This is a genomic window from Aeromonas sp. QDB34 (assembly GCF_027705405.1).
In the GTDB taxonomy this organism is placed as follows: domain Bacteria; phylum Pseudomonadota; class Gammaproteobacteria; order Enterobacterales; family Aeromonadaceae; genus Aeromonas; species Aeromonas hydrophila.
Window position 1 is genome coordinate 112,832 of record NZ_JAPDBT010000008.1, and the last position, 94,181, is coordinate 207,012.

The 94,181-nt window shown below is 60.6% G+C and carries 86 protein-coding genes and 4 tRNA genes (1 of these 90 cut by a window edge); 63 read left to right on the forward strand and 27 right to left on the reverse strand.

The features are described 5' to 3' along the window. Both OKC29_RS12900 and galE read right to left on the reverse strand, forming a co-directional pair. Positions 1-197: the 5' portion of a UDP-glucose--hexose-1-phosphate uridylyltransferase gene (locus OKC29_RS12900; protein WP_073352615.1), read on the reverse strand. The gene continues 853 nt to the left of window position 1, outside the view; only the first 197 of its 1,050 coding nucleotides appear in the window; it begins with the start codon at positions 195-197; its stop codon lies off the left edge, out of view. A 107-nt stretch (positions 198-304) separates the two neighbouring features. Beyond that, the gene (galE, locus tag OKC29_RS12905) at positions 305-1,318 is read right to left on the reverse strand and encodes a UDP-glucose 4-epimerase GalE (RefSeq protein ID WP_073352132.1); all 1,014 of its coding nucleotides are present in this window, start codon (positions 1,316-1,318) and stop codon (positions 305-307) included. A 204-nt stretch (positions 1,319-1,522) separates the two neighbouring features. On the opposite strand from galE, the gene OKC29_RS12910 reads away from it, so the two are divergent. The 6 genes from OKC29_RS12910 to OKC29_RS12935 all read left to right on the forward strand — a co-directional run bounded on the left by OKC29_RS12910 (position 1,523) and on the right by OKC29_RS12935 (position 11,431). Then, positions 1,523-2,527 (forward strand): substrate-binding domain-containing protein, encoded by a 1,005-nt coding sequence (locus tag OKC29_RS12910; protein WP_073352130.1) that lies wholly within the window; start codon positions 1,523-1,525, stop codon positions 2,525-2,527. Positions 2,528-2,745: 218 nt separating this feature from the next. Next, the gene (locus tag OKC29_RS12915) at positions 2,746-5,823 is read left to right on the forward strand and encodes a beta-galactosidase (RefSeq protein ID WP_073352128.1); all 3,078 of its coding nucleotides are present in this window, start codon (positions 2,746-2,748) and stop codon (positions 5,821-5,823) included. A gap of 234 nt (positions 5,824-6,057) precedes the next feature. Further along, positions 6,058-7,044 (forward strand): galactose/glucose ABC transporter substrate-binding protein MglB, encoded by a 987-nt coding sequence (mglB, locus tag OKC29_RS12920; RefSeq protein WP_073352126.1) that lies wholly within the window; start codon positions 6,058-6,060, stop codon positions 7,042-7,044. 54 nt (positions 7,045-7,098) lie between these two features. Continuing rightward, the gene (gene mglA / locus OKC29_RS12925; protein ID WP_011707761.1) at positions 7,099-8,619 is read left to right on the forward strand and encodes a galactose/methyl galactoside ABC transporter ATP-binding protein MglA; all 1,521 of its coding nucleotides are present in this window, start codon (positions 7,099-7,101) and stop codon (positions 8,617-8,619) included. A 16-nt stretch (positions 8,620-8,635) separates the two neighbouring features. Continuing rightward, on the forward strand, positions 8,636-9,646 hold the full coding sequence (gene mglC, locus OKC29_RS12930) for a galactose/methyl galactoside ABC transporter permease MglC (protein WP_011707760.1): 1,011 nt from the start codon (positions 8,636-8,638) through the stop codon (positions 9,644-9,646). A gap of 51 nt (positions 9,647-9,697) precedes the next feature. Continuing rightward, complete coding sequence (locus OKC29_RS12935) at positions 9,698-11,431, forward strand: methyl-accepting chemotaxis protein (protein ID WP_073352125.1); 1,734 nt, start codon at positions 9,698-9,700, stop codon at positions 11,429-11,431. Positions 11,432-12,032: 601 nt separating this feature from the next. Here OKC29_RS12935 and OKC29_RS12940 read toward each other — a convergent pair. The 3 genes from OKC29_RS12940 to OKC29_RS12950 form a co-directional block, all read right to left on the reverse strand. Next, positions 12,033-12,401 carry a CopG family transcriptional regulator gene (locus OKC29_RS12940; protein ID WP_011707758.1) on the reverse strand — a complete coding sequence of 123 codons (369 nt, stop codon included), beginning with the start codon at positions 12,399-12,401 and terminating at the stop codon, positions 12,033-12,035. Position 12,402: 1 nt separating this feature from the next. After that, complete coding sequence (locus OKC29_RS12945; protein WP_073352123.1) at positions 12,403-13,050, reverse strand: AAA family ATPase; 648 nt, start codon at positions 13,048-13,050, stop codon at positions 12,403-12,405. A gap of 100 nt (positions 13,051-13,150) precedes the next feature. Then, entirely contained in the window at positions 13,151-13,327 is a 177-nt protein-coding gene (locus tag OKC29_RS12950) for a hypothetical protein (protein WP_164470747.1), read from the reverse strand. Between the two features lie 745 nt (positions 13,328-14,072). On the opposite strand from OKC29_RS12950, the gene arcA reads away from it, so the two are divergent. The 4 genes from arcA to OKC29_RS12970 all read left to right on the forward strand — a co-directional run bounded on the left by arcA (position 14,073) and on the right by OKC29_RS12970 (position 18,892). Next, positions 14,073-15,293 carry an arginine deiminase gene (gene arcA / locus OKC29_RS12955; RefSeq protein ID WP_073352121.1) on the forward strand — a complete coding sequence of 407 codons (1,221 nt, stop codon included), beginning with the start codon at positions 14,073-14,075 and terminating at the stop codon, positions 15,291-15,293. A gap of 63 nt (positions 15,294-15,356) precedes the next feature. Continuing rightward, positions 15,357-16,283, forward strand: a complete 927-nt coding sequence (gene arcC, locus OKC29_RS12960) for a carbamate kinase (RefSeq protein ID WP_073352119.1) — start codon at positions 15,357-15,359, stop codon at positions 16,281-16,283. Between the two features lie 77 nt (positions 16,284-16,360). Continuing rightward, entirely contained in the window at positions 16,361-17,365 is a 1,005-nt protein-coding gene (gene argF / locus OKC29_RS12965; protein WP_017409770.1) for an ornithine carbamoyltransferase, read from the forward strand. 123 nt (positions 17,366-17,488) lie between these two features. Continuing rightward, positions 17,489-18,892 carry a YfcC family protein gene (locus OKC29_RS12970; RefSeq protein ID WP_011707752.1) on the forward strand — a complete coding sequence of 468 codons (1,404 nt, stop codon included), beginning with the start codon at positions 17,489-17,491 and terminating at the stop codon, positions 18,890-18,892. Positions 18,893-19,065: 173 nt separating this feature from the next. On the opposite strand, the gene OKC29_RS12975 is transcribed toward OKC29_RS12970, so the two are convergent. The 5 genes from OKC29_RS12975 to OKC29_RS12995 all read right to left on the reverse strand — a co-directional run bounded on the left by OKC29_RS12975 (position 19,066) and on the right by OKC29_RS12995 (position 21,993). Then, complete coding sequence (locus OKC29_RS12975) at positions 19,066-19,557, reverse strand: arginine repressor (RefSeq protein WP_016352302.1); 492 nt, start codon at positions 19,555-19,557, stop codon at positions 19,066-19,068. A gap of 217 nt (positions 19,558-19,774) precedes the next feature. Beyond that, entirely contained in the window at positions 19,775-20,239 is a 465-nt protein-coding gene (pyrI, locus tag OKC29_RS12980; RefSeq protein WP_011707750.1) for an aspartate carbamoyltransferase regulatory subunit, read from the reverse strand. Between the two features lie 16 nt (positions 20,240-20,255). Then, a complete protein-coding gene (gene pyrB / locus OKC29_RS12985) occupies positions 20,256-21,176 on the reverse strand; it encodes an aspartate carbamoyltransferase (RefSeq protein WP_016352301.1) in 921 nt (306 codons plus the stop codon). Continuing rightward, positions 21,157-21,351 carry a hypothetical protein gene (locus OKC29_RS12990; RefSeq protein WP_123785055.1) on the reverse strand — a complete coding sequence of 65 codons (195 nt, stop codon included), beginning with the start codon at positions 21,349-21,351 and terminating at the stop codon, positions 21,157-21,159. The genes pyrB and OKC29_RS12990 overlap by 20 nt, the downstream gene beginning before the upstream one ends. A 99-nt stretch (positions 21,352-21,450) precedes the next feature. Beyond that, a complete protein-coding gene (locus OKC29_RS12995) occupies positions 21,451-21,993 on the reverse strand; it encodes a hypothetical protein (protein ID WP_073352114.1) in 543 nt (180 codons plus the stop codon). Positions 21,994-22,201: 208 nt separating this feature from the next. Here OKC29_RS12995 and OKC29_RS13000 point away from each other — a divergent pair. The 3 genes from OKC29_RS13000 to OKC29_RS13010 all read left to right on the forward strand — a co-directional run bounded on the left by OKC29_RS13000 (position 22,202) and on the right by OKC29_RS13010 (position 26,083). Next, positions 22,202-22,278 (forward strand) — tRNA-Trp (locus OKC29_RS13000). Between the two features lie 291 nt (positions 22,279-22,569). Continuing rightward, the gene (locus OKC29_RS13005) at positions 22,570-23,940 is read left to right on the forward strand and encodes a phosphatidylserine decarboxylase family protein (RefSeq protein WP_073352113.1); all 1,371 of its coding nucleotides are present in this window, start codon (positions 22,570-22,572) and stop codon (positions 23,938-23,940) included. 250 nt (positions 23,941-24,190) lie between these two features. Further along, complete coding sequence (locus OKC29_RS13010) at positions 24,191-26,083, forward strand: methyl-accepting chemotaxis protein (RefSeq protein WP_073352111.1); 1,893 nt, start codon at positions 24,191-24,193, stop codon at positions 26,081-26,083. A 65-nt stretch (positions 26,084-26,148) separates the two neighbouring features. Here OKC29_RS13010 and OKC29_RS13015 read toward each other — a convergent pair whose 3' ends face one another. Beyond that, entirely contained in the window at positions 26,149-26,661 is a 513-nt protein-coding gene (locus OKC29_RS13015; RefSeq protein WP_073352109.1) for a lipocalin family protein, read from the reverse strand. A 17-nt stretch (positions 26,662-26,678) separates the two neighbouring features. Further along, on the reverse strand, positions 26,679-27,581 hold the full coding sequence (locus OKC29_RS13020) for an AraC family transcriptional regulator (protein WP_010635812.1): 903 nt from the start codon (positions 27,579-27,581) through the stop codon (positions 26,679-26,681). Between the two features lie 146 nt (positions 27,582-27,727). On the opposite strand from OKC29_RS13020, the gene yqhD reads away from it, so the two are divergent. From yqhD to OKC29_RS13055, 7 genes are all read left to right on the forward strand, one after another. Beyond that, the gene (gene yqhD / locus OKC29_RS13025; protein WP_162275789.1) at positions 27,728-28,891 is read left to right on the forward strand and encodes an alcohol dehydrogenase; all 1,164 of its coding nucleotides are present in this window, start codon (positions 27,728-27,730) and stop codon (positions 28,889-28,891) included. 507 nt (positions 28,892-29,398) lie between these two features. After that, positions 29,399-30,925, forward strand: a complete 1,527-nt coding sequence (gene pntA, locus OKC29_RS13030; protein WP_045788830.1) for a Re/Si-specific NAD(P)(+) transhydrogenase subunit alpha — start codon at positions 29,399-29,401, stop codon at positions 30,923-30,925. 11 nt (positions 30,926-30,936) lie between these two features. Next, positions 30,937-32,421: a Re/Si-specific NAD(P)(+) transhydrogenase subunit beta gene (gene pntB / locus OKC29_RS13035; RefSeq protein WP_011707742.1), complete on the forward strand. Its 1,485-nt coding sequence runs from the start codon at positions 30,937-30,939 to the stop codon at positions 32,419-32,421. A 96-nt stretch (positions 32,422-32,517) separates the two neighbouring features. Beyond that, entirely contained in the window at positions 32,518-33,270 is a 753-nt protein-coding gene (locus OKC29_RS13040) for a substrate-binding periplasmic protein (protein ID WP_024945181.1), read from the forward strand. Between the two features lie 311 nt (positions 33,271-33,581). Then, the gene (locus tag OKC29_RS13045; RefSeq protein ID WP_043160154.1) at positions 33,582-34,889 is read left to right on the forward strand and encodes an L-cysteine desulfidase family protein; all 1,308 of its coding nucleotides are present in this window, start codon (positions 33,582-33,584) and stop codon (positions 34,887-34,889) included. A 165-nt stretch (positions 34,890-35,054) separates the two neighbouring features. Further along, positions 35,055-36,455, forward strand: a complete 1,401-nt coding sequence (locus tag OKC29_RS13050; RefSeq protein WP_029302294.1) for an L-cystine transporter — start codon at positions 35,055-35,057, stop codon at positions 36,453-36,455. Positions 36,456-36,551: 96 nt separating this feature from the next. Beyond that, positions 36,552-37,880 carry a CoA-disulfide reductase gene (locus tag OKC29_RS13055; protein ID WP_073352102.1) on the forward strand — a complete coding sequence of 443 codons (1,329 nt, stop codon included), beginning with the start codon at positions 36,552-36,554 and terminating at the stop codon, positions 37,878-37,880. 149 nt (positions 37,881-38,029) lie between these two features. Here OKC29_RS13055 and OKC29_RS13060 read toward each other — a convergent pair whose 3' ends face one another. Beyond that, entirely contained in the window at positions 38,030-38,785 is a 756-nt protein-coding gene (locus OKC29_RS13060; protein WP_017409782.1) for an outer membrane protein assembly factor BamD, read from the reverse strand. 117 nt (positions 38,786-38,902) lie between these two features. Here OKC29_RS13060 and rluD point away from each other — a divergent pair, with 117 nt between their 5' ends. The 4 genes from rluD (at position 38,903) to OKC29_RS13080 (ending at position 44,436) form a co-directional block, all read left to right on the forward strand. Then, complete coding sequence (gene rluD / locus OKC29_RS13065; protein WP_011707736.1) at positions 38,903-39,883, forward strand: 23S rRNA pseudouridine(1911/1915/1917) synthase RluD; 981 nt, start codon at positions 38,903-38,905, stop codon at positions 39,881-39,883. Positions 39,884-40,068: 185 nt separating this feature from the next. Next, positions 40,069-40,806 carry a peptidoglycan editing factor PgeF gene (pgeF, locus tag OKC29_RS13070; RefSeq protein WP_073352101.1) on the forward strand — a complete coding sequence of 246 codons (738 nt, stop codon included), beginning with the start codon at positions 40,069-40,071 and terminating at the stop codon, positions 40,804-40,806. Positions 40,807-40,977: 171 nt separating this feature from the next. Then, positions 40,978-43,551, forward strand: coding sequence for an ATP-dependent chaperone ClpB (gene clpB / locus OKC29_RS13075; protein WP_073352100.1), 2,574 nt, complete (start codon positions 40,978-40,980; stop codon positions 43,549-43,551). 60 nt (positions 43,552-43,611) lie between these two features. Beyond that, the gene (locus OKC29_RS13080; RefSeq protein WP_073352098.1) at positions 43,612-44,436 is read left to right on the forward strand and encodes an MBL fold metallo-hydrolase; all 825 of its coding nucleotides are present in this window, start codon (positions 43,612-43,614) and stop codon (positions 44,434-44,436) included. A 210-nt stretch (positions 44,437-44,646) separates the two neighbouring features. On the opposite strand, the gene asnA is transcribed toward OKC29_RS13080, so the two are convergent. Further along, the gene (gene asnA / locus OKC29_RS13085; protein ID WP_016352287.1) at positions 44,647-45,639 is read right to left on the reverse strand and encodes an aspartate--ammonia ligase; all 993 of its coding nucleotides are present in this window, start codon (positions 45,637-45,639) and stop codon (positions 44,647-44,649) included. 153 nt (positions 45,640-45,792) lie between these two features. Between asnA and asnC the strand changes: the two genes are divergently transcribed. Further along, positions 45,793-46,254 (forward strand): transcriptional regulator AsnC, encoded by a 462-nt coding sequence (gene asnC / locus OKC29_RS13090; RefSeq protein WP_011707730.1) that lies wholly within the window; start codon positions 45,793-45,795, stop codon positions 46,252-46,254. Between the two features lie 179 nt (positions 46,255-46,433). On the opposite strand, the gene OKC29_RS13095 is transcribed toward asnC, so the two are convergent. Continuing rightward, on the reverse strand, positions 46,434-47,198 hold the full coding sequence (locus OKC29_RS13095; protein ID WP_073352094.1) for a substrate-binding periplasmic protein: 765 nt from the start codon (positions 47,196-47,198) through the stop codon (positions 46,434-46,436). An 85-nt stretch (positions 47,199-47,283) separates the two neighbouring features. Between OKC29_RS13095 and OKC29_RS13100 the strand changes: the two genes are divergently transcribed. After that, a complete protein-coding gene (locus tag OKC29_RS13100) occupies positions 47,284-47,820 on the forward strand; it encodes a DUF2301 domain-containing membrane protein (protein WP_073352092.1) in 537 nt (178 codons plus the stop codon). On the opposite strand, the gene OKC29_RS13105 is transcribed toward OKC29_RS13100, so the two are convergent. Continuing rightward, positions 47,817-48,221 carry a CBS domain-containing protein gene (locus OKC29_RS13105; protein ID WP_073352090.1) on the reverse strand — a complete coding sequence of 135 codons (405 nt, stop codon included), beginning with the start codon at positions 48,219-48,221 and terminating at the stop codon, positions 47,817-47,819. The genes OKC29_RS13100 and OKC29_RS13105 overlap by 4 nt on opposite strands. A gap of 120 nt (positions 48,222-48,341) precedes the next feature. Here OKC29_RS13105 and OKC29_RS13110 point away from each other — a divergent pair, with 120 nt between their 5' ends. Next, positions 48,342-49,046, forward strand: coding sequence for an SDR family oxidoreductase (locus tag OKC29_RS13110; protein WP_073352088.1), 705 nt, complete (start codon positions 48,342-48,344; stop codon positions 49,044-49,046). Between the two features lie 2 nt (positions 49,047-49,048). Here OKC29_RS13110 and OKC29_RS13115 read toward each other — a convergent pair whose 3' ends face one another. After that, complete coding sequence (locus tag OKC29_RS13115; protein WP_073352087.1) at positions 49,049-49,564, reverse strand: 2-amino-4-hydroxy-6-hydroxymethyldihydropteridine diphosphokinase; 516 nt, start codon at positions 49,562-49,564, stop codon at positions 49,049-49,051. 129 nt (positions 49,565-49,693) lie between these two features. Here OKC29_RS13115 and cydH point away from each other — a divergent pair, with 129 nt between their 5' ends. The 4 genes from cydH (at position 49,694) to OKC29_RS13135 (ending at position 53,086) form a co-directional block, all read left to right on the forward strand. Beyond that, positions 49,694-49,786 (forward strand): cytochrome bd-I oxidase subunit CydH, encoded by a 93-nt coding sequence (gene cydH, locus OKC29_RS13120; protein WP_017409791.1) that lies wholly within the window; start codon positions 49,694-49,696, stop codon positions 49,784-49,786. A gap of 98 nt (positions 49,787-49,884) precedes the next feature. Continuing rightward, positions 49,885-51,285 (forward strand): sensor histidine kinase, encoded by a 1,401-nt coding sequence (locus tag OKC29_RS13125; RefSeq protein WP_011707724.1) that lies wholly within the window; start codon positions 49,885-49,887, stop codon positions 51,283-51,285. 8 nt (positions 51,286-51,293) lie between these two features. Further along, positions 51,294-51,809, forward strand: coding sequence for a hypothetical protein (locus OKC29_RS13130; RefSeq protein ID WP_011707723.1), 516 nt, complete (start codon positions 51,294-51,296; stop codon positions 51,807-51,809). Further along, complete coding sequence (locus OKC29_RS13135; RefSeq protein ID WP_011707722.1) at positions 51,806-53,086, forward strand: sigma 54-interacting transcriptional regulator; 1,281 nt, start codon at positions 51,806-51,808, stop codon at positions 53,084-53,086. Before OKC29_RS13130 ends, OKC29_RS13135 begins: the two co-directional genes overlap by 4 nt. Positions 53,087-53,158: 72 nt before the next feature. On the opposite strand, the gene OKC29_RS13140 is transcribed toward OKC29_RS13135, so the two are convergent. Further along, a complete protein-coding gene (locus OKC29_RS13140; protein WP_073352086.1) occupies positions 53,159-53,641 on the reverse strand; it encodes a DUF1097 domain-containing protein in 483 nt (160 codons plus the stop codon). A 370-nt stretch (positions 53,642-54,011) separates the two neighbouring features. Between OKC29_RS13140 and msrP the strand changes: the two genes are divergently transcribed. Together msrP and msrQ are read left to right on the forward strand one after the other, a co-directional pair. Then, on the forward strand, positions 54,012-55,013 hold the full coding sequence (gene msrP / locus OKC29_RS13145) for a protein-methionine-sulfoxide reductase catalytic subunit MsrP (protein ID WP_073352084.1): 1,002 nt from the start codon (positions 54,012-54,014) through the stop codon (positions 55,011-55,013). A gap of 19 nt (positions 55,014-55,032) precedes the next feature. Further along, on the forward strand, positions 55,033-55,665 hold the full coding sequence (gene msrQ / locus OKC29_RS13150) for a protein-methionine-sulfoxide reductase heme-binding subunit MsrQ (protein ID WP_011707719.1): 633 nt from the start codon (positions 55,033-55,035) through the stop codon (positions 55,663-55,665). Positions 55,666-55,709: 44 nt separating this feature from the next. On the opposite strand, the gene OKC29_RS13155 is transcribed toward msrQ, so the two are convergent. After that, positions 55,710-55,955: a PepSY domain-containing protein gene (locus OKC29_RS13155; protein ID WP_010635834.1), complete on the reverse strand. Its 246-nt coding sequence runs from the start codon at positions 55,953-55,955 to the stop codon at positions 55,710-55,712. Between the two features lie 63 nt (positions 55,956-56,018). Between OKC29_RS13155 and OKC29_RS13160 the strand changes: the two genes are divergently transcribed. The 4 genes from OKC29_RS13160 (at position 56,019) to OKC29_RS13175 (ending at position 58,984) form a co-directional block, all read left to right on the forward strand. Beyond that, positions 56,019-56,351 (forward strand): PepSY domain-containing protein, encoded by a 333-nt coding sequence (locus tag OKC29_RS13160; RefSeq protein WP_011707718.1) that lies wholly within the window; start codon positions 56,019-56,021, stop codon positions 56,349-56,351. Positions 56,352-56,437: 86 nt separating this feature from the next. Further along, the gene (locus tag OKC29_RS13165; protein WP_011707717.1) at positions 56,438-57,094 is read left to right on the forward strand and encodes a response regulator transcription factor; all 657 of its coding nucleotides are present in this window, start codon (positions 56,438-56,440) and stop codon (positions 57,092-57,094) included. A 37-nt stretch (positions 57,095-57,131) separates the two neighbouring features. Then, entirely contained in the window at positions 57,132-58,481 is a 1,350-nt protein-coding gene (locus OKC29_RS13170) for a sensor histidine kinase (protein WP_039212974.1), read from the forward strand. A gap of 41 nt (positions 58,482-58,522) precedes the next feature. Beyond that, entirely contained in the window at positions 58,523-58,984 is a 462-nt protein-coding gene (locus OKC29_RS13175) for a hypothetical protein (RefSeq protein WP_010635837.1), read from the forward strand. 146 nt (positions 58,985-59,130) lie between these two features. Here the strand turns inward: OKC29_RS13175 and torA are convergent, their stop codons facing one another. After that, the gene (torA, locus tag OKC29_RS13180) at positions 59,131-61,611 is read right to left on the reverse strand and encodes a trimethylamine-N-oxide reductase TorA (protein ID WP_073352082.1); all 2,481 of its coding nucleotides are present in this window, start codon (positions 61,609-61,611) and stop codon (positions 59,131-59,133) included. Between the two features lie 22 nt (positions 61,612-61,633). Beyond that, positions 61,634-62,764: a NapC/NirT family cytochrome c gene (locus OKC29_RS13185; RefSeq protein ID WP_073352080.1), complete on the reverse strand. Its 1,131-nt coding sequence runs from the start codon at positions 62,762-62,764 to the stop codon at positions 61,634-61,636. Between the two features lie 364 nt (positions 62,765-63,128). Here OKC29_RS13185 and OKC29_RS13190 point away from each other — a divergent pair, with 364 nt between their 5' ends. Then, positions 63,129-65,093 carry a DNA topoisomerase III gene (locus tag OKC29_RS13190; RefSeq protein WP_073352078.1) on the forward strand — a complete coding sequence of 655 codons (1,965 nt, stop codon included), beginning with the start codon at positions 63,129-63,131 and terminating at the stop codon, positions 65,091-65,093. A gap of 42 nt (positions 65,094-65,135) precedes the next feature. Here OKC29_RS13190 and OKC29_RS13195 read toward each other — a convergent pair whose 3' ends face one another. Continuing rightward, positions 65,136-65,570, reverse strand: coding sequence for a DUF417 family protein (locus tag OKC29_RS13195; protein ID WP_005306350.1), 435 nt, complete (start codon positions 65,568-65,570; stop codon positions 65,136-65,138). 13 nt (positions 65,571-65,583) lie between these two features. Continuing rightward, complete coding sequence (locus tag OKC29_RS13200; protein WP_073352076.1) at positions 65,584-66,117, reverse strand: carboxymuconolactone decarboxylase family protein; 534 nt, start codon at positions 66,115-66,117, stop codon at positions 65,584-65,586. Positions 66,118-66,217: 100 nt separating this feature from the next. On the opposite strand from OKC29_RS13200, the gene OKC29_RS13205 reads away from it, so the two are divergent. Next, positions 66,218-67,045, forward strand: a complete 828-nt coding sequence (locus tag OKC29_RS13205; protein ID WP_073352074.1) for an AraC family transcriptional regulator — start codon at positions 66,218-66,220, stop codon at positions 67,043-67,045. 27 nt (positions 67,046-67,072) lie between these two features. On the opposite strand, the gene OKC29_RS13210 is transcribed toward OKC29_RS13205, so the two are convergent. Together OKC29_RS13210 and OKC29_RS13215 are read right to left on the reverse strand one after the other, a co-directional pair. After that, positions 67,073-68,428 carry a TrkH family potassium uptake protein gene (locus OKC29_RS13210; protein WP_011707710.1) on the reverse strand — a complete coding sequence of 452 codons (1,356 nt, stop codon included), beginning with the start codon at positions 68,426-68,428 and terminating at the stop codon, positions 67,073-67,075. Beyond that, complete coding sequence (locus tag OKC29_RS13215) at positions 68,425-69,078, reverse strand: potassium channel family protein (protein ID WP_011707709.1); 654 nt, start codon at positions 69,076-69,078, stop codon at positions 68,425-68,427. Before OKC29_RS13215 ends, OKC29_RS13210 begins: the two co-directional genes overlap by 4 nt. Before the next feature lie 127 nt (positions 69,079-69,205). Here OKC29_RS13215 and murB point away from each other — a divergent pair, with 127 nt between their 5' ends. Together murB and birA are read left to right on the forward strand one after the other, a co-directional pair. Continuing rightward, positions 69,206-70,243 carry a UDP-N-acetylmuramate dehydrogenase gene (gene murB / locus OKC29_RS13220; RefSeq protein WP_073352072.1) on the forward strand — a complete coding sequence of 346 codons (1,038 nt, stop codon included), beginning with the start codon at positions 69,206-69,208 and terminating at the stop codon, positions 70,241-70,243. Further along, on the forward strand, positions 70,240-71,205 hold the full coding sequence (birA, locus tag OKC29_RS13225) for a bifunctional biotin--[acetyl-CoA-carboxylase] ligase/biotin operon repressor BirA (RefSeq protein ID WP_073352070.1): 966 nt from the start codon (positions 70,240-70,242) through the stop codon (positions 71,203-71,205). The genes murB and birA overlap by 4 nt, the downstream gene beginning before the upstream one ends. 76 nt (positions 71,206-71,281) lie before the next feature. Here the strand turns inward: birA and coaA are convergent, their stop codons facing one another. After that, positions 71,282-72,220 (reverse strand): type I pantothenate kinase, encoded by a 939-nt coding sequence (coaA, locus tag OKC29_RS13230; protein WP_011707706.1) that lies wholly within the window; start codon positions 72,218-72,220, stop codon positions 71,282-71,284. A gap of 262 nt (positions 72,221-72,482) precedes the next feature. Between coaA and OKC29_RS13235 the strand changes: the two genes are divergently transcribed. The 22 genes from OKC29_RS13235 (at position 72,483) to gmhB (ending at position 93,899) form a co-directional block, all read left to right on the forward strand. Further along, positions 72,483-72,567, forward strand: a tRNA-Tyr gene (locus OKC29_RS13235). A gap of 38 nt (positions 72,568-72,605) precedes the next feature. Next, positions 72,606-72,680 (forward strand) — tRNA-Gly (locus OKC29_RS13240). 171 nt (positions 72,681-72,851) lie between these two features. After that, positions 72,852-74,036, forward strand: coding sequence for an elongation factor Tu (gene tuf, locus OKC29_RS13245; RefSeq protein WP_011707694.1), 1,185 nt, complete (start codon positions 72,852-72,854; stop codon positions 74,034-74,036). A 53-nt stretch (positions 74,037-74,089) separates the two neighbouring features. Then, positions 74,090-74,166, forward strand: a tRNA-Trp gene (locus OKC29_RS13250). Positions 74,167-74,226: 60 nt separating this feature from the next. Next, complete coding sequence (gene secE / locus OKC29_RS13255; protein WP_011707705.1) at positions 74,227-74,598, forward strand: preprotein translocase subunit SecE; 372 nt, start codon at positions 74,227-74,229, stop codon at positions 74,596-74,598. A gap of 9 nt (positions 74,599-74,607) precedes the next feature. After that, complete coding sequence (nusG, locus tag OKC29_RS13260) at positions 74,608-75,159, forward strand: transcription termination/antitermination protein NusG (protein WP_005306318.1); 552 nt, start codon at positions 74,608-74,610, stop codon at positions 75,157-75,159. Positions 75,160-75,292: 133 nt separating this feature from the next. Further along, positions 75,293-75,721, forward strand: coding sequence for a 50S ribosomal protein L11 (rplK, locus tag OKC29_RS13265; protein ID WP_016352267.1), 429 nt, complete (start codon positions 75,293-75,295; stop codon positions 75,719-75,721). A gap of 4 nt (positions 75,722-75,725) precedes the next feature. Next, positions 75,726-76,427, forward strand: a complete 702-nt coding sequence (gene rplA, locus OKC29_RS13270) for a 50S ribosomal protein L1 (protein WP_016352266.1) — start codon at positions 75,726-75,728, stop codon at positions 76,425-76,427. A gap of 256 nt (positions 76,428-76,683) precedes the next feature. Next, positions 76,684-77,184, forward strand: coding sequence for a 50S ribosomal protein L10 (rplJ, locus tag OKC29_RS13275; protein ID WP_011707703.1), 501 nt, complete (start codon positions 76,684-76,686; stop codon positions 77,182-77,184). A gap of 51 nt (positions 77,185-77,235) precedes the next feature. Next, positions 77,236-77,601, forward strand: coding sequence for a 50S ribosomal protein L7/L12 (gene rplL, locus OKC29_RS13280; RefSeq protein ID WP_011707702.1), 366 nt, complete (start codon positions 77,236-77,238; stop codon positions 77,599-77,601). Between the two features lie 224 nt (positions 77,602-77,825). After that, on the forward strand, positions 77,826-81,854 hold the full coding sequence (gene rpoB, locus OKC29_RS13285) for a DNA-directed RNA polymerase subunit beta (RefSeq protein WP_010635847.1): 4,029 nt from the start codon (positions 77,826-77,828) through the stop codon (positions 81,852-81,854). A gap of 91 nt (positions 81,855-81,945) precedes the next feature. Beyond that, entirely contained in the window at positions 81,946-86,250 is a 4,305-nt protein-coding gene (gene rpoC, locus OKC29_RS13290; RefSeq protein ID WP_011707700.1) for a DNA-directed RNA polymerase subunit beta', read from the forward strand. A gap of 198 nt (positions 86,251-86,448) precedes the next feature. Next, complete coding sequence (locus OKC29_RS13295; protein ID WP_005306294.1) at positions 86,449-87,165, forward strand: helix-turn-helix transcriptional regulator; 717 nt, start codon at positions 86,449-86,451, stop codon at positions 87,163-87,165. A gap of 25 nt (positions 87,166-87,190) precedes the next feature. Then, entirely contained in the window at positions 87,191-87,571 is a 381-nt protein-coding gene (locus OKC29_RS13300) for a RidA family protein (protein ID WP_011707699.1), read from the forward strand. Between the two features lie 86 nt (positions 87,572-87,657). Then, positions 87,658-88,050, forward strand: coding sequence for a sulfurtransferase complex subunit TusD (gene tusD, locus OKC29_RS13305; protein ID WP_016352263.1), 393 nt, complete (start codon positions 87,658-87,660; stop codon positions 88,048-88,050). 9 nt (positions 88,051-88,059) lie between these two features. After that, on the forward strand, positions 88,060-88,416 hold the full coding sequence (tusC, locus tag OKC29_RS13310; RefSeq protein WP_016352262.1) for a sulfurtransferase complex subunit TusC: 357 nt from the start codon (positions 88,060-88,062) through the stop codon (positions 88,414-88,416). A 7-nt stretch (positions 88,417-88,423) separates the two neighbouring features. Next, positions 88,424-88,702: a sulfurtransferase complex subunit TusB gene (gene tusB, locus OKC29_RS13315; RefSeq protein ID WP_024945207.1), complete on the forward strand. Its 279-nt coding sequence runs from the start codon at positions 88,424-88,426 to the stop codon at positions 88,700-88,702. 183 nt (positions 88,703-88,885) lie between these two features. Continuing rightward, the gene (gene rpsL / locus OKC29_RS13320) at positions 88,886-89,260 is read left to right on the forward strand and encodes a 30S ribosomal protein S12 (RefSeq protein ID WP_005306278.1); all 375 of its coding nucleotides are present in this window, start codon (positions 88,886-88,888) and stop codon (positions 89,258-89,260) included. A 93-nt stretch (positions 89,261-89,353) separates the two neighbouring features. Beyond that, on the forward strand, positions 89,354-89,824 hold the full coding sequence (gene rpsG / locus OKC29_RS13325) for a 30S ribosomal protein S7 (protein WP_005306266.1): 471 nt from the start codon (positions 89,354-89,356) through the stop codon (positions 89,822-89,824). 75 nt (positions 89,825-89,899) lie between these two features. Further along, the gene (gene fusA, locus OKC29_RS13330) at positions 89,900-92,005 is read left to right on the forward strand and encodes an elongation factor G (protein WP_011707695.1); all 2,106 of its coding nucleotides are present in this window, start codon (positions 89,900-89,902) and stop codon (positions 92,003-92,005) included. 54 nt (positions 92,006-92,059) lie between these two features. After that, entirely contained in the window at positions 92,060-93,244 is a 1,185-nt protein-coding gene (gene tuf, locus OKC29_RS13335; protein WP_011707694.1) for an elongation factor Tu, read from the forward strand. A 112-nt stretch (positions 93,245-93,356) separates the two neighbouring features. Next, on the forward strand, positions 93,357-93,899 hold the full coding sequence (gene gmhB, locus OKC29_RS13340) for a D-glycero-beta-D-manno-heptose 1,7-bisphosphate 7-phosphatase (protein ID WP_162275788.1): 543 nt from the start codon (positions 93,357-93,359) through the stop codon (positions 93,897-93,899). 98 nt (positions 93,900-93,997) lie between these two features. Here the strand turns inward: gmhB and OKC29_RS13345 are convergent. Then, the coding region (locus OKC29_RS13345; RefSeq protein ID WP_270669278.1) for a hypothetical protein at positions 93,998-94,181 on the reverse strand (184 nt) is incomplete at its 5' end.

A 94,181-nucleotide genomic window follows, 5' to 3' on the forward strand; every position in this document is an offset into this window, starting at 1 on the left:
TCGGGGTTCTGGTCGCCGGTGACGCGCTTGTTGCCGGCACAGAGGAAGCAGTCGGGGTCATGGGCCTGGCTCGGCGCCTGGCTCACCTTCTCGACCTGGCCCTGCCAGGGGCGCTTGGCTCTGTGAGGGGAGACCAGCACGTATTGACCGGTCAGCGGGTTGAAACGACGGTGGGGGTGATCAACCGGGTTGAACATCATCACTCCTCAAGCTCAATAAAAGGAATTGCGGGCAGTGATGAGGGCGGGCGCGCCGCTCATCTGTGGCCCCTCTCCCGCGACGGGAGAAGGGAGCAAAACGGACATCACGCCTCGTACCCCTGGGGGTTGGCGGATTGCCAGCGCCAGCTGTCGGCACACATGGCGGCCAGATCCCGCCGGGCACGCCAGCCCAGCTCGCGCTCGGCCTTGGCGGGATCGGCCCAGCATTCGGCGATGTCGCCGGGGCGTCTTGGTTCGATGCGATAGGGCAAGGGGCGGCCGCTGGCCGTCTCGAACGCCGTGACCATCTGCAGCACGCTCTGGCCCTGGCCCGTGCCCAGGTTGTAGACGTGTACGCCACCCTTGCTGGCGCAGTGCTGCAGCGCCTTGACGTGCCCTTCGGCGAGATCCATGACGTGGATGTAGTCGCGCACACCGGTGCCGTCGACGGTGGGGTAATCGTTACCAAAGATGGAAAGGCAGTCGCGCCGGCCGATGGCGACCTGGGTCAAAAACGGCATGAGGTTGTTGGGGATCCCCTGGGGATCTTCCCCCATGGTGCCCGACTCGTGGGCGCCAACCGGGTTGAAGTAGCGCAGCAGGGTCATGCTCCAGTGCGGCTCGGCCCGTTGCAGATCCTCGAGGATCTCTTCGATGATCAGCTTGGATCGGCCGTAGGGGTTGGTGGCGCTGCGCGGGAAATCCTCCCGGATGGGGGTGCTGGCCGGGTCACCGTAGACGGTGGCCGACGAGCTGAACACCAGATTATGGACGCCGGCCCGCTGCATCGCCTGCAGCAATACCAGGGTGCCGCTCAGGTTGTTCTCGTAGTATGCGAGGGGGAGGCGGGTGGACTCCCCGACCGCCTTGAGGGCGGCAAAGTGGATCACGGCGTCGATCCGTTGCTCGCTGAAGATGCAATCCAGCAGAGCCGGGTCACGGATGTCCCCCTGATAGAAGCGGGGCTCGCGCCCGCTGATGGCGGCGATGCGAGCCAGTACGCCCGCCTTGCTGTTGCAGAGGTTGTCCACCACCACGGGCTCCATGCCAGCCGCTTGCAGTGCCAGGCAGGTGTGGCTGCCGATGTAGCCGCAGCCGCCGGTGACCAGTACTTTCATCCTCATCTCCACGCTGAAAAAAGCCTGTGAAGGAGTCTAGCCGAGGGGCCGGCGGGCAAACTGTGAACTGGCTAACAAATATGTGTAAACGATTACACTCGTTTTGGTGGTCGTTATTTCATCAATATGGTTTTCCCCCCTGTTATCAGTGACATTGCTCGGTATAATGGCGCCATCCCGAGCCGTGAAATAAGTGAAAACAGCATGAGTACCATCAAGGATGTCGCCCGTTTGGCCAACGTATCGGTGGCAACGGTTTCACGGGTGATGAACAACTCACCCAAGGCCAGTGCCGCCTCCCGCGAGGTGGTACAGAAGGCCATGGCCGAACTGGGCTACACCCCCAATGCCAACGCGCGAGCACTGGTCAGCCAGACCTGTGACACCATGGGGGTGCTGGTGGGTGACGTGGCGGATCCCTTCTTCGGTGCCCTGGTCAAGGGGGTGGCCGCGGTGGCGGTGGAACAGGGCCTGCACCTGTTGATGGGTAATGGTTTTCACAAGGCACGGCAGGAGCGCGAATCCATCGAACTGCTGATCGGCAAGCGCTGCGAGGCGCTGGTGGTGCACAGCAAGGCGCTGAGCGACGAGGAGTTGATCGACTACGCGCTGCGGGTGCCCGGCATGGTGCTGATCAACCGCGACATCCCGGTACTCAAGGGGCGCTGCATCGCCCTCAACAACCGCCAGGGGGCCGCCACGGCGACCCGCCATCTGCTGGAGCTGGGCCACCGCCACATCGCCTTCCTCAGTTCGGATCACGCCATCGAGGATGCCATCCTGCGGCTGCAGGGCTATCAGGATGCGCTGGCCGAGGCGGGGCTGCGCGCCGATCCCGAGCTGGTGGAGAGCGGCATGCCCAACGAGGAGGGCGGCGAGCGCGCCATGCTCAACCTGCTGGCCAAGGGGCTGCCCATCACGGCCGTGGTGGCCTACAACGATGCCATGGCGGCGGGGGCCATCTCGGTGCTGGCGGACAACGGCCTCAAGGTGCCGGAGGAGGTGTCGGTGGTGGGCTTCGATGACATCATCTATGCCAGATACCTGCGCCCCAAGCTCTCCACCATGCGCTATCCGGTTGAACTGATGGCAGCCCAGGCGGCCAAGCTGGCCCTGCAGCTGGCGGCGGGCGAAAGCGAGGCGGTGCAGAGCCGCATTTACACCCCGACCCTAATCAACCGCCATTCGGTGGCTCCCGTTCGAAGCTGATCCCTTTCATTTACCTCCGTTTATCGCTCCGGATCGCCGTTTTTGCGGCGCCTGATCCGGAGCCTTCGCCTTTTACCTACATTTAGCGCATTTTTACCCTGTTTTACTTAACAAATTCAGTGTAATCGTTTACATCTGTGTGAGCGAGATCGCCGATCACCGGGCAAAACTCCCCTACACTGCATACGTTTTCGGCGTTCATGCAGGGAGAGAGAAGAATGCTCAGGGAGATAGTGGCCCGTCAGGACTGGCAGACCCAGGCGATTACCGCAGTGAATCGGTTGTCTGCCCATACCCCCTTGTTCAGCTGGCGCAGCGAAGCCGCGGCGCGGGATGATCTCGCCTCGCCATCGCGCACCCTGCTGGATGGGGAGTGGCGTTTCTCCTTCTTCGCGGCGCCCGAGCTGGTGCCGGAGCACTGGCTGGTCGAGGATCTGCTGGATGCCTGTGCCATCAAGGTGCCGGGCAACTGGCAGCTGGATGCGGCCTACCCAGGGTTGCGGCCTGCGACGGATGTGCCCATCTACACCAACATCAAATATCCCTTCCCGTGCGATCCACCGCGGGTGCCGGCCGAGAATCCCACCGGCTGCTACTCCCGCGAGTTCAGCGTGCCGGCTGACTGGCTCGCCAGCGGTCAGACCCGGATCATCTTCGATGGGGTGGACAGCGCTTTTCACCTCTTCTGCAACGGCCGCTGGGTCGGTTACTCCCAGGACAGCCGGCTGCCTGCCGAATTTGACCTGACCTCTTTCCTCTGCAGCGGTGACAACCGGCTGGCAGTGCTGGTGCTGCGCTGGTCCGACGGCTCCTATCTGGAAGATCAGGACATGTGGCGCATGAGCGGCATCTTCCGCTCCGTCAGCCTGCTGCACAAACCGGCTCGTCATCTGATGGACATTCGGGTCACCCCAGAGCTGGACGCCTGCTATCGCGATGGCCGCCTCAAGATCGCGCTGCAGGCGGCCAACGGAGCCGGTCTGTCGGTGGCGGCCTGCCTCTATGACGGCGTTGAGCGGGTGGCGACTCTGCGCCAGCCGATCGGCACGCAAGCCATTGACGAGAAAGGGGCGTATGACGATCGCGCCGAGTGCTGGCTCGAGGTGGCGGCCCCGCGCAAGTGGAGTGCCGAGACCCCCCACCTCTATCGCCTTACCCTGACCCTGCTGGACGAGCAGGGGGAGCCCATCGAGAGCGAAGCCTATGACGTGGGCTTTCGGGCGGTGGAGATCCGTGGCGGCCTGCTGCGGGTCAACGGCCAGCCGCTGTTCATTCGCGGCGCCAACCGTCACGAACACGATGCGGCCAGCGGCCATGTGGTGACCCCCGCCGCCATCGAGCAGGATCTGCTGTTGATGAAGCGGCACAACTTCAACGCGGTGCGCTGCTCTCATTACCCCAATCACCCCGAGCTTTATCGGCTGTGCGACCGGCTCGGCCTCTACGTGGTGGACGAGGCGAACCTGGAGACCCATGGCATGACCCCCATGGGGCGGCTGGCGCGGGATCCCGCCTGGAGCAACGCCTTCCTGGAGCGGGTGACCCGCATGGTGGCCCGCGACTTCAACCACCCCAGCATCATCATCTGGTCCCTTGGCAACGAGTCGGGCTACGGCCCGGCCCACGATGCCATGTATGGCTGGGTCAAGCGGGCGGATCCGAGCCGTCCGGTGCAATACGAAGGGGGTGGGGCCGATACGCCGGCCACCGACATCATCTGCCCCATGTATGCCCGCACCCATCAGGATCAGCCTTTCCCAGCGGTGCCCAAGTGGGTGCTGGCCAAGTGGATCGGCCTGCCGGGAGAGACCCGCCCGCTGATCCTGTGTGAATACGCCCACGCCATGGGCAACAGCCTGGGGGGCTATGCCCACTACTGGCAGGCATTTCGCGATCATCCGCGGCTGCAGGGTGGTTTCGTCTGGGATTGGGTCGATCAGGGACTGGACAAGCTGACCGATGACGGCCGCCATTTCTGGGCCTATGGCGGTGATTTCGGCGATACCCCGAATGATCGCCAGTTCTGCTGCAACGGTCTGCTGTTCCCTGACCGCACCCCCCATCCCGCCCTGTTTGAGGCAAAACGTGCCCAGCAGCCGTTCGGGTTGAGGATGCTCGAGCGTCAGCCGCTGACGGTCGAGATCCGCAGTGAATACCTGTTTCGCGAGACGGACAACGAGCGGCTGCAGTGGCGGCTGTGCGAAGACGGCGTGGTGGTGAGCCAGGGTGAATGCCCACTTACCCTGGCACCGCAGGGAAGCGTGACGCTGACTCTGCTGGAGCGGTTGCCGGCCTTTGTGCCGGGGGCGCTCGCCTGGCTGGATCTCGCCATCGTGCAGCCAGCCGCCACACCCTGGTCTGTGGCCGGTCACGAGGTGGCGCGCCAACAATGCATGCTGCCTGCGCCGCTGGCGCTGCCTGTCGCCCGCACGCCGGCCACCTTCATCGAGCTGGCGGATGGCTGGCAGATCCGGGCGGCCGCCAGCGAGTGGCGGCTGGACAAGGCCAGCGGCCGCGTCCAAAGCTGGTGCAAGCTGGGCCGCGAGCAACTGAAAGAGGCCATCGCCGATCACTTCTACCGGGCACCGCTCGACAACGACATTGGTACCAGCGAGGCGGATCACGCCGATCCCAACGCTTGGATCGCTCGCTGGCAGGAGGCCGGGCTCAATGAGTTGCAGCACCGTTGCTTAGACCTGGTAGTGAGCCCTGACCAAGGGGTTGTGACTGTGTGTCACGGCTACTTCGTCGGAGATGCGCTCAAGCTGCTGACCCGCTGGCGCCACCAGTTCGATCAGGATGGAGCCATGCGCCTCGCCATCGAGGTGGAGGTGGCAGCCGAGATGCCCTCTCTGCCGCGCATCGGCGCCCGGCTCTGGCTGAACGACGAGGTGCTGGCAACAGGGGAGGAGGTGAGCTGGCTGGGGCGCGGTCCGCACGAGAACTATCCGGATCGCCTGCTGGCTGCCGACCTCGGTCGCTGGCAGTCGTCGCTCGATGCGCTGCACACCGCGTATGTGTTCCCGACCGACAACGGGCTGCGCTGCGACACCCGCCAGCTGCAGCTGGGTAGTGTCGAGGTCGAAGGGCTGTTCCATTTCAGTCTGAGCCGCTTCAGTCAGCAGCAGCTGACACAGGCCCGCCATCAGACCGATCTGGTGGCAGAGGGAGGGCTGCACCTCTGTCTCGATGGCTTTCATATGGGGATTGGGGGTGATGACTCCTGGAGCCAGAGCGTGCGGCCGGAATATTGGTTGCAGCCGGGCGGCTACTATTGGAACTGTGTTCTACGCTGAATCTGAGCGATTGCTTAACAAGAAAGAGCCTCGTTCAGGGCCCTAGTCTCAAGGTTTTAATGTAACCACATGATTTTTAATTGATTTATTGCTATGTAACAGAGTGTAAACGTTTTCATTTTGTTGTCATGATCACAGATTGTCATACAACAAACTGATTACATTAGGCTGGCGCCAGTTCACTTGGTGTACAGCATTCCCTACAAAAACAGATAGAGAGATCGGAGCATAACAATGAAAAAGATCACGACCATTGCCGCCGTACTGATGAGCCTGATGGCTGGAGCCACCGCTCATGCCGACACTCGCATCGGGGTGACCGTCTACAAATACGACGACAACTTCATGGCGGTAGTGCGCAAGGCAATCGAGAAGGAAGCGGCGGCCAACCCGGGGGTGGAGCTGCTGATGAATGACTCCCAGAATGACCAGTCCAAGCAGAACGATCAGGTCGACGTACTGCTGGCCAAAGGCGTGAAGGCGCTGGCCATCAACCTGGTTGACCCGGCGGCGGCCCCGGTCGTGATCGAGAAGGCCCGTGGCGAGGATGTGCCCGTGGTGTTCTACAACAAGGAGCCGAGCGCTGCCGATCTCGCCAGCTATGACAAGGCTTACTACGTGGGTACCGACTCCAAGGAGTCAGGCATCATCCAGGGTCAGCTGATCGCCAAGCACTGGAAAGCCAACCCGGCCTGGGATCTGAACAAGGATGGCGTCATCCAGTTCGTGCTGCTGAAAGGGGAGCCGGGCCACCCCGATGCCGAAGCCCGTACCACCTACGTCATCAAGACCCTGAACGACGGCGGTATCAAGACCGAGCAGCTGCACATGGATACCGGTATGTGGGATACCGCCATGGCCAAGGACAAGATGGACGCCTGGATCTCCGGCCCCAACGCCAACAAGATCGAAGTGGTCATCGCCAACAACGATGGCATGGCGATGGGTGCCGTCGAGTCGCTGAAGGCCCAGGGCAAGACCGCCATCCCGGTATTCGGGGTTGATGCTCTGCCGGAAGCGCTGGCACTGGTCAAGAGCGGTGCCATGGCCGGTACCGTGCTGAACGATGCTGCCAATCAGGCCAAGGCGACCTACGAGCTGACCAAGAACCTGGCGGAAGGCAAAGCGGCCGGTGAAGGCACCAAGTGGAACATCGTCAACAAGGTTGTGCGCGTTCCCTACGTTGGTGTCGATGCTGACAACCTGTCCAAATTTGAATAATTCCCTCCTCCCGGGCAAGGGGTCTCCCCTTGCCCTCAGTTTAAACCAGATGTGATGGCTGATATGACAACACAGCAACAATCAGAATGGCTGTTGGAGATGATTGACGTCAGTAAAAGCTTTCCCGGCGTCAAGGCACTCGATAATGTCAATTTACGGGTCCGTCCTCATTCTGTGCATGCGTTGATGGGCGAGAACGGGGCAGGAAAATCCACGTTGCTCAAGTGCCTGTTCGGCATTTACGAGAAGGATCAGGGCAAGATCTTCTTCAAGGGGCAGGAGATCAACTTCACCTCCTCCAAAGAGGCGCTGGAGAATGGCGTCTCCATGGTGCATCAGGAGTTGAACCTGGTGCTGCAACGTTCGGTGATGGACAACATGTGGCTCGGTCGCTATCCCACCAAGGGGCTGTTCGTCGACCACGGCAAGATGTATCAGGACACCAAGCATATCTTCGACGAGCTGGACATCGACATCGACCCGCGGGTCAAGGTAGGTACCCTCTCCGTCTCCCAGATGCAGATGATCGAGATCGCCAAGGCGTTCTCCTATGACGCCAAGATCGTCATCATGGACGAGCCCACTTCCTCGCTGACCGAGAAAGAGGTGAGCCACCTCTTCAAGATCATCAACAAGCTCAAGGAGAAGGGCTGCGGCATCGTCTACATCTCCCACAAGATGGAAGAGATCTTCCAGCTGTGTGACGAGATCACCATATTGCGGGATGGCCAGTGGGTGGCGACCCAGCCGCTCAAGGGTATGACCATGGATCAGATCATCGGCATGATGGTCGGCCGTGAGTTGACCCAGCGCTTCCCGGAGAAGACCAACCAGCCGAAAGAGGTGATCCTCGAAGTCGAGCACCTGACGGCGAAGAACCAGCCCTCCATTCAGGACATCACCTTCAACCTGCACAAGGGGGAGATCCTCGGCATCGCCGGACTGGTGGGGGCCAAGCGCACCGACATCGTCGAGACCCTGTTCGGCATCCGTGATCGCAGTGAAGGGATCATCAAGCTGCACGGTCAGCCGGTGGCGAACCACAATGCCCACGAGGCGATCCGCAACGGCTTTGCACTGGTGACCGAGGAGCGGCGCTCCACCGGCATCTATTCGCGTCTCGACATCGCCTTCAACTCCCTGATCGCCAACATGGACAACTACAAGGGTTCCATGGGGCTGCTCAGCGACAACAAGATGAAGAGCGATACCCAGTGGGTCATCGACTCCATGCGGGTCAAGACACCGACCCAGCAGACCCAGATCGGCTCCCTCTCGGGGGGCAACCAGCAGAAGGTGATCATCGGCCGCTGGCTGCTGACCCAGCCGGAGATCCTAATGCTGGACGAACCGACTCGCGGCATCGATGTGGGGGCCAAGTTCGAGATCTATCAGCTCATCCTGGAGCTGGCGAAGAAGGACAAGGGCATCATCATCATCTCGTCGGAAATGCCCGAACTGCTCGGCATCACGGATCGCATCATGGTCATGAGCAATGGCCGGGTCGCCGGGATCGTCAATACCAAAGAAACTGACCAGAGCGAGATACTGCGCCTGGCATCTCTGTACCTCTAGAGACAGGAAGACATTTATGGAGTCGGCTAAAAATTTCAATCTGATGCGGGCGCTCAAGGAGAACGGCATCTACGTGGTGCTGCTGGTGCTGCTCATGATCATCGTGATCAAGGAACCCTCCTTCCTGAGTCTCACCAACTTCAGCAACATCCTGACCCAGTCTTCGGTACGGGTCATCATAGCGCTGGGGGTGGCAGGCATCATCATCACCCAGGGTACGGATCTGTCGGCCGGTCGTCAGGTCGGCCTGGCAGCGCTCATCGCGGCGACCATGCTGCAGGCGCTGACCAACGTCAACAAGGTGTTTCCCAGCCTGGGTGAAGTGCCCATTCCGGCGGTGATCCTGCTGGTGTGCGTGGTGGGGGCCCTGATTGGTCTGGTCAACGGTCTCATCGTGGCTTATCTGAACGTCACCCCGTTCATTACCACCCTGGGCACCATGATCATCGTCTACGGCATCAACTCTCTCTACTTTGACTCGGTGGGCGCCTCGCCGGTAGCCGGTTTTGACCCCCGCTTCTCCAGCTTCGCGCAGGGGTTCATCAAGCTGGGCGGCTTCAAGCTATCCTATCTGACCTTCTATGCCGCCATCGCCAGCGTGTTCGTCTGGGTGCTGTGGAACAAGACCCGCTTTGGCAAGAACATCTTCGCCATCGGCGGCAACCCGGAAGCCGCCAAGGTCTCCGGTGTGAACGTGGCGGTCAACCTGGTGATGATCTATGCGCTGGCTGGGGTGTTCTACGCCTTCGGCGGCATGCTGGAAGCGGGCCGGATCGGCAGTGCCACCAACAACCTTGGCTTCATGTATGAACTCGATGCCATCGCCGCCTGCGTGGTGGGCGGGGTGTCGTTTGCCGGCGGGGTGGGCACGGTCGCCGGGGTGATCACCGGGGTACTCATCTTTACATTGATCAACTATGGTTTGACCTATATCGGGGTCAGCCCTTACTGGCAGTTCATCATCAAGGGCGGCATCATCATTCTGGCGGTGGCACTGGACTCCATGAAGTACGCCAAGAAGAAATAACGATTGGCAGAGAGGGTTGGCAGTGCCAGCCCTCTCTTCTGGAGGGATCCCATGCCATTCAAGGTCAAGATTTACGTTCTGTTGCTGCTGGCCATTCTGGTCACCATCGGCACTGCCTGGTTCAGCGTCAATCACTTCATCAGCGCCTACATCCGCACCCAGGCTACCCAGAACATCAACGAGCAGATCTCTCTGGTCAAAGAGAAGCTGGCCAGCGACATCAATCAGAAAATCCTGCTGGCGGCCAACCTCAACTTCGGGGTGACCAACGTCAAGAAGACGCTGGAAGAGACCGGCTTTCACAATATCGTCAAGGTGATCGGCGACATGGCGTTCGACGTGAGCGGGGTCATCAACGATACGGCCAAGGTCGATGCGCTGCGCAAGCTGATCCCCGCCGCCAACAACCAGATCACCGTCAGCCCGCTGCAGCAGGTGGATGGCAAGCCCGTCATCTCGATTCTGGTGCCGCGAGGGGCCGACTCTGCCTACCTTTATTACCTCGACATGAGCGAGTTCAAGAACCTGCTTGAGAAGGTGAGCGGCGAGGGGCGTTACTTCTCGCTGGCCGATGGCCAGGGCAATGTGCTCTACAGCAGCAAGCCGCAGGGAGAGAACGAGGCTCGTCCCAATCCGCTGGATATCCGTGGCAGCAGCTGGACGCTGACCGGCTACATCGATCTAGACTACATCCGCACCATGACCCAGGCGCTCAACGGCCAGATCATCATGGCGTTGCTCGGGGTGGCGGTGGTGGTGATGGTACTCGCCGTACTGGCGCTCAATCTCGCCTATCGTCCCATCCTTTCGCTGCGGGATCTGGTGCTGGAGCTCTCCCGTGGCAGCGGCGATCTGACTCGCCGGCTGGCGGTAACCAGTACCGATGATCTGGGCCAGATTTCGGCCGGCATCAACCGCTTTATCGAGCGGCTGCAGGAGATGATGAACGAGGTACGGCAGGCCAGCGGCCAGCTCAACAGCGGTATCGAAGGGCTGGCCAGCCAGACCGGCGCCGCCCAGTCCCTGCTGGCGGATCATGTGCGGGAAACCGAACAGGTGGTGATCGCCATCAACGAGATGAGCCGTACCGCCGTCTCGGTGTCGGAGAGTGCGGCCAGCACGGCCCAGTTGACCGGCCAGAGCCAGCAGCTGGCGAGCCAGTCCCGTCAGGTGGTGGATCAGGCCATGGCCAGCGTGATGGCGCTGGTGGACGAAGTGGAGGCCACTGCCCGCTCCATCGAAGCCATGCAGCAAGATGTGCAGCAGATTGGTTCAGTACTGGGAGTGATCGGCAGCATAGCCGAGCAGACCAACCTGTTGGCGCTCAACGCCGCCATCGAGGCGGCCCGCGCTGGCGAGCAGGGGCGCGGTTTTGCGGTGGTGGCCGACGAGGTGCGCTCCCTTGCCGCTCGCACCCAGCAGAGCACGGCGGAGATCCAGACCATGCTGGCCAGTCTGCAGCGGGGTACCCAGACGGTGGTGGATGCCATGAGCAACACCAAGCAGAGTTGCCAGGGGGCCGCCGAGAACACCACCCGGGTCAATGAATCGCTGGATCTGATGGCGGGAGAAGTGGTGGAGATCAACGATCTTATCAGCCACATCGCCACGGCGGCGGAACAACAGAGCGCGGTAGCCGAAGAGATCAATCGCAACATGAGTGCGATTGCCGAGGTGATCCGCCAGCTGACTCACAACGGGGAGGAGACGGTAGCCAGCTCCGCCGCGATGCAGCAGACCTATGACAGGCTGCGGGAGATTGTGGGCCACTTCCGGCTCGAGTAGATGCCGGAGGCTGGCCACCTAAGAAAAATGGCCAAAAAAGATGGGGGCGACTTGCGTCGCCCCCGATAGTCTTATCGCTCATGTCCTTGAACGAAGTTGCTCCCTGCAATCCCTGACTATACCTCTTCCTTTAGGTTTCCCCTTCCCAATCCTTTGGGGTGTCCTTTAGCCATCATGGCCTGACGAGTCATCCGTTCCCGTCGCACTTTCTCCGTCCTGGGAGGTGTCCTTTACCACATCCTGTGGTGAGTCCATTTGCCCAACCCTGGCAGCCAGTCTTCCTGACCGACTTCATTGCGTCCGTGCAGGAGTAACTATAAGGATTTCACGGGGCACGACAACGGCAGATTGAAAAACGTTTTTATGCATCTCGTTACGAAGGAAACTTGTTTCGATATATTTCATTTTAAATCAGTGGTTTGGTTTATTTGTGTTCAGGTTTTTTGATCCTATCTTCCGACTATCGCGAGAGCTTTTTCGGCGCTTTGCTCACGAGGTGAATGGCGAATGTCTCACACACCGTTTAACCGGGGTTCAGAAAGGGATAGGGGGAGCAGAGCGCGGGGAACTGGGGGCAATAACAAGTGTCGTGGCTGTCGTGTCAGTTGTGTTCCTGTAGCCGTTCATAGATGGTTTGGCGCTCTTCCGGGCTCAAGGAGGAGAAGTAATGGGTGAACAGACGCAGCAACAGGGATTTGTTCATGCCATCCTGCTGGGTCAGGCTGCCAAGCTCATCAATGGCCGTGGTACTCAGGGAAAAGGTCGCTTTTTTGTAGCTGGGTTTCAGGTGTTCACCATTCTCGATGAAGGCGAGTGCTGTGAGGGCTTCCTCCCGATGCAGATTCAGCTCCAGGCTGACAACCTTGGGTTTGCCCTTGGCGTAGAAGTCAGCATCTTCGATGAACTCGTCAATGGTGAATTTCTTCTGATGATGCAGATTGTGTTTCTTCTTCAGGTCGGCAAGGCCCATCTCACACCCCCAGCTCCAGAAACTCCTTGGCGATGGCCCGGATCTCTTCGGCCGACTTGCCATCCGGTTCTATTTCCATCACCGACAACCCCTTCTCCTCGCTGTCATCGTAGACATTGCGGCCATAGGTAATGGAGTTGAGTACGTCGACACCGAAGGAAGCGCACACCTCCTTGGCCTCCAGGATCCGTTTCACCTGATTGGGCAGGGCAGGGCACTGGGTCAGCACCACAGCTGCCCGCAGGCTGGGGTTGACCATCTTGCAGGTGGTGATGAGGTCTTCCATGTGCGGCAAGGTCTTGAGGTCGCGGCGTTTGGGGCGCAGCGGGATCAGGGCGTGGGTGGCAACCGCCATGGTGGAACGCAATGCCCGGTTGTCCTGGCCGCCGCAGTCGACGATGAGATAGTCATAGCGGTTCTTCAGGCTGAGCAGGTCGTTGCGGATGTTGCCGTAGAGCTGAACACAATTTATCTGGGGCAGGTCCGGATTGTCATTGCGCTCCTGGATCCAGTCCGAGGTGGTGCGCTGTGGATCGCAATCGACCAGCAACACCTCGCCATGAAATTGGGTCCTGAGGTAAACCGCCAGATTCTGGGCCAGGCAACTCTTGCCGCTCCCCCCTTTTTCGCCACCGACCAGCAGGATCATGACCGTCTCCTATCCCTATGAAAAACAGCTGCATTGAGTATAGGAGGGGGTTGGGCCATGACAAGCCAAGAGGAGGTGGCCTCCTCTTGGGCTCTCACTCTCAGTAGTGCTGGCTGCTGCCATACCACTGACAGACATAGGCCGGCACCAGCATCTGGGGAGCTTTGTCGACCTGGCATACCACCAGCGGCATGGCCGGTGCCCCTTCTGCGCTGACCAGCGCAGGGGTCATGGGCAGCAGCAGGCTTGCAAATAACAGCAGTGATTTGATCTTCATGGTTAGCTCCTTGGTGATAAAACGTGTGTGATCCTGATCACTTTCTGAGTTAAGCCGAGGTGGTTGGTGACGCAAGGTGCTGAAATAAATTCAACTAATGAAAAAAGTTTGAAAAGAGCCGATGGCAGGCGTCCTGAAAAATGAGCGGCCAAGATGCGGACTGGGTGCATATCCATATAAATGATGAGCCGGCAGGTGCGTCGCAGCGGGCCTGTGCGAGCGGGTTGGACGAGATACCATGATCTGGAACAACAAACAGATTATTCAGTGAGCAGGCAGGTAATGATTATTTATTTCCCCGTATCGCCACTTTGAAATCTCATAAAATTCAATTTTTTGCATATTAAATTCAATGAATGTTGATTTCGTTTTTATCTTAATGAAATTAAAGGGTTTTTGTTTTTATGTATATCCCTTAGTGGATATGTGAAATGAATGAAATCAGAAGAAATATGAAAAATATACGATGATAAATGAGTATTTAAACGAAGGAGATGAATGGGAGATTGTCAGTTCTGTTATCCCTATCAAAGAATAAACCGTGATTTTATTCAGTTATAAGTGAATGTGATCAATGTCTAAGTTTGGCGTGATTGGCAGGTCTAACCTCGGTCTCGAAAGGCAAGGGCAGGATAGAACACAAGCCGATTACCCTACATAAAGAATATCCCGCCTTAGCCACGAGCATGAATAGAAGGAATCTATTCAATCACTCGCAGGGACCACTGCTAGACGGAATATAATCATGAGCAAATTTTATGTAGGTTCTGAAGTTGGCCAATTGCGCCGTGTCATGTTGCACCGCCCCAACCTCAGTCTGAAGCGTCTGACTCCTTCCAACTGCCAGGATCTGCTGTTCGATGACGTCCTGTCGGTTGAACGTGCCGGTCAGGAGCACGACAAATTCGCTCAGGTACTGCGCGATCAGAATGTCGAAGTTTTCCTGCTGACCAATCTGCTGGCCGAAACCCTGGACGTGCCGGAAGCCAAAACCTGGCTGCTGCAACATCAGGTCTCCGACTATCGCCTCGGCATCTCCTTTGCCAACGACGTGCGCTGCTTCCTGGCAGACATGCCGCACCGTGAACTGGCCCGCATTCTCTCCGGCGGCCTGACCTACTCCGAGATGCCCTACAGCGGCGTCAACATGGTCGTCGGCATGCACGCCCCGACCGACTTCATCATCGAGCCGCTGCCCAACCACCTCTTTACCCGTGACACCTCCTGCTGGGTCTATGGTGGCGTTTCCATCAACCCCATGGCCAAGGCCGCCCGTCGTCGCGAGACCAACCACGTGAAGGCCATCTACCGTTGGCACCCGCAGTTCGCCGGTCAGGACTTCATCAAATACTTCGGTGATGAAGATCGCGACTACGACAACTCCACCATCGAGGGCGGCGACGTGCTGGTCATCGGCCGCGGTTCCGTGCTCATCGGCATGTCCGAGCGCACCACACCGCAAGGGGTCGAACACCTGGCTCGCGGCCTGTTCAAACACGGCCAGGCCAAACAGGTCATCGCCATGCAACTGCCGAAACACCGCAGCTGCATGCACCTCGATACCGTCATGACCCACATGGACATAGACACCTTCTCCGTTTATCCGGAAGTCATCCGCAAGGATGTGAACTGCTGGAGCCTGACTCCGGGCGGCGCCACCGGCATGAACATCAAGGAAGAGGGTTACTTCGTGACCGCCATCGAGAAGGCGCTGGGTGTCGATCAGCTCAAGCTCATCACCACAGGTGGTGACACCTTCGAGGCCGAGCGCGAGCAGTGGAACGATGCCAACAACGTGCTGACCGTGCGCCCCGGCGTGGTGGTGGGTTACGAGCGCAATACCTACACCAACGAGAAGTACGACAAGGCAGGCATCACAGTGCTGCCCATCCCGGGTGAAGAACTGGGACGTGGTCGCGGCGGCGCCCGCTGCATGAGCTGCCCGATGGAACGCGACGGCATCTAACAAGACGGCGTGGCGCCGGCAAGAGGCCGGCGCCACAGATACCAAGACTCGAGAGTAACACTCATGAAAAAACCAACTGTCGTCGTCGCCTTGGGTGGCAATGCTCTGCTCCGTCGTGGCGAGCCGCTCGAAGCTGACATCCAGCGCAAGAACATCGCCACCGCCGCCAAGACCATTGCCCTGATCGCTCAGGAGTACAACGTGGTGCTGGTGCATGGCAACGGCCCGCAAGTCGGTCTGCTGGCCCTGCAAAACAGTGCTTACACCAAGGTATCCCCCTATCCGCTGGATGTGCTGGGTGCCGAGTCTCAGGGCATGATCGGTTACATGCTGATCCAGGAGCTCAAAAACCTGATGCCGAGCCGCAACGTCACCGCGTTGCTGACCCAGGTGCAGGTTGATCCTAAGGATCCGGCGTTTGCCAATCCGACCAAATTTATCGGCCCCGTCTACGAAGAGGCTGAAGCCCGCACCCTGGCGACCGAGAAGCACTGGGTGGTCAAGGCTGACGGCAAGTTCTTCCGCCGTGTGGTGCCGTCCCCGCTGCCCCAGCGCATCGTCGAAGGCGACGCCATCGAAACCCTGATCGCCCAGGGTCACCTCATCATCTGTACCGGTGGTGGTGGCATCCCGGTGACCTGGGATGGCCAGAGCCTGACCGGCATCGAAGCCGTCATCGACAAGGACATGTCTGCCGCCTACCTGGCCAAGCAGATCAAGGCCGACGCCCTGCTGATCCTGACCGACGCCGATGCCGTCTATCTGGATTGGGGTAAACCGACCCAGCGTCCGCTGCGGATCACCAGCCCGGACGAGCTGGCCGGGGTCAAGTTCGATGCCGGCTCCATGGGGCCGAAAGTCGAAGCCTCCTGTGAATTTGTCAAAGCGACCGGCGGCATGGTCGGCATCGGTTCGCTGGAAGATGGCCTCGCCATCCTCAAGGGCGAAGCCGGTACCAATATCGTCGCCACCCGTACCGTGAATGCGTAGTTACAAATCTGTACTGAAGAATGCGTAGTCAACACTACTGCCTAAATTGGTCTGAACAAATATAGAGAGAACTCATCATGGCTTTTAATCTGCGTAACCGTAACTTCCTGAAACTGCTGGACTTCACCCCGCGCGAAATCCAATACATGATCGACTTGGCCATCGACCTGAAGAAAGCCAAATACGGTGGCTATGAGCGTAAACACCTGACCGGCAAAAACATTGCCCTGATCTTCGAGAAGACCTCCACCCGTACCCGCTGTGCGTTTGAAGTGGCGGCCTTCGACCAGGGCGCGCAAGTCTCCTACCTCGGCCCAAGCGGTTCCCAGATTGGTCACAAGGAGTCCATGAAGGACACCGCCCGGGTACTGGGTCGCATGTATGACGGCATCGAATACCGTGGCTACGGTCAGGAGATCGTGGAAGAGCTGGGTGCCTACGCCGGTGTACCGGTCTGGAACGGCCTGACCAACGAATTCCACCCAACCCAGATCCTGGCCGACTTCATGACCATGCTGGAGCACGGCAAGGGCAAACGTCTGGATCAAATCAAGTTCGCCTACCTGGGTGATGCCCGCAACAACATGGGCAACTCCCTGATGGTCGGTGCCGCCAAGATGGGCATGGACATCCGCCTGGTTGCGCCGAAAGCCTTCTGGCCGGAAGAAGAGCTGGTTGCCAAGTGCCGCCTGATCGCCGAAGAGACCGGCGCACGCATCACCCTGACTGAAGATGTCAAAGAGGGTGTGCTGGGCACCGACTTCCTCTACACCGACGTCTGGGTTTCCATGGGTGAAGCGAAAGAAGCATGGGATCAGCGCGTCAAACTGATGACCCCGTATCAGGTCAACATGGATGTCATCAACGCCACCAAGAACCCGGATGTGAAGTTCATGCACTGCCTGCCGGCGTTCCACAACGATGAGACCACCATGGGCAAGGAAGTGGCTGACAAATATGGCATGAAAGGCCTGGAAGTAACCGAGGACGTGTTCGAATCCGAGCACAGCATCGTGTTCGACGAGGCCGAAAACCGGATGCACACCATCAAGGCAGTGATGGTTGCTACGCTGGGCGACTAAGGTCGCAGTAGTGGTGCCGGGGGGTGACCCCCGGCTTTTCGACCATGTGACAGCGGCATAATACCTCTAACCCTACGACCCGCAGCCTGCATGGATACCACACCCACAGAAGGAAGCTGGACCATGACCAAATTCAAGTTCCCGTCAGCCTACACGATACTGTTCGTGCTGATCGCCCTGGTGGCCGCCCTGAGCTGGATAGTGCCGGCCGGCAAATATGAAATGACCATGAACGAAGCCCTCGGCAAGGAAGTGCCGGTGGCGGGTACCTACAAACTGGTGGAGGGCAATCCCCAGGGGATCGTCGACGTGCTGCTGGCACCTATCGACGGTCTTTATAACCATGACACCTATCAGGCAGGCGCCATCGACGTCTCCCTGTTCATCCTGATCATCGGTGGTTTTCTTGGCATTGTGACCAAGACAGGTGCCATCGATGCCGGTATCGAGCGTGTAACCGACCGTCTGCGCGGCCGTGAAGAGTGGATGATCCCGATCCTGATGGCGCTGTTCGCCGCGGGCGGCACCATCTACGGCATGGCCGAAGAGTCGCTGCCGTTCTACACCCTGCTGGTGCCGGTGATGATGGCCGCCCGTTTCGACCCGGTCGTGGCTGCCGCCACCGTGTTGCTGGGGGCCGGTATCGGTACCCTGGGTTCCACCATCAACCCGTTCGCCACCGTGATTGCCGCCAACGCGGCCGGTATCTCCTTTACCGACGGCATCTGGTTGCGCGTCGCCATGCTGGTCGCCGGTTGGCTGCTCTGTGTCGCCTATGTGATGCGTTACGCCAAGATGGTGCGCAACGACCCGAGCAAATCCCTGGTGGCTGACAAGTGGGAAGAGAACCGTGCCCACTTCCTCGGCAACAAGAGCGACCAGATGCTGGAGTTCACCCTGACTCGTAAAATCGTGTTGGGTATCTTCGTCGCCGCCTTCGCCGTGATGATCTACGGGGTGGCCGTGCTGGGCTGGTGGATGGCGCAGATCTCCGGGGTGTTCCTGGCTGCCGCCATCATCGTCGGTGTCATCTCCCGCATGAGTGAAGAGGAGCTGACTTCCAACTTTATCGATGGTGCCCGCGACCTGCTCGGCGTCGCCCTCATCATCGGTATCGCCCGCGGTATCGTGGTGGTGATGGACAACGGCATGATCACTCACACCATACTGCATAGCGCAGAAGGGATCGTGACCGGTCTCTCCACCGTGGTGTTCATCAACGTGATGTTCGTGCTGGAAGTGGTGCTCTCCTTCCTGGTGCCGTCCTCCTCCGGTCTGGCCGTGCTGACCATGCCGATCATGGCGCCGCTGGCCGACTTCGCCAACGTGGGCCGCGAGCTGGTGGTCACCGCCTATCAGTCCGCCTCCGGCCTGGTGAATCTGGTGACCCCGACTTCCGCCGTGGTCATGGGGGGGCTGGCGATTGCCAAGGTGCCCTATGTACGCTGGCTGAAATGGGTGGCCCCGCTGCTCGGCCTGCTGACCGTGTTGATCGTGGTCTGCCTGAGCCTGGGCGCAGTGCTCTGATCCATCACGAAGAGAAAGCTGAAAACGGGAGCCACTGGCTCCCGTTTTTTATGGCTGATTCATGACGACTCAAGTCGTGGGGAGGGGGGGATGCGGATGAACCGTTTTGGCGAAGATCAGCGGCAACAAAAAGGCGACCTTCTGGTCGCCTCGATCTCTTCGGGGGAGAGGGCTTAGCGGGCTTGGGCCAGGGTGCGCACCACGGCAGCGTGGGCCTGACGGGTGCGGCTGATGTGGCGCGGGGCGACCAGCACCACGTCGTTGCCGGCGACGGCGCCCATGATCTCGGGATTGGCGTTGCGATCCAGCAGGCGGGCCACCACGGTGGCGGCACCCGGGGTGGTGTGGATCAGCACCATCTGCTGGTTGTGCACCACTTCGCGCACCATGTCGTGGATGGAGCGGGTGCTGCCGGCGGGCTCCAGCTGCTCGTCCACCAGGGTGTAGACCTTCTTGCCGTTGGCGTTCTGGGCCTTGGCCACGCCGAGCCGGCGCAGCAGACGGGAGATGGTGGACTGGCTGATGTCGGCGAAACCGCGTTCTGACAGCTCGCGCCGGATCTCCTCCTGGGTGCTGTAGCAGTGCTGGCCGATGATCTGGCGACAGGCATCCAGCTGGGCCAGATCGGGCTCTTGTTCCACGGGACGACTGAGGGTTTTGACCACGGCGAATTCCTTTGATGATGATCGACGGTAAACGCTCGATATCTGCCGCATTCGCTGAATATCAGCAAAAAATACTGGCAATCAATGCACTGGCAGGAAATGAGCGGGAATAGCTCTGTTTGGATGGCAAATTATAACCAACTGGTTATTTGGTGATGTGACAGGGGTCAAAAATGGGCCCCTTGGGGCCCACCTGGATATCTTTTGAGTCTGGCTATCAGTAGCGTTCGCTGACGATGTCCTGGGTGAAGGACTTCTCGCAGTATTTGCACTTCATCCGCACCACGCCTTTCACCTCGCGCACCCGGAAGTAGCTGTCCACCGGCTCGTTGTGGGAGATGCAGTTGGAGTTGGGGCAGTGGAACACCCCGGCGATGAACTCCGGCAGCTCCAGCTGGTGTTTCTTCACCACGGCGAAGTCTTCGATGATGTTGACGGTCGCCTTGGGGGCGAACAGCGCCAGCTGGTTGGCCTGCTGTTCGGTCAGGCGGGTGTTCTCGATCTTGATGAGATCCTTCTTGCCCAGCGCGCCGGATTTCAGGTTGAAACCGACGGTGATGCGCTCCTGGGTCTCGATCAGCTGGAACAGCTTGAGGATCTTGATGCCCTGGCCGGCGGGGACGTGGTCGATGACGGAGCCGTGACGGATGGCTTCGACTTGCAGTTGGTTCTTCTCGGACATGATATACCCCTTTCCCTTAGACGGTTTCGTTCAGTACCAGAGCCAGCAGCGCCTGGCGTGCGTAAACCCCGTTCTCCGCCTGCTGGAAGTAGTAGGCGTGGGGAGTCTTGTCGACCGCGACGTCGATCTCGTCGACGCGGGGCAGGGGGTGCAGGATCTTCATGGTGGGCTTGGCGCCTTCCAGGGTGGCCACTTCCAGCACGAACTTGGCGGCCATGTGCTTGTATTCGGTCTCGTCGAAGCGCTCTTTCTGGACCCGGGTCATGTAGAGGATATCGAGCTCCGGCATCACCTCTTCCATGGTCTCGTGCACGCTGAACTGGATGCCTTTCTCTTCCAGCTCCTCGCAGATGTAGTCCGGCATCGCCAGCGCTTCCGGCGAGATGAAGAAGAAGCGGCAGTTGAACAGGCTGAGGGCCTGGGCCAGCGAGTGCACGGTGCGGCCGTACTTGAGGTCACCGACGAAGGCGACGTTGAGGCCGTCCAGCTTGCCCTGCGTCTCGTGGATGGAGAAGAGGTCGAGCAGGGTCTGGGTCGGATGCTGGTTGGAACCGTCACCGCCGTTGATGACCGGTACCCGGGAGAATTCGGAAGCGAGGCGGGCGGCGCCCTCTTTCGGGTGACGCATCACTACCGCATCGGTGTAGGAGCCGATGATCTTGATGGAGTCGGCCAGGGTCTCGCCCTTCTTGGCGCTGGTGTTGCCACCGTCGGCGAAGCCGATGATGTTGCCGCCCAGGCGCTGGACCGCGGTCTCGAACGACAGGCGGGTACGGGTGGAGGCTTCGAAGAAGCAGCTGGCAACCAGCTTGTCTTTCAGCAAGCGGGTGTCGGGCTCGGCCTTCAACCGCTGTGCGGTTGCGACCACCAGTTCCATGTCGGGCCGGGTCAGGTCCGAAATGGAGATGACATGTTTCTTATAGAGTGGATTGGTCATCGTCTGCATTCCCTTTGACATCAATGAAGGTTTTTCGGGCACAAAAAAAAGCCCCTGAAACAGGGGCTTTTTTTAAAAACAATTGGGGATCTGTGGGTCGGGAACCGGAAACAACGGGGCCGCTCTGGTGCGCTCCACCCGTCTGCAAGGCTGTTTTTTTCAGCAAAAACTGCATCGTCCTGTCCTGACCTTTTTTCAAACCGGACAGATTATAGAGTCGCATTTTGAATTGTCAAAAATTTATTTCAAAGGCAAGATTTGCGCGGAAAAACGTTTAACTGTCGTGAACTGGCCGGCAAACCCACACCTGGTGTTCGGCCTGCAAGGGCTGCGCATCTTCGGCCATGCTGCGCAGATAGGCGAGTCTGTGGTGCCCCTCCAGCAGACAATAGGGTTGTGGCAGCGGGTGACCGTCCGGGTAGCTGCTGCCTGCTGCCGATGCCAGCACTATGATGGGTTCGGACCAGGTACCCTGGCTCAGCATGTACTCCCCGAGCCAGGATCGACGGACGTAACGGTTGTGTCTCAGCATCTCGCCCCAGCGTTCGACCACCTCCATATGGCGGGAGCCGGTCTGCTCGATGATCCTGGCGGTGGGCCAGCTTTCACACTCGAACTGGTGGTGGGCGAGATCGATAAAGCTCCAGTTGGATTCAAAACCGCGCCAATGGCGGTAAATCCACTGGGAGAGCACATTGTCGGGAATGAAGGGCACCAGCGGGGCGACCCGTGCCAGATAGTCCGGCAGGGCCTCGGTTTTGCTCTCATCCCGGAAGTTGAGCGGTGCAAGTTGTTGAAGTAACCGATAATTGAGCATGAGCAGCCTCCTCATTGCCTGGCCACCTCTTCACCCTACCCCCATTGCCGCTGCTTTCCTACCCAAACAAGGCTGTAAATACAGCGAGTTACCCCCTTTGGCTGCAAAAAGTGACCAGATCTGCTCGTCCTTTGTGCAATCGCACCGAAAGTGAGAAAAAAGCCTTTACCTTTGATCCCGGCTTTGTATAATTCGCCTCGTTTGTTGCAGGGGCGTAGTTCCAATTGGTAGAACAGCGGTCTCCAAAACCGATGGTTGCGGGTTCGAGTCCTGCCGCCCCTGCCATTTTTCAGAGAAGCCAGCTCATTGAGCTGGCTTTTCGCTTTTCCGGGCCTCCCGTTTTTCCCGCCGTCCCTTGTCCCGCCTGCTGTAGCAGGGCGCTTCCTCCCGTTGTACCCGTTCATCCCGACCGCTAGTCGCTGTTGCGCCGGTTTGCCCTGTCGTTTCTGGCAATCGTCCCGCCGCGCTCCCTGTGCTACATAACAGGGTCGGTGCCCTGGCATGCCGTTGGCAGGCCGGCACTCAATGCTCAAGCCGTGGATTGTGGGCGTGAACATCAGCTGAGGAGAGCGAACCATGAACAAGGCAGTGGAAACCCGATTGAACAAGTCCCGTCCCGGTGGCTGGATCCCCCGTGATGGCGCCCATATCGAGCGCTGGATCCGGCGGATCAAGCACTACGTGACCCAGCAGCCGCGGGCGCTGGTGCCACCCATCGCCGAGCTGCGGGATCTGGTCCATGCCGACCCTGCGCTGCATACCCAGGCCGAAGCCATGTTCAAGGAAGCCTGGCGCCACAAGCACCTGACCCCGCTCGGTCAGCCGGAGGTACGCTCGTTCGAGGAGTTCCTGGGGCTGCTCAACGGCATCATGACCACGGCGCCCGAGGCGTATCAGGACATCCCCAGCCACGAGCCATCCGGTCTCATCGGCTTTCCCATCAATGCCCTGCTCGACTGGCCCATGGCCACCCAGTCCGGCTATCACTTCTTTGCCAACGCCCTGATCAACCAGCAGTTCAAGAAGATCCTCGACTACTGGGCCCAGTTCCTGCAAAGCCCGGCGTCCCGCTATGTGTTGAATGAACCGGTCAGCCGGCTGGATCAGGAGACCCTGGTGGTGCCCTGGCTCGGCAAGGTGGCCAAGGCCGAGATGGTCAAGGTGGCGAACGAGGCGGTCGGGGAGGGGCCCAACCCCACGCCGGGCAGCTTCGAGCAGATCTTCGAGTGCGAGCCGGCGGCCGAGTACCACGGGTTCAGCTGCTGGGACGACTTCTTCACCCGCCGTTTTCGGGCCGGGGTGCGGCCGGTATCTGCGCCGACGGATGACAGTGTCATCGTCAACGCCTGCGAGTCGGCGCCGCTGCAGGTGCGCAAGGAGGTGAGCCGCAGCGATCAGTTCTGGCTCAAGGGGCAGCCCTATTCGCTGGACAACATGCTCGATTTTGACGATCTGGCGCCCCGTTTCGAGGGTGGCACCGTCTACCAGGCCTTCCTCAGTGCGCTCAGCTACCACCGCTGGCACAGCCCGGTGAGCGGCACCATCCGCAAGGTGCGCATCGTCAACGGCACCTACTATCTGGAAAACCAGTTCGAAGGCTTTGCCGACCCGCAGGGGGCGGATCCCAGCGCCCCCAACAATTCCCAGCCGTTCCTCACCTCGGTGGCGACCCGGGCACTCATCTTCATCGAGGCCGACAACCCCAAAATCGGCCTGATGTGCGTGGTGCCGGTGGGGATGGCCGAGGTGTCGAGCTGCGAGATCACGGTGCAGGCGGGGGATCGGGTGCAGAAGGGGGATCCGCTCGGCATGTTCCACTTCGGCGGCTCCACCCACTGCCTGTTGTTCCGCCCCGGCGTCAGGCTGGAGTTCGACTTCCATGGCCAGACCCCAGGGCTGGATGCGACCAATATGCGGCTCAATACCGCCATCGCCCGGGTCAAGTAGCCCTGCCGGGCAGAGTATGGGAGGCCGCCTGCTGGCGGCCTTGTTGTTGTCATGGGGAGCTGCTTTTTGGCCCCTTCATGCGGGTTGTCAGTAGCATGGAATAGCGATCTTGTTCATGCAGATAGCGGGTTCTGTTGTTGATAGATGTAAAAATACTGGGATTCACTAAAGTCTGTTCAGCATGTGGCCGATAGCCTTGATTAAATAAGGGTCTCTCCCTGGCCCGTCACAACAACAAGGATCCGTAGTCATGACACTTTCGTTGCGCGGCAAGCTGCTGGCCACCAGTCTGGGGGTGGTGCTGCTGATGGCCTCACTGCTCGGCATCGTTGCCTTTCACACCCTCAAATCCCGCACCATGAGCGCCATCCAGAGCGAGGCGGTCAACTATGGTCACGCCTACTCGATTGCCATCGGCGACTGGATGGCGGATCGCAAGAACTCGGTGCACGCGCTGGTGAACCTGATCGCCGACAACCCGCAGGCCGAGCTGGTGCCGCACCTGAAGCAGGCCTACACCTCGGGCGGGTTCGGGCTCACCTACTTTGGCTCGACCCAGGGGGTGATGACCCGCCAGGACCCCTCCCTCAACACCGGCAACTATGACCCGCGCGAGCGCCCCTGGTATCAGGACGCGGTGAAGGCGGGGCAGCTCATCGTCACCGCTCCCTATGTCAGCGTCACCATGCAGAAGCTGGTGGTCACCCTCTCCGAGCCGGTGTTGCATCAGGGCGAGCTGGTCGGCGCCGTGGGGGCCAACCTGGCGCTCGACAAGCTGATCGACGAGGTGCTGGCGATGCAGGTACAGGGTGAGGGGTACGCCATGCTGCTCGACAGCAGCGGCCTCATCGTCGGCCACCCCAACAAGGAGCTGGCGCTCAAGCAGATAGCGGAGCTCTCCCCCGACCTGTCGGCGGCCACCTTCCAGCAGTGGGGCCGCGAGAACAACGAGCTGCACGCCGCCACCCTCGACGGGCGCGACGTACTGCTGGCGGTGCAGCCGGTGGCGGGCACCGACTGGTTGCTGGCCATGGTGATGTATCGCGACGTGCTGGAGGCGCCGCTTGCCACCTTGCTGTGGCAGCTGGTGGGGCTGACCCTGGTGCTGATGCTTGTGTTCAGCGCCCTGCTCACCGCCATGTTCAAGTATCTGTTTGCCGATCTGGGCCGGGTGGCTGGTGCGCTGCACGACATCGCTCACGGCGAGGGGGACCTCACGGTGCACATCAACACTCGCAGCAAGGATGAGGTGGGTCAGCTGGCGGAGAGCTTCAACCAGTTCGTGGCGCGGCTGCACGGCATCGTCAGCCGGCTGCGGGACGTCACCGTCGAGCTGGCGGCCCAGTCCCGCGCCCAGGCAGCCGGGGCTCAGTCCCGCAGCCAGCGGGTGCGCCAGCAGCAGGACGAGATCGTGATGGTGGCGACCGCGGTAACCGAGATGGCCTCCGCCACCCAGGAGATCGCCGGCAACGCCGAGTTTGCCGCCACCACCTCGGGCGATGCAGTCAAGCTGGCGGTCGCCGGTCAGTCGCAGGTCGGCCAGAGCCAGCGCAGCATCACGGGGCTGGCGGACGAAGTGGCCGACGCCAGCCAGATCATCGTGGAGCTGGATGCCCACGCCCAGAAGATCAGCGGCATTCTGGCCACCATCAGCGGTATCGCCGAGCAGACCAACCTGCTGGCGCTCAACGCCGCCATCGAGGCAGCCCGGGCCGGCGAGCAGGGCCGCGGCTTTGCGGTGGTGGCGGACGAGGTGCGGGTGCTGTCGCGCCGTACCCACGACTCCACCGACGAGATCCAGCAGATGATCGAGACCCTGCAGCAGACCACCCGCCGGGCGGTGAGCGGCATGGAGACCAGCCGCCAGCTGGCGGGCACCAGCGTGGAGGACGCGGAGTCCGCCAACCTGAGCCTGGGGCAGATCAACGAGGCGATCGGTGCCATCAGCGACATGGCGACCCAGATTGCGGCGGCGGCCGAAGAGCAGACCTCGGTCACCAGCGAGATCAGCCGCAACACCGAGAATATCCGCCACGTCTCCCAGGAGCTGGCCGAGCAGGCCAATCAGGAGGCGGCGCAGGCGGCCGAGCTGAAGGGGCTGACCGAGCGGCTGGAGCAGGAGATCGGCCGCTTCCGGCTCTGATCATCAGGCGAACGTCCATGAAAAAGGGCAGCCCGCGGGCTGCCCTTTCTTGTTTCACGACAGGCTCAATGGGTCTGCTTGACCCAGATCAGCTGATCGGTGGCAAAACCTAGCGACTTCGCCTTGGCGACCAGGGCATCCACGTTGGCCTTGGGCGGATTGGGTGAGCGGGCGAGGATCCAGAGATAGTCGTGGTTGTAGCTGGTCACCAGCGAGAGCTGGTAATCGGGATCCAGTTCGATGACGTTGTAGCCACCGTAGAAGGGGCCGAAGAAGCTCACCTTGAGCCGTGCCTCATCCGGTTTGTCGACGAAGTAGGCCTTGCCCTCGGCTTCGCGCCAGTTGCCGTCGCTCTGCTTGCCGCGGTTGAGCACCTTGACCCCGCCATCGTCGCGCAGGCTGTAGGTGGCGCTCACCTGCTCCAGTCCGCGCTCGAAACCGTGGTCGAGGCGGGCGATTTCGTACCAGGTGCCAAGATAACGATCGAGCTGGAAGCCGGTAACGGGGCGGATGCCGTCAGCGAGGCCGGTACAGGCCGTCAGCAGGCAGGCAGTGAGCAGGCAAAGCAGTGCACGCATGAACAATTCCTCTCTGGTTATCCCTCTATGATGCGCAGCTGGCCTTCCCTAAAGCGGGAGGCCTGATCCGTCGGCGTGCTGCCGAAGAAGCGCTTGTACTCCCGGCTGAACTGGGAGTTGCTCTCGTAGCCGACCCTGGTCGCCGCGGTGCCCGCCTTGATGCCGTCGTGCAGCATCATCATCCGCGCCTTGTGGAGGCGAAACGACTTGATGTACTGCAGCGGCGAGGTGGCGGTGACCGCCTTGAAGTGGTGGTGGAAGGCGGAGACGCTCATGTTTACCTCCCGCGCCAGCTCTTCCATGGTCAGGTTGTCGGCGTAACGCGACTCTATCATACGCAGCACCCGGGCAATCTGGCCCACATGGTTGTGGCGATTGGCGAGTGCTTGCAATGCCGGGCCGCCCCCTTCGTGCAGGGCGTAGAACAGCATCTCCCGCACCGTCTGCGGCCCCAGTACCCGGGCGTGATGGGGCTTGTCCATCAGATCGATCAGCCGCTCGGCGGCGCAGAACATGGCCTCAGACAGGGGCACCGAGTGCACGCCGCTCTTTTGCGGGGCGGGGGCGGGCAGGGCATCCCCCAGCTCCAGCAGCAACTCCTGCAGGGTCACCAGGTTGATCTCGAGGGAGAAGCCGATGAGGGGTTGCTCGGGGGAGGCGAAGCACTCGCACTCGCAGGGCAGCGGCAGGGTCATCAGTAGGTAGTGGTTGGGGTCGTAGCGAAACACCTGGTCCGCCAGATAGCCCACCTTGTGCCCCTGCAGGATCACGATCATTCGCGGCTGATAGAGCACCGGGGTGCGGCCGTGGTATTCGGTGGTGTAGATGAGGCTCACCTGATCCACCGGCGAGGGGGTGATGCCGGGGGCGGTGACGTGGCGGGCCAGCTTGGCGGCGAGATCGGTGTAGCGGGTCTGCATGGGATACTCTTGGGTTCTGTTTTGGCTGCTTTGTAGGAATAGGCAAAAATAAAGCAGGATGTTGCCTTGATGGTATTGGTTGTCTGGAGAAAAATGCAATCACATTTTTGCGGCCTGGCCGCCAGATACTCACAAAGGCAATGTCGATGAACAACTTTACCCTGCATACCCCGACCAAGATCCTGTTCGGCAAGGGCCAGGTCGCCCAGCTGCGTGAACAGCTGCCGCGCGATGCCCGCATCCTCATCACCTACGGTGGCGGCAGCGTGGTGCGCAGCGGCCTGCTGGCCCAGATCCGCAGCGAGCTGGCCGGCATGACTCTGTTTGAATTCGGTGGCATCGAGCCCAACCCCACCTATGAAACCCTGATGGGAGCGGTCGAGCTGGCCCGCGCCGAGCGGGTCGACTTCCTGCTGGCCGTCGGCGGCGGCTCCGTGCTCGACGGCACCAAGTTCATCGCCGCGGCCGCCCACTATGATCCAGCCCGGGATCCCTGGCACATCCCCGAGACCGTGGGCAACGAAGTGCGCTCCGCCATCCCGCTCGGCGCCGTGCTGACCCTGCCGGCCACCGGCTCCGAGATGAACATGGGCGCCGTGGTGACCCGTCGCAGCAGCGGCGACAAGGTGCACTTCTTCTCACCGTTCGTGATGCCGCGCTTCGCCGTGCTCGATCCGGTGCTGACCTACACCCTGCCGGCCCGTCAGGTGGCCAATGGGGTGGTGGATGCCTTCATCCACATCCTGGAGCAGTACCTCACCTATCCGGTCAACGCCAAGGTGCAGGATCGTTTCGCCGAAGGTCTGCTGCTGACCCTGCTGGAAGAGGGCCCCAAGGCACTGGTGGAACCGGAAAACTACGAAGTGCGCGCCAACATCATGTGGAGCGCCACCCTGGCGCTGAACGGCCTGATCGGGGCCGGCGTACCGCAGGACTGGGCGACCCACATGCTGGGCCACGAGATCACCGCCCTGCACGGCCTCGACCACGCCCAGACCCTGGCGGTGGTGCTGCCGGCCCTGCTGCAGGCCAAGCGTCAGCAGAAACACGCCAAGCTGCTGCAATACGCCGAGCGAGTGTGGGATCTGCGCAGCGGCAGTGACGCGGAGCGCGTCGATGGCGCCATCGCCGCCACCCGCGACTTCTTCGAGCGGATGGGGATCAAGACCCGGCTGCGGGATTACGGTGTGGCGGACGCAGGAATTGATACCTTGCTCGGCAAGCTGGCGGAACACGGCATGACCGCCATCGGCGAGCACGGCGATATCGACCTGGTGCAGAGCCAGCATATTTATGAGGCGGCCTGGTAAGCGGGGCGCACTGGTCCGTCACCATCGAAACGATTAAATAGCAGGGGCCGGATCCGCTCATTTGGCGGGTAGCTGGCCCCTTGTCTGTTACAAAACAGTTACTTTTTTCGTTTTCGGCCCGATATCTGTGATCCGTGCGGATTTCGTAAGAACAAAAAGCGCTAAGATAGAGGGCCGGTAAAACATTTTTTTTGACTGGTTGGATCACTTTTTCCAGCGCTTTTTACTGGTATAAGTCGCTAATTTGGTTTGTTTTTTTAAATCATGGTCCGGGACGGGCTGAATTCTGTACGCGCCCCGCCGGGACTGCGGTTGTAATAAAACTCCAAAATTTGATACTAATCACCTTCGCGCCTGAAAAGCGGGGGCCTGGCCATGACAGGAGGTTGAGGTAAAGCCTACTGATTTTCATAACAAAGGGCCCGTGACCTGCACTTTGGTCATGTCTTGTTTCGCCAGAAATGCGACACTGGGCAGCGATTGTTTATTAACCATCAGGGAATAGTCATGCAGATTGGAATACCGAGAGAGAGTCTCGCCGGTGAGACCCGGGTCGCAGCGACCCCGGCCACCGTTGAGCAGCTGAAAAAGCTCGGCTTCGAGGTCGCCATCGAGGCCGGTGCCGGCCTGCTGGCCAGCTTCGATGATGCCGCCTTCGAGGCTGCCGGTGCCAACGTGGTGCCGAGCGTCTGGCAAGCCGACCTCATCTTCAAGGTCAATGCGCCGACCGATGCCGAGATCGCACAAATTAAAGATGGTGCCACCCTGGTGAGCTTCATCTGGCCTGCCCAGAACCCTGAGCTGGTCAAGAAGCTGTCCGCGCGCAACATCAATGTGATGGCGATGGACATGGTGCCGCGGATCTCCCGTGCCCAGTCCCTCGATGCCCTCTCCTCCATGGCCAACATCGGTGGCTATCGCGCCGTGGTGGAAGCTGCGCACCAGTTTGGTCGCTTCTTCACCGGCCAAATCACCGCAGCCGGCAAGGTGCCACCCGCCAAGGTACTGGTGATCGGTGCCGGCGTCGCCGGTCTGGCCGCCATCGGTACTGCCGGTTCCCTCGGTGCCATCGTGCGTGCGTTCGATACCCGTCTGGAAGTGGCCGAGCAGATCGAGTCCATGGGTGGCGAGTTCCTCAAGCTGGACTTCGGTGGCGAGGATGGCTCCTCCTCCGACGGTTACGCCAAGGTGATGAGCGAAGAGTTCATCGCGGCCGAGATGGCGCTGTTTGCCCAGCAAGCCAAGGAAGTGGACATCATCATCACTACCGCCCTGATCCCGGGCAAGCCGGCACCCAAGCTGATCACCAAAGAGATGGTGGACAGCATGAAGCCGGGTTCGGTGATCGTGGACATGGCCGCTCAGGCTGGCGGCAACTGTGAATACACTGTGCCGGGTGAACTGCATGTCACCGGCAACGGCGTTAAGGTGATCGGTTACACCGATCTGCCGGGCCGCCTGCCTGCCCAATCCTCCCAGCTCTACGGTACCAACCTGGTCAACCTGATGAAGCTGATGTGCAAGGAGAAGGACGGCAACGTCGCCATCAACTTCGAAGACGTGGTGCAGCGCAACATGACGGTGATCCAGGCCGGTGAAGTGACCTTCCCGCCGCCCGCCATCTCGGTCTCTGCCGCCCCGCAAAAACCGGCTGCCGCCAAACCGGCCGCCAAGAAGGAAGCGGCCAAGCCCTCCAACAAGAAGTTCGTGTTCGGTGCCCTTGGCATCGCCGCCTTCGGTTGGGTTGCTGCCGTGGCGCCTGCGGCGTTCCTCTCCCACTTCACCGTATTCATCCTGGCCTGCGTGGTCGGTTACTACGTGGTGTGGAACGTCTCTCACGCCCTGCACACGCCGCTGATGTCGGTCACCAATGCCATCTCCGGCATTATCGTGGTCGGTGCCCTGCTGCAGATTGGGCAAGGGTCGACCCTGGTCACCGCATTGGCCTTCGTCGCCGTGCTGATTGCCAGTATCAACATCTTCGGTGGCTTCACCGTCACTCAGCGCATGCTGAAGATGTTCCGTAAGGATTAAGGGGGTTTAACGTGTCTCAAGGACTGGTAACAGCATCCTATATCGTTGCCGCCGTGCTCTTCATCCTCAGTCTCGCGGGACTGTCGAAGCAAGAGACGGCCAAGCATGGCAACCTGTTCGGTATCGCGGGGATGGCCATCGCCCTGCTCGCGACCGTGTTCAACCCGGAAACCAGTGGCGTGCACTGGATCATTCTGGCCATGGTGATCGGCGGTGCCATCGGCGTGCGTCTGGCGCTCAAGGTCGAGATGACCGAGATGCCCGAGCTGGTGGCCGTGCTGCACAGCTTCGTGGGTATGGCGGCCGTGCTGGTGGGCTTCAACAGCTTCATCGATCTGCACCCCTCAGCGCCTGCTGAAGTGGTCGTGTCCGTCGGTTCCAACCTGGATGCCACCCTGGCAGCCGCGCGCGCGGCGTTCGAGCAGGCGGCCAGCGTCGCCCAGGTCGAGCACCTCTCCGGCGCCATGCTGAACATCCACCTGGTCGAGATCTTCCTCGGCGTCTTCATCGGTGCGGTGACCTTCACCGGTTCCGTGGTGGCGTTCGGCAAGCTGCGTGGTCTCATCTCCTCCAAGCCGCTGATGCTGCCGCACCGCCACAAGCTGAACCTGCTGGCCGTGGTCGCCTCGCTGGCGCTGATGGTCTACTTCGTCAACGCCGGTGGCTCCACCTTCGCCCTGCTGGTGATGACCCTGATCGCCTTCGCCTTCGGCTGGCACCTGGTGGCTTCCATCGGTGGCGCCGACATGCCGGTGGTGGTCTCCATGCTGAACTCCTACTCCGGTTGGGCGGCAGCGGCGGCGGGCTTCATGCTCTCCAATGACCTGCTGATCGTGGTGGGTGCGCTGGTGGGTTCCTCCGGTGCGATCCTCTCTTACATCATGTGCAAGGCGATGAACCGCTCCTTCATCTCGGTGATCGCCGGTGGCTTCGGCTCCGACGGCGTGGCCTCCACGGCCGACCAGGAGATGGGCGAATACCGCGAAACCAGCGCTGAAGACGTGGCTGACCTGCTGAAGAACTCCAGCTCCGTCATCATCACCCCGGGCTACGGCATGGCGGTGGCACAGGCCCAGTACCCGGTGGCTGAAATCACCCAGAAGCTGCGTGATCGCGGCGTCAAGGTGCGCTTCGGTATCCACCCGGTGGCCGGTCGTCTGCCAGGCCACATGAACGTGCTGCTGGCGGAAGCGAAAGTCCCGTATGACATCGTGCTGGAAATGGACGAGATCAACGAAGACTTCAGCGATACCGACACCGTGCTGGTGATCGGTGCCAACGACACCGTCAACCCGGCCGCCATGGAAGATCCGGGCAGCCCCATCGCCGGCATGCCGGTGCTGGAAGTGTGGAAGGCGCAGAACGTCATCGGCTTCAAGCGCTCCATGAACACTGGCTATGCCGGCGTGCAGAACCCGTTGTTCTTCAAGGAGAACACCCAGATGCTGTTCGGCGATGCCAAGGCCAGCGTCGAGGCTATCCTGAAAGCGCTGTAAGCGCCGGAGAGGAAAGCAAAAAAGGAGGCTCCGGCCTCCTTTTTTATTACTCACTTTTTGGTATATCCTCAGCCAATACACAGAGGAGATCACTGCATGGTGTGGCGTAAAGGATGGATCCTGCTTTGCCTCTGGTGGGGGTGGGCGGCACAGGCGAGCGAGCCACCGACTCTGACCCTGCTGACCGAGCTGTGGCCGCCCTATGTGATGCGGCTCGATGACGGCAGCCTGGGCGGTGCCGATCTGGAGCTGGCCCGCACCGTGCTCAAGCGGATGGGTTACCGGACCACGGTCAAGGTACTGCCCTGGAAGCGGGTGCTGCAGGAGGCCAGGTTCCAGCGTGGCGATGCCATCGTCGATGCCTTCTTCGAAGAGCGCCGGCTGGAGTGGTTGCACTATCCGGATGAACCCCTCTCCCAGAGTGGGGAGGTGCTCTTCTTCCCGTTCGCCCGGCCCGTCGACTTCCAGGGGCTGGCCAGCCTCAAGGGGTTGCGTATCGGTACCCAGGCCGACTACGCCTACGGCGAGGAGTTCCTCACCTCGGCCCTGTTTACCCGGGTGGCCATGACCGGGGAGAGCAACATGATCAAGCAGTTGCACCTGATGATGGCGGGGCGGCTCGATGGGGTCGTGATGAACCAGATGGTGGGCCGTTACCTGCTCAAGGGGCAGGGGTTGCAGGATCAGGTCGGCCACAGCGAAAAACTGGTGAGCGAGAGCAACCGCAATTTCCTCGCCTTTACCCACAGGCCCGGCAACGAACGGCTGGCCTATCAGTTCTCCCTCGCCCTCAAGGCCTTCAAACAGACCCCCGAATATCAATCCCTGCTGACCCGTTACGGGCTCTGACGCCTTCCGCTGCCGGCTGAACCAGGTCGGCAGCGACCTGCCGTGCGCTTGTTCACATTTTGTGGCACTTCACCGACAGTTGGGCATAATGCCTGCGCAAAAAGCGAAGCGGTTCAAATTTATTTGAGTCCCATTGCTTTAGAGTTACCAAAAGTTGATCGGATTGCCCAACGACTCAGGCGGCCCCGATCATCGGTTCGGCCCTCGACCGGCTGCAGCCGACCCGGCATCTCCCGCCATACTGGTTAGATGTCGCTCCGCCATTGTGGAGCGGACAGCACAATGACAAGCCCGCATCGGGCACCGTGAACATGAGACACATCGCAATGAAAGCACAATGGACCGACTTTATTACCCTGCTCAAGCGTGAAGTGGTGCCGGCCCTTGGCTGCACCGAACCCATGTCGGTGGCGCTGGCGGCGGCCAACTGCCGCAAGCTGCTGGGGCAGGTGCCGACCCGCGTCAGCGTCTGGGTCAGCGGCAATCTGTTCAAGAACGGCATGGGGGTCGGCGTGCCGGGTACCGGCATGATAGGTCTGCCGGTGGCGGCCGCCGTCGGCATCACCGGCGGCAACCCGGATGCCGGGCTGGAGGTGCTCAAGACTCTCACGCCGGAGCAGGTCGACGCCGCCAAGGCGCTGCTGCCCGCCATCAAGGTGGACGTGAAGGACGTGCCGGACGTGCTCTACGCCGAGGTGCTGGCACAGGTGGAGGGACACAGCGCCCGGGTGGTGATCTGTACCGATCATACCCGCATCATCCTGATGGAGCGTGACGGCGAGGTGCTGATGGCGCAGGACAGCGCCCCCGGCGTGCAGATCCAGGCCGCCCCTTCCAGCAAGCCAGCCATGACCCTGCGCGAGATTGTCGAGTTCGCCCTGCAGGTGCCCCTGGCCGAGATCGACTTCATCCGCGAGGCGGCCACCATGAACCAGGCGCTGGCAGATGAAGGGTTGCAGGGGTATGGCCTGCGCATCGGCAAGATCCTCACCGAGCAGGTGGAGCGCAAGCTGCTCTCCGATGACCTGATGACCCTGGCCATGCGCTTGTCGTCTGCCGCCTCCGATGCGCGGATGGATGGCGCCATGCTGCCCGCCATGTCCAATTCGGGCTCCGGCAACCAGGGCATTGCCGCCACCATGCCGGTGGTGGCGGCTGCCCGCTTCCTCCAGGCGAGCGACGAGCAGCTGACCCGGGCGCTGGTGATGAGCCATCTGGTGGCCATCTACATCAAGACTTACCAGAACAAGCTGTCGGCCCTCTGTGCCGCCAGCACCGCCGCCATGGGGGCGGGGGCCGCCATCACCTGGCTGCTGGGCGGCCAGTTCGAGCAAATTAGTCACTGCATCAACAACATGATCGGCGACGTTTCCGGTATCATCTGCGACGGCGCGGGCAGCGCCTGTTCCATGAAGGTCTCTACTTCCACCTCGGCGGCGGTCAAATCGTCGCTGATGGCCATCAACAACCTGCACGTGCCCCAGAGCGAAGGCATCGTCTCCGACGACGTGGATCAGACCATCGCCAACCTGGGTCGCCTCTCCAAACAGGGGATGCTGGATACCGATATCGAGATCATCAACATCATGCGGGCCAAGCAACAAGGCAAGGCCGAGTGATGCAAGAGGGTGGCGCAGGCCACCCTCCGTTTTTCTGCCTGTTGACGCCACCCCGGCCACACCGGGGGGCGGGCCGCCACGATGCGGCACGTTTCAGGGGAGAGTGCGCACTGGGCACTCGCCCGTACACCTCGGGCCCGGCCCGATCATTTGGGGAATATCGTCATGACTCTTAGCGTTATAGGTAATCTGGCCATCCTGGTCATGTTGCTGCTGTTTCTCTATCGGTTGCAGCAAACCCACGTCAGCTTCACCCGCCGGGTCTTCTCGGGGCTGGGGCTGGGCATCCTGTTTGGCGCCGCCCTGCAGCTGCTCTACGGCGCCGGTTCCGACGTGCTGGTACAGACCGGCGACTACCTGGACATCGTCGGCAGCGGCTACGTGAAGCTGCTGCAGATGATCATCACGCCGCTCATCATGGTCTCCATCATCGGGGCCATCCTCAAGCTCAACGGCGGCACCGCACTCGGCAAGATCAGCGCCATGACCATAGGCGTGCTGATCTTCACCACCATGATTGCCGCCGGGGCGGGCATCCTGATGTCCAACCTGTTCGGCCTGACTGCCGAGGGGCTCACCGCTGGCGCTGCCGAGACCGCCCGTGGCGCGGCCCTGCAGACCACCCTCGGCAGTGTCGAGAGCATGTCCTTTGCCAAGATGGTGCTGGAGTTCATCCCGGCCAACCCCTTCCTCGACATGACGGGCGCGCGCAAGACCTCCACCATCGCCGTGGTGATCTTCTCCATCTTCATTGGCCTCTCCGCCACCGGCATCGCCCGCAAGAAACCGGAGATCTTCGCGAGCTTCGGTCACTTCATGCAGGTCGCCCACGTCATCGTGATGCGGATGGTGACCCTGGTGCTGCGCCTCACCCCCTACGGTGTACTGGCGCTGATGACCAAGGTGGTGTCCGGCTCCAACTACGCCGACATCCTCAATCTGCTCAACTTCGTACTGGCCTCCTACGGCGCCATCGCCATCATGTTTGCGGTGCACCTGCTGCTGGTGGCGCTGGTGGGCATCAACCCGGCCCGCTTCCTCAAGAAGATCATGCCGGTGCTGGCCTTTGCCTTCACCTCCCGGACCAGTGCGGGTTCGATCCCGATGAACGTGCAGACCCAGACCAAGGCGCTCGGCATTCCTGAGGGGATCGCCAACTTCGCCGCCTCGTTCGGTTCGACCATCGGCCAGAACGGCTGCGCCGGCATCTATCCGGCCATGCTGGCGGTCATGATTGCGCCTACCGTGGGGGTCAACCCCATGGATCCGGGCTTCATCATGACCCTGATCGCCATCATCACCGTCAGCTCCTTCGGGGTAGCCGGCATTGGCGGCGGTGCCACCTTCGCCGCCTTGATCGTGCTCTCCGCGCTGGACTTCCCGGTGGCGCTGGCCGGTCTGCTGATCTCCATCGAGCCGCTGATCGACATGGGTCGTACTGCGCTGAACGTCTCCGGCTCCATCACCGCCGGTACCGTCACCAGCCGTCTGCTGGGGGAGACCGACATGGCGGTGTTCAACAGCGAGCATGAGGTGTGTCTGGACGGCGAAGAGTCCACCATCTGATCCGCCTGTCCGGGGGGGGCGACCCCTGCCCCGGCGAGCAACCAATGAAGAGAGCGGGGAGGGCATGCCCTCCCCGTTGCATGGAAAGGAGCGAGTATGAGAATCGTGATCATCGGTGGCGAAGCCGCCGGCATGAGTGCGGCGGCCAAGGCGCGCCGGCTGGCCAAAGAGGCCGACATCGTGGTGTATGAGGCGTCCGAGGTGATCTCCTTCGGTGCCTGTGGTCTGCCCTATTTCGTTGGCGACGAGTTTCAGGAGCCCGGCTACATGGCCGAGTTCACCCCGGAGCAGTTCGCCGCCAAGGGGATCGAGGTCAAGACCGGCCACCGGGTGCTGGGCCTGGATGCTGCCGCGCAGACGCTGACCGTCGAGCACAAGGGCGACATCTTCACCGATCGTTACGATCGGCTGATGATAGCCACCGGCGCCCGCGAAGTGATGCCCCCCATCCCCGGCCTGAAGCAGGAGGGGGTATTCGGTCTGCGTCGGATGGCTGACGGGCTGGCGCTGAAGGCCGCCGTGCAGGACAAGAACAATCGCCGCGCCCTGGTGATCGGTTCCGGCTTTATCGGGCTGGAGGTGGTGGAGGCACTGGTGCATCAGGGTAAAGAAGTGCGCCTGATCGAGCTGGCGGAGCGGGTCATTCCAGAGGCGTTTGACGAGGAGATCACCCAGCATATCGAGACCGAGCTGCGTGAGCAGGGAGTCTCCCTTCATCTTGGCGAGCGAGTTGAAGCGCTGCTTGGAGAGGGCCGGGTGACCGGCGTGCGTACCAGCCATGGCGAGTACGAGGCCGATATCGTGGTGGTCTGCACCGGGGTCAAACCCAATACCGAGTTCCTGGCCGACACCGGCATCGAGCGGCTCGGCAACGGCGCCATCAAGGTGGACCGGCAGGGGCGCAGCTCGCTGACCAACGTCTGGTCGGCCGGCGACTGTGCCAGCGTCTGGCACAGCGTCAAGCAGCAGCAGGTCTATGTGCCGCTCGCCACCATCGCCAACAAGCTGGGCCGCATGGTGGGCGAGAACCTGGCGGGGGCCGAGCAGGAGTTCCCGGGCACTCTGGGGTCTGCCGCGCTCAAGGTGTTGGGGCTGGAGGCAGGCCGCACCGGTCTATCCGAGCAGGAAGCCAAGGCGATGGGCATCGACTATCGCACCGTGGTGATCAAGGACAAGTGCCACACCAACTACTGCCCTGGCCAGTCCGACATTCATGTCAAGCTGGTCTATGAGGCAGGCAGCAAGCGGCTGCTGGGGGGGCAGATCCTCGGTCGCAAGGGGGCGGTACACCGCATCGACGCGCTGGCGGTCGCCATCACCATGGGGGTGACCACCGAGCAGCTAGGCATGCTGGACTTTGCCTACGCGCCGCCTTTCTCCCGCACCTGGGATGCCCTCAACGTGGCGGGCAACGTCGCCAAGTAACGCACGGCATGACGGCGTGGCTGATGTGCGCCGTCTCTCCCCATGCCGCCGGCACGGGGGGGAAGGGGCTGATGGTCATGTCATCCATGAAAAGCGCCCATAAAAAAACCGGAGCCAGTGGCTCCGGTTTTTCATTGCGTTGCTGCGAGTCAGCCGCGGCCGAGACGATTGTCCGGGTAGTTCTTGGCCAGCACTTCGCGGGCATGCTGGGCCAGGGTCGGCATCTTCAGGCTGTCGTAGGAGTTGATCATGATCTCCAGCGCCTTCTCGGTTTCGGCCGTGTCGGGATAGGTCTCGACGATCAGCTTGGCGCGGTTGGCGGCGGCGATCAGCGCATCGCGCTTCACGTAGTACTCGGCCACGCTCAGGTCGTAACGGGCAAGCCGGTTCTTCAGACCGATCATGCGGGCACGGGCATCGGCGGCATAGACGCTGTTGGGATAGTTCTGCAACAGGGTCTTGAAGTCCTGGAAGGCCTGACGGGCATAGGAGGGGTCTTTGTCGTCCCGATTGATGCCCAGGAAGTCCTGGAAGAAGTTGTAATCGCCAGCCATGTTGGTCAGACCGCGCATGTAGAATACGTAGTCGATATTTTTATGCGCCGGATTGAGGCGGATAAAACGGTCGATATTGGCGATCGCCTGGGCAGTATCGTCCTGCTTGTAGTAGGCGTAAATGAGGTCGAGCTGAACCTGGTTGGAGTAGGCGCCGAAAGGATAGCGCGAGTCCAAAGCTTCCAGTAACTCGATAGCATTCAGGTAGTTACCGGCATCCAGCTTGAGGCGTGCTTTCTGGTACAGGGTCTCCGGCGGTTCGTCCGGTACCTTGGGTTTGGTGCTGGAACAGCCTGTGATCAAGGTAGCGACCAAGGCGAGCGACATCAGCAGGTGAGACTTCTTTCCCATCAACAACATCCGGTCCATTTCCACGAAATTGGCAAAGTATCCGTTATGCTTGGCTAAAAGAAAAGCTAGAATACCCGGATTATTTCGAATTGATACCCCCCGCTCAAGAGACCATACATGAGCCAGCATATTGAACTGACAGGCGAATTCCAGGATCACCAATTCGGGCAGCGACTCGACCAGGCCCTGGCCGAATTGTTTCCAGACTACTCCCGCACCCGCATCAAGGAGTGGATTTTACAGGACAGAGTGACCCTGGATGGTCAGGTTGCCAATACCCCGCGCGAGAAAGTGCTGGCCGGGCAGAAGGTACATGTGGATGTCGAGCTGGCGGATGATACCCGTTGGGATGCCCAGAACATCGAGCTCAACATCGTCTATGAAGATGAACACATTCTGGTGATCGACAAGCCGGCTGGTCTGGTGGTTCACCCGGGCGCCGGCACGCCGGATGGCACCATTCTCAACGCCCTGCTGCACCGCTACCCCGCCATCGCTGAGGTGCCCCGCGCCGGTATCGTGCACCGTCTGGATAAAGACACCACCGGTCTGATGGTGGTCGCCAAGACCATTCCGGCCCAGACCCACCTGGTGGAGGCGCTGCAGGCGCGCCAGATCACCCGTGAGTACGAAGCCATCGCCATCGGTCACATGACCGCCGGCGGCACCGTCGATGCCCCCATCGGCCGTCACCCGACCCAGCGTACCCACATGGCCGTGGTGCCCAATGGGCGCGAGTCCGTCACCCACTACCGGGTGCACGAGAAATTCCGTGGCCACACCCGTCTGCGGCTGCGACTGGAAACCGGTCGTACCCACCAGATCCGCGTCCACATGGCCCACATCAAGCACCCGCTGGTGGGGGATCCCGCTTACGGTGGCCGTCTGCGTCTGCTGCGCAACGCCACCCCCGAGCTGACCGAGGCCCTGCGTGGCTTCCATCGTCAGGCACTGCATGCCACCATGCTGAAGCTGGCGCACCCTATTACGGGTGAAGTGATGGAATGGCACTCCCCCACGCCGCAGGACATGCTGGACCTGATGGAAGTGCTGAGGGCGGATACCCTGGCCAATCCGGACGATTTAGTCTGGAATTGATGAGCTGATGGAAGTGCTGCGCACCAAGATCGCCCTGGCCAATCCAGACGATCTGGTCTGGAACTGATGAAGAGGGCGGCTCTGCGACGATTCCTGCCGTAACCCGCCCTGCATGACCTGATATGGGGCCCCTTGACTGGTTGCAGCCAAGGGGCCCCGTTTTATATGAAGGAAAGGAGCCACAGATGAAATGGATCGAACCCGACTGGCCGGCACCGGCCAAGGTCCGCGCCCTGTCGACCACCCGTGACGGCGGTATCAGCGAGGGGGTCTTTGCCTGCCTCAACCTGGGGGCCCACGTGGGGGACGAGCCGGCACGGGTCGAGGCCAACCGGACCCGGCTGCAGCAGGCGGCGGGGATCCCCGGCACGCTCAACTGGCTCAATCAGGTGCACGGCACCGCGGTGCATTCCGTCAGCCGCGACTATGACTGTGCGCCAGATGCGGATGCCGCCTGTGCTCGTGAGGCGGATCAGGCCTGCATCGTGATGACCGCCGACTGCCTGCCGGTGCTGTTCTGCGATCGGGCCGGTACCGTGGTGGCCGCCGCCCACGCCGGCTGGCGCGGGCTGCAGGGTGGCGTGCTGGAGGCGAGCATCGCCGCCATGGGCTGCGAGCCGGGTGAGATCCTGGCCTGGCTGGGTCCGGCCATCGGCCCCACTGCGTTTGAAGTGGGTGGCGAGGTGCGCGAGGCCTTTATGGCCGAGCAGGCCGAGGCGGTGGCTGCGTTCGTCCCTTCGCCCAATGAAGGGAAATGGCTGGCGGATATCTACCAGCTGGCCCGGCTGCGCCTCGCTCGCGCCGGTGTCACCGCCGTCTATGGCGGCGAATACTGCACCTTCAGCGACAGCGAACAGTTCTACTCTTATCGTCGCAATGGCCAGACCGGTCGCATGGCCTCGATTATCTGGCTGGTGCCCTGACGACGCTCCCCGCCCTGCATCTTGCCGGGCGGGGATCCTGCCTGCTTCCCGCTTTGCAGAAAAAATAACCAGCCTCGCCCCTTGAAATAGTCCGTACGGGCCTCATCTTTCATCTCAGAAAGTTATGTTGTTTGCCGCGCAAGCGGCGTCTGTCTTGAAAGGGGGAGTGCAATGCGCCTCGATCGCCTGACCAGCAAATTCCAGATTGCTATTTCCGATGCCCAGTCTCTTGCGCTGGGTCGTGACCACCAATTCATCGAACCCGTTCACCTGATGACCGCCCTGGTCAATCAGGATGGCGGCTCCATCCGTCCGCTGCTCACCCTGACCGGGATGGATATCAATGCCCTGCGCTCGCGCCTCGGCGAGGAGCTGGATCGCCTGCCGCGCGTCAGCGGCGTGGAAGGGGACGTGCAGCTCTCCAACGGCCTCGGCCGGCTGCTCAACGTCTGCGACAAGCTGGCTCAGCAGCGCAAGGATCAGTTCATCTCATCCGAGCTGTTCGTGCTGGCTGCCCTCGATGAGAAGGGCACGCTGGGCGAGCTGCTGCGCGCTCAGGGGCTGACCAAGGAGAAGCTCGAAGCGGCCATTGACAAGGTGCGTGGCGGCAAGAAGGTGGAAGATGCCAACGCCGAGGAGAATCGCCAGGCGCTGGAGAAATACACCATCGATCTGACCGAGAGGGCCGAGATCGGCAAACTCGACCCGGTGATCGGCCGTGATGACGAGATCCGCCGCACCATCCAGGTGCTGCAACGCCGTACCAAGAACAACCCGGTGCTGATCGGTGCCCCCGGCGTCGGCAAGACCGCCATCGTCGAAGGGCTGGCCCAGCGCATCATCAATGGCGAGGTACCGGAGGGGCTCAAGAACAAGCGGGTGCTGTCGCTCGACATGGGGGCGCTGGTGGCCGGTGCCAAGTATCGTGGCGAGTTCGAGGAGCGGCTCAAGGCCGTGCTGAACGATCTGGCCAAGGAGGAGGGCAACGTCATCCTCTTCATCGATGAGCTGCACACCATGGTCGGCGCTGGCAAGGGTGAAGGCGCCATGGATGCGGGCAACATGCTCAAACCGGCGCTGGCCCGTGGCGACCTGCACTGTGTCGGTGCCACCACCCTGGATGAGTACCGCCAGTACATCGAGAAGGATGCCGCGCTGGAGCGCCGCTTCCAGAAGGTGCTGGTGGAGGAGCCGAGCGTGGAGGACACTATCGCCATCCTGCGCGGCCTGAAGGAGCGTTATGAACTGCACCACCACGTGCAGATCACTGATCCCGCCATCGTGGCGGCGGCCCAGCTGTCGCACCGCTATATCGCGGATCGCCAGCTGCCGGACAAGGCTATCGACCTCATCGACGAGGCGGCGGCCAGCATCCGGCTGCAGATCGACTCCAAGCCCGAGTCCCTCGACCGGCTCGAGCGGCGCATCATCCAGCTCAAGCTGGAGCAGCAGGCGCTGATGAAGGAGGACGATGACGCCAGCCGCAAGCGTCTCGAGCTGATCAATCAGGAAATCAGCGAAAAAGATCGCGAATACAACGAGCTGGACGAGGTGTGGAAGGCCGAGAAGGCCGCCCTCGCCGGCACCCAGCACATCAAGGCGGCCCTCGAACAGGCCCGTCAGGATCTCGACGTGGCGCGCCGCGCAGGCGATCTGGGCCGCATGTCCGAGCTGCAGTACGGCCGCATTCCGGAGCTGGAGAAACAGCTGGATCTCGCCACCCAGGCCGAGATGCAGGAGACCAGCCTGCTGCGCAACCGGGTCACCGACGTGGAGATAGCCGACGTCTTGGCCCGCTGGACCGGCATTCCGGTCGCCCGCATGCTGGAAGGGGAGCGTGACAAGCTGCTGCGGATGGAAGATCAGCTGCACAGCCGGGTGATCGGCCAGGAGGAGGCGGTCGAGGCGGTTTCCAACGCCATTCGCCGCTCCCGCGCCGGGCTGTCCGATCCGAACCGCCCCATCGGCTCCTTCCTGTTCCTGGGGCCCACCGGGGTGGGCAAGACCGAGCTGTGCAAGGCGCTGGCCGAGTTCCTGTTCGATACCCAGGATGCCATGGTGCGGATCGACATGTCGGAGTTCATGGAGAAACACAGCGTGGCCCGTCTGGTGGGGGCGCCTCCGGGATACGTGGGTTACGAGGAGGGCGGTTATCTGACCGAGGCGGTACGCCGTCGCCCCTACTCGGTGATCCTGCTGGATGAAGTGGAGAAGGCACACCCGGATGTGTTCAACATCCTGCTGCAGGTGCTGGACGATGGCCGCCTGACCGATGGTCAGGGTCGTACCGTCGATTTTCGCAACTCGGTGGTGATCATGACCTCCAACCTCGGGTCGGATCTCATTCAGGAGCACCACTCCGAGAAGGATTACGACGAGATGAAGGGCATGCTGATGGAGGTGCTGACCCGCAGCTTCCGGCCGGAGTTCATCAACCGGATCGACGAGACCGTGGTGTTCCACCCGCTCGGCGAGGAGCACATCAAGTCCATCGCCCGCATCCAGCTCAAGAGCCTGATGGGTCGACTGGAGGCCCAGGGTTACGAGGTGGAGGTGAGCGAGGCGCTGCTCGAGAAGCTGGTGCACGCCGGGTTCGATCCCGTCTACGGGGCGCGTCCCCTCAAGCGGGCGATCCAGCACAAGGTAGAGAACCCGCTGGCGCAGGCGTTGCTCTCCGGCCGTATCGTGCCGGGCAAAAAGCTGGTGCTGGGGGCCGACAGCAATGGCCTCACCATGACCCAGTAATGGGATTGTCGATGAAAAACGCAGGCCTCGTGCCTGCGTTTTGTTTTCAGGGGAAGCGAGATGCTGAAGTTTTCCGTGCTGGTGGACGACGACGTTCATCTGCCTGGCTGTCTGCCCGAGCGAGGGTTGGCGCTGCTGCTGGAGTGTGACGGCCTCAGGGTGCTGTTCGACAGCGGCCGTGGCCGGGCGCTGTGCCACAACGCCGCCGTGATGGGGATCGATCTCGCCTCGCTCACCCATGTGGTGCTCTCCCACGGTCATTATGACCATGTGGGCGGGGTCGGCTCGCTGCCCGTCTATCCAAGACCCATTCCGCTCATCGCCTGTCCGGATGTGTTCTGCGAGCGGGGCTACTTCCTGTCGCTGCCCTTCTGGCGGCGCAACCTCTATCGCCTGTCGGGGGCGCTGGCTCGGGAGTCGCTGCCGGCCAAGGGCTTGCTCCCCCACTGCTCGGCCGAGCCGGTGTGGCTCTCGGATCGTCTGGTGTTCCTCGGCAGCATTGTGCGGCGCGACCGGGCTGCGCCTTCGCTGCTCGGCTACATAGTGCGGGGTGGGCGGGTGGAGAAAGACCTCATCAGCGACGATTCGGCGCTGGCCTACAAGAGCGAGCAGGGGCTCATCGTCTTTATCGGCTGTGGCCACGCCGGGGTCGAGAACATCATTGAGCGGGCCAAGGAGGTGTGTGGCGACGAGCGGATCCACGCCGTCATCGGCGGCCTGCACCTGAAGTTTTCCGGCCCACAGCGGGCGGTGGCGCTCGGTGCCTATCTGCAGGAAGAGGCGGTGGATCGGTTGTTTGCCTGCCACTGCACCGGCAGCAGAAAGGCAGGGTTGCCGCGCCAGTGCCAGATCGGGGCGGGTTTTGAGCACAGTTTTTCGGCGTAAAAAAAAACGGCAATCCGAAGATTGCCGGGAGGAATGTAGTGAAGCGACCTGACGTGGGTTGAGCGGGTCGCAGGGGCAAGCCCCCGATTGCGAAGCGCGGCCACTGCTGGCCTCGCTTCTTACAGCCTGCCGGGGATGCGCTCGCTCAACCCCGACGGCCACTTGCCTGTTGCCATGCCCGCGCGATGACGCCGGCATGGCTTTCATTCGTTACAGCATGCCTTGCACGGCGGCTTTCATCTCGGCCGGCCAGACGCCGACCTGTACCTGACCGATATGCTCCTTTTGCAGCAACAGCATGGCCAGACGGGATTGGCCGATGCCGCCACCGATGGTTTGCGGCATCCGAGCGGCCAGCAGATCCTGGTGCCAGTCGTACTGCAGGCGATCCTCGTCACCGGTGATGGCCAGCTGGCGGCGCAGCGCCTCGGCGTCGACCCGGATCCCCATGGAGGAGATCTCGAAGCTGTCTTGCAGCACCGGGTTCCACACCAGGATGTCACCGTTCAGACCGGCCAGACCCAGCTCGCTGTGGCTGCTCCAGTCGTCGTAGTCCGGGGCACGCACGTCGTGGCGCTCACCGTGGGAGAGGGCACCGCCGATGCCGATCAGGAATACGGCACCCAGCTCCTTGGCGATGGCCCGCTCGCGCCCCTTGGCATCGAGGTCCGGGTAGCGGGTCAGCAGCTCTTCGCTGTGCAGGAACTGGATCTCGGCCGGCAGGAAGGGGGTCAGCTCGTGCTCGGCGCAGACCGCGCGCTCGGTGGCCTTGATGGCAGCCCAGATGCCGCGCACGGTTTCCTGCAGGTAGGCCAGGTCACGGCGCTCGCTCGGCATCACCTTCTCCCAGTCCCACTGATCCACGTAGACGGAGTGGATGGGGGTGAGGCGATCCTCGTCCGGACGCAGCGCCTTCATGTGGGTGTAGATGCCTTCGCCCGGGCCGAAACCGAAGCGACCCAGGGTCTGGCGCTTCCACTTGGCCAGTGAATGGACTACTTCGTAGCTGTGCTCAGGCAGGGTCTTCACCTTGACCTGCACCGCATTCTCGTGGCCAGAGAGGTTGTCCTGAGTGCCATCACCTACCCGGCTCAGGATGGGGGCTTGCACCTCCATCAGACCCAGTTGCTGGGCGAGTTGGCGGGAGAACATCTCTTTGACGAAGCTGATCTGTTGCTGGCTGCGAATGTAGTGCTGTTTCATGCTGAATACCTGTCTTGAACCCGTTGGATGTGAGGATTCTTCAACAGATTGCCAACTAAATTCAATATTCGATAATAGAAATAGGCTTTGTGTATTTTTTTCTTCAAAATGCACCGGTAATTAATGACGAATCATCAAAGGGAGTGCAAAAAAGTGCCGGAAAATTATCGGATCGATAATCTCGATCAGGCCATCCTCACCGCCCTGATGGAGAATGCGCGCATTCCCTATGCCGAGCTTGCCAAACAACTGCTGGTCAGCCCGGGCACCATCCATGTGCGGGTGGAGAAGATGAAGCAGGCGGGCATCATCGAGGGAACGCGGGTGCAGGTGAACCCCAAGAAGCTGGGCTACGACGTCTGCTGCTTCATCGGCATCAACCTGAAGAGCGCCAAGGATTACCCCTCGGCGCTGGCCAAGCTGCAGGCGCTGGACGAGGTGGTGGAGGCTTACTACACCACCGGCCACTACAGCATCTTCATGAAGGTGATGACCCGCTCCATCGACGAGTTGCAGACCGTGCTGATCCACAAGATCCAGACCATCGACGAGATCCAGTCCACCGAGACGTTAATCTCGCTGCAAAACCCGATCTTGCGGGATGTGAAGCCTTAAGGACTGAGGGACGCGGGAGATCCATTTCACATGCGAAACCCTGATTTCATTGCAGAGCCCGATCTTGCGGGATGTGAAGCCTTAAGGACTGAGGGATGCGGGAGCTCCATTTCACATGCGAAACCCGGATTTCACTGCAGAGCCCGATCTTGCGAGGCGTGCAGCCCTGACGGTCGGGCTCAGGGCTCGATATAGGGGATGCCGTACTGGTCGTAGATGGCCTTGAGCCGGCCGTCGCGCTTCATGCGCAGCAGTTCGGCGTCGTAGGCCGCCATCAGGGCCGGGGTAGTGGTATCGGCCCTGGCCTTGGTCCAGACGGTGTAGTAAGGGCTGGCCTTGAGTGGTTTGGGCAGGTAATCGAGTTTGCCCTCCAGCCCCTCCTCCTTGATCTGGGCGAAGGCGGTGACCAGCGGCATGGGCACCACGTCGATACGCCCGGCGATCAGCTTGCGCAGTTGCAGCTGGTTGATGGGGATCTCCTGGAAGTGATAGGCCGGGTCGGCGAGGGCGGCGGTCAGCTCCGGGGTATAGGAGAAATCCTTGGTGATGCCGATGCGCCAGGGTTTGAGGTCCGCCAGCGTGTCGTAGCGGATCTTCAGCAGGTCGGCCTTGCGCACGAAGAAGTGCCAGCTGTGGCGCAGGTGGGCCTGCTGGGGGTAGAGCAGATAGCGCTCCCGCTCCGGCTTGTAGGAGTGGGTCATCACCAGGTCGTACACCCCGGTCTCGGCGTTGCGGGTCAGCCGGGCGCCGGAGTCGGTCAGTTCGATGCGGATGGGAATGCGCAGCTTGCCGAAGATGGTGCTGACCACGTCCACGTCCAGACCATGGGGAACGCCCTGTGCATCCAGAAACTTCAGCGGCGGCTCCAGGGTGCCACCGATGATCAACTCTTTGGCCTGCAGCCAGAGGGGGAACAACAGGCAGAGCAGAATGAATCTTCGCAAACCACATCTCCTGCACGGAATAGGGAATCGCTCGCGGGCATAATTCAAGTATATTGGCCCCTACCTGCAACAGAGGCGACCGCCGATGGCAAACCCTGAAATAGAAAGCGAGCTGGATGGCATCGACAGAGTGTCGGTCTGCCTCTATCGCCTTGGCTTGAGTCTGGCAGCCTTGCTGCTGCTGTGTCGAGGGGCAAGCCTGCTGCTCGGGCAGGATTTTTTGGCGCCGGCGAGTTGGCTGGTGGCGCTGGCCGTGGCCAGCGGGGTATGCGGGTTATGCCTGCATGTCTATGACAAGCGCATTCGCTTTGTGCTGCAGGGGCTGGGCTGGGGCGCGCTGCTGCTCAGTGCGAGCGGGGCGCCGGATGTGTTGGTGCTGGGGGCGGCGTTGGCCACCCTGGCGGGGCTGGCCTTCAAGGAGCAGTTCTGCTTCGCCATTCCGGGGATCAGGGCGGTCCCTCTGCTGCTGCCCCTGTTGTGGCTGCTGGAGCTGGCCGGCATTGGCTGGGCCGCCTCCCTGGTGGCGCTGGTGTGCGGGTTGCTGCTCTGCCTGCTCTCCCTGGCCAAGTGGCGCATGCCGCTGCACTTCGATATCGGCGACAAGGGGCGCTACCAGATCTAGGTGGGCAGGCAGCCCTTCATCTGGGCGTTGAGGGCCTGCATGACCTGCCGGCGGCTGATGACGCCGACTACCCGGTTCCCCTCCAGCACCGGATAGACTTTGGGCCTGGCCTCGGTCATCTGGCTGGCTAGATCCAGTATGCTGTCATCCGGGCTGACCGAGAGCGGTGTCCGGCTCATCAGATCCTCGACCCGGGTGCGGGTATCGCAGTGATAGCTGCCGGTGAGCAGGCTCGGGATGCAATCCTGCTCAGAGAGAAAACCGATCAGCCGCTGCTGCGGGTCCAGCACCGGCAGGCCGCTCAGGCCTGAGTCATGCAGCCGGTCCAGCGCCTCGGCCAGGCCGAGTTGCGGGGTGAGGGAGTGGGTCGAACGGCTCATGTGATCGCGGATCTGTAACATGGAAGTGGCTCCGTTAAGGTGGCAATGGCGCCACTATGCCCGCCGGGTGGCGGCAACGGCCAATGGCTTGTGCCGTGGGGATCGATAGGTATCCCCCGGCCGGACAATCAAGGAGAGGGTATGCGTGCATTGGTGACGGGATGTGGCCGCCGGCTTGGTTTCTATCTGTGCGAACAGCTGGTGGCGGCGGGTTGGCAGGTGACGGGCAGCTATCGCAGCGAACGACCCGAGCTGGCGCGGCTGCGGGCGCTGGGGGTCGAGCTGGTGCAGGCGGATTTTTCTCGCGAGGGGGAAGTCGGCAAGTTGATCGAGGCGCTGGCCATCCATCAGGATCTGGCGCTGGTGATCCACAACGCCTCGGCGTTTGAGCCGCAGGCGGCGGATCCGGCGGTGCAACTGGCACAGTTTGAGCAGTTCTACCGGGTGCACATGGCGGCCCCCTTCCAGCTCAACCGGGCGCTGGCGCCCCAGCTGGCGCGCAACGCCAATGCCGGCATCATCCACATCACCGATATCTATATCCACGCGCCGGCACCCCAGTTCGCCAGCTATGTGGCCACCAAGGCGGGGGCCCACTCGCTGGCCATGAGCTTTGCCCGCGAGCTGGCACCGGCCGTCCGGGTCAATACCATAGAGCCGGGTCCCATCCTGTTTCTCGACGAGCATGGCGAGGCATGGCGTCAGCAGGTGCTGGCGAAGACGCCGCTGGCGCGGGAAGGGGGGCTGGCGCCCATCTGGCAGGCGGTTCAGCTGTTGATGCAGAACGACTACATGACCGGGGCCAGCATCCGGGTGGATGGCGGCCGCGGTCTGGCCGTCATCTAGGGTCAGCGCAGGAGCGCGGCGGGGGTCGCCATCTCCTGCTGCAGGGCGATGGGGGCGAGACCGACCTGGCGCTCCTCGATCACCTTGCCCGCCATCAAGCGGGTGTGCAGCGGCAGGGTCACTTTGCGATCATGCACCTGGCCACGGCCATAGAGCTCCGCCAGCAGCTCGTCGAGATAGGCATCGACCCGGGCGGTGGAGAAGTCATCGCTCTGGCTGCTGGCCAGGATGTCGATGTCCAGCGGCCGGTCCAGCACCTTGCAGCGCGGATCGCTGCGATCCCGGCCGTGGGCCAGCTCCATGGCGACGAAATGTGCCTTGAGCTGGTGCGGTGCCAGCTCGCTCTCGGCGACGAACAGGCAGTTGAGGAAATCATGGCTGGAGTTCATCCCGACCGGCTTGGTCTGGATCACCGAGCTCAGCTGTAGGCGGCCAAAGTGAACGAGCAGCTCGCCGACCGCCTGACTGACGTGCTGATGGGGGTCAAGATTCGATCCAATGCTACACAGATAGAACATGTCACCGGTCCTTGGATGGGGCTCATCTGAAATTCATACACAGCTCACGGTTATCGGGTTAACTATGCATTAACATCGGTTTGTCTGTTGTGATCAGGCTCTATCATCTTGGCAAGAAAGGAGGTTTGCATGAGCGTGGAACTGAAATGGGCACTGCTGACCGCATCTGGCGCGTTGGCCATGATCCTGATTATCTGTGTGGCATCCGTCGGTCTGGCGTGATGCCCAAGCTGCAACATGAACCGGCCCCCTGGCCGGTTTTGCTTTTTGGGGGAGTGCAGATATGCTGACCCACCCCTGCTGAATTGAGATAGTCCAAGATGACCAAGGTACGCCCACGCTCCCTGCTGCAAGTGGTATTGATGGGGTTCGTTCTGGTGTTGATGCCTCTGGGCGGCATGATCTGGCACGACAGCCAGTCCCTCGAACACCTCAGCCAGTTGACCAGCGACGAGCTGGAACGGGCGGTGCGCGACACCCGTCGAGCGACGCTGCTGACCACCCAAGCCATTGATCTTGAACGTACTCTTCGTCGCTATGCGGTGCTGGGGGATGAGCGCATCCTGGCCAGTTATCAGCAGCAGCTGGCGAGTTATCGCAGCCTGCTGGCCGCTCACCAGAGTTCCATCCCGGATGCCGAGGCTTACACGGGTCTCGAGCAGGCGCTCGCCTGGCTCGACAGCCTGCAGGATCTCGCCCGCGCCAAGGCCGAGTCAAACAGCCCCAAATTTGATGAATTTAATCAGGTTAATCAGCAGCTTGAGATTATCACTCGCAGCCAGGTAGACGAGCATGTCAGTCGGGTGCGGGCGACCATTGCCGCCCTGATGACGGAGATCTGGTGGGTCAGCGGTTTCGTGGCGGTGCTCAGCCTGCTGCTGGTGCTGCTGTTTACCTATCTGATCATCCACCCGGTGCGTCAGATTGAGTCGCGGATCTTGAGTCTGGGGGCCGGCGTGGAACCGGATAAACGCCCGGTGGACGGGCCGGCCGAACTGGTATTGCTGGGGGAGCGGATCGTCTGGCTGCACGATAAATTGAAGGAGCTGGAGCAGCAGAAATACCAGTTCCTGCGCCACGTTTCCCACGAGCTGAAGACCCCGCTGGCGGTGTTGCGGGAGGGGGCGGATCTGCTCTCCGAGCAGCTTGTAGGGCCGCTCACCCCGGATCAGCAGGAGATCTGCCAGATGCTGGAGGAGAACAGCCGCCGGCTGCAGACCCTGATCGAGCGGCTGCTCGACTTCAACCGGCTTAGCCAGCAGGAGGTGTTCACCCTGACCCCGGTGGCGCTGGCGCCCCTGCTGTCAGAATTGTCTGCAGAGTACCGGCTGGCGCTGGAATCCAAACAAATCAGTGTACACTTGCCGACCGATCCGATCACCCTGCAGGCCGAGCCATATCGCTTGCGGCTGATCCTCGATAATCTGTTCTCCAATGCGGTCAGCTACGGCGCCAGCGGCGGGCAGATCTGGATCCGCGCCGGGCAGGATGGCAACGGCAGCTGGCTGGAGGTGGCCAACGAAGGGCCCGCGATTCCGCTGGCCGAGCGGGAGCGGATCTTCGAGCCCTTCGAGCAGGGCAGTATTGTGCGCCAGGGGCTGCTGAAAGGCTCCGGAATGGGGCTCTCCATCGCCCGGGAATCGGCGATGAGCCTTGGCGGCGAGTTGGTATTGGTTGAAGATGAACAGGCGGATGTCTGTTTCCGGTTGACGTTGAAGTGAAGCCCAAGATGAAACAATGTGTTGTTCCGGTATTGATGATGAGCCTGCTCACAGGCTGTTCCCTGCTGCCAGCGCGTGACCCGGCGGCGTCGCCGGATCTCGCCCTCGCCAAACGGATGGAGTTTGCCAACAAGGAGATGCAGGTACGCCTGCAATACTCGGACTGGCTGCTGGCCAGCCATGCCCAGCAGCGGGCCCAGGAGCGCCAGCGCCTGAAGGGGGCGACCGATATCGAGAGCCGGGTCAGCCTGGCCATGGTCAACACCCACCCGTCCGAGTCGGTGGCCAGCCGGCGGGCCGGTCTGGACAAGCTCAAGAGCCTGCTGCCGGAGCTCGGGCTGGATGCCCAGGCCTTCCTGCGCAGCTGGATAGCCCTCGGCGAGGAGCTGCTGGCCCGCGACAGCCGGCGCGATGATCAGAGTCAGGAGGTGCAGCGTCTGCGCCGCCAGATCGAGCAACTCTCCGCCATCGATGATCAACTCAATCAGCGCAAGCTGAACGGCAATGGCGAGGCGCTGAAATGAGTCGCATCCTGCTGGTCGATGACGATGCCAGCCTGCTCAAGCTGATGAGCATGCGCCTGCGCAGCCAGGGCTATGAGGTGGATACCGCCGACAGTGCCGAAGGGGCGCTCGACCGGCTGCGCCAGCAACGGGCCGATCTGGTGCTGAGCGATCTGCGCATGGCCGGCATGGACGGGCTGGCACTGTTCGAGCGGATCCAGTCCCAGTGGCTGGGGCTGCCGGTCATCATCATGACCGCCCACGGCACCATTCCCGATGCCATTCAGGCCACCCGCTCCGGGGTGTTCAGCTTTCTCACCAAGCCCATCGACAAGGATGAGCTGTTCGCCACCATAGAGCACGCGTTGAGCCTGACGCGCCCAAAGCAGCGACAGGATTGGCAGTCGCTGATCCTGACCCGCAACCCGCAGATGGAGCAGTTGCTGATCCAGGCTGGCAGCATCGCCGCCATGGAGGTGCCCGTGCTGATCATGGGCCCGTCCGGTTCCGGCAAGGGCGTCATGACCCAGGCGCTGCACCAGGCCAGCAGCCGGCGTGACAAGCCGCTGCACGTCATCAACTGTGCCGCGCTGCCGTGGGCGGCGCTGGATCTGCAGCTGTTCGGCGAGGATGGCCAGTCCGGCCTGTTTGAACAGGCCAAGGGAGCGACCCTGTTTCTCGACGAGATAGGGGACCTGTCGGAATCGCTGCAGGCCAAGCTGCTGCAGGTGCTGCAGGAGTACGGCCAGGGCACGCCCGAGGTGCGGGTCATCAGCTCCAGCCATCAGGATCTGGTGGCGGCGATGGAGGAGGGGCGCTTTCGGGAGGATCTCTTCTATCGGCTCAACGTGGCCAACATCACCTTGCCCCCCCTCAGCGCCCGCAGCGAAGACATTCCGCTGCTGGCCAGGCAGGCGCTGGATGACTATCGCAGCCGTCACGGCGACTGCGCCGCCCTCGGCTTCTCGCCGGAGGCGCTGGCCCTGCTGGCGGCGGCGGGTTGGCCCGGCAACGTGCGCCAGCTCTGCAGCGTGGTGGAGCAGCTGGCCAGCCTCTGCTGCAGTCCGGTGATCGGCGCCGCCATGGTGGAGTCGGCGCTGAGCGGCGGCAGTGGTGGCATCCCCTCCTTCAACGAGGCACGGGCCGAGTTCGAGAAGGAGTATCTGATCCGGCTGCTGCGCACCACCGAGGGCAATGTCACCCTGGCGGCCAACATGGCGGGCAGAAACCGCACCGATTTCTACAAGCTGTTGAATCGGCACGGCATCGAAGCCGCGAACTTCAAGTCGAAGGGATAAATGACAGAGGGGCGGCCCGTCGATGACGGACCGCCCCTCTTGTTTCAGACCGGATCGGTCACATCGCCGGGATCAGGCCGGGTCGGTGACGCCAGCGGTGGCCTGGGTTTTCTGGGTTTTGTGGGAGAGCCAGAGGCCGCTCGCCTTCATCAGGTAGCCAAACAGCGCACCAATTACCAGCGACGGCAGGATCAGCCGCCACTCTCCCGCCGCACCGAAGGTGGCGCAGCAACCGGCGAAGGTGCCGGGAATGTAGCCGAGCCACTGCTGCTTGGCCTGCACGCACATCAGGGTGGCCACCACCCCGGTCATCAGGTAGCCCGCCACGCCGGCGCCCCACCAGGCGTCACCATGGATCAGCAGCAGGGCCCACAGCATGCCGCTGGCATTGCACAGCAGGGTCTGCAGCAGCGCCTTGTAGCCGCCGCTGGAGGCAAAATAGCTGGTGCAGCCGAGGAAGCCGACCCAGGAGATGAGGCCGAGGGCAACGGCGACCCAGCCCCAGACGGCGGAGAGGATCCCGGTCGTGATGGCGATGGCGATCAATGGGCTCATGGCGTGACTCTTCAGTAGTGAAATTCGGAAAAAAGGGAGCCTACCCCGCGCAAGAGGGGCGGCAAGCAGGGGCGGGATTGTGTGTGATCTGCATCACTCATTTCAACTCAGGAATACGCTTGCGCTCGCGAAAATATTTCATGGTGAGGCGCTGGCCCCTGCTCCATAGTTAGAGGCCCTGTCCTGCTCATGGAGTGAGTCTGATGGTGCCAAATGTGATCGTTCCCCTGCTGGTGTTCGTAGTGCTGTTTCTGGTCGGAACCATGGCCAAGGCACTGCCCCTCTATCAATTCATGTAATTTTCCGTGAAATAAAACTCGGCCGGGGCGGGTCTTATGATTGTTACCCTCATCGCCCCGGGAGTTTTTCAATGTTGCTCAAGCGCCGCTCTGCCCACCACCTCACCGAACAGGATGTCACGCCGGAAGCCGTCTATCAGGATCGCCGCCTGATCTTGAAAGGGCTGGGGCTTGGCGCCGCCACCCTGGCGTTTCCGACCCAGGCCGGGGTGCTCGATCTCTTCTCTGGCGACAAGCCGACGCCGGTCGCGACCCGGGCGCTCAACATCCACGCCGCCACCCGGCCGGAGGGGCTGATCCTCACGCCGGAGGAGAAGGCCACCACCCACAACAACTTCTACGAGCTCGGCACTGACAAGGGGGATCCGGCCCGCAACGGCCACTACCTCAAGCCCGAGCCCTGGACCCTGAAGGTGGAAGGGGAGGTGGCCAAGCCATTTACCCTGGACGTGTGGGATCTCATCAACAAGAGCACGCTGGAGGAGCGTATCTACCGGCTGCGCTGCGTGGAGGCCTGGTCCATGGTGCTGCCCTGGAGCGGCATCGCGCTGGCGGATCTGATCCGCCGCGCCGAGCCCACCAGCCGCGCCAAGTTCGTGGCGTTCGAGACTCTCTATGATCCGGAGCAACTGCCGGGACAGGCGTCGCGTTCCCTCGGTGGCGGCATCGACTACCCCTATGTCGAGGGGCTGCGCATCGACGAGGCGATGCACCCGCTCTCCTTCCTGGCGATGGGGCTCTACGGCAAGGCGCTGCCGGCCCAGAACGGTGCGCCGATCCGGCTGGTGGTGCCCTGGAAGTACGGCTTCAAGAGCATCAAGAGCATCGTCTCCATCCGGCTGGTGGAGGAGATGCCGCCCACCACCTGGAACCTGCTGGCTCCCAACGAATACGGCTTCTACGCCAACGTCAATCCGGCGGTGGATCACCCGCGCTGGAGTCAGGCCAGCGAGCGCTTCATCGGCGAGGGGGGCATCTTCGGGGCCAAGCGTCAGCCGACCTTGCCATTCAATGGTTATGCCGACGAGGTGGCGTCCCTCTATCAGGGTATGGATCTGCGCAAGTGGTATTGAGACGAGAGGAGCTGACACCATGACTCTGCGACTGACGGCGCGTCACATCACCCTGCTGCGGGCGCTGGTACACCTCGCCTCGCTGGGGTTTCTGCTCTGGCTGCTGGTGGCCGTGCCCGGCGGCCTGCTGGGAGGGGATCCGGTACAGGGGTTGACTCACTATCTGGGCAAGGGGGCGCTCAACCTGCTGCTGCTCACCCTGCTGGTATCGCCGCTGGCCAAACGCTGGCGGCAGGGGCAGCTCATCAAGCTGCGCCGCCCGCTCGGGCTCTGGTGCGCGGCCTGGGCTGGTCTGCACTTTATGGTCTGGCTGGGGCTGGATCTGCAGTTCGACTGGGGGCTGATTGGCGGCGAGCTGGTCAAGCGCAGCTACATAGTGGTGGGGATGGTGGCGTTGCTGTTGCTGCTGGCGCTCAGTCTCACCTCGATCCCGGCCCTGCTGCGGCGCATGGGGCCGGCCTGGCAGCAGCTGCACAACTGGATCTACGCGGTGGCCCTGCTGGTGCCGGTGCACTACTGGTGGTCGCTCAAGAGCGGCTGGCAGGAGCCGCTCATCTATCTGCTGCTGGCCTGCGCCCTGCTGGTGCCACGTCGCGACAAGCTGCTGCGCCCCTGGCGCCGGCTTCGGCCGCAGAAACTGAGGGAGGCATGAGGCCGGCAGTGCGCCGCCCCGACAACCCGCCATAAAAAAGAGGCCTAGTCGGCCTCTTTTTTGATGTCACCCGTATGGGCGTCTACCAGGAGTCGTACCCGCTGCCCCTGGGCATCCAGGGTTTCCACCTCGAATTTGTCCCCTTCCAGCTCCACTTCCCGAATGTCGTGATACCCTTGGGCCACCAGCAGTTTGACCAGCCCGGCCATGTCGAGACGGCTCTCGGCCGCCCAGCCGAGGGTGGAGAAGAGGCAAAGGATCAGCAGGAAACTGCGTCGGATCATATTCATTCCGGATTCATGGCTGGCAGACTATAAACGGCATTATGTTAGGTTTTGGGAGATGAATCATCCATGAATAGAGCCCTGTCTCTGCTTGGGTTGCTGCTGCCGGCTCTGGCACAGGCGGCCACGCCGAACGAGGCCTTGCTGCAGCAGGCGGTCAGCGAGGGACGGGTACGCCCCTTTCATGAGGTGATGGAGGTGGCTTCCCGCCTGCCGGTACGGGTGCTGCGGGTCGATCTGGGGGAGGAGGACGGCATCTGGCTGTACGAACTCAAGCTGATCGACAGCGAGAACAGCGTCATCAAGGTGGGCTATCGGGCCGACAACCTGGAGATGGTGTGGCTCAAGGGCCATCATCTGGAGCGGCTGTTCGAACCGCGTCCGCCCCCGGAAGAGGAGTGATGGAGTGAGTCCGCGAACGCGCCGCCACCCGGTTCGTTCCCCAACCGCCGCCGGTACCGGCACAACCCTGCTTTGGATACCCATTTATGCGAATTCTGATAGTTGAAGATGAGAAGACCCTGGCGGGCCAGCTGGCGGAACAGCTGCGCCTGTCCGGTTTCGTGACCGACCTCTGCCACGATGGCAACGAGGCCGGCTTTCTCGGCGAGACCGAGCCCTACGACGCCATCATTCTGGATCTCGGTCTGCCGGGCCGCGACGGCCTGAGCGTGCTGAAGGAGTGGCGCAGCAAGGGGATCGACACCCCGGTACTGGTGCTGACCGCTCGTGGCCAGCTGCACGAGAAGATCGAGGGGCTCAACGCCGGGGCCGACGACTACCTCACCAAGCCGTTCCAGGTGGCCGAGCTGGTGGCCCGGGTCCATGCCCTGGTGCGGCGGGCGGCGGGCAACGCCAGCTCGATCCTGGAGATCGGCGGGGTGCGGCTCGACATGGCGGCCTCCCAGGTGTGGTACGAAGGCACCCCCATCAAGCTGACCGCCCACGAGTTCCGGGTGCTCGGCTATCTGATGCAGCACAGGGGCAAGGTGGTGTCGCGCAGCGAGCTGATCGACCATATCTACGCCCAGGATTTCGACCGCGACTCCAACACGGTGGAGGTGTTCATCGGCCGGATCCGCAAGAAGACCCACTCCGATCTCATCGAGACGGTGCGCGGTCTCGGCTATCGGATCAACGAATGAGCCGGCTCTTGATGCCCTCTTGTGCCGGAGCGGCTGAATGAGGCTGGTGCGTACCCTGCGGGGGCGGCTGGTGGTCATCGCCATGGTCTGGTGCGGCCTGTTCCTGTTCGCCACCGGCTTCAGCCTGCAGACCATGATGCGCAACTACTGGCAGGAGGCGGAGGCCGACGGCCTGCGCCTGCAGCTCTACGATCTGCTCTCCCGCCTCGAGATCCAGCCGGATGGCCTGCCGGTGGTCACCGAACCCATGGCCGATCCCCGCTTTCGCCAGCCCTACTCCGGTTACTACTGGCAGCTGGAGCTGGGGGAGAGCGTGGTCAGCCGCTCCCGCTCCCTGTGGGATGTGCACCTCGACGTGCACGGCCTGAAGTCGGCTTTCGGCGATCCGGATCTCTTCGTCGGCAAGGGGCCCAACAAGGAGCCGCTGCTGATCATGACCCGCACCGTGCTGCTGCCTGGGTCGGATCGGGTGTTCACCCTGGTGATGGCCAAGGACAGCAGCGCCCTGACCCAGACCCTGAAGAAGACCCGCATCAGCCTGTTCCTCGGCCTCGGCTTTGCCGCGACCGGGCTGGTACTCGGCTTCATGTTCCAGATCGTCTACGGCCTGCGGCCGCTGCACCTGTTGCGGCGCGAATTGAGCCGGGTCCATCAGGGCCATCAGGAGGGGTTCCGGCTGCGCTACCCGCTGGAGATCCAGCCGCTGGTGGAGGACATCAACCGGCTGCTGCACCACTACGGCGAGCTGCTGCAGCGGGCCCGCTCCCACACCGGCAACCTGGCCCACGCCCTCAAGACGCCGCTCAGCATCATGCGCAACCAGGTGGCCCAGCTGCCGCCGGAAGATCAGGCCGCCCTCGGCGAGCAGCTCGATCAGATCCAGCGCCACATCGACTACCACCTCGGCAAGGCGCGAGTGACCGGTGCCGCCAAGATCCTCGGGGTGTCGACCCCGGTGCGGGCGCGGGTGGAGTACATCTGCCGCGCCTTCTCCCGCCTCTATCCGGGCCGGGAGGTGGATCTGCAGGTACCGGCCACCCTGGCGGTCGGGGTGGAGGAGCAGGACTTCGACGAGATGGTGGGCAACCTGCTGGAGAACGCCTTCAAGTGGTCGGCAGGTCAACTGCGCATCTCCAGCGCCGAGCTGGGGGGCTGGATCACCCTGCGAATCGAGGATGACGGTCCCGGCATGAGCGAGGATCAGATCGCCAAGGCGGTGCTGCGCGGGGTGCGCCTCGACGAGAAGGTGCCGGGTTCGGGGTTGGGCCTCAACATCGTCTCCGATCTGGCGGAAGCCTACCGCGGCAGCCTCATCATGGGGCGCGCCGAGCTCGGCGGGCTGGCGGCTTCTCTCTCGCTGCCCAAGGTGGCAAGAGTGGAGAGCTAGGCATAAGATATGGCACCTGTTTTAGCCTGAGGAAGAGAACCATGACCGATGATCCATGGGCACTGTGTCACCTCGACGATTCGTTCGATGCCTCCGTGCTGGGCACCAAGGGGGCCCAGATCCAGTGGTTTGAGGATCGCGACAGCCTGATTGCCTTCCTGCTGGAAGATTTCGTCGACCTGCTGGCCGACGTGGGCGAGCTGGATGAGGATCAGACCGAGCGGGCGCGTGAGCGCTTCACCCTGCTGGTGGAGCAGAGCTTCGACGATCGTGGCCTGATGGACGCTATCAACGATCTCGCCTCCGGCCTGCGCCGCATCGCCTGGCTGGGGCCGCTCTCCGAGCTGGCCGAGCTGAGCGATGACTTCGCCTCCGGCCTGCGCCGCTATTTCTGGAGCCAGTACGACGGGGATGAAGATGACCCGGATGCCTGGGTGCCGGAAGAACTCTGGCCCCAGCTGGTGGAGTGTGCGGAAGAGTATATGGTTGAGGGTGACTTCTGATTCTGAGCCCTTGTCCGCGCTCTGGCTGCAAAGCGGGTGGAGTGTCCGGAAGAGTAGATGGTTGAGGGTGACTTCTGAGTCACACCACAAACCGCGATAAGAAAACGGCGCCTTGATGGCGCCGTTTTTGTTGCTCAGTCCTCTGCTCAGGCGTTGGCCGGCACCGCGTGGGCGGTGTTGACCGGGGCCGGGCCCAGGTACTTCTCGATCTGCAGCTGGGCCATGTGGCCGCAGTTGCCCTGCGCCAGGCTGGAGGTGCCCTCGTCGAAGGTGAGGCAGTTGACGTTGCCGTTCTTGCACAGGCTCCCCGCCTCACCCGGTTTGGCCGGATCGAACCAGGCCCCTTCGCACACCCGCACCACCCCCGGGCGGATGTCGGTCGAGAGCAGGGCCCCCACCAGGATCTGGCCGCGGTCGTTGAAGGCCCGCACCAGATCGCCATCCTGGATGCCGCGTGCCTTGGCGTCGTCCGGGTGGATCAGGATCGCCTCGCGATCGGCGACGGCGAACTTGTCCCGCAGCGGGGTGTTGTCGAGCTGGGAGTGCAGCCGCTGGGTCGGGTGGGAGGTGTTGAGCGACAGCGGATAGCGGGTCGCCTCTTTGCTCTTGATCCACTCCTTGGGCTCATACCACTTGGGATGGCCGGCGCAGTCGGCATAGCCCATGCCGGCCACCGTGCTGGAGAAGATCTCGATCTTGCCGGACGGGGTACCGAGCGGGTTGAGCAGCGGGTTCTCGCGAAAATCGGCGTGACGGATCCACTGGCGGTTCGCCTCTGGCACCGGGAAACGGATGTAGTTGTTGGACTCCCAGAACATGTTGAACGGCGGCAGTGCCACCCGGGCGCCGCGGGCCTGGGCGGCCATGCCGTCATACATCTGCTTGAGCCACAGCATCTCGTCCTTGCCTTCGGTGTACTGCTCCTGCAGACCCAGCTTGGCGGCCACGTCGCGGAAGATGTCGAAGTCGTTGCGCGCCTCGAACTGGGGCGGCACGCACTGATGCATCGGGAACACGTAGCGCTGGGAGTAGTCGCCGCCCATCTCCAGATCGTTGCGCTCGTAGCTGGTGGTGGCCGGCAGGACGATGTCGGCGTGCTTGGCGGTGGCGGTCCAGTAGGGCTCGTGCACGATCACGGTCTGCGGCTTGCGCCAGGCCTTGACCAGGTTGTTGGTGTCCTGGTGGTGGTGGAAGGGGTTGCCGCCCGCCACGTAGACCAGCTTGATGTCCGGGTAGGTCACCTTGCGGCCGTTGAAGTCGATGGTCTTGCCGGGGTTGGCCAGACAGTCGGCGATGCGGGCCACCGGGATCGGCGCTGGCCCGTTCTTTGGCGCATTGCCGGCGGAGATACCCGCCAGGATGCCGCCCTTGGCGGTGGGGCTGCCACCGGAAGAGTAGTGGTAGCTGAAGCCGTAACCGCCACCCGGCAGGCCGATCTGGCCCAGCATGGCGGCCAGGGTGACCAGCATCCAGTTGGGCTGCTCACCGTGCTGCTGACGCTGCATGCCCCAGCCCGCCATGATCATGGTGCGCTTGGACGCCATGTCGAGGGCCAGCTGGCGGATCACCTTGGCATCGACGCCACAGATGCTGCTCGCCCACTCGGCGCTCTTCGGCTGGCCGTCTTCCTGGCCGAGCAGATAGGCGAGGAACTTGTCGAAGCCGGTGGTGTAGCGATCGAGGAAGGCCTGATCGTGCTTCTGCTCGCTGTAGAGGGTGTGAGCCACCCCCAGCATCATGGCCACGTCGGTGTAGGCGTTCGGTGCAATCCACTCGGCCCCGGCCAGCTTGGCAGTTTCGTTGTAGACCGGGTCGATGCTGATGATGCGAGTGCCCTTCTCCTTGAGCGCCTTGAAACCGGCCTGACCTTCGTGATCCGGCATGTTCCAGCTGTTCTTCAGGGTGACCTGGGCGTTGACCCCCCACAGCACCACCAGTTCGGCGTGCTCGATCACGTTGGGCCAAGCGGTCTGCTGCTCATACACCTCGATGGAGCCCATCACGTGGGACATGATCACCTGGGCGGCGCCGGCGGAGTAGTCGCCGGCATAACCGGTGAAGCCGCCCGCCAGGTTCATCAGGCGGTGCAGCAGGGTGCGGCTGTTGTGGAACATGCCGACACTCTTCCAGCCGTAGGATCCGGCGTGGATCGCCTGCGGGCCGAAGTCGCTCTGCACCCGGCCTATCTCGCCGGCCACCAGTTCAATGGCTTTCTCCCAGCTCACCCGCACCCACTCGTCGGCGCCACGCAGCTCGGGCTTGGCGCCCGGGCCCTGTTCCAGCCAGCTCTTGCGCACCATGGGGTACTTGATGCGGTTCTTGGCGTGCACCTGGAACGGCGCCATGTCGATGAGATCGTTGGGGGCCGGATCATCGGCCACCGGCTGGACCCGTACCATGCGGCCCTCTTCGACGATGGCCTCGAAAGCCCCCCAGTGGGCGCCGGTCAGGATGCCTTTCTGGGCCGGCACCAGGGTCGGGAATTGTTCAAGCGCCGTGCTGATGGCCTGGGCCAGCGCGCTTTTCGGGAAGACGCCGGCCAGCAGCGGCAGGGCGGCGCAGGCGCCGAGGCCCTTGAGCAGGTTGCGGCGGGAGAGATTGGTTTGCTTATCGGTAAAAAAAGTCATGACGATTTCCTCTGTGCCAGCCTTAGTGCGCCGCGTTCATGTCACTGGCATGTTTCTGGACGTATTGGGTCAACATGCGTGCCTGTTCCGGGGTCAGGGAGGTGCGTGATTCCATCCCCTTGATGACGCCGATCCACTGGTTGGCGTTGAAGTGATCCAGTGCGGTGAGGCCGTGGCAGCCGGTACAGTTGTTGGACATCAGGGTGGAGGCGTACTGCCACAGCTTGCCCTGATCGCCGATGAGCTGGCTCTGATCCACCCAGGCGGTCAGGCTGACCTGATGCCAGGTGAGGTTGGTGGCGCTGTCGGTTTCGCTCTTGCCGGTGGTGAGCTGCGCCTTGGCCTTGTCGCCGAGCAGGGTGCTCAGGATGCGCTTGCCGGGAGCGGCGTAGAACACTTCGCTCACACCCTCCTGCTGCCAGCCGTCGATGCGCACCTGGGCGCGGCCGTTGTCGTTGGCCAGCACTTCCACCTGGGTGGAGGGCATCAGGGTGCCTTCGTCGGTCTTGGCGCCGGCATCCAGATAGAGCGGGGTGGTGGCGATGGCGTAACGGGTGGTGACGCTGGCCGGGGTCTGGGCGGCGGCTTGCGCCAGCTCGCTGGCACCGGCGGCGGCCAGACCGCTCATGTCGGGCATGATGTGGGCGACGCCGCGGTGACAGTCGATGCAGGTCTGGCCCTCCTTGATGGCGACCGGGTGCTCGGCGCGGGCGTTGGGGCGCTGGGCCAGGATGTCCATCGCCGCGTAGCTGTGGCAGCTGCGGCAGGTGGCGGAGTCGTTGGCCTTCAGCTCGTCCCACACCGACTGTGCCATGCGCAGCTTGTGAGCCTCGTATTTCTCAGGCGTGTCGAGGGTGCCGATCGCCTCGTGATAGATGTCCTTCACGGCGCGGATCTTGGTCCACAGATAGGAGGTGGGATCACCCGGAATGTGGCAGTCGGCGCACTCGGCACGAATGCCCTTCACGTTCTGGAAGTGGACGCTGCCCTGATACTCGGCCAGCGGGGTCTGCATGGAGTGACAGGAGACGCAGAACTCGGTGGAGCTGGTCTTGTGCATGACGGTCACCGTGACCCCCAGCGCTGCAACGCCCAAGAGGGCCCCGAGCAGCAGTAGCCAGAACCAGGTTTTTCTCAACAATTTTCCAAGCATGACGGCGTTTTCCTACGATCAAATATTACCAATATAGTAGTATCCATGGAGAGGTAGTTGATTGACCTCTATCATGATTTATATTTTGTATTGTTATTTTAAATGCATTTATTATTTTGTAATTTATCATTTAATTGAATTTAATTTAACTTCCTGCGATTTTATCGTCTTTTTTGTCCTCGTTTGAGTCATGGTCAGCCTGAGCCTGCCATCCACCACCCGGCGGTGCTGTGCACCCGCCCGCCACCCCCTCTCAATCGCTCCTGCCTCGGCAAAGGCCTGTCGCCTCGCGCCCGGGGAGGGCTTGGGCTTTGCCCGGGGCCCGTTATATACTGTTCACATATACAGTGTTCAGGTGTTTGCCATGCGACTCTTCATCGCCGAGAAGCCCAGTCTGGGACGTGCCATTGCCGACGTGCTGCCCAAGCCCCACAAGAAGGGGGACGGTTTTATCGAAACCGCGCAGGGGGATGTGGTGACCTGGTGCATCGGCCATCTGCTGGAGCAGGCCGAGCCCGATGCCTATGACGCCGCCTACAAGCAGTGGCGCATGGAGTCGCTGCCTATCGTCCCGGCCCAGTGGCAGCTGGTGGCCAAGCCGAAGACCAAAACCCAGCTCACCGTCATCAAGCGGCTGATCAAACAGGCCGACTGTGTGGTCAACGCCGGTGACCCGGACCGGGAGGGGCAGCTGCTGGTGGACGAGGTGATCGATTTCCTCGGCTATGGCAAAACCAGGCCGGTGCTGCGCTGTCTCATCAGTGATCTCAACCCGCCGGCGGTGCGCCGTGCCCTCGACAAGCTCAGGGACAACAAGGAGTTCGTGCCGCTGGCGGTGTCGGCACTGGCCCGCAGCCGGGCCGACTGGCTCTACGGCATCAACATGACCCGCGCCTATACCCTGCTTGGCCGCAAGGGGGGTTGCAGTGAGCTGCTGTCGGTCGGCCGGGTACAGACGCCGCTGCTGGGGCTGGTGGTACGGCGGGATCTCGAGATAGAAGCCTTCGTGCCCAAACCCTTCTTCGAGGTGCTGGCCCATCTACAGACCGAAGGCAACGAGCGTTTCAGCGCCAAGTGGTTGCCCTCCGAGGCCTGTCTGCCCTGGCAGGACGAGGAGGGGCGAGTGCTCAACCGGGCGCTGGCCGCCAAGGTGGTGGAGCGGATCCAGGGTCAACCCGCACTGGTGGAAGAGGTGGAGGAGCAGGCCCGCAAGCAGGCGGCGCCGCTGCCCTACAACCTCTCCAGCCTGCAGATCGATGCCGCCAAGCGGTTCGGCATGGACGCCAAGCGGGTGCTGGACGTCTGCCAGGGGCTCTACGAGCGCCACAAGCTCATTACTTACCCCAGATCCGACAGCCGTCACCTGCCGAGCGATCACTTCAACCGGGCCGGCCAGGTGCGGGAGGCCATCGCCAGCACGGCGCCGGCGCTGGCCAAGGCGGTGAGCGAGGCGGACGGCAAGATCCGCAGCAAGGCGTGGAACGACAGCAAGGTGGACGCTCACCACGCCATCATCCCCACCGAGAAGCAGGGCAACCCGGCCACGCTGGGGGCTGACGAGGCGAAGCTTTACGGCCTGATTGCCCGTCAGTACCTGCTGCAGTTCTACCCGCCGTTCGAGTACAACGACAGCAAGGTACTGCTGCGCATCGCCGGCGGCCTGTTTCAGGCCAAGGCGCGGCGGATCCTCAAGGCGGGCTGGAAGGCGCTGCTCGGGGTGGAGGAAGATGATGAAGAGGAGGTGGGGACTCTGCCGGCCCTGCGCAAGGGCGAGCAACTGCTGTGTGAGCGGGGGGAGCTGCAGGAGAAGATGACCCAGCCGCCCAAGTCGTTCACCGATGCCACCCTGCTGGCGGCCATGACCGGTATCGCCCGCTATGTGCAGGATCCCGAGATCCGCAAGACCCTGCGCGAGACTGACGGCCTCGGCACCGAGGCGACCCGGGCGGGCATCATCGATCTGCTGTTCAAGCGTCGTTTTCTGGTGCGCCAGGGCAAGAGCATCAAGGCGACCCCGACCGGGCGGGCTCTCATTCAGGCGCTGCCTGCCACGGCGACCACCCCTGACATGACGGCACTGTGGGAACAGCATCTCGGCCGGATTGCCGAGCGGCAGACGAGCTATCAGCAATTCATGGGGCCGCTGACCGAGCAGTTGAACGGCCTGATCGACGGCGCCAGACAGGATTCGGGGGCCAGCTTCAGCGCCTTGCCAAAGGCGGCGCCTGGGGCCGACAAGCGTCGCTTCACCAAGCGAAAGAGTCCGGCTGCTGGCGGCACGAGCGGGAAAGCCAAGCGGGGGAGCAAGCGGCCGGCCAAGGCTGCCTGATAAAAAAAAGCGCCCCTGTCGGGGCGCAAAAAGGCATTGTCGTCAGGCGTCGGCCAGTCTGGCGCGACTCAAATTGAGGTAATGCCAGGCAACGCCGAGCAGTACCAGATCCTTGAAGATGAAGAACTCGGTGACCGGCACTCCGTCGACCAGCTTCCAGACGCCCGGCAGGGTCAGCAGAAAGCTGAGGGTCACGAGGAAGGTCAGGATGGCCCCCAGGCTGCTCCAGTAGCCCAGACGTGGTCGCCACAGGCCGGCAATCAGACCGCAAGCGATCAGGATCTCGACCAGTCCGATCAGATTGGAGACGGCTTGCTCCGAGAGCACGGCATAGAGCCAGCTCATCAGCGGATGGCTTGCCACCAGCGGCCGGATGGCCGCCGCCTCGGTCGGCGTGAACTTGAACACGCCGATCCAGAGCAGGGTCAGTACCACTCCGGCGAGGGCGATCAGAAAACCTCGGTCATGGCGTTCCATTCATGCTCCTTTGTCAGGGGGTGAGAGTGACCGGCGGGAAGTCGATGTCGGTTGCCGCCAGATGATTGCCGTAGTTGGTCAGGGTATTGATGACCACCTGCCCCAGTACCTCCATTGCCAGCTCATCATCCACACCCGCGGCACGGGCTGCGGCCAGTTGTTGATCGCTGATGACACCGCGCTGGGTAACCAGGGCGCCCGCCAGCTGCAGCAGGGCGTGATCGAGTGGATCCGCCGCCTGGGCCAGACGGGCAGCCCGGATGGCATCGTCATCGAAACCGGCCCGGCCAGCCAGCAGGGTGTGGGCCGACAGGCAGTATTGGCAGGCGTTGGCCTGGCCGATGGCCAGTGCCAGCAGCTCCCGCTGGCGGGCACTGAGTCGCCCTTTGCCCAGCGCATCGGCAAAACCGAGCAGGCCGTTGAGCACCGCGGGTGAATGGGCCAGGGTGGCGTAGAGGTTGGGAACCTTGCCAAGGCTGCTTTTGAGGGCGGCGAAGGTGGGGGCGGCAGCCGGTTTGGGCTGGCTCACGGGGTGAATGCGACTCATGATGTGCTCCTGTTTGGGTTGGGTACGGGAGACACTATGCCGGTTTTAATGGTACGGTTTATCACCCATAGTCCACTATTGGCGACTTATCGTCTCAAACATGGATCCACTTTCGATACTGCTGGCCCATGCCGCGCCCCGGGCCAATCTCTTCTTTGCCGGCAACCTGTGTCAGCACTCCCACAGCCATGACTATCCGGCTGGTGGCCACCTGCACCTGCTGCGCCGTGGCGAACTGCTGCTGCGCGAGGAGGGGGGCGAGCCCCTGCTGCTGACCGAACCGACCCTGATCCTGTTTCCCCGTGGGCGGGGACACAGACTAGAGCCGCGTCAGCTGGCGGGCTGCGATCTGGTGTGCGCCAGCGTGTCGTTCGGACCGACGGGTGACTCACCATTGCAGCTGGCTCTGCCGGATACCCTGGTACTGCCGCTGCAGACGATTCCGACCATGGCGCCGGTGCTGACCCTGCTGTTCGAGGAGGCCTTCGCCGACCGCTACGGCCAGCCACCGATCCTCTCCCGTCTGCTGGAAGTGCTGCTGATCCTGCTGCTGCGCCATCTGGTGGAACAGGGGCACTGCCGGCAGGGGATGCTGGCTGCGCTTTCCGACCCGCGTCTGGCGCGGGCCGTCACGGCCATGCATCAGCGGGGAGACGAGCCCTGGACGGTCGAGACGCTGGCACGGGAGGCGGGCATGTCGCGCGCCCGCTTCGCCGCCCATTTCCAGGCGCTGACCGGGCAGACGCCTCTGGGCTATCTGACACGCTGGCGCATGATGCTGGCCAGTCAGCAGCTGCTGGCAGGGGAGTCCATCACTCAGGTGGCGCTGGGGGCGGGGTACAGCGGCGGAACCGCCTTTGGGCGGGCGTTTGAACGGGAGTTCGGCATGAGCCCGGGACGCTGGCTCAAGACGCGGCAGCGGGAATGACCGGGGCCGCAGCGGGCCCCGGTGTCATCAGCCGGTGTAGACGGCTTCTTCCGGATACTTGATGCGGGTCTCGCTCGGGCGGGCCAGCATGAAGGCCAGGGTCAGCGGGCCGAGACGGCCGCAGATCATCACCAGCACCAGGATCAGCTTGCCGGGTTCGCTCAGACCGGCGGTGATGCCGGTGGAGAGCCCCACGGTGGCAAACGCCGAGATGGTCTCGAACATGATCTTGTCGAAGGATTGCTGCTCGGTGAGCATCAGCAGGAACATGGCCAGCATCAGCACCATGGTGCTGACGATGATGATAGCCAGCGATCGGGTCACTATCTGGGGTGACAGGGTGCGGCCGAAGGCGGTGACATGGGGGCGCTTGGTCAGAAACGCCTTGGTCGCAAGCAGCACCACCGCGAAGGTGGTCACCTTGATACCGCCACCGGTGGAGGTGGCGCCGGCCCCGACAAACATCAGCATCATCATGAACAGCAGGGAGGCGGGCACCATCTGGCCGATGTCGATGGAGTTGAAGCCGGCGGTACGGGCGCTGGTGGACTGGAAGAAGGCCGCCAGCCACTGACCGCCGAAGGAGGCCTTGCCGAGGGTGCCCGGGTTGTTGTGCTCCAGCAGCCAGAACATCAGGGTGCCCAGCAGCAGCAGGCCCGGGGTCATGATCAGCATCAGCTTGCTGTGCAGCTTGAGCTTGCGCCAGCGGCGGTTGCGCACCAGGTCGACGATGACGGTGAAGCCGATCCCCCCCAGAATGATCAGGGCGGCTATGGTCAGGCTGATGATGGGGTCATCCCGGTAGTCCATGAGATTGTTGGCGAACAGCGAGAAGCCGGCGTTGTTGAAGGCCGAGACCGCGTGGAAGAAGCTGACATAGAGGCCGCGCTCCCAGCCGAGCTCGGGCACCCAGCGGATGGCCATCAGGCCGGTGCCGATGAGCTGGGCGATGAAGGCGAACAGCACGATCCGCTTCACCAGCTGGATGATGTTGACCGACCCCTCCTGGCCCAGCGCCTCCTTGGCCAACACCTGCTGGCGCAGACCGACCCGCTTGCTGAACATGGCGATCAGCAGCAGGGTCATGGTCATCTGGCCGAGGCCGCCAATCTCCATCAGCATCAGCAAAAAGATCTGCCCCTGCAGGGTGAAGGCGGTGCCGGTATCCACCACCCCGAGCCCGGTCACGCTGATGGCCGAGGTGGCGGTGAACAGGGCGTTGATGAAGCTCACTTCGCCGTTGTGGCTGGAGGGCTGCACCAGAAACAGGGTGCCGACCAGCAGGATGATCAGGAAGCTGCCGAGGATCAGCTTGGCTTCGCTCCAGCGCGACTCGTCGTCCCGGTGCAGGGCGAAGGCGTAGTTGCTACGCCAGCGGGTCATAGGGTTTCCAGCCAGTGGTCGATGGCGTGCTTGTTGCCCGCCAGGATCAGGATGTCACCCAGTTGCAGCTCCATCTTGCCGGTCAGCACGTTGTGCAGCACCTGGCCGCGCTTGATGGCCAGCAGTTGCAGTTCGGTCTGCTGCAGCAGATGCAGGTCGGCGAGGGTGCGGCCATTTTGCGGCAAACCGATGACGAATTCGGTCAGCACCATGTCGTGGCCCAGCTCCAGATAGTCGAACAACCGGTTGTCCAGCATGCTCTGGGCGACCCGGCGGCCCATGTCCCACTCCGGGTTGATCACCTTGTCGGCCCCCACCTTCTGCAGGATCTTGGCGTGGAACTTGTCGCGCGCCTTGACCCACACCTTCTTCACGCCGGCTTCCTTGAGGACGAGGGTGGTGAGGATGCTGGTCTCGAGGTTGTCACCGATGGCAACGAAGACGATGTCGAAGTCGGCCAGCCCCAGCTCGGCCACTGTGGCCTCGTCGGTGGCATCGGCGACGATGACGTGGTTGCAGAGGGTAGCAATCTGACGGGTCTTGCTCTCGTCGATGTCTATCGCCAGCACCTCGGCATCCTGCCGTTGCAGCTCTTCACACAGGGCGCTGCCAAACAGTCCCAGGCCGATGACGGCAAATTGGTTGTTCATGAGTACTTCCTCAAGCGTCGGAGCCGGATACTCTACTCCTGCGGCATGAGTCCGAAAAGGGGGGCGGATTTTTCGTCCGGCGGCAATATAAGGTAGACTGCCCGCTTGCCATTGTCGGGACACGCAGATGAAACTCACCCCTTACGCCTCCTTGTTGACGCTCAACACCCTCGCCCTCGATGCCCATTGCCGCTGGCTGGCCGAAGTGGAACGGATCGACGATCTGCCGCAACTGGTGGCCAACCCCGAGCTGGCCGGCTTGTCGCGGCTGGTGCTGGGCGGTGGCAGCAACGTGCTGTTTTGCGATGACTTCGCCGGTGTCGTAGTGCTCAACCGGCTCAAAGGGATAACGCTGCACGACGAGGGGGATCACTGGTTGCTGCACGTGGCGGCCGGCGAGAACTGGCATGAGCTGGTGTGCCATAGCCTGCAGCAGGGTTGGTGCGGGCTCGAGAACCTGGCGCTGATCCCGGGCACGGTCGGGGCTGCCCCGGTGCAGAATATCGGCGCCTACGGGGTCGAGCTGGCCAGCGTCTGCGCCTATGTGGAGACGTTCAACTGGCAGAGTGGCCAGCTGGAGCGCATCGAGGCGGCCGCCTGCGGGTTCGGCTATCGCGACAGCATCTTCAAGCACGCCTGTCAGGACAGCCACTTCATCACCGCCGTCGGGCTGCGCCTCGCCAAGGCCTGGCAGCCGGTGGCGGGTTATGGCCCGCTGGCCGCGCTCGGTGAGCAGCCCACGGCGCAGGCCATCTTCGACACCGTCTGCGCCACCCGCATGGCCAAGCTGCCGGATCCGGCAGTGCTCGGCAATGCCGGCAGCTTCTTCAAGAACCCCGTGGTGACGGCGACGCAGGCCGACCGGCTCAAGCAGCAATATCCGCACATGCCCTGTTACCCGACCGCTGACGGGCAGGCCAAGCTGGCCGCAGGCTGGCTCATCGATCAGTGCGGCCTCAAGGGGTTTGCCATCGGCCGCGCCGCCGTGCATCAGGAGCAGGCCCTGGTGCTGGTCAATCTGGGCGGTGCCAGCGCCATGGAGCTGATCGCCCTGGCGGCTCACGTACGCGACAGCGTGGAGCAGAAGTTCGGCGTGCTGCTGGAACACGAAGTGCGCTTCATGGGGCGCAGCGGTGAAACTTGGCTCGACGAGGTACTCTCATGACCCTGACCCCCATCAGACAGACCCTGATCACCCTGCTCAGCGACGGCCAGTTTCACTCCGGCGAACAGCTGGGTGAGCAGCTCGGCATCAGCCGGGCGGCGGTCAGCAAGCACATGGCCGCGCTCAAGGAGCTGGGGCTGGACTTGTTCAGCCTGACCGGCAAGGGCTATCGGCTGGCGGTGCCGATGGCGCTCTATGACGAGGCGCAGCTGCAGGCGTTGGCGCCGATGGCGCCGGTACACTGCTTTCCGGTCATCGACTCCACCAACCAGTACCTGCTGGAGCAGGTCAATCAGCTGAGCTCCGGCGAGAGCTGCCTGGCCGAGTGCCAGACCGCCGGTCGTGGCCGCCGCGGCAAGCCCTGGGTCTCCCCGTTCGGTTGCCAGCTGATCCTCAGCATGTACTGGCGGCTCGAGCAGGGCATGGCCGCTGCCATGGGACTGAGCCTGGCGGTCGGCGTGGCCGTGGTGCAGGCGCTGGAATCCCTCGGTTATCCGGGGGTGGAGCTGAAATGGCCCAACGATCTCTACTATCAGGGCCGCAAACTGGCGGGCATTCTGGTGGAGATGAGCGGCAGTGCCGGTGCCAGCTGTCATCTGGTGATCGGGGTTGGCCTCAATCTGGCGATGCCGAGCCGGGAGGGGGAGCGGATCGATCAGGCCTGGTCCGAACTGCGCCACATCCAGCCGGAACTGGTGGATCGCAATCTGCTGGCCGGCAGGGTGCTCGATCACCTGCAGCAGGCCATGCTCACCTTCGAACAGAGTGGTCTCGCCAGCTTCGTGGCGGACTGGAACCGGCTCGATCACTTCGCCGGCCGGCCGGTGCGGCTGCTGATGGGCGAGCAGGAGATCCGCGGCGTGGCGCGCGGCATCGATGATCGCGGCGCCTTGCGGCTGGAGACCGCAGAGGGGATCAAGTTCTACCTGGGCGGCGAGATCTCCCTGCGTCGGGGCGACTGAAGGCAGTGGCGATCGTCATGAATAGAAGAGGGGGCCTGCGGGCCCCCTCTTCATGTTGATTCGTGTTCAGTCGCCGCTACTTGCGCAGCTTGATTTGCTCGATGGCGTGCTCGTTGCCCTTGGTCAGGATCAGGTTGGCCCGCTCCCGGGTCGGCAGTATGTTCTCTTTCAAATTCAGATAGTTGATATCTTGCCAGATGTTGTTGGCAATCTTGGTTGCTTCGCTCTCCGCCAGTTTGGCGTAGTGGTGGAAGTAGGAGTCGGGATCCGAGAAGGCGCCACTTCTGAACTTGAGGAAGCGCTCGATATACCAGGTGCGCAGCAGCTCGGCTTCGGCATCCACATAGATGGAGAAGTCGACGAAATCGGAGACGAAGACACGGTGAGGCTCCTGCGGATAATCCATGCCGCTCTGCAGTACATTGAGCCCTTCGAGGATCAGGATGTCCGGCTGCTCCACCACCTTCTTCTCATCAGGGATGATGTCGTAGATAAGGTGGGAGTAGACAGGCGCTTCGACCTTTTCGTGGCCGGCGCGGATGTTGGCGACAAATTCCACCAGATGACGGATGTCGTAGGATTCCGGGAAGCCCTTGCGGCGCATCAGGCCGCGCTCTTCCAGCACCTTGTTGGGATAGAGAAAGCCGTCGGTGGTGACCAGCTCCACCCGCGGGTGCTCCGGCCAGCGTTCCAGCAATGCCTGCATGATGCGCGCCGTGGTGCTCTTGCCCCCCGCCACGCTGCCGGCGATGCTGATGATGTAGGTACCCTTGCCGCGGGACTGACCGAGAAACTGTTCCAGTACCCGGCTGCGACGCTGCTTGGCCTTGACGTAGAGGTTGAGCAGGCGGGAGAGGGGCAGGTAGATCTCTTCCACCTCCTGCAATGACACCTTTTCATTGATCCCGCGCAGGGTCTGCAGATCGTGCTCGGTCAGGGTCAAAGGGACCGAGTCGCGCAATAACGCCCATTGTTCGCGGGTGAATTGCAGATAGGGGTTATGCTCTGTCGTCATGGTGTCATCACTGTTTCTTGGGCAGGGCGACCATACACCAAGGGGTGGGGAGCGACAAGAGAAGCGACGGTTTCGAGCGGAGAGTGAGTCCTTTTTTGCCTGGTTCCTGGCAATAATGCACATTTTGCAAGGCGCAATGGTTGCATCCCCAAAATGCTTACCATAAAATGCGCGACGCTTAGATGTCTGTCGTCTATTTGCCCGGCAAAAGCGATAAAACAACGGGTGCAAGCAGAATTACCGTTGTGGCATTTATGCAACTGGAGGGGTTCCCGAGCGGCCAAAGGGATCAGACTGTAAATCTGACGGCTCTGCCTTCGAAGGTTCGAATCCTTCTCCCTCCACCATATTTCTCTGCGGTTTGAGTTCTTTGGGTTAGAGAAATGCGGGCATCGTATAATGGCTATTACCTCAGCCTTCCAAGCTGATGATGCGGGTTCGATTCCCGCTGCCCGCTCCAAGATGCTGATACGGCTCAGGCGATAGCAGAGCCACACCTTAGGGTGAGTTCGGCAATCGAACCTGCCTGTCAGCACCAGCCTCTCTTCCCCACCAGATTCAAATCCATCATATAAACTGTTCTGTGGTTAGCTTGCCACCGCGTACTCAGCGTTAGTTTAGAGGGACGATCATGTCTAAAGAAAAATTTGAGCGTAATAAACCGCACGTTAACGTGGGTACCATCGGCCACGTTGACCACGGTAAAACCACCCTGACTGCCGCTATCACCAACGTGCTGGCCAAGCACTTCGGTGGTAAGGCTTTCGCCTTCGACCAGATCGACAAGGCACCGGAAGAGCGTGAGCGTGGTATCACCATCAACACCTCCCACGTAGAATACGACACCGCTACCCGTCACTACGCCCACGTAGACTGCCCGGGTCACGCCGACTACGTTAAAAACATGATCACCGGTGCTGCCCAGATGGACGGCGCGATCCTGGTAGTAGCAGCGACTGACGGCCCGATGCCGCAGACTCGTGAGCACATCCTGCTGGGTCGTCAGGTAGGCGTTCCGTACATCATCGTGTTCATGAACAAGTGTGACATGGTAGATGACGAAGAGCTGCTGGAACTGGTCGAGATGGAAGTTCGCGAACTGCTGTCCGAGTACGACTTCCCGGGTGATGACCTGCCGGTAGTCCGTGGTTCCGCACTGAAAGCGCTGGAAGGCGAAGCTCAGTGGGAAGAGAAGATCCTGGAACTGGCTGGCCACCTGGACACCTACATTCCGGAGCCGGAGCGTGCCATCGACCTGCCGTTCCTGATGCCTATCGAAGACGTATTCTCCATCGCTGGCCGTGGTACCGTAGTTACCGGTCGTGTAGAGCGCGGTATCGTCAAAGTTGGTGAAGAAGTGGAAATCGTGGGTATCAAAGATACCACCAAGACCACCTGTACCGGCGTTGAAATGTTCCGCAAACTGCTGGACGAAGGTCGTGCAGGCGAGAACATCGGTGCACTGCTGCGTGGCGTGAAGCGTGAAGACGTAGAGCGTGGTCAGGTACTGGCCAAGCCGGGCACCATCAAGCCGCACACCAAGTTCGAATCTGAAGTGTACGTGCTGTCCAAAGAAGAAGGTGGTCGTCATACCCCGTTCTTCAAAGGCTACCGTCCGCAGTTCTACTTCCGTACTACCGACGTGACCGGTACCATCGAACTGCCGGAAGGCGTAGAGATGGTAATGCCGGGCGACAACATCAAGATGGTTGTTACCCTGATTGCGCCGATCGCGATGGACGACGGCCTGCGTTTCGCCATCCGTGAAGGTGGCCGTACCGTAGGTGCTGGTGTTGTAGCTAAAGTTATCGCTTAATCTTTGGCTTACATAAATAAAGCAAAGCCCCTATAATAGGGGCTTTCTTATGCAGGGGCGTAGTTCGAATTGGTAGAACAGCGGTCTCCAAAACCGATGGTTGCGGGTTCGAGTCCTGCCGCCCCTGCCATATACCTCGTCTCGTACGGGGCTTTTGTGTCTTTGGTTACGTCAGATACAGGTGGGTTGTATGAGTGTTAGTTCTGAGAGCCAGGGCGGAAGCAAGGATACCCTGCTTTGGGGCCTGGTTTTCATTATCCTGGCGGCCGCTGTAGTGGGTAATTACCTGCTCAACGATGTCGTCGCTGCCGTCCGCGCCCTGGGTGTGGTCGTTGTCATTGCTGCTGCCGGTGCAGTAGCCCTGCAAACCACCAAGGGAAAGGCGACACTGGCATTTGCCCGTGAGTCTCGCCTGGAAGTCCGCAAGGTCGTATGGCCGACCCGTCAGGAAGCCATTCAGACAACCCTGATTGTGCTGGCGGTGACTGCCGTGATGGGGCTGTTGCTGTTCATTCTGGACGGTGCCTTGGTCTGGTTGGTCAACCTGATTACCGGTGTGTAAGGATAAGCCATGACTGAACAACGTGAACAACGTATGAGATGGTATGTGGTGCAGGCGTTTTCCGGCTATGAAGGCCGTGTTGCCAAATCCCTGCGTGAACATATCAAGATGCATGGCATGGAAGACATGTTCGGTGAAGTGCTGGTCCCGACCGAAGAAGTGGTCGAGATGCGCGCTGGCCAGAAGCGCAAGAGTGAGCGCAAGTTTTTCCCGGGTTACGTCCTGGTTCAGATGATCATGGATGAGACCACGTGGCACCTGGTACGCAACGTACCGCGCGTCATGGGCTTCATTGGTGGCACCTCTGATCGTCCTGCTCCTATCTCTGATAAAGAAGCGGATGCCATCCTCAATCGTCTGCAAGATGCCCACGACAAGCCGCGTCCGAAAACCCTGTTTGAACCGGGTGAAATGGTGCGGGTTGCCGATGGTCCGTTCGCCGATTTCAACGGTACCGTTGAAGAGGTGGACTACGAAAAGAGCCGCGTGAAGGTCTCCGTTTTGATCTTCGGTCGTTCTACACCGGTAGAGCTGGATTTTGGTCAGGTCGAAAAGGGCTGATTAAACTCTGTTCGTTAACGGTTGTCAGGGGCAGCGAATGTCATTATAATTCGCTGCCCCTTTATTAGTTGGGGAGCCGTTTGCAGGAGCATGTCTCCGAGGCGTTAGAACCCATTTCTGAGGTATTTTTGTAATGGCTAAGAAAGTCACAGCTTATATCAAGCTGCAAGTTAAGGCTGGCAGTGCTAACCCCAGTCCTCCCGTTGGTCCTGCTCTGGGTCAGCACGGTGTGAACATCATGGAATTCTGTAAGGCGTTCAACGCCCGTACAGAAAAGCTGGAAAAAGGCTCACCGACTCCGGTCGTGATCACCGTTTACAGCGACCGTTCCTTCACCTTCGAAACCAAGACTCCGCCCGCTTCCTTCCTGCTGAAGAAAGCTGCTGGTATCCAGTCTGGTTCTGCCAAGCCGAACAAAGACAAGGTTGGTAAGGTGACTGTGGCTCAGCTGCAAGAAATCGCCAAGACCAAAGAGCCGGATATGACCGGTGCCGATCTGGATGCAAAAGTACGTTGCATCGCCGGCTCCGCTCGTTCCATGGGCCTGGTAGTGGAGGATTAAGACAATGGCAAAACTTTCCAAGCGTATGCGCGTTATTCGCGAAAAAGTTGACGGTACCAAAGAGTACTCCATCAACGAAGCCATTGCCCTGCTGAAAGAACTGGCTACTGCCAAGTTCGTTGAAAGCGTTGACGTTGCCGTTAACCTGGGTATCGATGCTCGTAAATCCGACCAAAACGTACGTGGTGCAACTGTACTGCCGCACGGTACCGGTCGTGAAGTACGCGTAGCCGTATTCACCCAAGGTGCCAACGCCGAAGCTGCCAAAGCTGCCGGTGCTGAACTGGTTGGTATGGACGAGCTGGCCGATCTGGTCAAGAAAGGCGAGATGAACTTCGACGTAGTTATCGCATCCCCGGATGCCATGCGCGTTGTTGGTCAGCTGGGTCAAATCCTGGGCCCGCGCGGCCTGATGCCGAACCCGAAAGTTGGTACTGTAACTCCTAACGTTGCCGAAGCCGTCAAGAACGCCAAGGCTGGTCAGGTCCGTTACCGTAACGACAAGAACGGTATCATTCATACCACTCTGGGCAAGGTTTCTTTCAACGAAGTTCAGCTGAAAGAAAACTTGGAAGCTCTGCTGGTTGCCCTGAAAAAGGCCAAGCCGTCTTCCGCCAAGGGTGTATTCATCAAGAAAGTCAGCATCTCCACCACCATGGGTGCCGGTGTTGCCGTAGACCAAGCTTCTCTGGAAGCTCAGGCCTAATTGATGGATTTTACAAGGCGCAAAATTTAATCTATAATTTTGCGCCTTGATTGGTTGGGGGCTTCGACCTCCGTCCAAGACCGCAGGAGGCTGTAAGGCCTTAATCCTTCCTGCGTAGACGGTGCCGGAAACCCAGCGAGAAAGATTCTTTCTCTTCTGGAATCCTGCTACCGCATCGTTCCCCTCTGTTGTAAAGGTAGGGGGGATGTGTCAGTACTGGGTCATTTGACCCGGATTCAATCCAGGAGTTAAGCCAATGGCATTGGGACTCGAAGACAAAAAGGCAATTGTTGCTGAAGTCAACGAAGCTGCCAAAGGCGCTCTTTCTGCAGTGATTGCCGATTCTCGCGGCGTGACTGTAGACAAGATGACCGTCCTGCGTAAAACCGCTCGTGAAGCCGGTGTGTACATGCGCGTTGTGCGTAACACCCTGCTGCGTCGCGCGGTAGAAGGTACCGAATACGAGTGCCTGAACAACGCATTTACCGGTCCTACCTTGATTGCTTTCTCTAACGAACACCCGGGCGCTGCCGCTCGTCTGTTCAAAGAGTTTGCTAAAGCGAACCAAAAGTTCGAAATCAAGGCTGGCGCTTTTAACGGTGAGTTTATCGCCGCAGCACAAATTGATCGTCTGGCCACGCTGCCGACTTACGAAGAAGCAATTGCGAAGTTGATGGCTACCATGAAGGAAGCCTCTGCTGGCAAGCTGGTTCGTACTATCGCTGCTGTTCGCGACCAGAAACAAGCTGCTGCTTGATTCTCGCCTATCTAGGCTGTTTGAGTTTATTCAACATCAGGAATTTTTGTCATGTCTATCACTAAAGACCAAATCATCGAAGCCGTTGCTTCCATGTCCGTAATGGAAGTTGTTGAGCTGATCGAAGCTATGGAAGAGAAGTTCGGTGTTTCTGCCGCTGCTGCCGTAATGGCCGGCCCGGCTGCTGCTGAAGCAGTAGAAGAGAAGACCGAGTTCGACGTAGTTCTGACTGCTGCCGGTGCCAACAAAGTTGCCGTCATCAAAGCCGTTCGTGGCGCCACCGGTCTGGGCCTGAAAGAAGCCAAAGACCTGGTAGAAGCTGCTCCGGCTAACCTGAAAGAAGCCGTCTCCAAAGACGAAGCTGAAGCTCTGAAGAAAGAGCTGGAAGCTGCCGGTGCTTCTGTTGAGATCAAATAATCTGCATTTATGTAGATTAGCCTGATAAAACAGGCTAGGGCTGGTGAATTTTTGTTCACCAGCCTTTTTGCGCTGTAGACTGAGAGCATTTCACACCGTTTACGACTCTCGGTGCACCAGCAATCCGGACTGTTTTCATTCGTCCGGGCCAACACAAAACGGTGTTGAGACAGAGCTGTCCCGTGGGACAGAGTGGGTCACTTATCAGCGAGCTGAGGAACCCTATGGTTTACTCTTATACCGAAAAAAAACGCATTCGTAAGGACTTCGGTAAGCGAGACCAGGTACTGGACACGCCTTATCTGTTGTCCATTCAGCTGGACTCCTTCAAGCAGTTCATCGAGGCTGACCCGGAAGGTGAATATGGCCTAGAGGCCGCTTTCCGTAGCGTTTTCCCGATCACCAGTTACTCCGGTAGTGCTGAGCTTCAGTATGTCAGCTATCGCCTGGGTGAGCCGGTATTTGACGTAAAAGAATGCCAGATCCGTGGAGTGACCTACTCCGCGCCGCTGCGTGTCAAGCTTCGTATGGTTCTGTACGACCGTGAAGCAGCTGCCGGCACCGTCAAAGACATCAAGGAACAAGAAGTATACATGGGCGAAATTCCGCTCATGACCGAAAACGGCACCTTTGTTATCAATGGTACCGAGCGGGTAATCGTCTCCCAGCTGCATCGTAGCCCAGGCGTCTTCTTCGACCACGATAAAGGCAAAACACATTCATCCGGTAAGGTGCTGTATAACGCGCGCGTTATTCCCTACCGTGGCTCCTGGCTGGACTTCGAGTTCGATGCGAAAGACAACCTGTTTGTCCGTATCGACCGTCGTCGTAAACTGCCGGCATCCATTATTCTGCGTGCCCTGGATTTCAGTTCCGAACAGATTCTGGCCACCTTCTTCGAGACCATCGGTTTCGAAGTCAAAGATGGCAAGTTGATGATGGACCTGGTGCCGGAGCGCCTGCGTGGTGAAACTGCGACCTTTGACATCGTGGCCAATGGCGCCGTGGTGGTTGAGACCGGTCGTCGAGTGACTGCGCGTCACATCCGTCAGTTGGAAAAAGATTCCGTTACCCAGATTGAGGTACCGGTTGAGTATGTTGTTGGCAAAGTTGCTGCCAAGGACTACGCACATCCGCAAACTGGCGAGATGGTAGTGACTGCCAACCAGGCACTGAGCCTGGAAGCGGTAGCCAACCTCTCCCAAGCCGGCTTCAAGCACTTCGAGGTTCTGTTCACCAATGAACTGGATCACGGTGCCTACATGTCCGAGACCCTGCGTATCGACTCCAGCTCCAGCCGCCTGGAAGCTCTGGTCGAAATCTATCGCATGATGCGTCCGGGTGAGCCGCCGACTCGCGAAGCCGCAGAACAGCTGTTCGAGAACCTGTTCTTCTCTTCCGAGCGTTACGACCTGTCTACCGTAGGTCGGATGAAGTTCAACCGCCGTCTGGCTCGTGAAGACGAGACTGGCGTGGGTACTCTGACCAAAGACGACATCGTCGATGTGATGAAGCGCCTGATCGACATCCGTAACGGCAATGACGAGGTGGACGATATCGACCACCTAGGCAACCGTCGTATCCGTTCTGTCGGTGAAATGGCTGAAAACCAGTTCCGCGTCGGTCTGGTGCGTGTCGAGCGTGCGGTCAAGGAGCGTCTCTCCCTGGGCGACCTGGACACCCTGATGCCGCAGGACCTGATCAACGCCAAGCCGATCTCCGCCGCAGTCAAAGAGTTCTTTGGTTCCAGCCAATTGTCCCAGTTCATGGACCAGAACAACCCGCTGTCCGAAGTGACCCACAAGCGCCGTATCTCTGCGCTGGGCCCGGGCGGTTTGACTCGTGAGCGTGCCGGCTTTGAAGTTCGAGACGTACACCCGACCCACTACGGTCGTCTGTGCCCCATCGAAACTCCTGAAGGTCCGAACATCGGTCTGATCAACTCTCTGTCCGTGTACTCTCGTACCAACGAGTACGGTTTCCTTGAGACCCCGTACCGCAAGGTCATTGACGGTGTGATCACCGACGAAGTGGACTATCTGTCTGCTATTGAAGAAGGCAAGTACGTGATCGCACAGGCTAACGCCGCGACCACCGAAGATGGCCGTCTGAAAGATGAATTGATCCCGTGCCGTCACAAAGGTGAATCCACCTTTATGAACGCCGACCAGATCCAGTATATGGACGTGAGCCCGCAGCAGATCGTATCTGTGGCAGCGGCCCTGATCCCGTTCCTGGAACACGATGACGCGAACCGCGCATTGATGGGTTCAAACATGCAACGTCAGGCTGTACCGACTCTGCGCGCCGACAAGCCGCTGGTTGGTACCGGTATGGAACGCGCTGTGGCCGTTGACTCCGGTGTTACCGTAGTGGCCAAGCGTGGCGGCATGATCGACTACGTCGATGCCTCCCGTATCGTTATCAAGGTCAACGAAGATGAGCTGCTGCCTGGCGAAGCCGGCATCGACATCTACAGCCTGACCAAATACACCCGTTCCAACCAGAACACCTGTATCAACCAGCGTCCGTGCGTGATGTTGGGCGAGCCGGTGATGGCGGGCGACGTGCTGGCTGACGGCCCGTCCACCGACCTGGGTGAACTGGCGCTGGGTCAGAACCTGCGCGTCGCGTTCATGCCGTGGAACGGTTACAACTTCGAAGACTCGATCCTGGTGAACGAGCGTGTTGTTCAGGAAGATCGCCTGACCACCATTCACATCCAGGAACTGGCCTGTATCTCCCGTGACACCAAGCTGGGTCCGGAAGAGATCACTGCTGACATCCCGAACGTGGGTGAAGCCGCTCTGTCCAAGCTGGACGAGTCCGGTATCGTCTACGTGGGTGCCGAAGTGAAGGGCGGCGACATTCTGGTCGGCAAGGTAACACCGAAAGGTGAAACCCAGCTGACCCCGGAAGAGAAGCTGCTGCGTGCCATCTTCGGTGAGAAGGCGTCCGACGTGAAGGACTCCTCCCTGCGTGTGCCGAACGGTGTGTACGGTACCGTGGTTGACGTGCAGGTCTTTACCCGCGATGGCGTGGAAAAAGACAAGCGCGCCAAAGAAATCGAAGAGATGCAGCTGAAGGAAGCGAAGAAGGACTTGACCGAAGAGTTCAAGATCCTGGAAGACGGCATTTTCGGCCGCTCCCGCAACCTGCTGCTGGCCGCCGGTTACAGCGAAGACCGTCTGAACAAGCTCGATCGCTCCAAGTGGTTTGAGCTGGCCATCGAAGATGAAGCCAAGCAAATCGAGCTGGAACAGATCGCTGAACAGCACGTTGAGCTGAAGGCCGAGTTCGACAAGAAATTCGAGAACAAGCGTCGCAAGATCATCCAGGGCGATGACCTGGCGCCGGGCGTACTGAAGATCGTCAAGGTCTATCTGGCCGTCAAGCGTCGCATCCAGCCGGGTGACAAGATGGCGGGTCGTCACGGTAACAAGGGTGTTATCTCCAAGATCTGTCCGGTCGAGGATATGCCCCATGACGAGTACGGCCGTCCGGTCGACATCGTTCTGAACCCGTTGGGCGTACCGTCCCGTATGAACATCGGTCAGATCCTCGAAGTGCACTTGGGCCTCGCGGCCAAGGGTATCGGCGAGAAGATCGATCGCATGGTCAAGGAACAGCGCGAACTGCACGAGATGCGTGACTTCCTGCAACAGGTCTATGACCTGGGCGAGAAAGACACCCAGCAAGTGAACGTGGCCGAGCTGTCCGACGACGACGTACGTACCCTGGTCGGTAACCTGCGCAAGGGTCTGCCGGTCGCTACGCCGGTCTTTGATGGCGCCAAAGAGCGTGAAATCAAGGCCCTGCTGAAGCTGGCCGACCTGCCGGAATCCGGTCAGATCGCCCTGTTCGACGGTCGTACCGGTAACGCCTTCGAGCGTAAGGTCACCGTGGGTTACATGTACATGCTGAAGCTGAACCACCTGGTAGACGACAAGATGCACGCGCGTTCTACCGGTTCTTACAGCCTGGTTACCCAGCAGCCGCTGGGTGGTAAGGCACAGTTCGGTGGTCAGCGTTTCGGTGAGATGGAAGTGTGGGCCCTGGAGGCTTACGGTGCGGCATATACCCTGCAGGAGATGCTGACCGTCAAGTCTGACGATGTGAACGGCCGTACCAAGATGTACAAGAACATCGTGGATGGCGACCACCGTATGGAGCCGGGCATGCCCGAATCCTTCAACGTATTGCTGAAGGAAATCCGCTCTCTGGGTATCAACATCGAGCTGGACGAAGAGTAAGAGCTCGCTCTTATTGTTCGAGAATTGACGTGGGCGCCCCGCTGTTTCGGCAGTAGGGGCGCCGAGGTTAGACTCCTGACAGGGGAAACACGTGAAAGACTTACTCAAGTTTTTGAAGGCTCAGACCAAGACCGAAGAGTTTGACAGTATCAAGATCGGTCTGGCCTCTCCTGACATGATCCGCTCCTGGTCATTCGGTGAGGTCAAAAAGCCTGAGACCATCAACTACCGGACTTTCAAGCCGGAACGTGATGGTCTGTTCTGCGCCCGTATCTTCGGACCGGTGAAGGACTACGAGTGTCTGTGCGGCAAGTACAAGCGCCTGAAACACCGTGGTGTGATCTGTGAGAAGTGCGGCGTAGAAGTGACCCAGACCAAGGTCCGTCGTGAGCGTATGGGCCATATTGAGCTGGCCAGCCCGACTGCCCACATCTGGTTCCTGAAGTCCCTGCCGTCCCGTATCGGTCTGCTGCTGGACATGACCCTGCGTGACATCGAGCGCGTGCTGTATTTCGAATCCTATGTAGTGATCGAACCCGGCATGACCAACCTCGAGCGCAGCCAGATGCTGTCCGAAGAGCAGTACCTGGACGCACTGGAAGAGTGGGGCGACGAATTCGACGCCAAGATGGGTGCCGAAGCAATCTTGGCATTGCTGCGCGCCATCGATCTGGAAGGCGAAGTGCGCACCATGCGCGAAGAGCTGGATCAGACCAACTCCGAGACCAAGCGCAAGAAGACCACCAAGCGCCTGAAGCTGATGGAAGCTTTCCTGCAGTCCGGTAACAAGCCGGAGTGGATGATCATGACAGTGCTGCCTGTGCTGCCGCCGGACCTGCGTCCGCTGGTACCGCTGGACGGCGGCCGTTTCGCGACCTCCGATCTGAACGATCTGTACCGCCGCGTGATCAACCGTAACAACCGCTTGAAGCGCCTGCTGGACCTGGCTGCTCCGGACATCATCGTGCGCAACGAAAAGCGCATGCTGCAAGAGTCCGTCGATGCCTTGCTGGACAACGGTCGTCGTGGCCGTGCCATCACCGGCTCCAACAAGCGCCCGCTGAAATCCTTGGCTGACATGATCAAGGGTAAGCAAGGTCGTTTCCGTCAGAACCTGCTCGGTAAGCGTGTCGACTACTCCGGTCGTTCCGTTATCACCGTAGGTCCGACTCTGCGTCTGCATCAGTGCGGTCTGCCGAAGAAGATGGCGCTGGAGCTGTTCAAGCCCTTCATCTATGGCAAGCTGGAATCCCGCGGTCTGGCGACCACCATCAAGGCCGCCAAGAAGATGGTGGAGCGCGAAGAAGCTGTCGTTTGGGACATCCTGGACGAAGTGATCCGCGAACACCCGGTGCTGCTGAACCGTGCACCGACCCTGCACCGTCTGGGTATCCAGGCGTTTGAACCGACCCTGATCGAAGGCAAGGCCATCCAGCTGCACCCGCTCGTCTGTGCCGCCTATAACGCGGACTTCGACGGTGACCAGATGGCGGTCCACGTACCGCTGACCCTAGAAGCCCAGCTGGAAGCGCGCGCGCTGATGATGTCCACCAACAACATCCTGTCGCCTGCCTCCGGTGAGCCGATCATCGTTCCGTCTCAGGACGTGGTCTTGGGTCTGTACTACATGACCCGCGCCCGTATCAACGCCAAGGGCGAAGGTATGGTGCTGTCCGGCCCGAAAGAAGCCGAGAAGGTATACCGCGCCGGTCTGGCCGATCTGCATGCTCGCGTGAAAGTTCGCATCACCGAATACCTGCGTCAGGAAGACGGTTCGCTGCGTGCTCACACCGAGATGAAGAACACCACCGTTGGTCGTGCGATCCTGAGCCTGATCCTGCCGAAAGGCATGGAATACGCCCTGATCGACGAGCCGAAGGTGCTGACTGCTGCAGAGCAGGCTGACCTGGATGCCAACCCGCAGAACTGGATCAAATCCGTATCCAACAAGGCGCTGGGCAAAAAGCTCATCTCCCGTCTGCTGAACACCTGCTATCGCAAGCAGGGCCTGAAGGACACCGTCATCTTCGCTGACCAGCTGATGTATACCGGTTTCCACTATGCGGCCCTGTCCGGTGCTTCCGTTGGTATCGATGACATGGTCATCCCGGATGCCAAGAAAGACATCATCGCCGCTGCAGAAGCCGAAGTTGCCGAGATCCAGGACCAGTTCCTGTCTGGTCTGGTGACTGCGGGCGAACGTTACAACAAGGTTATCGATATCTGGGCCAGCGCCAACGAGCGCGTCTCCAAGGCCATGATGGAGAACTTGTCCAAAGAGCGTAACGTCAACTCGCTGGGTGAAGAAGAAGAGCAAGCCTCGTTCAACAGCATCTTCATGATGGCCGACTCTGGTGCGCGGGGTTCCGCAGCCCAGATCCGTCAGCTGGCCGGTATGCGTGGTCTGATGGCCAAGCCGGATGGCTCCATCATCGAGACCCCGATCGTCGCGAACTTCCGCGAAGGTCTGAACGTACTGCAGTACTTCATCTCCACTCACGGTGCTCGTAAGGGTCTGGCGGATACCGCACTGAAGACTGCGAACTCCGGTTACCTGACTCGTCGTCTGGTTGACGTGGCACAGGACATGGTGATCACCGAGGACGATTGCGGCACTACCGAAGGTCTGTGGATGACTCCGCTGATCGAAGGTGGCGACGTGGTCGAACCGCTGCGTGAGCGCGTGCTGGGCCGTGTGGTTGCCGATGACGTGATCAAGCCGGGTACTGAAGACGAAGTGCTGGTAGCACGCAACACCCTGCTCGACGAGCAGCTGTGTGACCTGCTGGAGCGCAACTCCGTTGACCGCGTGAAGGTACGTTCTGCCATCACCTGTGAGACCGACTTCGGTAACTGTGCTCACTGCTACGGCCGTGATCTGGCCCGTGGTCACCTGGTTAACAAGGGTGAGGCTGTCGGTGTTATCGCCGCCCAGTCCATCGGTGAACCAGGTACCCAGCTGACGATGCGTACCTTCCACATCGGTGGTGCCGCATCCCGTGCCGCTGCCGAGAGCAGCATTCAGGTCAAGAATACCGGTAGCATCAAGCTGCAGAACGCCAAGTTCGTTCACAACAGTGACGACAAACTGGTTATCACCTCCCGTTCTACCGAACTGACCATCATGGACGAGATGGGCCGTACCAAGGAAAGCCACAAGCTGCCTTATGGTTCCGTGCTGGAAGTGAAAGATGGCCAGGCCGTGAACGCCGGTGAAACCGTCGCCAACTGGGACCCGCATACTCACCCGATCATCACCGAAGTGGCGGGTCGCCTGCACTTCGAACACATGATCGATGGCGTGACCATTACTCGTCAGACCGACGAGCTGACCGGTCTCTCCTCCATCGTCGTACTGGATGTCAACGAGCGTCCGAGCGCCGGTAAAGAGATGCGTCCGACCGTTAAACTGGTCGACCTGAATGGCAAGGACGTGATGATCCCGGGTACCGATGTAGCCGCCCAGTACTTCCTGCCGGGCAAGGCAATCGTGAACCTGGAAGATGGTGCCAACGTGGGCGTGGGTGACGCGGTAGCGCGTATCCCGCAAGAGTCCGGCGGTACCAAGGACATCACCGGTGGTCTGCCGCGCGTTGCGGATCTGTTCGAAGCACGTCAACCGAAGGAACCGGCAATTCTGGCCGAGATCTCCGGTACCATCTCCTTCGGGAAAGAGACCAAGGGCAAACGCCGTCTGGTCATCACCCCGACCGATGGTGGCGATGTCTACGAGGAGATGATTCCGAAGTGGCGTAACCTGAACGTGTTCGAAGGTGAAAAAGTTGAGAAGGGTGAAGTGCTGGCGGACGGTCCTGAGTCTGCTCACGACATTCTGCGTCTGCGCGGTATCAGCCCGGTCGCCAACTACATCGCCAACGAAGTGCAGGACGTTTACCGTCTGCAAGGCGTTAAGATCAACGACAAGCACATCGAAGTCATCGTGCGTCAGATGCTGCGCAAGTGCGAGATCCTGAGCGCTGGTGACACCGACCTGATCGAAGGCGAACAGGTTGAAGTGGCTCGCGTGAAGATTGCCAACCGTAAGCTGGTTGCTGAGGGCAAGACCCCGGCCACCTTCCGTCACATCCTGATGGGTATTACCAAGGCATCTCTGAGCACCGAGTCCTTCATCTCCGCGGCTTCCTTCCAGGAAACCACCCGTGTTCTGACCGAAGCGGCCGTTGGCGGCAAGCGTGACGAACTGCGTGGCCTGAAAGAGAACGTGATCGTGGGTCGTCTGATCCCGGCTGGTACCGGCTTTGCCTACCACCACGGCCGGATCAACCAGCGTGCCGCCGCAGCCCGTGCTGTTGGTGTACCGCAGGTGACTGCCGATGAAGCTCAGCAAAACCTGGCGGATCTGCTCAACGCAGCCGGCAGTTTTGACGAAGAGTAATCTTCCGCTGTAGCGAATGAAAAGGGGCCCCTTCATGGGGCCCTTTTTTATTGTCGATTTTCTCGTCAAAGCCAGACACCACGCGGATATTCGGATGATCCAGAGCAAGGTTGCAGAGTAAAAAATCAAAAAAAGTTGACATTGACCCCTCGCAACTGAAAACTCGGGAAAGTTGAATGGGTATTACAGGGGTAGAACATGACTGTCGGTATCGAGGAAGTGATGCTTCCCGAAGAGCAACTGATCGGTCGCACTTTTACAGACGAAGACAGGGAATTGTTGCGCTCATACGATGGGCTGATCGATGGCTTGGCCGAGTTGTTCGGCAAGCACTGTGAAGTGGTGCTTCACTCCCTGGAAAATCTGCACGAGTCCGTGATCAAGATTGCCAACGGGTTCAATACGGGACGGAATGAGGGGGCCCCCATTACCGATCTCGCGCTGCGTATGCTCAAGGACATCGAGAATACCGGCCAGGATTACACCCAGAGCTATTTTGCTCGCAGCCGTACCGGTGCCCTGATGAAGTCGAGTACCATCGCCATCAGGAACAGCGACAAGCAGGTGATCGGCCTCATCTGTATCAACCTGCACATCAACGCGCCTTTTCACGAGTTCGTCGCCGAATTTTTCCCGACGCCGCAACAAGTCGAGCGTCAGTCGCCGGAGACCTTTGCCAACAGTGTGGAAGAGCTGGTTGCCCAGACGGTGGACAATACCATCGACGAGATCAACCGCGATCCGACCGTTGCCAACAATGCTAAAAACAGGTTTATCGTGACCCAGCTGTTCGAGAAGGGCATATTTGATATCAAGGACTCGATCAACCTGGTCGCCGACAAGCTGAACATTTCCAAACATACCGTTTATCTGTACATCCGACAGCGCAAGCAGGGTGAAGACGAAAACGAGTAAGCGCCATAGAAGGGGATAGACAAGAATGGCTAAAGAAGTTATTGCAACCGACAAGGCTCCTGCCGCAATTGGCCCGTATGTTCAGGCCACCAAACTGGGCGAGCTGGTCTTCACTTCCGGGCAGATCCCGCTCGATCCGGCCACCATGGAGATAGTGGCTGGCGGTATCGAAGCGCAGGCCGAGCAGGTGATGAAGAACCTGGTTGCAGTATTGAAGGAAGCGGGAGCCGATACCGGCAAGGTACTGAAGACTACCTGCTTCCTCAGCGACATGAACAACTTTGTTGCCTTCAACCAGGTTTATGCCCGTTACTTCGGTGACGCCGCTCCTGCCCGCTCCTGCGTGGAAGTGGCGCGTCTGCCGAAGGATGTGCTGGTTGAAGTCGAAGCCATCGCTTACGTCTGATCCAAGGCTGCACGAAGAGCCCCTCCCAGGAGGGGCTTTTTTGTGTTTGGCGTAGAATGGACGAACACATGCGCAGGAGTCCGGATATGAGTCTGAATTTTGCCCTGCTGGTAACGGGGCCCGCCTATGGCACCCAGTCGGCCAGCACCGCCTATCGTTTTGCCTTGAGCCTCATCGAGCAGGGCCATCGCTTGTCTCACCTGTTCTTCTACCAGGACGGGGTCTGCAACGGCAACGGGCTGCATGCTCCAGCCTCCGATGAGAGCAACCTGGTCGCCCTGTGGCGTGAACTGGCCAACCAGCAAGGGATCCGTATCGATGTGTGCGTCGCCGCCGCCATGCGGCGCGGTGTGCTGGATGAGCAGGAGGCCAAGGGGCTGGGCAGGGCACACTTCAACCTGGAGCCGCCATTTTGCCTGAGCGGGCTGGGTCAGCTGGCGGAGGCCAGCCTGACCGCCGATCGATTCGTCCAGTTTTAGGAGGCAGCCATGCACAAGATAGCGTTTATTTGCCGGCGCGGGCCGCACGGTACCGCCGCCGGGCGGGAAGGTCTGGATGCCCTGTTGGCCACTTCGGCCATGACCGAGTCGCTGGCCCTGTTCCTCATCGGGGATGGCGTGCTGCAATTGCTCAGGGAGCAGCAGCCGCAGGCCATCTTGCAGCGTCACTATGCACCGACCTTCAAACTGCTCGAGCTTTACGACATCGAGGAGGTCTATGTGTGCACCGACTCGCTGGCAGAGCGTGGCCTGACGGTGGCTGATCTGCTGATCCCCGTCACCGGCCTGTCCCGCACCGACATCCGGCACCAGTGGGATGCCTGTGCTACCCACATCTGCTTTTGAGGTGACCATGATACAGCTGATACTGACATCTCCTTTCCAGAGCCAGGACCTGGAACAGGCGCTGACCTATCGCCAGCCGGAGGATGTGCTGGTACTGATGCAGGATGCCGTCGTCGCTGCCACGGCCCCTCAGTGGTGTGCACGGCTGGCCGGAGTGCCGCTCTATGTCATGCGGGAAGACCTGCAGGCGAGGGGATTGCAACAACGGATCGGGTTGGATCTGGACATGGCCGGCTTGGTGGCTCTGATCGCGGAAAAAGGCTCGCCGCAGACCTGGGCTGGCTGACCGTCATTTTTATATAATCATTTCAGCAGGTTAGCGATATTTTCCAAGGTCTCTTCACTGCCTTTCCTAGCTCGGATTGTATAAATCTTGACTCCCTTGACAACAGGGCATAAAATTTCGCGTCCCCGTATCTGCGGGGAGGATTTTTCACATGTTTATGAAGTCATTATCAGGAGCCTTTTGATGGCAACTATTAACCAGTTGGTTCGCAAGCCACGCATCAAGCTCGTTGTGAAAAGCAACGTGCCGGCGCTGGAAGCGTGCCCTCAGAAGCGTGGCGTGTGCACCCGTGTATACACCACCACCCCGAAGAAGCCTAACTCTGCACTGCGTAAAGTATGCCGTGTACGTCTGACCAACGGCTTCGAAGTCACCTCCTACATCGGCGGTGAAGGTCACAACCTGCAAGAGCACTCTGTTGTTCTGATCCGTGGCGGTCGTGTAAAAGACTTGCCAGGTGTTCGTTATCACACCGTTCGTGGTGCGTTGGACTGTGCCGGTGTTAAAGACCGTAAGCAGGCTCGCTCCAAGTATGGCGTGAAGCGTCCGAAAGCTTAATGGTTCTCCGTTAAGTAAGGCCAAACGTTAATTCGTTTCTAGTTAGATAACTTTCTAGTTTTGGGTAACCCCTGAAGTTACGGAGAATTTGAAATGCCAAGACGTCGTGTTGTTGGTCAGCGTAAAATCCTGCCGGATCCCAAGTTCGGATCAGAGCTGCTGGCTAAATTTGTCAACGTAGTAATGGTTGACGGTAAGAAATCTGTTTCCGAAGCCATCGTATATGGCGCGCTGGACATCATTGCCACCAAGACTGGCAAAGAGCACCTGGCCGTATTCGAAGAAGCCCTGGACAACATTCGTCCGGCCGTCGAGGTTAAATCTCGTCGTGTCGGTGGTGCAACCTATCAGGTACCGGTAGAAGTTCGTCCGGTTCGCCGCAATGCCCTGGCAATGCGCTGGTTGGTTGATGCCGCTCGTAAACGTGGTGAAAAATCAATGGCTCAGCGTTTGGCTGGCGAGCTGCTGGATGCCGCTGACAATAAGGGTTCGTCTGTCAAGAAACGTGAAGACGTACACCGTATGGCTGAAGCGAACAAGGCTTTCGCTCACTTCCGCTGGTAATCCGCTTGCGCAGGGTCTTTTGGCTCTGCGCACCTTTAATTATCTGGGGACAAGTGCCCTAGTAAGAGGATGACAATGGCTCGTACAACCCCCATTGAGCGTTATCGTAATATCGGTATCTCCGCTCACATCGACGCCGGTAAGACTACTACTACCGAGCGCGTTCTGTTTTACACCGGTGTAAGTCACAAGATCGGTGAAGTTCACGATGGCGCCGCCACCATGGACTGGATGGAACAGGAACAAGAGCGTGGTATCACCATCACCTCCGCCGCGACCACCGCTTTCTGGTCCGGTATGGGCAAACAGTTCCAACCGCACCGTATCAACATCATCGATACCCCGGGCCACGTTGACTTTACTATCGAAGTAGAGCGTTCCATGCGTGTTCTGGACGGCGCCGTGATGGTGTACTGTGCCGTAGGTGGCGTACAGCCACAGTCTGAAACCGTATGGCGTCAGGCTAACAAGTACAAGGTTCCCCGTATCGCGTTCGTCAACAAGATGGACCGTACCGGTGCCAATTTCCTGCGCTGCGTTGAGCACATCAAGACCCGTCTGAAAGGTAACCCGGTTCCGCTGCAACTGAACATCGGTTCAGAAGAGAACTTCAAGGGCGTTATCGACCTGGTCAAGATGAAAGCCATCAACTGGAGCGAAGCTGACCAGGGCGTATCCTTCGATTACGAAGACGTCCCGGCTGAGCTGCTGGAAAAAGCGCAAGAAATGCGCATGACCCTGGTTGAAGCCGCTGCTGAAGCGTCTGAAGACTTGATGGAAAAATACCTGGGTGGTGAAGAACTGACCGAGGAAGAGATCAAGAAAGCTCTTCGTCAGCGCGTTCTGAACAACGAAATCATCCTGGTTACCTGTGGCTCCGCGTTCAAGAACAAGGGCGTACAGGCCATGCTGGATGCCGTGGTTGACTATCTGCCGGCTCCGACCGACGTAGCCGCCATCGACGGTCTGAAGCTGGATGGCGAGACCAAAGACGAGCGTCATGCTTCTGATGACGAGCCGTTTGCTGCTCTGGCATTCAAGATTGCTACCGACCCGTTCGTAGGTAACCTGACCTTCTTCCGCGTTTACTCCGGTGTGGTTAACTCCGGTGACTCCGTGCTGAACTCCGTTAAAGAGAAGCGCGAGCGTTTTGGCCGTATCGTTCAGATGCACGCCAACAAGCGTGAAGAGATCAAAGAAGTTCGCGCAGGCGACATCGCTGCCGCCATCGGTCTGAAAGACGTGACCACCGGTGACACCCTGTGTGACGAAAAAGCGCCGATCATCCTCGAGCGTATGGAATTCCCGGAACCGGTAATCTCCATCGCGGTTGAGCCGAAAACCAAGGCTGACCAAGAGAAGATGGGCTTGGCTCTGGGCCGTCTGGCTCAGGAAGACCCGTCCTTCCGCGTATGGACTGACGAAGAGTCTGGCCAAACCATCATCGCCGGTATGGGTGAGCTGCACCTGGACATCATCGTTGACCGTATGCGTCGCGAGTTCAAGGTAGAAGCGAACGTAGGTAAGCCGCAGGTTGCCTACCGTGAAACCATTCGTAACACCGTCAAGGATATCGAAGGTAAGCACGCCAAGCAGTCCGGTGGTCGTGGTCAGTACGGTCACGTTGTGATCGACATGTACCCGCTGGAAGAAGGCAAAGCCTACGAATTCGTCAACGACATCAAGGGCGGCGTCATTCCTGGCGAGTTCATCCCGGGTGTTGACAAGGGTATCCGCGAGCAGCTGAAGTCCGGCCCGCTGGCAGGCTATCCGGTAATGGATCTGGGCGTGCGTCTGCACTTCGGTTCCTACCACGATGTCGACTCTTCCGAACTGGCGTTCAAGATCGCTGCTTCCATGGCCTTTAAGGCTGGCTTCATGAAGGCCAACCCGGTTCTGCTCGAACCGATCATGAAAGTAGAAGTCGAGACTCCGGAAGACTACATGGGCGACGTGATCGGTGACCTGAACCGTCGTCGTGGCCTGATCGAAGGTATGGAAGATGGCCCGTCCGGCAAGATCGTTCGTGCCCTGGTGCCGCTGGCCGAGATGTTCGGTTACGCTACCGCCCTGCGTTCTGCTACCCAGGGTCGTGCTTCCTACGCCATGGAATTCGCCAAGTATCACGATGCCCCGACCAACGTCGCCCAGGCCGTGATCGAAGAGCGCAAATCCAAGTAATTTAAGATTCCCCGCCTACGACGGTAGGCGGGTTTAACCTAGAAGGACTACGTCGTGTCTAAAGAAAAATTTGAGCGTAATAAACCGCACGTAAACGTCGGCACCATCGGCCACGTTGACCACGGTAAAACCACCCTGACTGCCGCTATCACCAACGTGCTGGCCAAGCACTTCGGTGGTAAGGCTTTCGCCTTCGACCAGATCGACAAGGCACCGGAAGAGCGTGAGCGTGGTATCACCATCAACACCTCCCACGTAGAATACGACACCGCTACCCGCCACTACGCGCACGTAGACTGCCCGGGTCACGCCGACTACGTTAAAAACATGATCACCGGTGCTGCCCAGATGGACGGCGCGATCCTGGTAGTAGCAGCGACTGACGGCCCGATGCCGCAGACTCGTGAGCACATCCTGCTGGGTCGTCAGGTAGGCGTTCCGTACATCATCGTGTTCATGAACAAGTGTGACATGGTAGATGACGAAGAGCTGCTGGAACTGGTCGAGATGGAAGTTCGCGAACTGCTGTCCGAGTACGACTTCCCGGGTGATGACCTGCCGGTAGTCCGTGGTTCCGCACTGAAAGCGCTGGAAGGCGAAGCTCAGTGGGAAGAGAAGATCCTGGAACTGGCTGGCCACCTGGACACCTACATTCCGGAGCCGGAGCGTGCCATCGACCTGCCGTTCCTGATGCCTATCGAAGACGTATTCTCCATCGCTGGCCGTGGTACTGTAGTTACCGGTCGTGTAGAGCGCGGTATCGTCAAAGTTGGTGAAGAAGTGGAAATCGTGGGTATCAAAGATACCACCAAGACCACCTGTACCGGCGTTGAAATGTTCCGCAAACTGCTGGACGAAGGTCGTGCAGGCGAGAACATCGGTGCACTGCTGCGTGGCGTGAAGCGTGAAGACGTAGAGCGTGGTCAGGTACTGGCCAAGCCGGGCACCATCAAGCCGCACACCAAGTTCGAATCTGAAGTGTACGTACTGTCCAAAGAAGAAGGTGGTCGTCATACCCCGTTCTTCAAAGGCTACCGTCCGCAGTTCTACTTCCGTACTACCGACGTGACCGGTACCATCGAACTGCCGGAAGGCGTAGAGATGGTAATGCCGGGCGACAACATCAAGATGGTTGTTACCCTGATTGCGCCGATCGCGATGGACGACGGCCTGCGTTTCGCTATCCGTGAAGGTGGCCGTACCGTAGGTGCTGGTGTTGTAGCTAAAGTTATCGCTTAATCGATACTTTAAATACGCACATGAAAGGGGTGGCTTCGGCCACCCCTTTTACTTTTGGGGCTTTAAATGGCCTGTGAGATACTTTGCGAAATCATTGATAGAGGTCGTTTCTGTGAGCAAACCAGCCATTTTTCTGGATCGTGATGGTGTCATCAACGAAGACACCGGTTATGTCAGCAAGGTAGATGATTTCCACTTTTTGCCCGGGGTCATCGATGCCCTGCAGCTGCTGAACAAGAAAGGGTATCTGCTGGTCGTTGTCACCAACCAGTCTGGTATCGCCCGCGGTTATTTCAGCGAAGATGATTTCATGAACCTGACCGAGTGGATGGATTGGTCATTGGCCGATCGCGACGTGGACCTCGATGGTATCTACTTCTGCCCGCATCATCCGGAGCATGGTGCTCCCTGTGACTGCCGCAAACCAGAACCGGGAATGTTGCTGCTTGCCAAACAAGAACTGAACATCGATATGAGCCGCTCCTATATGGTGGGTGACAAGCCTTCCGATCTGAAAGCCGCCATCAATGCCGGGGTTGGTCACAAGATCATGGTCAGAACGGGCAAGCCGGTAACGGATGCCGGTGTCGAGCTGGCCGATGCCATTTATAACAATCTGCATGATTTTGCCGTAGCTGCCCCCACCGTGGCCTGATTTTGCTGGTTTTAAATGCTTTTTGGTGGCTTTGTGAGCGGTTGAACGATGAAAGCCATCTTTTTGCAATTATTTGCTTGCCAGAAAGTTTCAGCTCCCTATAATGCGCCTCCATCGACACGGCAAGCGGCAACGCAAACAGCCGGGTCGGTCGCCTCGAAAAGCCTTTGAAAATAAGGCTTGACTCGAGAAGGCGGTTGAGTAAAATGCCACTCCCGCAGCAGCCAAAAGCTGCGTCGCTCTTTAACAATTTGAATCAAGCAATCTGTGTGGGCACTCACA

What these genes read in the sequence shown, in the direction of transcription:
- galE (WP_073352132.1), bottom strand. Translation starts at nt 1,318, where the DNA reads ATGAAAGTACTGGTCACCGGCGGCTGCGGCTACATCGGCAGCCACACC.
- OKC29_RS12910 (WP_073352130.1), top strand. Translation starts at nt 1,523, where the DNA reads ATGAGTACCATCAAGGATGTCGCCCGTTTGGCCAACGTATCGGTGGCA.
- OKC29_RS12915 (WP_073352128.1), top strand. Translation starts at nt 2,746, where the DNA reads ATGCTCAGGGAGATAGTGGCCCGTCAGGACTGGCAGACCCAGGCGATT.
- mglB (WP_073352126.1), top strand. Translation starts at nt 6,058, where the DNA reads ATGAAAAAGATCACGACCATTGCCGCCGTACTGATGAGCCTGATGGCT.
- mglA (WP_011707761.1), top strand. Translation starts at nt 7,099, where the DNA reads ATGGCTGATATGACAACACAGCAACAATCAGAATGGCTGTTGGAGATG.
- mglC (WP_011707760.1), top strand. Translation starts at nt 8,636, where the DNA reads ATGGAGTCGGCTAAAAATTTCAATCTGATGCGGGCGCTCAAGGAGAAC.
- OKC29_RS12935 (WP_073352125.1), top strand. Translation starts at nt 9,698, where the DNA reads ATGCCATTCAAGGTCAAGATTTACGTTCTGTTGCTGCTGGCCATTCTG.
- OKC29_RS12940 (WP_011707758.1), bottom strand. Translation starts at nt 12,401, where the DNA reads ATGGGCCTTGCCGACCTGAAGAAGAAACACAATCTGCATCATCAGAAG.
- OKC29_RS12945 (WP_073352123.1), bottom strand. Translation starts at nt 13,050, where the DNA reads ATGATCCTGCTGGTCGGTGGCGAAAAAGGGGGGAGCGGCAAGAGTTGC.
- OKC29_RS12950 (WP_164470747.1), bottom strand. Translation starts at nt 13,327, where the DNA reads ATGAAGATCAAATCACTGCTGTTATTTGCAAGCCTGCTGCTGCCCATG.
- arcA (WP_073352121.1), top strand. Translation starts at nt 14,073, where the DNA reads ATGAGCAAATTTTATGTAGGTTCTGAAGTTGGCCAATTGCGCCGTGTC.
- arcC (WP_073352119.1), top strand. Translation starts at nt 15,357, where the DNA reads ATGAAAAAACCAACTGTCGTCGTCGCCTTGGGTGGCAATGCTCTGCTC.
- argF (WP_017409770.1), top strand. Translation starts at nt 16,361, where the DNA reads ATGGCTTTTAATCTGCGTAACCGTAACTTCCTGAAACTGCTGGACTTC.
- OKC29_RS12970 (WP_011707752.1), top strand. Translation starts at nt 17,489, where the DNA reads ATGACCAAATTCAAGTTCCCGTCAGCCTACACGATACTGTTCGTGCTG.
- pyrI (WP_011707750.1), bottom strand. Translation starts at nt 20,239, where the DNA reads ATGTCCGAGAAGAACCAACTGCAAGTCGAAGCCATCCGTCACGGCTCC.
- pyrB (WP_016352301.1), bottom strand. Translation starts at nt 21,176, where the DNA reads ATGACCAATCCACTCTATAAGAAACATGTCATCTCCATTTCGGACCTG.
- OKC29_RS12990 (WP_123785055.1), bottom strand. Translation starts at nt 21,351, where the DNA reads ATGCAGTTTTTGCTGAAAAAAACAGCCTTGCAGACGGGTGGAGCGCAC.
- OKC29_RS12995 (WP_073352114.1), bottom strand. Translation starts at nt 21,993, where the DNA reads ATGCTCAATTATCGGTTACTTCAACAACTTGCACCGCTCAACTTCCGG.
- OKC29_RS13005 (WP_073352113.1), top strand. Translation starts at nt 22,570, where the DNA reads ATGAACAAGGCAGTGGAAACCCGATTGAACAAGTCCCGTCCCGGTGGC.
- OKC29_RS13010 (WP_073352111.1), top strand. Translation starts at nt 24,191, where the DNA reads ATGACACTTTCGTTGCGCGGCAAGCTGCTGGCCACCAGTCTGGGGGTG.
- OKC29_RS13015 (WP_073352109.1), bottom strand. Translation starts at nt 26,661, where the DNA reads ATGCGTGCACTGCTTTGCCTGCTCACTGCCTGCCTGCTGACGGCCTGT.
- OKC29_RS13020 (WP_010635812.1), bottom strand. Translation starts at nt 27,581, where the DNA reads ATGCAGACCCGCTACACCGATCTCGCCGCCAAGCTGGCCCGCCACGTC.
- yqhD (WP_162275789.1), top strand. Translation starts at nt 27,728, where the DNA reads ATGAACAACTTTACCCTGCATACCCCGACCAAGATCCTGTTCGGCAAG.
- pntA (WP_045788830.1), top strand. Translation starts at nt 29,399, where the DNA reads ATGCAGATTGGAATACCGAGAGAGAGTCTCGCCGGTGAGACCCGGGTC.
- OKC29_RS13040 (WP_024945181.1), top strand. Translation starts at nt 32,518, where the DNA reads ATGGTGTGGCGTAAAGGATGGATCCTGCTTTGCCTCTGGTGGGGGTGG.
- OKC29_RS13045 (WP_043160154.1), top strand. Translation starts at nt 33,582, where the DNA reads ATGAGACACATCGCAATGAAAGCACAATGGACCGACTTTATTACCCTG.
- OKC29_RS13050 (WP_029302294.1), top strand. Translation starts at nt 35,055, where the DNA reads ATGACTCTTAGCGTTATAGGTAATCTGGCCATCCTGGTCATGTTGCTG.
- OKC29_RS13055 (WP_073352102.1), top strand. Translation starts at nt 36,552, where the DNA reads ATGAGAATCGTGATCATCGGTGGCGAAGCCGCCGGCATGAGTGCGGCG.
- OKC29_RS13060 (WP_017409782.1), bottom strand. Translation starts at nt 38,785, where the DNA reads ATGGGAAAGAAGTCTCACCTGCTGATGTCGCTCGCCTTGGTCGCTACC.
- rluD (WP_011707736.1), top strand. Translation starts at nt 38,903, where the DNA reads ATGAGCCAGCATATTGAACTGACAGGCGAATTCCAGGATCACCAATTC.
- pgeF (WP_073352101.1), top strand. Translation starts at nt 40,069, where the DNA reads ATGAAATGGATCGAACCCGACTGGCCGGCACCGGCCAAGGTCCGCGCC.
- clpB (WP_073352100.1), top strand. Translation starts at nt 40,978, where the DNA reads ATGCGCCTCGATCGCCTGACCAGCAAATTCCAGATTGCTATTTCCGAT.
- OKC29_RS13080 (WP_073352098.1), top strand. Translation starts at nt 43,612, where the DNA reads ATGCTGAAGTTTTCCGTGCTGGTGGACGACGACGTTCATCTGCCTGGC.
- asnA (WP_016352287.1), bottom strand. Translation starts at nt 45,639, where the DNA reads ATGAAACAGCACTACATTCGCAGCCAGCAACAGATCAGCTTCGTCAAA.
- OKC29_RS13100 (WP_073352092.1), top strand. Translation starts at nt 47,284, where the DNA reads ATGGCAAACCCTGAAATAGAAAGCGAGCTGGATGGCATCGACAGAGTG.
- OKC29_RS13105 (WP_073352090.1), bottom strand. Translation starts at nt 48,221, where the DNA reads ATGTTACAGATCCGCGATCACATGAGCCGTTCGACCCACTCCCTCACC.
- OKC29_RS13110 (WP_073352088.1), top strand. Translation starts at nt 48,342, where the DNA reads ATGCGTGCATTGGTGACGGGATGTGGCCGCCGGCTTGGTTTCTATCTG.
- OKC29_RS13115 (WP_073352087.1), bottom strand. Translation starts at nt 49,564, where the DNA reads ATGTTCTATCTGTGTAGCATTGGATCGAATCTTGACCCCCATCAGCAC.
- cydH (WP_017409791.1), top strand. Translation starts at nt 49,694, where the DNA reads ATGAGCGTGGAACTGAAATGGGCACTGCTGACCGCATCTGGCGCGTTG.
- OKC29_RS13125 (WP_011707724.1), top strand. Translation starts at nt 49,885, where the DNA reads ATGACCAAGGTACGCCCACGCTCCCTGCTGCAAGTGGTATTGATGGGG.
- OKC29_RS13130 (WP_011707723.1), top strand. Translation starts at nt 51,294, where the DNA reads ATGAAACAATGTGTTGTTCCGGTATTGATGATGAGCCTGCTCACAGGC.
- OKC29_RS13135 (WP_011707722.1), top strand. Translation starts at nt 51,806, where the DNA reads ATGAGTCGCATCCTGCTGGTCGATGACGATGCCAGCCTGCTCAAGCTG.
- OKC29_RS13140 (WP_073352086.1), bottom strand. Translation starts at nt 53,641, where the DNA reads ATGAGCCCATTGATCGCCATCGCCATCACGACCGGGATCCTCTCCGCC.
- msrP (WP_073352084.1), top strand. Translation starts at nt 54,012, where the DNA reads ATGTTGCTCAAGCGCCGCTCTGCCCACCACCTCACCGAACAGGATGTC.
- msrQ (WP_011707719.1), top strand. Translation starts at nt 55,033, where the DNA reads ATGACTCTGCGACTGACGGCGCGTCACATCACCCTGCTGCGGGCGCTG.
- OKC29_RS13155 (WP_010635834.1), bottom strand. Translation starts at nt 55,955, where the DNA reads ATGAATATGATCCGACGCAGTTTCCTGCTGATCCTTTGCCTCTTCTCC.
- OKC29_RS13160 (WP_011707718.1), top strand. Translation starts at nt 56,019, where the DNA reads ATGAATAGAGCCCTGTCTCTGCTTGGGTTGCTGCTGCCGGCTCTGGCA.
- OKC29_RS13165 (WP_011707717.1), top strand. Translation starts at nt 56,438, where the DNA reads ATGCGAATTCTGATAGTTGAAGATGAGAAGACCCTGGCGGGCCAGCTG.
- OKC29_RS13170 (WP_039212974.1), top strand. Translation starts at nt 57,132, where the DNA reads ATGAGGCTGGTGCGTACCCTGCGGGGGCGGCTGGTGGTCATCGCCATG.
- OKC29_RS13175 (WP_010635837.1), top strand. Translation starts at nt 58,523, where the DNA reads ATGACCGATGATCCATGGGCACTGTGTCACCTCGACGATTCGTTCGAT.
- torA (WP_073352082.1), bottom strand. Translation starts at nt 61,611, where the DNA reads ATGACTTTTTTTACCGATAAGCAAACCAATCTCTCCCGCCGCAACCTG.
- OKC29_RS13185 (WP_073352080.1), bottom strand. Translation starts at nt 62,764, where the DNA reads ATGCTTGGAAAATTGTTGAGAAAAACCTGGTTCTGGCTACTGCTGCTC.
- OKC29_RS13190 (WP_073352078.1), top strand. Translation starts at nt 63,129, where the DNA reads ATGCGACTCTTCATCGCCGAGAAGCCCAGTCTGGGACGTGCCATTGCC.
- OKC29_RS13195 (WP_005306350.1), bottom strand. Translation starts at nt 65,570, where the DNA reads ATGGAACGCCATGACCGAGGTTTTCTGATCGCCCTCGCCGGAGTGGTA.
- OKC29_RS13200 (WP_073352076.1), bottom strand. Translation starts at nt 66,117, where the DNA reads ATGAGTCGCATTCACCCCGTGAGCCAGCCCAAACCGGCTGCCGCCCCC.
- OKC29_RS13205 (WP_073352074.1), top strand. Translation starts at nt 66,218, where the DNA reads ATGGATCCACTTTCGATACTGCTGGCCCATGCCGCGCCCCGGGCCAAT.
- OKC29_RS13210 (WP_011707710.1), bottom strand. Translation starts at nt 68,428, where the DNA reads ATGACCCGCTGGCGTAGCAACTACGCCTTCGCCCTGCACCGGGACGAC.
- OKC29_RS13215 (WP_011707709.1), bottom strand. Translation starts at nt 69,078, where the DNA reads ATGAACAACCAATTTGCCGTCATCGGCCTGGGACTGTTTGGCAGCGCC.
- murB (WP_073352072.1), top strand. Translation starts at nt 69,206, where the DNA reads ATGAAACTCACCCCTTACGCCTCCTTGTTGACGCTCAACACCCTCGCC.
- birA (WP_073352070.1), top strand. Translation starts at nt 70,240, where the DNA reads ATGACCCTGACCCCCATCAGACAGACCCTGATCACCCTGCTCAGCGAC.
- coaA (WP_011707706.1), bottom strand. Translation starts at nt 72,220, where the DNA reads ATGACGACAGAGCATAACCCCTATCTGCAATTCACCCGCGAACAATGG.
- tuf (WP_011707694.1), top strand. Translation starts at nt 72,852, where the DNA reads ATGTCTAAAGAAAAATTTGAGCGTAATAAACCGCACGTTAACGTGGGT.
- secE (WP_011707705.1), top strand. Translation starts at nt 74,227, where the DNA reads ATGAGTGTTAGTTCTGAGAGCCAGGGCGGAAGCAAGGATACCCTGCTT.
- nusG (WP_005306318.1), top strand. Translation starts at nt 74,608, where the DNA reads ATGACTGAACAACGTGAACAACGTATGAGATGGTATGTGGTGCAGGCG.
- rplK (WP_016352267.1), top strand. Translation starts at nt 75,293, where the DNA reads ATGGCTAAGAAAGTCACAGCTTATATCAAGCTGCAAGTTAAGGCTGGC.
- rplA (WP_016352266.1), top strand. Translation starts at nt 75,726, where the DNA reads ATGGCAAAACTTTCCAAGCGTATGCGCGTTATTCGCGAAAAAGTTGAC.
- rplJ (WP_011707703.1), top strand. Translation starts at nt 76,684, where the DNA reads ATGGCATTGGGACTCGAAGACAAAAAGGCAATTGTTGCTGAAGTCAAC.
- rplL (WP_011707702.1), top strand. Translation starts at nt 77,236, where the DNA reads ATGTCTATCACTAAAGACCAAATCATCGAAGCCGTTGCTTCCATGTCC.
- rpoB (WP_010635847.1), top strand. Translation starts at nt 77,826, where the DNA reads ATGGTTTACTCTTATACCGAAAAAAAACGCATTCGTAAGGACTTCGGT.
- OKC29_RS13295 (WP_005306294.1), top strand. Translation starts at nt 86,449, where the DNA reads ATGACTGTCGGTATCGAGGAAGTGATGCTTCCCGAAGAGCAACTGATC.
- OKC29_RS13300 (WP_011707699.1), top strand. Translation starts at nt 87,191, where the DNA reads ATGGCTAAAGAAGTTATTGCAACCGACAAGGCTCCTGCCGCAATTGGC.
- tusD (WP_016352263.1), top strand. Translation starts at nt 87,658, where the DNA reads ATGAGTCTGAATTTTGCCCTGCTGGTAACGGGGCCCGCCTATGGCACC.
- tusC (WP_016352262.1), top strand. Translation starts at nt 88,060, where the DNA reads ATGCACAAGATAGCGTTTATTTGCCGGCGCGGGCCGCACGGTACCGCC.
- tusB (WP_024945207.1), top strand. Translation starts at nt 88,424, where the DNA reads ATGATACAGCTGATACTGACATCTCCTTTCCAGAGCCAGGACCTGGAA.
- rpsL (WP_005306278.1), top strand. Translation starts at nt 88,886, where the DNA reads ATGGCAACTATTAACCAGTTGGTTCGCAAGCCACGCATCAAGCTCGTT.
- rpsG (WP_005306266.1), top strand. Translation starts at nt 89,354, where the DNA reads ATGCCAAGACGTCGTGTTGTTGGTCAGCGTAAAATCCTGCCGGATCCC.
- fusA (WP_011707695.1), top strand. Translation starts at nt 89,900, where the DNA reads ATGGCTCGTACAACCCCCATTGAGCGTTATCGTAATATCGGTATCTCC.